The following is a 115,343-nucleotide window of genomic DNA, read 5'->3' as shown; positions in this document are numbered from 1 at the left end:
TATCAATAATGCTTCTCTGAGAAGATTTTGTCCACTGCCATGTTTGAAGGGTGTATATAAATCAACTTCAGGATCTGAAATAAGGGCTATATATTTATCTCTGTCCTCCTTGATCTGAGTTAGAGAATTTTGCCACTCTTCTTCACTGGCCGGTGCCGCATCAGCAGGCCAGTAATCATCTGGCCAATTCCAGGTTTCATAATTGGCATTTGTTGAAAAATCAAGAATATCTGCCTGCGCTAATCGCATATGCTCCACCAGCTCCCACACGCTATATGGCAGCCCGTCTGGCCTTTTACCTCGATACTCTGCGGGCAAATCAGCCACTGCCTGTTCTAAAGTAACATGGGCGTTGCCTCCTTTTAAAAGTGAAGAAACCTGCTCTATTAATGATTTAATTTGGTTGTTCATTGTAGTATATTTTTAAATTGCCTTCTTAATTATCTTAGGAAGGGTTCATACACTAAACAACCTCAGCACCGTACAGTTAAAAAATAGCTACATATCCAGAATAAACCGACTGATACTTTCATTAGGAGCAATTATTAACAGCCTCATAAATCCTGCTTTTAGATCTCTATCGCATTATATAAGAGACGATCATAAAACTGATAACTGGATCACAGGATTAATAGCTCTGATATTTATTCCACTCATTATTATAATCTTAGTTGTTAGTTTACTAAAAAAACAGATGAAATTATTCCTCAATCATTAAACTCTGTATTACAAATAACCATGGCTAAACATCCAATTAGCTACTGATTTACCGATAGTTCCTTCAGATTTATCACCTGTTTTTACCTCATATTTCATTCTCGACATATATTCACCATCTTGATACAAATAAAGCTCACCTAATGCATCATTTAAATCAATAGTGGCTGCCAACAAATAATTTCCATCGGTATACTCTAAATACTTAGAATCTGGCCCTGTTACTTCAGCTATTAATTTTCGGTAAATCTTCATTTCATTTACTTTTTTACCGCTTCCTGTGGAACTGGCAATAGAACGATCTGCTACTCCAGAGAACTCCATTTTACCTATCTTGATAGATCTCTTCTCCTCTCCCTCTTCACCTTCATTCCTATAGATTTGATAAATCCAATAGTTCCTGGAATTATAGATTTTCTCAAAATACAAAGAGGCGTCTGGCTTTTTAGGCATTCCTAATTTAGACAACGCTACATTGTAATAATTAAGCACTTCAACCACCTCCATGGTATCTTTTCGTACTTTTTCAGCTACATCTACAAAAGTGTCAATGTCGTTCGTATTAAAACCATCATCATACAGATGTACTCCCTTGCCAAAAAGTTCTACATTTAAGAAATTCTTCACACTCCAATATGTCATACTATTGATCCTCACCTTCTTGTCTAAAGCGGGAAATTCAAGATCCATCCATAAAATATCTTTTTGACCCGGAATCCTGGCCTTAAAATAGCCCTGATTAGCATGCAATATAGGGGCATCATTATTATCAAAAACTGTAAACTCTTTTACTTTACCAGTCACTTTCCCAATTACTACTTTGTCTTTGTAAAGAACATCTTTCTTCACCTTATACTTTTGCGCGAGGCTTATACCAGTAATAAACAATAACCCACATATTAGTAATCTTGTCTTCATATTAATATTGTTTAGTATTTACAAAGTTTATAAGTAGCAGTATTTTTAAGTAACCCACTTTATCATATAAAAAATGAATACAATATAAATCATGACCCACACATTACATTATTCAGTATTTTTTATTGTAAAAGGATAATTGTTACCTACTTTAATGGATTACTCAAAAATGTAATTATTAAAATATTTGCACTTGCATTTCTTTATGCAGTCCCCTTCTTAACCATCTCAAACAGTCACGGTCAATCATCAACGAAAACACAAATCATGTTTATTGGCTTTGATTATCTCAATCAAATATATAATGATACTGAAGCCTCTGATGTGCTAAGCGCCAAAAATCAGAAAGAAATAATACGATTAGCTAAAGCATTAAAATCATACGCTCTTAATAAGATAGGAACAGAAGTTGATCCTAAAAAACAAGCCTATGAAGACAGCCTTCTAACCACTATTATTTGGCCTACATGATAGCTATTATGATCAGCGATAAGAAGAGCCTCCCTTAATAAATTTTGGCCACTGCCATGTTAGAAGGGTGTATATAAATCGGCCTTTGGATCTGATATTACCTCTACAAATTTCTACTTATCTTCTTGAATCTGTTTGATAGATGTGTGCCAGGCATCCGCCTTTTCAGGAGTTTGATTTTCAGGCCAGTAATCATCCGGCCAAGCCATTTCCTTATAATCAGGATTGATCGAAAAATCCAGAATATCATGCTGAGCGATACGTAAATGCTCTACTAACTCCCAAATACTGTAAGGCAATCCATCAGGGCGCTTACCTCGATATTCCTCAGGCAAATCAGCTACGGCTTGCTCAAAAGAGGCGTGGGCGTTACCTACAGTTAGTAGTTGTGTCAGTTGAGTAATAATGGGTTGGTTATTTGAATTCATATCTATATTAACTTTTAATAATCGCTTAATTAACAGTTCATAAATAAGCCAAATAAGAAAACCTAAATGGGTATTAAATCTAGGCGCCATATTTAATGCTATTCTTATTTCTAACAATAGAAAAGGCACTCATTATATGGATCACAGGCATAATTATCACAACTCTTCTTCCAATTATTTTAATTATTACTGCTTTGAAGCTTTTAAAATAAGAGGGAGACAAATAATTATTGCTATAATTAAACATAAACATAGCTACAAATAATATAAATGTCATCTTCTCGTTAACCACTACAATTACCTAGTAATAATAAAATTGAAACTTCTCACTTTAACCTTACTATTACTTATTCAACTTACAGCTTTCAGCCAATCTCACCTCATTGTGAGAAAGCAATCCAATAAAGTGAAAGAAGAGTTTTTTATAGATGATGTCATTGCCTTTAAACTGAAAGGGGATAAAGATATTTATACCGGTAAGTTAAACGCTGTAAAAGCAGAGTCAAATGAGATAGTTGTTGAGCAAGCTAAGGTTGATGTGAGTGAGATCGAAGTGATTTACTCACAAAAATCTTTCAATAAGAATTTTCACTATAAATTATTAACTGCAGGGGTGCTTCTCCCCTTTTTAGATCGGTTTAACGAAACCGTTATCAATGACCAGAAAGGCACCTGGAATCCTGGTGTGTTAATAGCTTCCGGAGTACTCATTTCGACGGCCTTCGCTATTAAATATCTTAAAAAAAGAAAATATAAGATTGGCAAACGATTTAAGCTGAGCGCAAATTATTTTTAGATCCAGCCCACTTTAGCAGCATGGTCAATAGCCTCCTGAGAACTCTGCATAAGTAGAAAGGGAATATCCAGACCTTTCACTCTTTCATCTATTTCATTTCGCCTCAAGTCAGAATGAACATGTCGAATATAAATAGCCATCACTCTCCCAGGATAGCACTCATGAATATCAAGATAGATCTCCGGATCTTTTTCACCGCTGTCTCCAATTAAAACAAAGTTTAGATTTGGAAAAATATTTAAAATCAGCTCAATACTTTGTTTCTTATACTCCTGTGAGTCTTGCTTAAGCCACTGATCCGGCCCAAAGCCCAAATCTCTCATAATAAACGGAGCCTTAGGTATGCCATGATGCTCACAAAAATTGGTGAGCATATCAAAAAGATTGTATGAACTTCCTGAAACAAAAAGTAGCGGATGCAAATAATTACAGGAAAGCCTCTTATACAGCTCCTGCACCCCTTCAAATGGTATCCTTTTTTTTGCATTTTTAAAAAGCACATTAGATATCATTTTCAGTGGCTTCAGTATATCGCTTTGAATTATAGTATCATCTATATCTGAAATTATTCCGAACTTCTTCTGCTGATCAGAAATAACAACTTCGGCGGTGGCCGTTTCAATAAACTCAATATCAAATGGCATATCAGTAATTTTGAGGTCTACCGTATGCCATCCATTGGTAAGTTTTGTAGGATCTAAGTTGGTGAATCTTAAAGTGAAATATCCTTCATCATCACTTACAGCACTAGCCTCTACACCATATAACAGACCTTTGACCTCCACACCTGGCACCTCATCGCTCTCATACCTCTTCCATACCTTCTTCAGATTGGTCCAAGTCGTATCTGGCAGGTCTGATGGCTCATGAATGATATCTTCTTTTTCAAGAATCCGACCGTGTAGATGAACCAGCTCAGAAGTTCCAAAGCCTCGATAAGGATAAATAAAAACGGGATTATTCAGTTTCAGCTTCTCCTTGATCTTGAATTTCAAAATATCTATTCCAGATTCTGATTTTATAAAAGCCTTTTTTAGTCTACTCACCATCCATTCATTATTGAGGAATTAAAGAAAAATATATTTAAGCGGATAAGCAAACCTCCCCATAGGCATATCTCTTTAAACATCTTATAATTATATTGTTTATTAAATAAAAGACATAGAATGAAAAGGCACTAAATGATATTCTCCTTGTGTGCGTTTATAGTTTACTAAAGCAAGCAAGAAATTTCAAAAAATTGGATAATTAAAAATAAAGTCGTATTCTTAATTCATGAAATTAACTATTCCAATAAAAACTATCCTTCTCCCGTTATTCATCTCATTCTTCGTGCAATTACGGGCACAGCAACAAGACAAAATACAGATCATGTTTGTAGGCTTCGACCATTTAAACCAGATGGATAATGGAACGCCTACTTCTGACATCTTCAGTGATAAAAAGCAAGCAGAACTCATTAAACTGACGAATGCCCTTAAGAAATATAAACCAGACTTCATTGGTGTAGAAGATGACCCTAAGCTACAAGATTTTGAAGACAGTCTATATACTGCCTATTTAAAAGGAAACGTTGATTTCAAAGCATACAAAACTGGCGCTCGAGAAAGCTACCAGGTCGGGTATCGACTTGGAAAATTGTTAGGATTGGATCATATCCATGCGGTTGATAATGATAATTCCACCTCCCAATCGCTTCTTAAAAGCGGTGACCATTTCGATCTATTTATGGATGGTTTAAAAAAGCTCCAAACTACCGCCAGACCATTAAAGCAAAGCGTACAAAATGACAGCATGTCTATCTATGATTATATCAAATACATAAACAAACCTGAAATCATTGACTTGACCCATCACCTGTTTTATAACCTGCCTGCTTACGTAATGAACGGGGAGTTTAGTGATGGCATAAACACTGTAGATATTGGCGAAATAGATAATAAGTACATCGGAGCCGAATATATCACCTTGTTTTACAATAGAAACCTAAAAATCTACTCCAACATCCTCAATACTCAGCTTAAAACTGACAAAAAGCGGTTGCTCATCATGTTTGGACAGGCACATATTGGTGTACTTCAAGATCTTTTTGAAGAAAACCCTAATTATGAAATTATTTCACCACTGAATTATTTAAAATAATTGTAATCATTTAAATTAGTTACAAATCAACCCTTAAATGATTGACAACTATAACAACAAAACTTGCTGATAATGATGAGGATCTGCTAGGCATTCTTGATCTTCAAAGAGAAAATCATCTAGCAAATGTGAGTTCAGAGACCAAAAGTACCGAAGGTTTTGTCACTGTAAAGCACACCTTATCAATACTTAGGCAAATGAATGAAAAAGCGAGCCAGGTAATAGCCATTGATAACAATAAAGTGATAGGCTACGCCTTGGTGATGGTAAAAGAGTTTAAATACCTGCTACCTGTGCTCACCCCCATGTTTGAAGCTTTTGAAGATATTACATATAAAAACAAAAAGCTTAGTGACTGCAATTATTATGTGATGGGTCAGGTTTGTGTAGCCAAATCGCACCGAGGCATGGGAGTATTTCAGAGCCTGTATAACAAGCAAAAAAAGAGCTATTCACATAAATATGATATTTGCCTCACAGAGGTTTCGTCTAGCAACCCAAGGTCTATCAGAGCTCATGAAAAAGTAGGCTTCAAGACTATACATACTTTTAAAGACATCACTGATGAATGGCATATCATTGGCTGGGATTGGAACCTTTAAAACACTTAAAGTGTAAATGACTAGAAAATATATTCATTAAAATTATGCAAAATTGCATATTACAAAATGCTATATATTCTAATTCATTTAATCAATTATTAAATACATATGAAACTTAAACCCATAATACTATCCGTTTCTCTCATCTTAACCTTTTTTCTTACAGGCTGTAATGATGACGACGAGTCTTTCAATGCAGCTGATCAGTATAAACAAGAACAAGAAGAGATAACGAATTACTTAAAACAAAACGGCCTAAGCGCCCAAACGGATACTTCCTCTGCTGAATTAAAATACATCATCAATGAAAAAGGAAATGGAGACAGGATCTCGAATGATGATGTAACACTGGTAGACATTACCGGTACTTTGCTAAACGGAAACAAATTCTATGAAAAAGATAGTATTTACATTAGAGCAAATACATGGATAGCCGGATACTACATCTTGGCCCCATACTTCACCGTAGGCAGCAAAGGCTCCATGTTTATCCCTTCTTACTACGGATACGGCACTAACGCTGCTTTTGATGGTGACTTACCTGCCAATACTCCTATGCGGTTAGATGTAACCTTCAGAGGCACGCAACCTTCTTTCGATTATGAGCAAATGGTGATCCGTAAATATTTAGATGACAAAGACTTAACAGCCGAAGTAGATGAAGAAACAGGTCTTATGTACATTATTGAAAAAGAAGGAAATGACAACTTCCCAACCTCATCAAGTTCAGTAAATGTAACCTACAAAGGCACCTTCCTTAATGGAGAAACCTTTGATAGTGGCACTTCGTCTTTTAATTTGAGTAACCTTATAAAAGGGTGGCAGATACTGATGCCCTATGTTAGTGAGGGTGGCTCTATAACCATGTTCTTGCCGTCTAAATATGCCTATGGCAGTAGTGGAGCCGGCTCTATAGCCCCATACTCTACACTTATTTTCAAAATAGACCTGAAAAAGATTAACTAATATCATTTTTTCACCATCCCAGTTTGCTTTAATGAACTGGGGTGGTGAATCCTTTCCGCCACTTTCCTCCCCTCCCTAAAACACAGGTTTTATAAGCTGACAAACGTCCATTTAAAAACTGACTTTTATCATTTACAGAAATATACGCCAGGCGTTTCTTTACAATATGATAGAGAACAGCTTTAACAAGATACCTGAGCACCTGAGGCCTAAAAATGAAGGTACTGACCAAATTTTCAAAAATGGGATACTTGAAAAGTTCACTAGAACGCATGTGGCCGTACCTATCACCATGCACACTATTATCATCATATCATTTTGTTGGTTAGGGCTTTCTCAAATGCCCTTTTTAAAATTTCTAGGGACTTTCTTTTCAGGTTGGCTTATATGGACCTTTCTTGAGTACTGGATACACAGATATGTTTATCATGTGAAAACAGAAAATAAAATAATGAGAAGGATTCAACATATGGGGCATGGCATTCATCACCAATACCCTAAAGACCCTACCAGATTAGCAATGCCTCCATTACCTGCATTAATTTTATTAACCGGCTTTTACAGCATTTTCTGGCTGATCATGAGAGCTAATGCCGTAGCTTTCTTCCCTGGTTTTTTACTAGGATACCTGCTATACATTTCTCTTCACTATGCCCAGCACAGATATAAAGCCCCTAATTACGGCCCTTTAAAAAGATTATGGAAGTATCATTTGCTTCACCACTATAAGCACCCCGAAGATAAAGCATTTGGAGTTTCTACTCTGCTGTGGGATGTAGTATTTGGAACATTACCTAAAGAAAAACAAAAATAGAGACTGAATAAACGCAGAAAAGCCACCGTGCGGGGTGGCTTTTCCTTTTCTAACAACGTATAAAACTAATTAACCCTACTCTTTAACAATTCTGGCTTTGATCTTCTCCCCTTCTTTCGTAGTTATCTCCAGAATGTAAATTCCTTTATCCAGACCTGATGTATCCAGCCTCAGATGTTTTGAATCGGCAGACTCATAATCAACCATTACCGCCTCTCCATTATTCATTTTACTCATCTTAATTTCAGAAACAATAGAACTCAGCGGCACTTCCACTATTACATAGTCTTCAGAAGGGTTAGGGTAAACATTTACCGAACCTATCTCCTCCTCCATGGTAACTGATCCACTTCTAAGGTCACAGCCATCTTCTTCAAACTGATATCGCTCAAAGGCCAAATCAGATCGTTTATACTCATCTACAAACACGGGCTTACCCACACGTACATTACATGGCTGATGATATACTTGTTTTAATCCAATTTCTCTTTCACAACCGGTCTCTGTTTTTCCTGACAAGCTAGTTTCTACTAAATAAGCATCAGAGTTACCCGCCCCAAAAGAATAGGTGTATCCTACAAAAGCAAACCACCTCTGATTATACTTGGTAAGTTCATAGCCAAGATCATCTCCTCTTTCTCCGTACTCCTTCGCCCAAAGAAGATTTAAGGCCAAGTCTGTTTGAAACATCATAGCCTCGTAGGTAGGTGAGGTTACAGAATAATTAGTTCCTAATACGGTAATAGACTCTCTTCCATCCGCATTGGGACCTACTGATAAAGAATACGCCATCTCATTTTCACATTCAGTACCATAAGTTTTCATCAACTGAAAACCTCCTCTAGGATCTAAAAGCATTAAAAATGCATCATATGTATTATCCAACCCAAAAGAATTAGTAAACCCTGTAACTACAAAACTTCCTTCTTCTGTTTCTTTCACACAAGTACCGGCATTCATTCCTCTAACCGGACTTTTACCGCCTGAAAAACCAAATGCTTGCGCCCATTGCATGGTGAGATCTTCTCTCAGCTTCAACACATAAATATCTTGAGATCCTTTAAATAACGGGCTATAGGAGCATTCATAATTAGTGGTATAACCGGTTATTATATAGCCGCCATCTCTGGTTTGCTCTATCCATGAGCCTACCTGGTTGCCTCGGGCTCCGATGACCACTGCCCTTTGCAGATTACCAAAAACATCGGTTTTCACTACATATAAGTTATCTCCAGGGAAAAATTCACTGTAGCTATCAGTACTTCCCACAGCAATATACCCATCACTATCTAATTTTCTTTTGAAACTATTCTTTACATCGTAAAAAATATCTTCTCCCTCACGCCCATATACCATTGAAAAGACAGGCTGACCATCTCGACGAGTTCCTACGATCCAGGCGTCTCCACCTCCAGCCCCAAAGCTATACGTTTGCCCCGCAGCCACATAGGTCAGTTCGTCCTGTAAAAAAGAAGTAGTGCGAACCGATGTAAAGTAATCCTGACGATCTCCTCCATATACATAGGTCCACATCTGAGAGCCTGAGAGAGTTGTTTTAGTTAGATATGCGTCAGATTCTCCGAATAGCAGCCTTTCAGAATAGCCTGCAAACAAGTACTTTGAATCTCTTTCGTTTAATGAAGTAAGTGATAGTCCTTCTTCTGGTACGGAGGTACCAAAAGAGCGCTGAAATTGCGCAAAGGCACAATCACAAATCATGAAACACAGTAGTGTAGCAATAACATTATTCATGATGTTTAGGATTTAAATTATTTAATAACTGAATTTATATAATTTTTTAAATATTCAGTAATATAAAATAAACCCAAACAGTACATCAACTATAAATAATCTAAACCTATAGATTTTATTATTTACAGTCTTTATCCTATAAATAATAAATGCGTTACAAAATTAAAACTATGTGTTATACGCTCACTATTCAAAATGATAAAGAAATACCAATAGTCCTGTAAAAGCAGGCTTAGGATTCCCTTTAATTTCCAACGTTACATGTAGTTGCGCCTTACTTACTCCTCTCAAATTGGCCAAAGACTCTAACTTAGCTACAAGTCGCACCTCACTATCTACCAGTACCGGCTGATTAAATCTCAACTTTTCAATACCATAATTGATCATCATCTTTACATTTCTGAATTCAGCTATTTGCTTCCATAAATAAGGAGCTATTGAAACAGTAAGGTAGCCATGAGCTATCGTAGATTTAAAAGGACTTTCTTTTGCTGCTCTTTCAGGGTCAATGTGAATCCACTGAGGATCTAGAGTAGCCTCTGCAAATTGATTAATCTGATCCTGATTAATCTTTAAGTAATCAGAAACGCCTATTTCCTTTCCAATAAATTCCTCAAATTCTGCGTGATTGTTTATGATTACTTTCGCCATAATGTTGTACTAATAAGTTATAAAATTTTGAATGGCCAATATTACGTAAAACTTTTAAAAATCTTCAAAACTATATCTATTGCTACCATTAAAAGGGCGCATTAAGAAGGATTTCCGACTTCTATACGCGCGCAGGCTCTCGGTGCCCTACCCATGTAAAACGCCTTAACACGTACTCTGGATTAGTAAATGATGCATTACCAGCAGGATTACCACCGGTCACATGAAAGTCACTAAACCCTGCATTTTGGTTCATATAAATTGCCCCTGTCAAATTAAATGAGACCGGAGTAGCCGCCAGCGCCATTTGATCTGCTATTTCCTCTCTTACTTCAGGGTTTATGGTATATGCTCCACAAGAGATAGCTCCTTGTGAGATAGCCAAATCTTTGGCTAATTGGATAGAATGAGCTGTACTCTTTGTTTTTATTAACAAGGCGATAGGACCGAATAACTCTTTTCCATATAAATCACTATCCTCTGCCTCCACTTCTAAAACCACTGGAGTAGCGGTTCGAGCATTCTTAAACATAGGGTTTTCCAAAGTTGTAGATTTTAATAACACCTTATTACTTCGCTCTATGTCGGATAAGCGCTTATAGGTTTTTTCATTCTGAATAGCTCCCAGCACAAACGGCGCAGCTTTTGGATTACCTATAAGCTGTTGAATATTTTCTTTAAGCTTCTGAGCAAATTCATCAAAAGTAACTTTACCATTAGGCGTGTCAACACCACTTTCAGGGACATAAAAATTCTGGGGCGCAGTACACATTTGACCTGAATATAAACAAAGAGCAAAGCTTAAATTAGCTGCAACCTTGTCTATATCATCAGCAGAGTCCAAAATCACAGAGTTAACCCCCGTTTTTTCAGTAAATACCTGCTTTCCTTTCAATCCTTCCAAATAGGCACCAAATTCAGAGTTTCCAGTAAAATCTATCACTTTCACCTTATCATTCTCCGCCAGCTCCTTACTAATCAGTGATGCATTATCATCTATAGCTAGTTGACAAATATGAGGATCTAAGCCATTATTTTTTAAGACCTTTTGAATTTCTGCTATTACTATAGCCATCGGCAGTACAGCTCCGGGGTGCGGCTTAGCTATTACTGTATTGGCTGTAATAAGATCAGCAAACAGGCCTGGCACCGAATTCCAGGTAGGAAATGTAGAACACCCTATAACAACACCTATTCCTTTAGGAACAGCTCTCCATTCTTTTTCAAGCTGAATATTAAACTTACCCATAGGCTTATCCCAAAAGGCAGAATGAGGAAAACGGCTCAACTCTTCATACCCCACGGCTATTGCCTCCAAGGCTCTATCAGCCGCATGAGGGCCTGAAGCTTGAAAAGCCATCATATAACCTTGACCTGTAGTATGCATAGTAGCATAGGCAATTTCAAAAAACCTATTTTTCACCCCCTCTAAAGACTCTAATAATATACCTGCTCGATCTTCTAAGGTGATTTTTCTCCATTGCTCAAAAGCCTTTTCAGAATTCGCAATTAACGTATCAACAGGCGTAACAGGGTAAGTAATATTTAAAGGCTCCTGAAGATAAGGAGATTGCTCAGATCCTCCCCAGCTGGCTCTCCCCTGCTGCAATAATTCTTCAAACCGTTTTCCTAGATGTGACTCATATTTTTTTCGCCCTTCCTCATCAGCATCTTCTCCATATATTTTAGGTGAAGGTTGTTCCGGAAATGCAGCGAAAAATTTTCGCTCATGAACCGCCTTAATAGCTTCTTCTAAGAGCTTTTTATATTTATTAAATAAATCCATGTTATTATTTTAATTAGTCTCTCTCCTAAGATAAGATTTTAAAGACATTTTCTGCAATCGTTACAGGCGGAAATAATTTAAATACCCATGGCTTACCTATGCAAGAAAAAACATATAAACAAATGAAAAAAGTGATGTTGTGAGAAGATTGATAATTGTAATGGGATTGGTGTTTGTTTCCTATTTGAGCTTTGCCCAGCAAAGAACTTATAAACTGCCGGAAACCGTAACTACTGAAGACTACGAACCCTCAGTAATAGTAGTTAAGCTTAGAGCTAAGAGTAACTCTTTAGGCAGAACGACGCAATTAAGCTCTACTCCATCTTCAGGCATTATTGATCAAATTCTTGGCAACGATATAATTACCAAGTCACCCGCTTTCCCTAAAAAAAATACCGCCACAGCCACTGGCAGAAGAGCCTATACAACAACCTCTCTTGACAATATTTACAAAGTAAATATCAGCAAACAAAGCGATTTGTTAGATGCCATTAACAAGCTACTCCAATCTGATGAAGTAGAATATGCTGAGCCTTACTTCACCCCTAAGCCACTATATGTGCCTAATGATCCGCAAGCAGCTACACCAGAAGGCAAACAAACTTATCTAGACATAATCAAGGCTTATGATGCTTGGGACCTGGAAAAAGGTGACACCTCCGTAGTAATAGGCATATTAGATACTGGTGTAGACATGGATCATATAGATCTGGTAAATAATATTAAATACAACTACAGTGACCCTATCAATGGCATTGACGATGACAATGATGGTCTAATAGACAACTTCGCAGGCTGGGACATTGCTAATAATGACAACCAACCACAGGCAGACTCCCATGACCATGGTACTTATGTAGCAGGAGCATCTTCAGCAAGTACTAATAACGGAGAAGGCATAGCTGGGGTAGGCTTTAACAGTACGTTTTTACCTATTAAAATTTATAGAAGTAACACTGGCTCGTTTTATCTCGGATATGAGGCTATAGCACTGGCAGCTGATTTAGGGTGTAAAGTTATCAACCTTTCCTGGGGCGACCCAGGCCCATATAGTCAATATGGCCAAGACATTATTAACTATGCTGTGTTAGAAAAAGATGCTGCGGTTATAGCAGCTGCGGGAAATACACCTGCCGAGCTTGACTTCTACCCCGCTTCTTTTGACAATGTCCTTTCTGTGAGCTCCACCAATAACAATGATGAAAAGGCAAACTTCGCCACTTACAGTGACTATATTGATCTGGTAGCTCCAGGCCAAGCCATATATACCACCCGCATGAACGATGGTTATGACCATATAAATGGCACGTCATTATCCGCTCCTATTGTTGCAGGTGCTGTAGCCTTAGTAAGGGCTCGCTTCCCTCAGCTAAACGCCATACAAGCTATGGAAAAAGTAAGGGTAACAGCTGACGACATCTATGCTAAAAATTCAACCTTCTTCGGAAAATTGGGCAAAGGCAGGTTAAATATGCTAAGGACTCTGACTGACAATACCAGCCCTTCAATAAGAGCAACAAACTTCAGTTATAATAATGGTTATGGCAACTACATTTTTCATGGAGACACTGTAAATATAGCCTTTGACTTCATTAATTATCTAGCCGTGTCAGATGCCAGTACCGAGGTCACTCTCACATCTAATTCTCCCTATGTATCGATCATTCAAAATTCCTTTAAGATTGGTTCTTTAGAGACTCTAAGCAGCACGTCCAACACTTCGTCTCCTTTTCAGGTAATAGTAAGTGATGATTTACCTCCTAATACCAAATTATCATTCCGCATTAATTTCTCTGGAGGAGCCTACACTGATTTTCAAAATATTTCCATTACCAGTTCACCTGATTATATCACTGCTACTAATAATCAGATGTCTTTAACCTTAATGAGTAATGGTGATCTGGGTTATAAATTTGATGGCCAGATGAAAGGCGTTGGTCTTACTTATCAAAATCAAAGAATACTAGACAATATTGGAATAGGATTAGCTTATGAAGAAAATAAGTTATCAGACAACTTGCCTATTAATTTATTCACTGCCCATAGAAATCATGACTTTAGCACTGAAGAGAACATAAAATTGTATGGAAACTCTGAGGCAGATCTTGACATCAGAAATTCATTCATCGATCCTACCCGTCCTTTTAAAATTGAACAAAAAACACTGGCATATAAGGATAAAGATTATTTTATTCTTGAATACAGAATTATCAACACTAGCTCTGAGGATATGAATAATATTCATGTAGGCCTTTTTAGTGATTGGGTACTGGGAGATAAAAATTACAATTCTGTCCACTGGGATCAGGAAAACCTACTAGGGTATGCTAAAGACAATATAAATGACAACCTTTACGCCGGAGTTGCTCTACTAAAAGGAGATCAGCCCATTTTCTCAGCTTTGGATAACAAAAACTTCAATGGTAATAGCAGTGACTTACGCGCTTTAATTGATGAGGCTACCTATTACAATTTCCTCTCTAAAGGTGTCAATATCACCGAAGCGGGAACTGCAAATACAGGCAATGATGTATCTCAAATAAATGGTGCTACTATTTCTATAGCTGCAAAAAAATCTCAAAAAGTAACTTTAGTAATCTCAGCTGCAAGCTCCTTGAGCGATCTAATTCTCAATATTCAGGATGCTAAAATAAAATACAACTCCTACCTGTCTAACCCACCTTTGTTATATACGGCTTACACATGCAAGGGAGAAAGCACCTCTATAAATCCACCAAACGGGGACATCTATTCTTTCTACTCCGATCCTGAATTACAAAATCTCGTTTATACGGGAGAATCTCTTGGCACTGACATAATACAGGCTCCACAGAAATTTTATGTTCGTAATGAAGATTCTGATTTAGAATCTGACATATACACCGTGCAAGCAGCTCCCAAACTGGTAAACACTAACTTTTCTATTAATCCAGATCCTATTCTGATAGATGAAACAGGAAACAGCAAAGCCACCTTTACTGATTTAAGTGTAGATGCAGTAAGCTGGAATTGGAATTTCGGCAATGGATTTACTTCTAATAATCAAAACCCCATTATGAATTACCCGAAAACCGGCAATTATAAAATATCTTTAACAGCTACTAATGATTTGGGGTGTATAGAGAGTACTACGAAACAACTAGAGGTAAGTAACAAAAGTAACCTTCCAGACATTGAAGACAGGAGCTTGTGCCAGCAAGGAGAAACAACCCTTACTGCCAGCAATGCAAGTGTTTTAAACTTTTATAGCGATGCTCTTCTTAGCAATAAACTATACACAGGAAACAGTTTGTATTTAAACAATCTTAAGAACGACACCATCATCTACGTCACCAGTATAGACTCCACTTATGAAAGTAATGCTAAAGCAGTACATATTAATATCAGTGAACTAGAAGCATCTTTTCACTACACATTAGATACATTAAACTTGCAAAAGAAACAGCTGTTACATCTTTACAGCGACTGCCTGAATGAAACATCATTCAGCTGGTATATTAATGGCATAGAAGAAGGCTCAAATACTGACCTTACATTAGACTACAGTTTATTGCCAAGTACAATGGCTGTAACTCTATTGGCCGAAGATGAATTGGGATGTTATGAGAGAAGTGAAGCTTTTATAACACCAACACCATCCGCTAAACCTGAAATTACAGACATAAGCCTGTGTGAGGAAAGTAAAATAACAATTGCTCCTGGCAATGGTGAGCTTTTCTACTTTTACAACGATGCATCAAGATCTCAACTATTACACAAAGGAAATCAGTTCTCTTTTGATTTTATTAACAAAGACACCATTTTATACGTCACTGGCGTAGATCAACTTCTTGAGAGCGAACCTAGTCAGGTAAAGATTAATTTTCTTCCGCCCAGAGCTTATTACACTCCTAATTATACAGTAGAAGGCATCGGTATCGATAATATGAGTACTAATGCTAACCATTATTTATGGTTACTAAATGAAGATACCATTAGCACCGAACCTAACCCTCTTTTTGTTCTACCCAATGATATGGCCCATGAACTTAGCCTGATTGTTAGCAATGATTTGGGCTGCTATGATGAATTTAAAACTACCATACATCAACCCTCTCTCGTCAGCAGTATTGATACTCTAGAGCCTGACGATATCAATATTTATCCCAATCCAGCTATGGGGGTCTTAAAATTTTCAAAAGCAGACAGTGAAGCTAATATATACTCAGCTAATGGACAGCTTTTATTAACTAAAAGAAAAGGTGAGTCTGAAATTAACATCTCTCACCTTCAAAAAGGATTATATCTGGTTAAAATAAAATATCAAGATAATAGCATCACCAAGAAATTAATCAAAGAGCAATAGCATCAGTTTAATAACTGATTTTATCATCTTTTTCTTTCCATTTCTTAAATACCTCCTGAGCAGTACTTCGTTGGATATTAATGAATTCTATTTCTCTGGCCTCCATAGGTTTAGCGATCTCTTCATATACGAACTGATCATCAAACTCTATAGCTGCGGCATCTTCACGGGTGCAACCATAATACACTTTTTTAGGTCGAGCCCAATATATAGCTCCCAAGCACATAGGACAAGGTTCACAAGAGGTGTAAATAACGCAATCTGTCAATTGAAAAGAGCCTAATTTCTTACAAGCGTCTCTTATTGCTGTTACTTCTGCATGGGCAGTAGGATCATTCGTAGAAGTAACCATATTAAAACCTTCCGCTATTATCTTACCATCTTTCACTATCACTGCACCAAAAGGCCCTCCTGCTCCTTTAGTCATACCTTCCTCAGCCAAAGCTATGGCCCGAGACATAAACTCCCGATCTCTCTCCGTCATATTTTCTTTTTTATAAATGACAAAATTATAAAACAACAGAATAAACCACATGAATTGACAATACATATTATCTTTCAAAAAATTCGTACAAGGGGAATAGACAGCAAGCGAATTTATATCTCATCCACGCCCAATAGGGATTAAAAGACTTTTACCATTGACATGTATATTTTACTAATTAACTGAATATACTTCCAGTAATCGTGTAACCAATATCCAATTTTACATTTTTTGCGTTGGAAGGGAAACCTGGCAACGATTTTGTTGTCTTTCAACTAAAACAGAAAAATTATACCATTTTTCACTTTATGAATAAAACACTTTCTATTATGATTAACTTTTCACTTAAAAAAATCAATTGGAACATAAGAAAGTCTATGAACAATACTGTGGATAGTTCATATATGAAGCATTTTGATGATGCCGTTTCTAACCTAGAGCTTAACCTACAAGAGGAACGTGTTAAAACCTCTTTCTAAAGCACTTACTTCGGCTTAGGTTTAGTCTGATTTTCTCACAGATCCTCCACTACTAGTGTTGGTCTGAGATTTTTGAGGGTTCCCTCTATATCTTATACTGCCTCCACTAGATGCATCTGCATCAATCTCTTGCAAAGCATGGATCTTCGCGCTACCAGCACTACTTACCCTAGCCCTAACATGTTTAGCTTTGAGATCATAAGCATCTATGCCTCCTGCACTACTGGCCTTTATTTCTGCATAATTAGCACTGCCCTTCAAGTCTAGGTCACCAGAACTTGAAACTGACACTTCTAGCTGATTTACGGCTACAGACACCTCCACATCAGCTGCACTGGATACTCCTATATCCATACTTTCACCTTCAATTTGATCTTCTCCATACACGCTCGATGCAGAACTCGCCGATATTCCATCAAGATTCACATAGGTTACATATACTTTTACAGAGTGATTTCGGAAATGTCCATCATTGAGCTCTATTTTTAACCTTCCTCCTGAAACGAAAGTGACTACATCATTTAAATCTATTCCCTTAGCTTCAATTTTCACACTTTCGGTACTACCCTTTTTGAGGTAAACATCTATAGCCTGCCCAGTTCGAATTTCATGAAAAGATTCTAGATTTCTTTCCTCCACATCCTGCCCCTGCACCGAAAATATCAAGGAGAATGATATTAATAAAGACACTATCATTTTAATACTATTCATCATTAAGCTTATTTTATATTCATATCAAAGACAGCCTACTTCTTCCCAGGTTGCACAGAAATAAATATAGTCTTATTATTCATCATAGGTTCTGCTTCTAATATACACCAAACCTCTAATTCAAAAAAACAGCGCTTACCTTATGTCGAAAAACACGATATATATTATAATTTCATCTATTTTTAGCACATGGCTAAACTCTTAGATCAAACGCTATTAACTGTATAATAATCTGAAGTTTAATTATCTTGTAACTACTTTATTTAATAACTTTAATGGAAACAACTCAATACACCGTAAATAACTTTACTAATATGGTTAAGGAACAACTCAACGTGCTTATACAATTGGCAGCCAGTGATAACGAGGTTGCGGAAAAAGAAGCAAAGCTTATTCATATCATTGGCCAGTCTAATGGAGTTAGCAAAGAAGAAATTGATGAGATGCTTAAAAATCCTGAAAGACCAATTGGTGATTTAAGCATGCTTACTCCTGATCAAAAATTTGAACATTTGTATCATGTAGTTCAATTGATGAAAGTAGACGGACAAGTATTCAAAAGTGAAATTGTATTTTGTCAGGATATAGCAGAAAGGCTTGGTTACAAAAAAGGGGTAATTGCAGAGCTTTCTTCTAAAATTTTCAGTGATCCGTCAATCACTGCTGATAGAGAAATGCTGAAAAATAAAGCACAAAAATACTTAAATTAAAAACTTCAAATCTCAAAGGTGCAAATCACTCACCTTTGAGATTTTATACTTACAAAATGCTCCACCCACATTCCTCCGGTGGTCATATAGTGCCCCAGGCACTGAGCAGCCAAACAACTGTGTATTGGTAAAATCTTCACCACATCGCCTACTTTTATTTTATTAAAAACAGCATCAGTAACCTGTAGGATACCATGTTCTTGAGAAAGGCCTTTTAGATTGCAGCCAGGCACAACATTACCCCATCCAAGCTCTCCAACATTTTCAACATACTGCCCAAAAGACTGATTCCCATCTATTTCAACACTGTCTTTACTAAAGTGTATAGCGCCACCATAAATACAAATTTCTTTACGTTCTGCATTTTTAGATACTACAGGGCAGGCCACAGCTACAGCAATGTCATTATAAGAACATGCCCCTATTTCCGCTTGCATCACATCATAAAACACAAAATTCCCCGGGCTTAAGGCATCACTTCCTGCAAAATGACTTCCAACACTACAAGTAGGAGTATCTCCAGTGCATACATATATTTCACCTGCCTCAACCAAGGTATGCTTTAATGCTTTCAGGTTGTCTTGTAAATACTTATGAACAGTCTTTACTTCATCTTCACCTCTGCACTGATACGAATGACCTGCATGAGAATATAAGCCCTTAAAGCTGAGATTCTCTGAAGATCTCACTTTAATAATAAGTTTTAAAATACTGCCCTTATCCGACATTGAAAGCCCCGTTCTATGTGCACCGCTGTCTATTTCAATAAAAACAGATAAAGGTAAGCCTAGAGCTATTAAACAACTAACAGCCTGTTCATTATCTACTAATAAAGTCAGGTGACAATTACTTGGAAATTTTTGAAGCTCCCCCGCTTCCAATACATTGAAAGGAAATGCAACGGTAATATCGTTCCATCCTGCCTGTGAGAAATAGAAAGCCATGTCCAAAGAAGATACTGTGATAGCCTGTACTCCGGCCTCCTTCAGCCATAAACCTATGCCATTAGATTGATGGGTTTTGAAATGAGGCCGAAAGTCTTGATTATTAGCATCGGCCTTCTCTTTCATCCTTTTTATATTGTACCTACACTTCTCCTCATCAAGAATAAGCGTAGGTTTAGAAATAGATAACACTAACTTAGTTTTGTTGTGCTGCCTCTAAAGGGATAGTGAGTTTCATTTTTTCCCACTCTAGTACTACACCATTATCTACTACTGAATAAGTTAGCCTTTCTGTCACTTCATCCTTCCATTCCGGGGTAATGCTTACTCTCGCTACATCATGCTTTTCATTATAGTTATAAGCGCCCCAAGCGCCATGCTTTTCTTTATTCCAATCAGTATTAACAATAGCCACCCATTCGTTATTTTCATTAGGGATAAGATAAAAACCATATTTTCCTGCAGGCACTTCATTGTCTCCCACCTTAATGTTTTCACTAAATTCAAAAGAAGTAGTTTCATTAGCTCCCGCTCTCCATACAGCTCCGTATTTTTCTAGTCCTCCCCAAATTTCTCTATTTTTCACTGCTGGCGAACCGTAGTCAACCACTACCTTCACACCTCCTATTTCTCCTTCAGCTTGCTTTCTAGGACTTTCGATGGTCTTACTAGTATCACTCACAGCCTCACCTTCCACAGTATCTGCAACCACTTCACCATTGTCTTCTCCTGACTCTTTTGCTCCTCCGCAAGAAAATAAGAAGCCTGTAGCAATAGCCATTAGCAACAGGAAATAGTAGTTCTTTAAATTTTTCATATTAAAATATTTAATTATTGAATGTTATTTTTTGTCTTCGGTCGAGTATACAACCTGGCCTTCAAAGATGGTCATCATAACCTGAACGGACAAAATTTCTTTTTCTGGAATGGTCATAATATCCTTTGAAAAGACGGTAAAATCGGCCAGTTTACCGACTTCAATAGAACCTTTAACATCTTCTTCAAAGGCCCCATAAGCAGCATTGAGGGTATAGGTTTTTAATGCCTGCTCTCTGGTCATTTTCTGCTCTGGCTCATAGCCACCCTCCGGTTCTCCTTGCAATGTCTTTCTGCTAACACTTGCATAAAAAGAGGCTATCGGGTTGATAGGCTCTACCGGCACGTCAGTACCATTTATCAATCTAGCTCCAGTTTCTAAAAGGTCATGCCACATATAAGCTCCTTCTTTTATCCGCTTTTCCCCTAACCTATCTATAGCCCATGACCTGTCAGAAGACATATGTATGGCCTGCATAGCAGGAATGACGCCCAACCTGCCAAATCTAGGAATGTCTTTAGGAGCCAAATGCTGAGCATGCTCTATCCTAAATCTGCTATCTTTCGCTTCTTGTGAATTTTGATGAAATGTATTTTCATATATATTGAGAATTTCATGATTCGTTCTATCTCCGATAGCATGAGAACAAACCTGAAAACCATTTTTCAGTGCCTTATCTGATATATAACTAACATACTTCATAGGTACAGTAGCCATACCGTAATGTCCCGGTCTATCTTCATACTCTTCTAATAACCACGCTCCTCGTGATCCTAAAGCTCCATCGCAATGCAGCTTAACTGACCTGATGGTCAATAAATAATCAGAAGTATCAATCTCTGGCCCACGCTTAAACCATCTTTCAACCAAAGTTGTATCCTCACCCGTAACCATAGCATACATTCTCAGTTTTAAAGCCCCTTCTTCTTTAGCTTTTCTATAAAGATCAATGGTTTTTCCGTCAATGCCAGCATCATGAAAACTGGTAATCCCATTTTTATGACAAGCTTCGATAGCCAGCTTTAAAGCCTCCATGTCCCTGTCTTCCGAATTTTCAGGGATATGCCTGGTAATAACCTCCATAGCCCTTTCATTAAAAATTCCTGTTGGATTTCCCATTTCATCTCTAATGATCTCCCCTCCTTCTACCTGCTGCTCTGCTAAGCTTTCCTGAGCTAACGGCATTACACCAGCTAGCTGCATAGCTTTAGCATTAGCAAAGCCTGCGTGCCCACTGGCATGAGAAAGGTAAACAGGATTATTTGGAGACACCGCACTTAATTTATCATGCGTTTGAAACCCATTCACCATTGGATCCGGCTGTGGCGTCCATTTGCTTTGGTGCCACCCTCTACCTATGATCCATTGACCAGGCTTTGCCTTATCTGCTGCCGCTTTTACACGCATTACGAGCTCATCATAACTAGAGACATCCATCAGGTTAAGGTTAAGTTCGCTATAACCAAGGCCCATGAAATGCCCATGCCCTTCTATAAAACCAGGAGTCAGCGTCTGCCCTTTTAAGTCTATAAACTCTGTACTATCACCAGAGAGCAATTCCACATCTGCCTCTTTACCTACCGCTATAATTCTTCCTGCCTTTACAGCTATGGCCTCTGCCTTCGGATGCCCTTCATCCAAAGTGTAAATAGTACCGCCTCGGATAATAAGATCTGCCTTTTGCGAATTTTCCTGAGTAGTACAACTCCATATAGAAAGACAAAAAGCCGTTAGTATTAGTGTGTATATTGATTTTAAAAACATAATATAAATTAAACTTACATGTGATCAATACAATTGAAGTTAATCACTCGGATGTAAGGAGCGTTTTCACTTCTTTTGTATACTGTGTCTGCAAAATATTCACAGATATCTTAATTTAACAAATTCAATTATAGTAATGACTCTGAAAACCTTTAAAAGGAGTATTTTTATTCTAAGTATTTTTTTCATTTTCACTATCACTCCATCAAAAGCACAGGAGGTAGGCCTTTCATTCTCATATTTCTTACCTAAAAATGGTTATTTATCCACGCCCATTAGTCCATTTTCACTAAGAGGTGTAGGCGTAGACCTGAATGATTACTTTGCCATACAAACAGGCTTCTCCCTTTATAGAATGAGTGGCATGAATATAAAAGACATTGATGATTTTGAAAGCAAAGAAGCTTTATTAGGCCCTAATTTCACCATTATGATCCCTTTAGAACTGGCTCTTCAGTTTGTAGGAAAGCAACAAGAATTCAGAGTAAAAGGAGGCGGCTTTGGTTTTTATGGGTTTGACAATAAGCTTAACTATGGCAATATGGACCGCGCCATACGTAAATTTGAAGGCTGGGCTGTTGCCAATTCCAGCTTCGACTATAGCCATGGCATTGGCTTAGGCTATTATTTTGGAGCTGAATATGTGGTATACGTAACTCGCCGATGGGGACTATCATTAGAAGCTAATTACTTTATAGGTGATGCTGACCTAGGACTAAAAGGCAGCTACACTGGAGGAGAAATGACCGGAACATTAAAAACAAAAGATGTAGACTGGGCCGATTCTAAGGTCGATTTTACCGGATTAGAAATCTCTATCGGCATATTAATTACTCAATAGCTCCATCTACCATATTGATGTTTTCCAACCATCGGCTACAGGTTTCGCGCCAGGTAAAATAAGAAGAAGATTCTGGCCCGAAACCAAGTCCATGCCCTCCTTTTTGATATATGTGCAGCTCTCCTGGCACCCCAGCAGCTACCATGGCCGAATAAAACTGTAAGCTATTTTGAACAGGCACGGCGCCATCTTCATAAGTATGAAAAATAAAAGCTGGAGGTGTCTTTTCATTGATCTGTGTTTCATTTGAAAGCTTTTTCACCAGATCTGCATCAGGTTCATCTCCCAAAAGTGCTTTTTTTGAGCCCTTATGAGTGAAATCATCTTCCATAGTTACTACAGGATAACCAAGAATAACAAAATCAGGTCTACAGCTAAGCCTCTGCAATTGATCTTTAGCCAAAGGATCTCCAAGATCCCAGTGAGTAGCCACTGTAGAGGCCAGATGACCACCTGCAGAAAAACCCATTACTCCAACCTTTTCAGTGGCAATATGCCATTCTTCGGCCTTAGATCGCACCACCCTTAAAGCTTGTTGTACATCTTGTAAAGGCACCGGGTTTTTATATCCATCTCCGCCCAGTCGGTACTTCAAAACAATGGCTGAGACGCCAAAACTATTAAACCACTGAGCCATTTTAAATCCTTCTTTTTCAATAGCTAAATGAGTATACCCTCCTCCAGGGCATATCACTACTGCTGTTTTCAGAACCCCCTCATAGGCTGACGGGTAGTAATATAACATGGGAATGTCTTTAGTTTTATTACCTAAAGCATTAGGAGTACCTTCTGGGTATAAAGCTATCTCCAAAGGTTCTTGTTCCTGAGCATAACTATTCATTGCTATCAATAGTAAAAATAATATGTAAACTTTTTTCATGGGTTTATGATCTATAAGCCTTTAATTTAAGCTTCATTTATTAAATGATCTTAACTTTCACTATGTTCAGATTAAAAATTATTTCTTTTCTTCTTCTCATCAGTCATTTAAGCTTGTTTGCTCAGAAAAATAAGCAAGAAGACATTATCAGAGGCATTCACCAATTTCAAGATGAGCTCAATGAAGAATATGCCAACAAAGACAGCTCTCCGCTAGAAAAAAAAGACCTTCGCCACTTTGAAGGACTGGACTTTTTTGCCATTGACACGTCCTTTTATATACAAGCTAAGTTCTTGAGAACCCCGAACCAGAAACCTTTTAAAATGGCAACTTCTACTGATCGTTCGCCCATTTATGAGAAATATGGTGAAGCTCATTTTATGATAGACACCATAAAAGTAGTGCTTGAAATCTACCAGAGCCATGATTTAAGAAAAACAGAAGAATATAAAGATCACCTTTTCTTACCCTTTACTGACAAAACCAACGGGGAGGAAACCTATGGAGGAGGAAGGTATATTAGTTTAAAAATACCTGAAGGAGATACAATTATTATCGATTTTAATAAAGCATATAATCCCTATTGTGTCTATAACAGCAAATATTCATGTCCTTTAGTACCCCGACAGAACAGGGTAAGCGCTAAAGTAACAGCTGGCGTCAAAGCTTTTAAAAATGGAAATTAGAATTAATAAGTAACCATTGTGAAGCCTGAGCCTATAGCTATCAGATCTTCCGCTGCTCCCAGATAAGGGTCCTCTATTTCGGTAGCCTGTCCTACCTTTTTTCTCAAATAATAACCTACGCCGGCAGCCAACATGGCAGTAACACCACCTATTATTCCTCCTCTATAAGCGGATTTACCTCCGTCTTTAAATAATATAGCTCCTACCAAAGCCCCCATAAGCGCTCTACCAGCCAGAGCCGTAGGATTAACTCTATCAGGAGCAAAAGGAAGTTTATCTCCTATCAGTTCGCCTACTGCCATTACGGTGGTCACCTTTTGTAGTGAAGATAATTTTAAGGCCCTTCTCTTAAAGGATTGAGGCTCTCTGTTCAAATAAAAACATAGCATTGCAGGGCCAAGCATAGACCGCAATCCGGTTACAGCTCCTAGCCCTATAGTTTTGGTTAATACTGATATCATATTAATATCACTACAAATATGATGCAGTGATAATAAATGAAGTCTTAGCTACGAGAATCTACTGGTAAAACGAGCTTAAAAGTGGTTCCATCTTGTTCTAAAGAGGATATTTCTACTTTTCCATTATGCGCTTCCACTATTTCTTTCACGGTGGCTAAGCCTAATCCCTGGCCAACACCTGTAGAATTATTTACCTGATAAAGGCGAGAAAATATCTTTGCTTGTTCTTCAAAAGGGATAGTCTTACCATAATTATGAACAAATATAATTACAAACTCGGCTTGTTGCTGAGCTCCAATAGTGATAGGCCGCGACACATCTCCATACCTAATAGCATTTTCTAATAAATTATCTAAGGCTCTTAATAAGGCCTCAATATCCCAGTACCCTTCTATTTGCTCGCCTACCTCCAGTTCTATTTGATGATCGGCTCGTACACGATTATTTTTCACAAATGTTTGAAGCCTGCCTGTAAGGTTTACCTGATCCAAGGTGACGGGAAATCCTTCTTCATTATTAATAAAACTGATATTTTTCAGACTATTGATCAACACCTCTGTTTTATCTGCATTTTTGGAAAGTAGATTTAATATAGATTCCGCTTCTTCTGCCAACTCTTTACCTCTTAGCAAATCTACTGCTAACTTTATATTGGTGATAGGATTTTTCATATCATGAGAAAGACCTTCTATGAACTCCAATTTGAGCATATCACTATCTTGTAACTTATTATAGTCATGCTCTACTTGCTCTCTGGCCTTAGCTTCTATTTTATTCCTCACCTGAAAAAACATTTCACCGGCTTGCTCTATAGCTACATCAAAAGCATCCATTACTGCATTTCGATCCTTTACATTTTGCTCACAATGTGCATCAAGTGTTTCAAATATAACCTGCTTTAATATCCTATATTCTCTAAGAACGTGTAACAATGAATAATTATCGAACAAAGCCCTGAGCTTACCATGCTCCAAACTTTCATGTGATCCTCGTTTTTCTACCCCTTCTAAAACGAGCGCTAGATTATCTAAAAAAAAAGGTATATCATTTGCCAAAGCTACGCTGTCATGTTTATTAGCTTCTGGCAATTCATCTCTGACTCGGTTCATCCAAGTCTCAATGACAGTTTCCTTGTATTGTTTGATAACTTTGTAGGCCTCCATTATTGATACGATCATTAAATCGCTAATATAAAAATTATTACATAAGTGAGTTAATAACATCAAGAAGAAAAAGTACTGAATTTATAAATCTGACGATTTCAATTTATAATATATAGCATAAACAAAAATTACAATATAGATCAATACTACTCCTACTGCTGAGAGACTTACATAATCTTGTATTTCCTGAAACCAATACCTTGACAAAGGAAATGCTATTAAATTATTAATAGCATGAATTGGGAAATATTCAGTGATAAATTTGAGGTTGGCCGGAAAAAAAGCTGCTATAGTTCTTTCAATAGGGCTAAATAGTAGCAACATAAAAACCGTGAGAGCCGACCGCTTTAGCAATACTGTAAGCAAAAATGCCAGTGTTAAATAACAAAAAAGATCCAAAAAATAAGCAAGTACAAACTCACTGCCATCAAAAACATTCCCCATCTCAAGATCTGGCGTATAAATTAGTCCTGTAAGGAGCCCGGTTATAAAAACCAACAGAGCTGACCCCAAACTCAATAATAGAATGGTGCTCATTTTAGATTTAATAAAATCCATTCTACTAAACCCATCTATAATATTCTGTCTGATGGTTTTATAGCTAAATTCATTAGAAATGGATATAATAACGACAATAGCTAGAAAAATTTTCAGGAATGTATATACATAAGTTATATTTTGCCAGATATCAGGAAAATGTAGCACTGGTATCTTCATCGGATCAAAATTATTAAAATCAGCCCCTTTTTCTTTAAGCCACTTCATGAACTCTAGTACCACTACAGGAATGCTAATAATCAACACCCCATACATGATATTGAGCACCCAAAAAGCTCTGTAGTTGGCTAATTTCTGTAAATCTATCTTTAATAACTTAAGCATGGTCTGATTGGGCTAATACTTCTAAAAATTGTTTTTCAAGGCTTTTCCTTTGGGTAAGTAAGTGCGTGGCCACTAATTTTTGATCAAATAAAAATTGATTCAAATCAGCCGCACTTTGCCCTTCTGATAGTGTAACAATAAATTTATCTTCTTCCTTACTAATGTTTTTCACGCCTTTAAACTGCTGTAACGCTTGCTCAAGTAGAGCTGGATTATTAGCCATTACCTCTACCAATTCTGCTCCTTTAGTGACCTCATCTACAGTACCCACATGCAGTAGCTTTCCTCTTTTTAACACACAAAAATGAGAGCATACTTTCTGCACTTCATCTAGCAAATGGCTGGCTAAAATAATGGTTTTACCGTCTTTAGCTATTTGCTGGATTAGCCCTCTTATTTCAGCAATACCTTGAGGATCAAGTCCATTGGTAGGTTCATCAAGAATCATCACTTCCGGATCGCATAGCAGTGCGGAAGCAATAGATAGCCTCTGCCTCATACCTAGTGAGTAAGTTTTAAAATTATCAAACCTTCTCTCAAAAAGATCTACCTTCTGCAATGAAATATCAATATTACTTTTAGGAACACCTTTAATCTCCGCCACTATTTCCAAATTCTTCACCGCATTGAGGTAAGGATAGAATATTGGCGTTTCTAAAATAGCTCCTATTCTTTTTCTTACTTCTTTAGTAGGTGGCTGCCCAAACCAGCTAAACTCTCCACTGGTTTTATTAATCACATCGAGCAGTATACCAAGCGTGGTAGTTTTACCACTGCCATTCGGGCCTAGAATACCGAACACACTTCCTCTCTCTATGGAAAGAGAAAGGTTATTCACAGCAGTAATCCGTCCGTATTTTTTAGTAAGATTATTAATTTCAAGTACTGTATTCAAAGTTGACTGGTGTTTATAGTTTGGAAGCGTTTAAGATAGTATTTTTAGAACAAAAGCCATAAAATATCGATTTTTAGCCACTATATTCCATTAATCAGGGTTTAAACTCTCTTACTTTTGATATGATGTTAGCCAATTTATTAAGAGGAACTGATCCTTTTATATCCAAAATTGACAAGCTACTTTCATCGTTCATCAAAAAAACCAATCCGGTAGTTACCCCCTCATCTTCCTGGATATAAACGTCAACTTTCATTCCTTCATGCCTCATATTCATAAGGCTCTCAAACTGCTCAGACTTATATCCTTTTACGAGCTCAGCGTAAGTTCCTTTATTAATGTTATCTCCTTTTTTTTCTACAACAAAGTACTTCATCTTATCAATATCTTTAATCAACTCATCAAACTCTTCGCTATCGGTTTGATTAAGCATTTTTAAAGTGTTTTTATAAAAAAAGAACGAAGTGCCCTCTTCATGATCTTCTGAAAAATCTCGTGTGGTTTTGCTTTGAGCAGATAAAACCAATGGCAATAAAACGGCTAACATCAAGAGTAGTAATTTCATAATGGCTGTAATATAATATTGCCTGGCATGAAACACACCAGGCAACTCATGATTAAATGATATATTGCTTAATTCAAATTATTCCTTTTCTTAGCCAGGTAAGCTAGATCTTTAAGGTCCAGTTCTCCATTAACATTCATCACCATAAAGTCAGATTCCTCACTTATTAATATGAGCATATTTTTGATCTCACTATCACTTCCCTGAGTCATGAAGTAAATATGATCAGAACCATCTCGTAGGGTCATCATTTCTTCATATTTTTCTTTTTTGAGCTCAGATCTCATTTTGGCTATATCTTCACTCTTAAACCCTGACTTATACATAGGAATAGAAACCAGTTCTAATGAAGAAATATTATCAGCTATGCGGGAAATAACCTGCGAATCTTCATCCTGCTCATCCAAAGAAGCAACGGTGGCGAGTAATTTAAACAGTCCACCTGTAAAGGTTACTACCGTAGCATCACGATCATCTTTGTACTTTTCGTGAAATTTTTGAATGGTTTTACTTTGCCCAAAGGAAATACCTGCTGTTAGTATTACAGCTAATGCTGAGATAATTAAACGTTTCATAATCTATTTATTTTGAGTTGTTAATGTGTTGCTTGTTGTTGTTTATTTTCAATTGACCTTGAAAGTATCTATTCCTTCTTATTATTTAATTTCTCCAAGCCTTCAAGCCCCTGAATATCCATAGACTTGGAAATTTTAGCTATTTGTTTTAAATCTATTTCACCGAATAAGCTGAGGATGAAAAACTCTTTTTCTCCTCCACTGATCATTAATAATTCATTGATTTTGCCTCCACTTTCTTTTATCAGAAATTTCAGATCAGTACTTCCATCCCTGACAGACATAAGTTCCCCATATTCCTCTTTTGGAAGTAACTGAAAGGCCTCTTTATATAGCTTTTTACCATCCTTAGCATCTTCTTTTGCTAATATCCTTATGCCTTTAAGTTTAGAAATCGCATTCATCACCTCTTGGTCTTCCTTTGACTCCATTTCAAGATTGGTAAATAGCTCAAACATTCTACTATTTACAGATACCTGGGTGAATTCCTCATCATTTTCATACTTACTGAAAAATTTACTTATGGCATCCTGACCTTGAGCGCTGAATGAGAGCAGCACACCTATAGACAGCACTAAAATTGATCGTTTCATTTCTTCTCCGTTTTAATATTTATAATGTCTCTGTTTCTTTTACTTTCTTTTGCGCTTCATGCAAAACACCCACTTTCTCCACTTGCTTCTTACCTACATTCATGTTTTTAGAAATAAGCATTAAAGCCTTTTTTGTCTCTTCAAATGCTTTCTCAGGGTCTTCAAAGGTGCCGGTAACATAAGGCTCTAAATTCTCTTTTTTATCCTGATATTCCTTCTGCATAAAGTAGCCAGCAGTGGCCAATATCAATAAGACTGCCGCTACTTTAAGGGCATCATTCACCCACTTTATAACTTTACCTTTTCCAGACTTTTTATTTTCTAATTCGTCCAATATGAGCTCATCAAACTCAGCTCCCAATTCATCTTTCTCACCCTCAGCCTCATAATATTGAAATAGAGAAGCCACTGACTTCAAGTGTCCAGGAACCGGCTGATGAGTAAAAAACTCCTTCAGTTCGTCTTCCTCCTCAAGAGAGGTTTCACATTCCCAATATTTAGCCAACAGATGTTCTATTCTATCTAAGTCCATATGCATTGATATTTAATAGATTCTCTTTAATTGCCTTTCTGGCTCTAAATAAATTTACTTTTACCTGATTCATATCCACCCCAACCATTTCACTTATCTCTTTATAGCTATATCCTTCTATATCTCGAAGCTTAATAATCTGCCTTTGTTTATCAGGCAATGACTCTATAAAAAGATTAATCATGCTCATAGTATCACTAATTTCTGTACTCCTATAAGGAGTCTGATTTTTATCGTCAGATTTATCAAACTCTTCGTTTAATGAATCTGTATACTTTTTATGTTTGGATTTGAGTTTATCCAGAGAAAGGTTACGAGTTACACGCATACACCACGCTTCTATGTTTTCAATGGCCAACAAATCCTCCTTTTTATCCCAAATTTTAATAAAAACTTCCTGCACTATATCTTTCGCCTCGTCCTCATTTTTTATGAAGCCTAAAGCAAAGCGATAAAGCTTATTTTTAACAGGTAGAACTTTATTTTTGAAAATTTCCAAACTCATATTCAGAAGCAAGACGACCCATTTTTCAGTTTGTTACAGCCATTTTGAAAAAAAATAAATGAGCTCAAAGCAACCAACAAAAAAAACATTTATTTTATTATTATTTATACATAATAATCATTTTACAAGCTTTATAAATATATTTATACTTATTATATAATAGAATATTTATATAACGATTACTAAGAATGACAGGTAGTGTATACATTTCCAATGTTGAACAATTTTTCACTTTATACTATGAGAAATTTTTTATTATCGTTAGTGCTTCTAGCCTGCTCTTCAGCAGTAGTTAGCGCTCAAAATTACAAGCCTTTCAAATTAGGTTTAGGCTTAGGGTATGCTCATCCTAGCGATGGAGGTGGTGGTGTTCTTTTTGATTTCGAACCTGCGTACAGAATTAATGATGCCATTGCTGTTGGCCTAAGAATTGAGTCTGCTTGGATGGCAAGGGGTCTTGATGATTCCGGTGCTGATGTTTCAGCTAATGGTTCCTACAGCTTGAACGGTCAGTACTATTTAAGTGATTCAAAAGTTCGCCCTTATGTGGGTCTTGGATTTGGTTTATTTTCATCTGCTAGTGTTTCTGTTTCCAACAATGGCTCTGCCGGTGCAGATGCATCTGAAAATAAATTTGGGTTCTACCCCAGACTTGGCATAGATATCGGACACTTCAACATCAACTTTGACTACAATATTATTGGTAAGAGTGAAGGCACAGCAAGTGATTCGCAAGGAAGAACGTTTACTTATGATATCAAAAACAGCTACTTCGGAATTCGTTTAGGTGCATTCATCTTTGGAGGTGAAAACTAAAAACCTTTACTAAATATAAAAAAGGCTGTCAATTTTGGCAGCCTTTTTCTATTTATAGGAATTCATAAATAATCTAAACCTTCAGCACTTGCTCATTAATGATCACAAATATTTGATCTTCCTTTTTAGGCTTCACTAATGCAAGGCCGGTAAATTCTCCAAAGGCCGGTAAAAGACCATGTTGAGATCCGAAATAAAAACAAGGCAGTTTTAAAGCTTGTCTTCCCTTTCCTGTCAACCTTACTCCGGGGTGCAGATGACCAGCGATGTTATAATAAGCTTCCTCTTCTATAGTTTCATGAGATAATGAAAATGGTCCTATATATAAAGGTTCTTCATGAAGTATTAACTGATGCTTTAAATACTGATACTCACTCATAATATCATGATTACCAATAATGAGTTCGAAAGAAATTGCCGGAAAGTATTTAAGCACTTGGCCTAACACCTCCCACTCTGCATTGTAATGGCTATGAAAAAGATCACCCATAAACAAAACCCTTTCTGGCTTCCACCTTTGAAGTAGATTAATGAAGCGATCTATATTTTGATTATTAGGTTCTGAAGATACAGCAATACCAGACCTCCTAAAATGATTGACCTTCCCCAAATGCATATCTGCCAATAAAAGAATGCCCCTTTTCTCCCATAGCAAGGCCTTCTCTGGCAACAGAAGTAATCGTTCGCCTTTTATATCAATGACATAAATACCATTAAATGTTTTTGAGTATTTCAATTTAAAAGCTCTATTTTTATCAAATACACAAAATTATGACTTAAAATAACGAAACTAAGATAATTGTATTTGAATTTATATAATTACTACTACTTTTGGATTCGAACAGAACAGAAGGCAATATGATTATACCTAAGGAACCGAAATTAACAGAAGAACAACTGAAGGAAATCAAGGACATTGTAAATGAATACAATTGCAAGATCCAACCAATAGAAGGCATACATAGAACTATTTATGCATTATTAGGTGAAGAGAGAGAACAAGTAATGATAAATAGAATACTTGGGTTAGATTATATTGACAGGTTTGATGCTATTGATTCTCCTTATAAGTTGATGGATATTCATTCTGAATTAACCCACCACCAGATTAAAGTTGGAAATTCAATAGTAGGTACTGAGCCTTTTATTATTGCCGGACAGTGTACTATCGACCCTAACAATCCTAATTATTTTCTTGAAACAGCTCATGCGGTAAAAGAAGCTGGCGCTAAAGCGATTAGAGGCGGTGTATGGAAACCCCGTACTATGCCTTATTCTTATCAGGGAGATGATAGTGCCATTAAAATTTTAGTTGAAGCACGAGAGCAAACTGGCTTACCTATCGACACGGAAGTGATGGATGAGCATCAGCTAGAAGTAGCCATGGATGCTAAAGTGGACATACTACAAATAGGAACTAGAAATGCTCTTAACTACTCTTTACTTAAAAAAATAGGAGAAAAAACAGCAGGAACTCAAACAGCTGTGCTTTTAAAGAGATCTAGAGCCATGGGGCCTATCAATGAGCTTATTGCTGCGGCTGAATATATAGCTGCAGGAGGTAATCCTAATGTTATGCTTTGCCCAAGAGGTACTATTCCTCAAGTAGATGGATATAGAAACAATCCTGACGAAAGCATTACTCCTCTTGTGAAAGAAAAAACATGGGCTCCGGTAATCGTAGACCCTTCACACTCAGTAGGAAGAGCCAAATATGTGTGCGCTGCCTCAATGGCTGCCATGGCTTATGGTGCAGATGGACTCATAATAGAAACTCACGTAGATCCTAAATATGGTATTGGTGATGACCCTAAACAAGCTTTAAAACCTGATGAGTTAAAAACACTTATAAACAATGTGAATTTAATTTGGGGCTTAACAAAGAAGAAATAGTAATCTTAACATAAAACAGAAAAGGTATCCTTAAGGACACCTTTTCTGTTTTATCTATATAAGCTCTACACCCAAACCAGGTTTTTCAGTAGTACTCATCCAGCCTTCGTCTATTTTAAAGCCCCCAGTAACAGCATCTGTCACCACATCAAGACTGCCATCCAGATCAATATACCTGGTATTGGAAAATGATAGCGCAGCATGCAAAGCGGCTGTAACACTAACCGCACTTTCATCATTACACCCCCACATTAAATCAATATGAGCGACCCTAGCAATATTAGCCATTTGCATAGCGGGAAATATTCCTCCTGATTTCATTAATTTAATATTAAATATTCTACCCGCAATGGGCTGAGAAGCCAATAAGAAAGCATCTTCCGGGGATTTTAAGCTTTCATCTAAAGCAATAATTTCCTTTATTTCCTGAGGTAACTGCCTTAATAAATCCAACTGATCAACAGGCAAAGGTTGTTCTATAAGTTCAATATTCCACTCTTTACTACTTTTGTAAAACTTTAAAAGTGCTGCCTGATCATACCCTTGATTGGCATCAAGTCTGATTTTCACATTATTAACAAAAACCTCTTTCAACTTAGCCACACGTTCAATATCCTCATCTACGTCTCTGCCAGTTTTCACTTTCAAGCACCTGAAACCCATATCATAATATTCTCTTGCTTCCTCCAAAGTGGCTTTCACATCTTTAATCCCTATGGTTACAGAAGTTTCTAATGTTCTAAATTTTCGACCCAGAAACTGAGCCAACGGCACCCCTAAAAATTTAGTAAAAGCATCATGCAAGGCGATATCTAAAGCTGCTCTTGCGGCCGGAAACTCAGGAAACCTGACCATTACCTCATATAAAACACCATGTATTTCACGGATATCCTTCCCGATTAAAAACTCAAGATTCTCTTCACTAAGAGTGGCGTGAGTATCTTCTAAAGACTCTCCAACAACCTGCCTACTAGGGTTCCCCGCTCCTACACCGTACTCACCATTTTCTAATGTTATTTTCACAAAAACACTATCCACATCATCTACGGTTTTAAAAGCAATAGTATAAGGCCTGGTATTACCTAAATTCATGCGCCAAACCTCTATATTTTTAATTCTCATTCTTAAAATATTTTCACTTCTACTGGTTTATTATTTGAATGATTAACCATATAAACAACTATATATCAGTAATTTAATTCACCTAAACACTCAAAAAAACTTATTTTAAACTTCCGCAAATAATCATTCTACCGTAATTGAGGTGATTGCTTCTCTTGTAAGACCGTTTTTATTAATAACCAAAACCCTTAAGTCCACATTACTACCTGATTTGAGATTTGGCACTTCATAAGGAATAGAAATTACCTCACTTTCCGTTTCTTCATCATAGCTATATTGGTATGCAATAGTATTCACCATTGACTCTTGTTGCTCTGGCTCTGTGGCATACAATTCAAAATGATCTATTGGATCTAATGACCAGTAATGCATTATAAGATTTAATGAATTTCCTGAGAGCACATCTCCCTCTACTACTAAAGACTGAATAACAGGATAGTGATCTCCATTAGAGGTAGTATTGTCATCTATAAAATACTCTTCTTCATAGCAAGAAGTCATTATTATAAGCATCAACAAAATATAAAATATCCTTTTCATATTGATTTCTTTAGTAACTGATTAATCTAAGTCTTTCCACATTGCTTGTGTAAACTCTCTAATATGAGATGATAGGTTTGTAGCATTTCTATTTTGCTCGGAAACAGGGTAAAGTGCTCTTGCCGCAGGCTCTGAGCGACCTCCGTAATCAGGTTCCTCAAAGCCACGAAAGATTTTAGGATCATATTTTAACCGACGCATATCATTCCATACTTCAAAATTTAGAAACAAGGCAATATATTTTTCTTTCATAATATGCTCGAGATCTATACTGAGGCCTAAATCCACAGACGGATTGTTTAAGTAATCTTCTATTTCGCTTCCTTCCACTTCAAGCATATTCATATGCGCAGTAATTCCTTCCAAATAGGCCTTATTTGCTCTGGCAGGATCTGTTTCCAGCGCCATTTCAGCTTCTATGAATTTAAGTTCAGAATAGCTCATCATAATAATAGGAGAATTCTCCTTGGCATACCATGTATCCCTGGTAAGATCAGTGGTACTTGCTGGTGTGCTAGGATCATAAGATGCCAGTCCGTGATATTCCGTAGAAGCGCCTTTATCCGCTATAATGGGGAGGCGGGGATCCACTACAGAATATATAGCTCCATTGAGCAGGTCAACGAAATATTTGCCATGCGTAACAGTGAAATTGCCTGTTTCATTAGCCAGAGCCACATCACTATGGAGTGGATTAAGATTCACCTCATTATATGCTAATTGAAAATTATCTTCATTAGAAGTAAATCCTAAATCTACTTCTGAGAGTATGTCAGAAGCTGTAAATTGACCTTTGTGATACAAGTGTAGCATATACCTGGCTTTCAGGGCATGAAGTAAATTTTCCCATTTTTTAAGGTCTCCCCCATAAATCATATCATCATTATCGGGAGGGTAGGTTGATTCCTGGACCTTCAGGTATTCCTCAGCCTCTGACAAATAATCAAATATGGCTTGATAAATCTTCTGTTGTGTATCATAGGCTGGTGTGATATTATTAGAACCAGCCAAAGCCTCTGCCAAAGGAGCGTCTTCCCAGGTATCAGTAACCAACCCTAAATTGAGGGCTTGCAAAATACGAACTATGCCTAAATAATGAGGAGCTTCTTTTTCAGTAGCCTTTTCTTCCATCACACTCAAAGTATTTAGGCATTCCAGATACGCTCGAGACCAATTACTAGTAAGGGTAAACTCAGTGTAGTATCCAAAATACTGATCAATTTGATGAGTGGCACATGAAGCCGCATTCATAGCCTCGTAATGACTCTCTGAAGTAGCTTCTAAAACGGTAGGTAATAAAGCTTCGAGATTCACATCTTCAGCTTTTACTTTGGTAGGATCTTTATTGACATCTAAAAAATCATTGCAAGATGATACCAGCAGCTGCCCCAGCAGAAAAACCACGATTGTTTTTATATATAAATTCTTCATGATGTGTATATCTTATAATCCAATATTTAACCTTACTGAATAACTGCGTGTGGCCGGTGTTTTAAGACCTGTATACCCATAAATATTACTTCCACTTCCAAAATAATTCGTTTCAGGATCATAGCCTTTCACAGGTGTACTTAGCAAGACATTATAAGCAATAAAAGATAGTCGGGCAGAATTAAGGTGAATGCTTTGCAGCCAGATTTTAGGGAAGCTATATGAAATGCTAATATTTCTAATTCTAAACCAAGAGGCATCTTCCAGCAGCACTTCGGCGGCATAGTTATAGTTAGTAGTAGATCTGTAAAAAGCAGGAGTAATTTCTGTAGGTGTGGTATTAGGTTCATAGCCAATTACCTCTCCATCTTCATTAGTCAATTCATTTACTCCATTGAAAACTACTTGCTCAAAGCGTCTTTCCGTCTCCTTAATCTGTCCATTTCGTATACTATTTCTTCTTCCCATATCTAGCACATCCCCCCCATGCTTCCATTCCAATAGCACTGAAAGCTCAAAACCTTTATATTTAAAAGAGTTGGTCATTCCTGCAGACCAGTCAGGCATGGCATTACCCGCTAGCCTCAAGGTATCCCAGTCTATCTCAGGGTACCCTGTTTCACTGTTTATTATCAGCTGTCCGCTGGGAGATCGCCTATATACATATCCATATAAATCTCCAACCTTGCCTCCTCTCACATATTTATTAGTAATACCAAAAGAGGAATACAGCTCTATTTCTTCTATCCCCTCATCAATCTCCTCCACACGCCCTTTCTGTTTAGTGAAATTAAAGTTTACGTCCCAGGCAAAATCACCACTCGTTATGGGAGTAGCGGATAGGTTGAGCTCAATACCTTCGTTAGTCATAGATCCGGCATTAGTAACATAGCGGGAGGCTCCACTAGCATTACTTATGGGCACTGAAAGAATCATATCAGTAAGATCGCTTTTGTAATAAGTGAAATTCAAGCCAAACCTATTTTTGAGCAATCGCAGATCAGCTCCTAACTCTAATGTGTTAGTGAATTCTGGCTTAAGAGATTCATCTCCAATTAAGGTAGATTGTCTAAAGCCAAGAGCATCTCCAAAGGGAAAGTTACTGGCCTTTTCAAAATAAATGCCTGTTTGATAAGGTGAAGCGTCCTTGCCTACCACTGCATAAGAACCTCTAAATTTAAGATATGACAAAGCTGTGGGCATCATTATCATATCAGACAACACCCAACTTAAGCTTGCGGATGGAAAAAAGTAAGAATTATTAGCCACAGGCAACGTAGAAGACCAGTCGTTTCTACCGGTAACAGAAAGGAACAGATAATTTTGATATCCTAAAGTAAGCTCTCCATAAACGGCGGCATTTCTATATTTTGTATTATCATTCGCTTGATAAATATTGATAGTATTATCCAAGTTATAGAAACCATCTAGCGCAAGCCCCTCGCCTCTGGTCGTAAGATAATCTTTCTCTCTAATATAGGTGTATTGACCCACAATACTTGAAAAGCTAAATTTCTCTCCAAAATCATATTTTAATTGAGCAAAAACATTTGAAGTCATAGCATAGCTACTGTTACGCTGCTCTACTACAAAACCATCTACCTGAGAGCCTTCATCGGTTTCATTGCTTACTATCCTCTTACGTTCATCGCTATAAATATCAGTACCAATCTTATAATTGATAGAAATGTGTTCATTCAACTCATATTTTAAGCCTAACCCCACAATATACCTGTTAACAGCATCGGTATATTCATTAGTATTTACCAAGTAAAGTGGATGATCTATGATTCCTCCAAATATGTTATTAGCAAATGAATAGGGTTCCTTATAATGGTTGATATCTGCCATGGGAGTAACATATGATAAGTTACTCAAAATAGACTTATCTCCTACATGAGGCTTGTGTCCACCTGTATTAGCATACATAAGATTAGCCGTAGCCTCCAGCTTAGGAGCAATATTAATTTTGGTAGTCAGGTTAAAATTAGTTTTTTCAAAATCCGTTTTAGGTATCACCCCCTCTTGATTTAACCTATCAAAAGAAAAGCGATAGTTGAAGTTATCAGAAGCTCCAGCTATACTACCTCCGTAATTCGTTTCCGTACCTGTCTTGAAAAAATCATCATAAATATCATGAGTATTATCATTGGCAGGGTTTACCGGTGCACCCCAGCTATCCCAGAAATAGCCATCTCTTTTATTGGTGGAAGCATACGAACCATCTATAAAGCTACGCTGTACTTTTGGTACTTTATTTACAGTAGACCATCCACTCCCAAAGTGAAGATCTATTTGAGGGGCTCCTTTTTTTCCCTTTTTTGTGGTAATAATGATAGCTCCATTAGCCGCTCTTATACCATAAAGCGCTGTAGCCTGTGCTCCCTTAAGAATAGTAAGAGAAGCAATATCTCCTGGATTGATATCCACTGCTCTATTGGCGACACTGGCCTGAGATGCTGAATTAGTAGAATTAGATCCTGAGCTGGGCAAAATAGAAGTAGCATCTACATCATCACTAATTTCCACACCATCAATAACATAGAGCGGCCGGTTACTCCTATTCGGGTCTAATGAAGTCATGCCTCTGATGACTATATCAGCTCCAGAGCCTGGCGCACCACTAGAGTTTCGGATAGTAACGCCTGCCACCCTTCCTTGCAGTGCATTTACTATATTAGTTTGTCCACTTTTTTCAATAGTGGCCTCTCCCACCTGCTCCACTGCATAGCCTAATGCTCTTTTCTCTCTAGATATATTTAAAGCAGTAACCACCACCTCTTCCAGCTCGGTAGCCTCTGGCTCCATAATATGATTAATCAGGCTTCTTCCCTGTATGGGCACCTCCTCGGTTTTATATCCAATAAAAGAAAAAATCAAAAGTGCAGCTTCTTCACCTGCATCCAAAGTATAATTACCCCCTAGGTCGGTTACTGTGCCTATGGAGCTGCCCTTTACCATCACAGATACACCGGGAAGCAATTCACCTTCCTCCGTAGAAACTTTACCAGTAATGGTTTGTGCCATGTTATCAACACAAAGTGTAAACAGCATGACCTGCATCAATAACAATTGAGCAAAACACTTCTTCATAGGCAGATTATTAGTTAGTAACCCTCTATTTATAGAAGTCATTGAAAAATTAAAAACAGTCAAATTATAATTCTAAAACAAACTATTTAACTGATAATCAATCGATTGAATAAAAATTTTAAGTCAAATCATAGTCATCATTACCCTGCCTGAAGTGACTAAATTTTGAAATACCATCATTTAGCATTATTATTCTTAACATTTACTTTATGTTTTGCTAATAATGATCCCACATAGAATCAAATCCAGAGTTGAAAAAGCAATTATAATGAGTGAACTTCCCGGCGTACCAGAAAAAACTGAAGAATGGAAAGGCATGACTCGCACAGTATTCGAAAGAATAGCTAGAAAAATCAATCAGGAAATAACCAAAAATATAATTAGCAAACCCTCACTTATAAAAGAATACCTTCTGTTTGGCGAGAATGAATTTGAAAGCATCAAATTCAAATATAAAATCAAGACTATGGATGAGTTTATCCACTTTCTAAAAATGACAAACCAACAAAAGCCATATATCTGGATTAGTGGAAAAACATTACAAGGCTATTGGAATAATGGCAATGCGAAAGACAGAAAGTTAAACGCACTGCTAAGCTTTTTAAATATTAGCATCAATGATTGGGATTATTGGAAAAGTACAGAGGAGGAGAGCAGTGAAGCAACAAAGCTATATCATGACAAAAACAATAATGGCACCCGTTTTTTATTAAGAAAACATTTTGTAGGGCATTATTTTAGGTATTATCAGAAATCAGACCAGAGCAGGGTGCTGATAAAAACTCCCTTTGTAATAAAAGAAGACGCCAAGCATATAGTAACTATAGAAACGAAAACGATAGGACACCAATACGAGAGCTCCAACATGGTAATACGTGATGGCGCATTATATATAGAATGCGAAAACCTTGAATGGAACGAAAAGGAAAACTACATCTTCAACATAGGGTTTGAAACCAATCCTAAAATAATTAGCGGGGTTTCTAATACTTTAGATAGAAAAGGACATGCCATAGCCATCAAAAATCTACTAGTAAAGCAAGAAACCCCGTATGATTATTATAAATGTGAGGGTATGGAAATACCCTTCGATCAGCCTCTAAACTTATCAGAGGAAGATACATTAGTTCTTAATTTCATAAAACAACGCAGTAATAACATCATTACCACGAGTTACATTCATTCTTTAGAAGAACTAAGAGCTGACACTATTTTTAAACAAATTGGTTAAGAATAGCGCTCACCTCATCTTTGGCGGTTTTCCCAAAATGTTTCCATTGCACTTGGCCACTTTTAAACAGAATGAACGTAGGCACCCCATTAACGCCATAGGTAAATGCAGCATGTTTATTATTATCCACGTTTACTCTTACTATCCGCGCCTTTTCTCCCATTTCTGTCTTCAGTTCATTAAGCAATGGATCCCTACTTCTGCCGGAACCAGCTATACTGGAAAAGAAATCTACCAGTACTGGCTTATTACCGTTGATTAGTTCTTGAAATTTAGACATATAAAAACTATTAAATTATCACGTTCTATCAGTATTTAAACGTGGAATAAAGAAAAATGGCTACACTGCCTATCGATAAATGTTACTATTCAACCGAAAAAGTTACATCACTCTTCAAAATCGAGAGTCATTCTTCTAATCCTGTCTTCTAATTTCTCTGAAGATAACTTTTCCCTCATTCTATCTACCATGATAGGAAAAGCAAACGGCGTGGGCTTTTCTGGCTCTGTAACTATTATTTTTTGCTGATGTATCCGTTCTAAAGCTCTTCTCATTCTAGCTTCTTCCAGCTGAAAATCCATTACTTCTTCATAGGCCTGCAGAAGCAACAGGTTATCAGCTTCATAATCATGAAATACATCAAAGAATAACTGTGAAGAAGATTGAAGGTGGCGATCTTTTATTTGCTGACCTGGATATCCTTTAAACACCAGGCCTGATATAGAAGCAATATCTCTGAATCTTCGTCTGGCCATTTCCACACTATTCATGCTACCCTGTATATCCTGATATAGGTTATCAGACGTAAGCACATCCGTTTCCAAAGCCTCATAGATGGGTATTTCTCTATCTGAAAGGAGTTCAAAGCCATAGTCATTCATGGCGATACTCAAAGTGATTGGCGTTATTTCCGAAATGCGTTTAGCCAGCAAGGCTCCCATACCTTCATGTACAAAGCGCCCTTCAAAAGGATACATAAGCACGTGATATCCTTCTTTACTCTTAAAATATTCTATTAAAAACTCATCTTTATTCGGCAAATGTGATCTTTTGCGCTGTAGCTCCATCAAAGGCATTAAAAAATTAAGCTCGGGATCTGTTTTTTTGCCCTTTAGAGTGACCCCATGCAGCTTTTTCCTTAACATAACTGACATTTGACTAGACAGTGGCATTCGGCCGCCCATCCATGAAGGTACCGCTTTTGCTTTTTTCTTAGTGTTTCGCACTTGCACTACCATTTCCTTTATTCTTACAAATTCCAGATTTCGGCCTGCAAACCAAAACACATCTCCCGGAGAAAGCCTGGCGATAAACCACTCCTCTATGGTGCCAATATACTTTCCTGTAATATATTTTACTTTCAATGAAGAATCGCTCACAATAGTACCTATAGAAAGCCTGTGCCTCATGGCTATTCTACGATTAGTTACTTTATAAAGTCCGTCTTCTATTTCTACTTTCCGATATTCGTCATAAGCAGTAAGGGAGCTGCCGCCTGTGGTAATGAAACTCAGCAGCCAAAGCCACTCATCTCTATCAATACTATTATAACAGAAGGTTTCTTTTACTTCTTCAAAGATTTCTCTTTCATCAAAACCATCAGATACGGCCAAAGTCACTAAATATTGAATGAGCACATCAAATGAGCGAATAAATGGAATTCGATCTTCTACCAGACCCACTTTGATAGCCTCTCTTAATGCTGCTGCCTCTACCAGCTCCAACGAGTGCGTAGGCACAAAGTAAATCTTACTAAGTGCTCCCGGTTGATGACCGCTTCTGCCTGCCCGTTGCATAAACCGTGCAACGCCTTTCGGGCTGCCGATCTGAATAATAGTTTCTACCGGGCGAAAGTCAACCCCTAAATCCAAGCTAGAGGTACAAACCACCGCCTTTAACTGCTCGTTATGTAAGGCATCTTCTACCCAATCTCGAAGCTCCCTACTGATAGAGCCGTGGTGCATCGCCATGGTACCAGCCAACTCAGGAGCTCTATCCAATAGCTTCTGATACCATATTTCAGCAAAAGACCTGGTATTAGTGAAAATAAGGGTGCTATTACTGTTTTTTATAATTGGAATCACCTTATCGATTAGGTTTACACCTAAGTGACCTGCCCAAGGCAGCTTTTCCAATGTATCTGGTAAAACAGACTCTACTTCAATGACCTTTTTAATATCAGATCTGATAATTTTACTTTTGCCTTTATCAAGAGATGCTCCCAGCAAGGCTTGCACGGCTTCATCCATATTACCTATGGTAGCCGAAATACCCCATATTTTCAGCTTAGGACAAATAGTTTTGAGCCTAGACAAGCCCAGCTCCATTTGTACTCCTCTTTTAGACCCCATAAGTTCGTGCCATTCATCACAAACCACTGCCCGCAAGTTCTTGAAAAATTTAGGATACCCTTTCTGAGCCAGCATTAGCTGCAAACTCTCAGGCGTAGTGATGAGAAATTCAGGAGGATTTTTCTTCATCTTTTGTCTATCAGCAGGAGAAGTATCGCCAGTACGTAAAGACACCTGCCAATCTAGTCCCAGCCCCGCCACCGCACGCTGTGCAGAATTACTTATTTCTTTGGCTAGCGCCTTTATGGGGGTTATCCAAATGGCCCGTAATCCATTTTTACCCACTGAACTGGTAGCGCCTCCATTCTCACGAATGTATTCTAATAAAATAGGCATTACCAGTGAGTAGGTCTTACCACTGCCAGTTGGGGCATTTACCAATCCGTTATAACCACTCAAATAGGCGTGCCAGCTTTCTCTCTGGAATTGAAACGGTTTCCAGCCCTGATCTTCAAACCATCCTTCTGCTATAGGAATTAATGCTTTTTCTTCTGCCATTTTGTTTATAACAAATTCATAAGCATTTAGATACTTCAATTATTACGCATGTCATATTAGCTAGCATTTAAAATATATATCATGGTTACTTATTAGCTAAAACTCTAATAATAATTTGAAAGCTCTCATTAAAATCAACTATCAATAAATGAAACAATTACCAATTTTTATTATCATTTTATTAAGCTGCATTAATAGCTCTTTTGCCCAGTTTAACCCTATAAAAAAGTTTGACTACACCTTACTTGAAGGACGTACACTATGGGTTCCCAAGTTTGATCTTAGCGATAAAGCCATGAAAAGGCTAATAAAAAAAGACAAACTCAAGGAATATGAAAGACTCAGCCGATCTGCTACGGAGTTAACGAATTTATGGAGTAATGCCATGAAAAATTCGTCTTATGATGCGACAGACTATATCATCAAAAAATTTGAGCCAAAAGAATTTCTAAAAGAAAAGCCGAAAGATGCCTTGGCTTTAATGTTTATGGAACAGAGAAAGGATGGCCAAGTACTTAACATATCAGCTCAAATCTGGTCTGCATACCCTAAAAAGCGCCCCATAGCAAGCACAGTTATTAATGACTTAGATATAACTGATGAAAATGATCTGATCTTAATTATCAACATGCTTAATAATTCTCTGGAAGGCGCTTTGGCGATGGAAGAATCAGGTGACAAATCTGTGAAAGCCATGAAAAACAAGTATAAATCTAACTTTGTAAAGGTATATGAAACCCTGCCTAAAAAAACATTTCTGGTACCAGAATATGAAGATGAGAAAAAGGCTGATAAGAAAAATGAAGATTTAAAAGAAGCTATACAAGGCTGGTCTTTGTGTGATATTAAAATGGTAAGTGAAGCGGAGATTAATCAGAAGCGAAAAGAAAATTCAACTGATTATATTTATTGGAAAAACATTCCTTACTATACCGGAACACCAATAGTTTACAATATCAATATGATTATCAGTACAGAGTCTGATGTTATATTGTTTGTCTTTATGGGTAAAAAGAAATTGAAAGCCTCTAACCTGGAAGAAGCCCAGAAAAAGATGCAAAAGAGCTATGACAAGTTTAAAAAGGATATGTAAATAAACTTACTATTCTTAGAAATAGGGGCCAAATGATATTTGGCCCCTATTTTATAACCTTCTACTGAAATTATTCTGGCTTATTATCCAAAATGGTTTCAATATTCTCCATCACTTCAGAGGTTAACTTACTGGTAGCATCAACTGCCTTCAGGTTTTCTTCCAGCTGACTAGTTTTAGAAGCTCCGAGTATCACAGTACTTACATTATCATTTTTCAAACACCAGGCTAATGCCAAAATAGGCATGGATAGATCAAGCTCTTTAGCGAGAGCCGTAAGTTGGCGTACTTTTTCAATTTTCTCCTCCACCAAAGTACTGTCCTTTAGCCAGTCAAGACTTTCAAACTTAAAGCGAGTATCTTCTGGAGATTCATTATTATACTTACCTGTAAGTAGCCCAGATGCCAATGGCGACCATACGGTGGTACCTAAACCGACCGTATCATAAACCCTGGAAAATTCACTTTCCACCTTATCCCGAACCATCATATTGTACTGAGGCTGCTCCATAGTAGGTCCTATAAGGTTATATTGTCTGGCTACCATATGTGCCTCCATTATTTCCTGAGCACTCCATTCTGAGGTACCCCAATACAACACCTTCCCTTGTTGGATAAGGTTATGCATAGCCCAAACAGTTTCTTCAATAGGTGTATCTTTATCTGGCCTATGGCAAAAGTATAAATCAAGATAATCTACCTGCAATCTTTTTAAAGCCTGATGACAAGCCTCTGTTACATGTTTTCTATTAAGCCCCTTCTGAGTGGGCTTCAGATTTCCTTCACCTCCATCTGCTCCAAAAAAGACTTTACTAGAAACTGAATAGCTATCTCTTCTCCACCCCATTTTTTTAAGGATACTTCCCATCACTTCCTCTGATTTACCTCCGGCATAAGCCTCGGCATTATCAAAGAAATTAACTCCTGCATCATATGCTATTTTCATGAGATCTTCAGCGATATTATCTTCGATCTGTTTTCCAAATGTAAGCCAAGAGCCTAAAGAAAGGCGACTTACTTGTAATCCTGATTTTCCTAATCTCTTATATTCCATGTTTTTCAAATTATTTAATCTATTTTTATTTTAACCATACACCTCTAGCAGTTGGTGTAGTTCTTCTAATGTATTAGCCTCTTCTTTGGGTTTATCATGCCTCCAACGTTTTATCCGAGGAAATCTTAACGCTACTCCTGACTTATGGCGGCTAGACTTGTTAATTCCCTCAAAGGCAATTTCAAACACCAGCTCAGGCGTTACACTACGAACAGGCCCAAATCTATCAATGGTATTTTTCTTCACAAAACGGTCTACTTGGCCTATTTCCTTATCAGTAAGGCCAGAATAGGCTTTAGTGAAGGGCACCAGCTGCTCACCATCCCAAACGGCGAAGGTATAATCAGTATACAAATTGGCCCTTCTTCCACTGCCCCGCATAGCGTAGATCATCACCGCATCTATAGTTAAAGGATCAACTTTCCACTTCCACCAATCGCCCTTTTTTCTGCCATCTTTGTAGGTGGAATCTTTTCGCTTAAGCATAATCCCCTCACTGAAAAATTCACGACTTCTATCTCGCTCAGCGGCCAACTGCCGCCATTCATTAAAAATCACGAGGTCAGAAAGATGCAACACCGGATCACCCACGTCACCCACCAATGACTCCAGCTGCGTACGTCGTTTTTCTAAAGGCCATTGCCTAATATCTTCGCCTTGCCACTCCAACACATCGTATGCTTTAAATATCACAGGTGATTTTTGCAATACACCTTTTGTTAAATTTTTACGACCAATTCGGGTTTGCAGCAGATTAAAAGGTAAAGGTTGTCCGTTTTTATAAGGCAAAATTTCGCCATCTAAAACAGTGCCGTTCGGCAGCTTTTCTTTTAAAACTTCATATTCAGGATACTTATCTGTAACCAGCTCCTCTCCTCTGGACCATACGTACAGTTCTCCTTCCCTCACTATAATTTGTCCACGAATGCCATCCCATTTCCTCTCAGCGAACCATAGACTTGTATCTCCCAGCGACTCAGTTTCATCTTCCAGGGCATAAGCCAGATAAAAAGGATATGGCCTTGAGTTATCTTCATTAGCATCTTCAGAAAGTATTAAATCCTGAAAAGTGGTAGTCTCTGGTGTCCAATTACCCATAAGCCGATGTGCCAAGCTGCTCTCATCAATGCCCGTATATTTAGCCAAAGCACGAACCATTAGCTTCTGAGAAACACCCATTCTAAAGCCCCCTGTAATCAGTTTATTAAATACAAAGCGTTCGGTAGCATCTAATGACAGCCAGGCGCTTTTGAGTTGAGCCTTCTTCTCATTTTCTTCCAAGCCTCCTAATGCCTGTATGTATTCAATCCAATAAGTGAGTGAATTATCCGTACGACTCTCTGGACTGGGCAATATCAAAGCGATGGTTTCTGCCAGATCTCCAGCTATGTGATAGCTCTCTTCGAAAAGCCAATACGGCAACTCGCTAAACTCAGCGGCCCATTTTTTTATATAGTTTCTATTGATCGTTCGTTTGGGCCTGCGATGAGAAAGCAAGGCGATAGTCCATAGTTTATCTTTATCAGTAGCCTTGTGAAAATATTCCTTCAGGGCATCTACCTTAACCAGCGTTTTGGTGGTTTGATCGAGGCGAGTAAATAATTCAGTAAAATATTTCATGAGCTTTCTTCCTCCTCTTCTTTTACGGTGGATTCCCCTATTTCTGTCAGCTCCCCTTCATATTGCGTTTCTACTGTCGCCGATTCTATACCTTGCTCATTGAGCCATTGGCTGAAGATATTGGTATAGCCATGAGTGACAAATACCCTTTCAGCCTCTGTAGCTTTTACAGCTGTATTGAGCTCATCCCAATCAGCATGATCTGACAGAACAAAGCCTCGGTCTACCGCTCTTCTTCTTCTGGCGCCGCGCAGGCTCATCCAGCCAGAGGCAACACCCACACTGTAAGGCATAAACTTTTTCATCCAGGGAGAGCCTATAGCCGAAGGAGTGGCCACCACTATATTGCCTTTAAAATTTTCTTTAGGAATATCTTGTGTTACTCTTACTGTAGACTTCAAATCTACCCCTTGATTACGAATGACTTCATTAACATTTTCTACCGCTCCGTGAGTATACACCGTGCCTATACTATGATCCAGATTTTGAATAATTCGCTGCGCTTTACCCAGGGCATAACCTGTGAGCACCGTAGTTTTACCATTCTCCTGATTTGTACGCCACCAGTTATTAATCTCTTCAAACTCATCCTTTTGAGATTTCCACTTATAAATAGGCAGACCAAAAGTAGATTCTGTAATAAAAGTGTGACATTTTACTGGCTCAAAAGTCTCCGTGAGCCCATCAGCAGCCACTTTATAATCACCAGATGCTACCCAAACTTCTCCCTTGTACTCCACCCTGATTTGAGCAGATCCTATAATATGCCCGGCAGGGTGGAAAGAAAACTTCACTCCATTGATGGTTTTCACCTCACCAAACTTCACAGTTTCCACATTAATATCCTGCCCTAATCGGTATTTGATTACCGGCATGGCTGCTTCTGTACACAGGTAATACTTATGCCCCCGACGGCTATGATCTGCATGCCCATGCGTAATTAGTGCCCTATCAACAGGCCTCCACGGATCTATGTAAATATCTGCCTGCGGACAGTGAATTCCTATTTCAGTGAATTGTAATAACATTAGAAATAGAACAGGTGAGCTTCTGGAATGTTGGGAAATTAGGCTTTAAAAGAGTGTTAGTGGTGGCAATGGAGTCGTCAATGATTTAAACACTATAATCAGAGTCACTCTCAGCCTGCAAAAAGTCTATCCTTCGAGTGCCTCAGGATGACTTTTGGGGGTTTAGCATGCTAGTCAAATCTCTTGGCAACTATGCGTTATTGAGTAGAATTTACTGATGGATAGACTCAATATAATTGAGATCAATGTTAAAGAATAAAGACAAATAATTAAAATTGATTATATACTACTGGGATTCTTCATATTGGTCCATATTCTTAAAATATTTACCACTTTATCGTCGTAAGTATAAAATATGGTTGTGTGAGGTGAATGCTGATATTCTTTTGTTCCTGGCTTTCTTAGGGAATCCTTCGGCTGATGCGGTGCTCTACATATTTTCTCCAAACAGTCTTCAAGCCTGACAAAGAATTTTTTAATCTCCCTTTGAGTCCATTTCCTTTCTAAATAAGTAATTATTTCATCAAGTCCTTCACTGGCTTCTTCAGTCCAAACAATTTCTAAAGCCATTTCTCATATTTCTTCCTTACCTGATCATGCGAAATAACCTTACCTTCCTGCACTTGATTTAAAGACCTATCCAACGATGCCGACAGAGCGGATTCCTGCTCTAGAAAAATCTCAATCTTTCTCAACTCATTTTCATCACACTTCATCAACCTCTCTATCAAATGATATTTTCTAGCTTCTATATTCATAACTGCAAAATAACGAATATTTATCATTTTTCCCTGCCAATTTAAATGATTGGTATACACATAACTGCCTAAAATATTCGTTCTAATTGCTCACTAATATGAAGCATCTACTTGGCCATAATACATCATTTCTGGCTGGCAATGGTATTTATTTTATTTAACTCTTCATTTTATGTAATCATAAATGATCGGCTAGAACATAGTTCACCCTCAAACCATCAATAACATACAACTGCAATCCAACAAACCAAAACTACCCATAGAGCCACACTGAGCCGTGTCGAAGAGTAGAGTGTAAAAGCTGAAATGGTGACGTAATAAGTAAGTATGCAGTCTAAGCCTGCAGAAAGTCTATCCTTCGAGTGCCTCAGGATGACTTTGTGGGGTGTACCGTACTAGACAAGTCTCTTGGCAAATATGTGTATTTGATTGGAATCTTTGGCGTCATAGCCTATATATAATTACGATCGAGGTGTATTAAATTCTCTCAATCATACTTCCGCATCAAACCAAAGTCAAAGGGAGTCCATAGGCAGGCTTTGAGGCCGCTATTTTTAAAGGCTGTATTTACCCAACTATTGCAGGTATTAAAGCAGGTATAATTTCCATTTGCTTCATAAAAATCATCAATAGGACTATATCCTTTATTGAGTAATAGTTGCTTATTTTCGGCTTTATCTCTCTTGAATGCTGCCAGCAGATACTTATTCAGATTTTGTAATTCGCTATCAGTTACTTTTACCTCTACCCAATCTGACTGCCTTTGTTTATAACGGGTAACATGTACCAGGGTGCTACTTTTCATAAACAGTGCTTCAAAAGCATTGCTAAAAGTTAAATCTCCCCATGATGGCGTGTTGATGTAAAAATTTTTATCTCCCCAGCCAAACGACAGATAGTTTTCATTTTCATAATACCTGAGATCTTTTAGTACCTGGCTATCAACATCATTTTTAGGCAAAATAATATCTAGATGTACTCCATTAGTATTTAGGTAAACAGCTTTCCCTTTTTCAGCTGCTTCGTGGTCGCCATTAACGGTTATAAAAGTTAGCAACAAGGCAATAAGAAGGTAAGCCACCGGAAGTAGCAGTAAGAATAAAAGCCATTTAAAAACTTGCTTTAATAAACTCATATCAACTATTAAGCAGATTTCAATTTAAATCATCCACCTTCTCCCCCTCCATCATTTAGTAAAATACTTAGGCACCAGCTTCATTAATTTCTGTATGGTTTCCTCCACTGGCAAGTCACTTCTACCTCCAGAAGCATTGGCATGGCCTCCTCCATCAAAATGCTCTGCTGCTAGTACATTTACATAATCTTCGCCTTTTGATCTAAATGAAATTTTCATCATGCCATCTCGCTCGGTAAAAACTATTGCCACTCTCATCCCTCTAATGGATAAAACCTGATTAGCAAGGCCATCGGTATCTCCTTTTTGATAGCCGAACCTGTTTAACTCTTCTTTAGCGAGACCTATAATACCCACTTTAAAATCATCCATAACCAGCAGCTTCTCGCTCATGGCATAGCCTTGTAATCGCATCCTGCTTAAGGTATTATTATCATTCAGTAATTCATGAATTAAATGGTGTTGCACTCCTACCTTCAGTAACTTGGCCAATATCTCATGGGTACGAGGTGTCACTGATGAAAACCTGAAACCTCCAGTGTCTGTCATGATACCAAGGTATAGAGGAATACCAATTTGTTCATTGAGCAGATCCTCATTTCCAGATTCAATGATCAGTTCAGCAATCAACTCGGCCGTAGAAGAAGCCTTTGTTTCAGAAACCATTATATCAGCAAATTCAGCAGGGTTAAGATGATGATCTATCATGATTTTTTCAGCCTCTGACTGCTCCAACAATACCTGCATTTCAGGCCCCACTCTATCAGTAGCATTATAATCCAGACTAAAGATTAAATCGGCCTTTTGAAACAAATCAGTAATATTTTCAGATTCTTCTGTCATAAAAAGTATGGAAGAAGTATCTAGCCAATATAAAAACTCAGGAGCCGGATCAGGGTGACATACCGAGGCATTTTTCCCCAGCTTTTCTATGAAATTTAATAGCCCTAATGAAGCTCCTATTGAATCTCCGTCTGGAGACTTATGTGCTGTAATAATAATATTAGAAGCCGACTTTATTTTTTCTTCAATCTCTTTATATATACTCATAAGATATATGCTATGCTTTCATTTAAGGCATCGAAGTTACCCATTTTAAAATGGAATATACGAATGAAAAAAATTCCTCTCATCAATTTATATCGCTTTTGATATAAAAGAAGATATTAATTTATGTTAAAACCTGAAGTATGCTCAATCTAAACAAATAGCTTTGCACCTTATTGAAATCATAAGACGTACCTTTTTTTTATTAAGGACAGATATAATTTCAAATCAACATCATAAAACAAAAAATTATTGACAATGAAAAAATTAGCAATAATATGCATGGGCATATTTTTAATAGCTACTAGCTGTAACCAACCAAAAAACGGAGAAGAAAGCAATGCCTCTGAAACTACAGAAACTAGCAGTGTAGAGGGAGAATTTACTATAGTAAAATCATCAGCAGAAGTAAACTTTACTGCTTATAAAACCACCGACAAAGTACCTGTAGGAGGAGCATTCAAAACTATAAACTTTACTAAAACCAATAGCGGAGCTACTCCTTTAGAGGCACTGAATGGCACAGAGTTTAGCATACCTGTGAAAAGCCTTAATACCAATGATGCTACAGGAACCAGAGATCCTAAAATTGTTTCTTTCTTTTTTGGAGTAATGACCGACACAGAAAACATTACTGGTACTTTTAAACTTGGTGAAGACAAAGAAAGTGCATCTGTAGACATTACTTTAAATGGTAAAACGGCTAACATCCCCTTAACTTATGAAGTAACTTCAGATACCTATTACACTTTCAAGGGAGTAATGAACTTGGAAGATTGGGATGCACTTGATGCTGTAGCTTCTATCAACAAGGCTTGTGAAGCACTTCATACAGGAGCTGATGGCGTAAGCAAAACATGGAGCGAAGTGGGACTACAGGCTGAAATTTCTTTCAAAAAGAATTAAGAGAAATAGTAGAAAACAAAAAAGCCCGGCAGTAAAATTCCGGGCTTTTTCTAATTAGAACCGCAGCTACACAACTTCACACAACCAACTTCACTACTGAGGCTCCGATACTTCATCTCGAACTTATTGTTTTATAAACTGAACACTCATAACCAGTTTCACATTATCTGAAACGACTATATTACCAGCTTCGGTAACAGCACTCCAAGATAATTTATAGTCTTTTCGATTAATCGCTCCTGTTACTTCAAAACCAGCTTTAGTTTGGCCATAAGGGTCTACAGCCACCCCATTAAAATCTACATCTAACACTATTTCTTTAGTCACATCTCTTATAGTAAGATCTCCTAATAACTTTGCGCCATCAAAAGATTTTGATTTGAATGTGACCTTTGGAAAGTCAGCAGAATTAAAGAAATCATCAGATTTAAGATGTCCGTCTCGGTCTGGGTTGTTGGTATTAATAGAGTCGACGTCTATAGTAAACTCTACCTCGGCATTGGTAAATTGATCATTTTCCGTCTCTACGTCTCCTTCAAACTTCTCAAAGTAGCCAGTTAAAGTAGATATCATCATATGTTTTACTTTAAAACTAACTTCTGAGTGTGTAGGGTCTAATACCCATTTTGTTTTTACTTGAGCTTCCATTTTTACAGGTTTTATATTATAACTTCAATTTCAATGTTTAAACATTAATATTAACGAGCCTAATTCGTTTTGGTTTCAATGTCTAAACATTATTTTGAAAATATTTCACTCATCGGAAGTATTGAGCAAGAATTTTAATAGACCGTCACTTAATGATAAACCCTTTCAATGATTTGATACACGTACTTTTCCATAGCCCTTCCCACAAAAAAAGCCGAGCTCTTTGCCCGGCTTTTTACAGTGATGCCTAATAAATAATTTATTTAATAATGATCTTAATTCTCAATAATTAGTTGGGATAAATGGTTTCTAATGCTATTCTATCATAGTTAGAAAAGTTTCCACTCTCATTAGCGCTAAAACATGACAACATTATAGAGTTAGCATCAACACTAGGCTGAGAAGGAGTACCAGGGATGTGAACAGCACCAACACCAGCAGTACCTTCATTACCACCTGATCCACAGCTTATAGCTCTATTGAACCAATCTGAGTGACGCATCCCCATACAATGTCCTAATTCATGAGTCATAACGTGCTCAACTACGTTCACTCCATACTGTGCAGTGCCAGGATAAACGTTAACATACTGATATGGATTACCTCCTGAAGGAAAGCCAGCTACTCCACCAGCTCCACTGCCATAACTTTGTACAGCTATGTCCCAATTAGAAGTACTAGTGGTTCTTTGCATAGTAAATCCACAATTTAATGCATTAAAATTGGCAATAGCTCTATTAAGCCCCTGACTCATAGTGCTATTGAGTTGATATCCTAATACTCTAATAGTTCGAGGAGTACTTACCAAATTATAAGTTCTATATTGCTCTCCTTTGGGTCCTTCAACTATTACAGGATCAGACATTTCTTCCAATGCTTCAGGAGTGATGATCATATCACCTTCTACCAGGTAATCACCATTCACTAATTGAATACCTTCAGTATTAAAATGTAAATCCTTAAGTCTTTGGATAACTGCAGCGGAAATTTCTTCACTGCCATCTTGCTGGGGCTCCACTTCTTTTCGATCTTCTTCACAAGAAGTGAACATAAAAGAAGTACTTAGAAGGCATACCGATAGTATACCAGCTTTTACACTGTTAAATCTCATAAAATTTCGGTTTAGGTTTAATCGCAGCATCACTGCCGTCGCAAGGTAGGCACAGAATGAGGCCAAAAAAAATTACTTTTTAGTCTTGACCTCATTTATGTACCATATTACAAGATTTTAAAAATTCGAAAAACTTTTATTTCCTAATATTACAACTTCACCTAAACTCTAAATATCTCTTTCAGTATGCCACTAAATGTATACAAAAAAATACTCTACACTTTTGTCATTATTTTCACACCATTTACCTCGTACAGCCAGCAGCCTGACTCTAACCAATGGGATGTATTTGTCAATAAATACGCACTTCATCACCCTAATTCAAATAATAAAAAAATAGAGCAGTCTCCTATCAAAGGCTTTTTTCTAGCAGAATATAATGAGACTGAAAAAGAACGGCTTATTAACAATGATCAGTTAGAACTGATAAGGCCTCTGGACAATCATACTGCTATATTTTATTCTGAAAACATTGAAGCCTGCCACAATCTTAAGAGATATGTGGCAGTAAATAATAAATGGAAGTACCCTTATGATTTCACAACCATCAACAACCCTATTTCAAAGTATATTTCAGTAAAGGTTAGAGATTTTGACCTATGTAAGAATTTATGGAATAATGACAAAAAAATTAATATAATAGCAGCCTACCCGGAAACCAGTACCTTCATTCTATTATCTCGCCAAAACGAAACAGAAGAATATTTTACAAAAAACGACCAAATAATCTTCATATCACCAACAAACCTAAATCCAAAAGAAGAAAGTTCCGTATTTGATCTTAACCTCAGTGTAAACAAAATAAATTATCTACACCACCTATATCCATCTCTTAATGGTGAAAAAATTTCCATTTCTATTAAAGAACAAGCTATTGATCATGAAGACCTTGATTTAAAAGGCCGATTAATGAACAACATTGAAGCCTCCAGCAGCACTCATGCTACGGAAATGGCGACTATTGCTGCAGGAGCCGGAAATACCTCTCCTTATAATAAGGGTGTAGCTTGGGGTAGCCACATATTTTCGTCCAGCTACCTTAATATTTTTCCTGATGACTCTTCCTTCTTTTCTGATAACCACATCTACCTCCAAAACCATTCTTACGGCACTACTTTAGAAAACTTCTATGGCCCACAAGCAGAGGCTTATGACCAGTTTTGTCAAGAACACCCTGATATATTGCATGTATTTTCAGTAGGCAACAGCGGATCACTTAATGACTCCATATATACCTACAGAGGTACCACTGGCTACGCCAACCTCACTGGCAATTTCAAAATGGCCAAAAACATCATCACCGTAGGCTCCATTGATACCCTTCTTCACCACGACCCTTATGTGTCTAAAGGGCCAGCCTACGACGGACGCATCAAACCAGAGATTTCAGCTTATAGCTCCAGCGGCTCATCCTCTGCCGCTGCATTAGTATCTGGCCTGCTAGCCACCTTGCAACAGTACTACTTTGAAAATCTCGCAGACACTCCGCCAGCCTCACTACTAAAGGGCATTCTTCTAAACAGTGCCGATGATGCCGGACCGGAAGGAATAGATTTCCTCACAGGCTTTGGCAGTGCCAACGCCAAACGAGGCATTGAAACACTCAAAAAGCAGCAATTTATTTCAGGCACGATATCTACTAACGAAGAAAAAAATTACAATTTGGAAATACCTGAAAAAGTCAAAAACCTAAAAATCATGCTCATCTGGAATGATCCTCCGGCAAAGGTTAATGCTAACACTGCTCTGGTCAATGACTTAGATCTTTCTCTGCATCAAGGAGGCTCTCAATGGCTACCATGGGTTCTCAATAGCTACCCTCACAATGACTCTCTAATACAATTACCTAAAAGAAAAGAGGACCACCTGAACAACGTAGAACAGATTACTCTAGAGAATCCAATCGCAGGCAACTATGAAATAAAAGTTCACAGTAATTTTCTACTCAAAAGCCAAGATTTTCACATTATCTATCAATGGGATGAAGAAAATCAGTTTACATGGACTTCCCCTACCGGCAGTGACAACATGCCGGCTCAAGGAGCTGTGAACAATTATTTCAGATGGGAGACTACTTTTACAAATAAAGATGCGTCTTTAGAAGTTACCTATAACCACGGAAAGTCTTGGCAGATTATTAGCAAAGAAATAGATCTAGCAAAGGGCCTCTATCAATGGCAGCCTCCACAGAACTTAACGATAGCACAAGCTCGTATGAATATCAATGGCAGCTATTTTTACACAGACCATTTCACTATATCTCGCCCCATGACAACTAATATTGGGTTTAACTGTGCAGATTCGGTCATGCTAATTTGGAGAAATCTTCCAGAAGCTTCTGGCTATACCATTTTCTCAACCAAAGGCCATTATATCTCCCCTATTACTACCACCAGTGACACTTCTATTATCCTTAATCAAAACCAGATTACAGACTACTTGCTTAGTGTCGCTCCTATGCTTAATGACACCCTGAAAGGAATCAGGCGCACCACGTTTGATTATCGTATCCAAGGAGTAGACTGCTACATAGCCAATTTCCTTGCCTACGAAGATCAGGAAAATAAAAATGTCTATCTATCATTAAACCTAGGCACTACCTATGAGGTCAGTAAAGTAATATTCCAACGGAAAGATGGAGATAGGTTTGTAGATATTGCACAAATAACACCTTCCTCCAACAATATAACCTACACAGACATCCATCCTCAGCAAGGGTTAAATCATTATCAAGCCAAATTAATACTCAACTCAGGGCATGAGATCTTCAGCCCTGAAGCAGCAGTTTATTTTCTTACAGAAAGAGAAGTCCTACTATTCCCTAATCCCGCTAAAAGTAATAGCAACATCAGCATATTCACCAAAAACTTTACCGATGAAACAGTGACCTTCGATCTATATAGCCCCCAAGGCCAGCATATATTAAGCAAACCTCTACTATCTGAAAGAAATGCCATTACCCTAGAGGGCTTACCCCAAGGCATTTATATTTATACGGTAAGCGGCCGCGATATAAACTATAGGGCGAGGTTGGTCATTTACTAGCCTCCTCTTTTGCCTTATTTAAAGCTCCAAATGTTTTCGTAGTCAATAAAATTATATTCACGCATAAGTAAATGACCATCAAATGAAGAGCATTGGTATTATCAATAAAACGAAGGAAATATTGGATAATGAGGAACAAAGGAAGAAAGAAATCCGGGCTTCTCTCTATACCATCTACTAACTGAGTGGATAACAGCCTTCCCACATAGAGACCTCCGTATGTTAGTATAATAAAAAGTGCAGCTATACTATTGTTAAGTAAAGTATTGGTCACCGCTACAATCACTAGCAAACCTATAAAAAGCCACATACCATAAGTAATCTGAGGTATACGCCGAATGTTCATGAGTATCCCCACCAAATTACCCCCGATCAATAAAACACTAATTATTTCTATAACAGAATAAGCTAAGCCAGGAAAATTAATAAAGTTCTCTATGGAGGGCACCAAAGACAGCAAAAGTATTACTACTGCCACTACCTTTATTTCCATAAATGCTACCTTACTATACACCAGCATATTAGTCTTATAATGCTCATAATACTTCACCATATTTCTAAGCACAATGGCTACCATCAATATTATCAAAATGACGGGCTCATGTATGGTATAAAGGTTATAAAATATCAAAAGCAGAGCCCCTTGATTAAAAAGCTCAAAGAAATGATCTATAAACTCTCCCATCGGAGATGATTTTTCTAATATACGTGCTAGCACGCCATCTACTTTATCACATAAAGCCTGAAATGTGACCAAAACAGCAATGGCTATTAAATTATAATGAGAATCAAATATTTTAAAAAAAGATAGCCATAGAGCCAGATATATCGCTAAATGTCCTGCTACAGAAATGATATTAGGGTTGACCTTTTCGCCTATGAGTCTGGTTATTGGTTTTGCTATAAGCTTTTCAATAATAGGAGTAAGATAGGAATTCCCTCTGGTTCTATATTCATACACGTTCATAGCTACAAATAAAGTAAAAACCTGTCAACATTAACCACAAGTACCTTCCCAATACGTAGCCACTAAATATTAAATTAATATTATCTTTGCCTTCGCTTAACAAGAAGAGGTATTAGAATGAAAGAAAGGGCTTTACTTTTTTTAAGATATGGCATATTCTGGTTATTATTTTTCATTGCAGCCAGAATTATATTCATGGCATATTATTTTGATCAGACTAGCGCATTAGGCATCTCGGAAATTATTCTGGCCATGCTCAATGGGTTAAGACTAGACCTATCAGCAACAGGATATTTTTTGCTTATCCCCGGCCTTTTACTCACCGCATCGCCCTTTCTGCAGAATAAAATCATAAGAGTCGGTTTTCACACCTACACCTCTATACTTCTGCTATTATGTAGCTTCATCCTCACTCTTGATCTTGAAATGTATAAACACTGGGGCTTCAGGCTAGATGCCACTCCTCTGTTATATATAGGTCAGGACACCACCATAGCTATAGACGGCCTGGCTATAACTGTTCTTATTCTTATGTGGCTGCTAATATTTGGAGCATTTATATATCTCTACACCAAACTTATTTACCCTAAACTGGCAGGTCTAAAACCTAGCAATTGGAAAACGGCTTTGATTCAACTCTTTCTCACTGCCTTTTTAATACTTCCCATCAGAGGTTCATTAGGCGTAGCCCCTATTAATGTAGGTACAGTATATTTTGATAACGAACATATTTTTGCCAACCATACGGCTATTAATGTAGTCTGGAACACAGGCTATGCTGTGAGCAAATTTAACCGCCTACACTACCCAGAAAACTATCTGGATAAAGAAACTACTGATAAATATTTTAAGGAACTATACGCTGCTTCTGGGGAGACTATTCCCCTATTAAACACCTCGCAGCCCAACGTCATCATCATTATTTTAGAAAGCTTCACATACAGGTTAATAGAACCTTTAGGTGGTGTACCTGGCGTAGCTCCTGAACTTAGTGCCCTGAGTAAAGAAGGCGTTCTTTTTGATCATATGTATGCTTCTGGCGATCGTACTGATAAAGGTATAGTATCTGTACTTAGTGGCTATCCTGCTCAGCCCAAAGGGTCAATTATTAAATATCCGAAAAAGACACAAAGTCTGCCCTATCTGAGTAAAAAGTTTAACCAAATGGGATACTCCAGCAGCTTCACCTATGGTGGTAATATCAACTTTGCCAATTTCAGGTCATACCTGAGTAATGCTGGTTTTGAAAATACTACTCATAGCGGAAGCTTCCCTGATTCACTGAACAGCAGTAAATGGGGCGTGCACGATGGCTATGTTTTTGATAAATTCTTGCAAGAGACCAATGCTGCCCAAAAGCCTTTTTTCAAGGTAATGCTCACACTAAGTAGTCATGAACCTTTTGATGTACCCATGGAAACAGCCATAGAAGGTGAAGATGACATTTCGAAATTTTTAAACTCCGCTCATTATACTGACAAATGTATTGGTAAATTCATTGAAGAGGCTAAAAAAACGGATTGGTGGAATAATACCCTTATCGTTTTCACAGCTGATCATGGCCATCCTATGCCTGATAATCAGGGGCTAGCTAACCCTCGCCGATTCAAAATACCAATGATATGGTTAGGTGGAGCACTCAACGTGAAAGATACCGTAATCAGCGAAATTGGCAGCCAGACAGACATTGCCAACACCATACTTGCCCAGGTTGATAAGCAAGACCCTGAATTTACTTTTAGTCAGAATATTCTGGATAAAAACCATCATGACTTTGCTGTATTTGTCTTTAACAACGGTTATGGTTATGTAGATGAAAAGCAGGAACTAATTTATGACAACACAGGCAAAAGATACCTAACAAAAGAAGGTGCTGAAACAGAGGAACTGCTATGGCCTAGTATGGCCTTCATGCAGCATTTATATAGTGATTACAATAAACGCTAATGAAAACTCAAAAGGCCCTTTTTATCATTAACCCAAAATCTGGAACTACCCAAAAGAAAGGGGTTCCTGCCCTGCTAGACTACTGCCTTGACAGCTCAAAGATCTCGTATGAAATTTTTTACACTCAATATGCCGGCCACGGAAGAGAGATCGCTGAAAAAGAAAAGAACAACTACCACATGATAGTAGCTGTAGGTGGTGATGGCACCATAAACGAAATAGCAGGCCCTCTTATAAATAGTGAAACTACATTAGGCATAATACCACTGGGCTCTGGCAACGGACTTGCGAGGCATTTAAAAATTCCTTTGAATACTAAAAAGGCCATTAGCTTGTTGAACGATCAACATTCAAAAAAAATAGACACCATTAACTTCAATAATGACATTTTCGTGAATGTAGCTGGTGTTGGTTTTGATGCTCATATTGCCAGCCTCTTCGCCGAAAGCAAAAAAAGAGGGTTCCTTTCTTATGGTATGCTGGCTCTGCAAGAGATCATTAAATTTAAATCTACCGGCTATCGCCTAATTATTGATGGAGAGGAAAAAATAGAAAAAGCACCTTTCCTTATCTCCATAGCCAACTCTTCTCAGTACGGAAACAATGCTCATATTGCTCCTGGAGCAGAAATATCCGACGGATTAATGGACATATGCATTATGCAAAAAATTCCTTTCTGGTATTACCCTTCACTTATCTTCCACCTATTCAACGGAACACTTACCAGGTCAAGATATTATAAAACATGGCAAGGAAAAGAAGCTCTTATTCACCTGCTGGAAGATGCAGAAAAGAAAAGTATACATCTGGATGGAGACCCTTACCCTTTAAAAGAGGATATCAAATTATCTGTAAATCCGCTATCTTTAAAAGTAGCCTGCAAAATATAAAATCATCTCATTATCTTTATTTCATGAATAAATTATTAGCAATACTACTCTTTTGCTGTATTCATAGTATGAGTACGGCACAATTACTAGACGAAAACAACCTTATTGCTTCTGGCGCAGAACTCGCCTTACTAAGTAGCTCCTATTCATTTACAGAAGGACCCGCTGCTGATAAGGAAGGTAATGTGTACTTCACTGACCAACCCAACAATGAGATCATCAAGTGGAACGCAAAGACCAATGAGCTTTCTACGTTTCTATCGGAGTCGGGCCGTTCTAATGGTATGTACTTCAACTCGGAAGGCAAGCTCATATCTTGCGCAGATATGAATAATGAACTCTGGTCTATAGATAAGGATGGAAATCATATAGTGATCATCGAGCAGTACAACAACCAACTCCTCAATGGCCCTAATGATCTTTGGATAGCACCAAATGGCAACATCTATTTTACCGACCCTCTATACAAAAGAGAGTACTGGACTCGGGACCCTGAAATGCAGCAAGATGGGAAATATGTCTATCTGCTTACTAAAAATGGTACTTTAAGCAGAGTAACCTCCACCTACGAGCAACCTAATGGTATAGTAGGTACTCCTGATGGAAAAATACTATACGTAGCTGACATCGGAGCTGATAAAATATTCAGATATAACATCGATAAAAAAGGGGAACTTACCAAGAAAAGTCTATTCACCAATATGGGCTCTGACGGCATGACCTTAGACAACGAAGGAAACCTCTATGTAACAGGAAAAGGCGTTACTGTTTTCAACAAAAATGGCAAGAAAATAGCATACATCCCAGTGCCTGAAGAATGGACGGCAAATATCTGCTTCGGAGGCACGGATAACAGCACACTCTTTATTACAGCCAGCAAAAGCGTTTATACATTAAAAATGAAAGTAAAAGGAGCGCAATAATGCCCTCCTTTATTTTTTTTTTAATCCTGAGCAGCAAAAACTTTTTTAAGAATCTCACTAGTACGGGCTACCGGATCTTCTCTTATCTTTTTCTCCTCATCAGCCACCAAAGTAAATAGACCTTCAATAGCCTTATCAGTAGCATAGTCATCCAAATCAGGATTCACATCTTCTACAAGAGGAATCTTATTGTAAGAAGTAATTATGCTGCTATAATATTTAGTAGCATTTACTTTATCTAATGAATTTTTTATTACTGGCTTAAACTTCTCCTTTAGTTGGCTGGAGGTCACTCTCTTCAAATATTGTGTTGCAGCATCATCTTCACCCTTTAAAATACTCCAGGCATCTTGGATAGTCATAGATTTTATGGCAGAAATAAATATTGGTTTAGCCTCTTTAGCAGCATCTTCAGCTCCCCGGTTAAGCTGCATCACAAACTTATCTACCTCACCGCCAAGGCCTATTTGTCGTAGTTTAGTCTCCACTTTTTGGACATCAGGCGGAAAAGGAATTTTTATCTCTGGATTTTTAAAATAACCATCCACCCTAGACGCCTCAGCAGAACCATTACTAATCCCTTTTATAAGAGCCTCTTTCAGCCCTGTCACCACCTGCTCGGTAGTTAAGCCTCCCCCACTTCCCAGAGCATCATTAATTCCGCCCATCGTTTTATTAATTTGTGCCGTAGTACAAGCCGTAATAAGGGCCAGAGCAAACAAACACATTAAAAAATAAATCTTCTTCATCATATTCTTTGTTTAAATAACAATTTACATAAAACGAATTTGATTGAGCACTCAATCCATCACTTTTTAGTTCGTATTGTGCATAAGAGGCATAAACTTTTGGTATCTGTGGTTTGATTACCACCGATTATAATCTATAATAGTTAGCTTTGCAGGATTAAAACTACGTGATTATCCCTAAAGCTAGTAACATATAAAATGCATAAAACCAAAGCAGAAATACTAACCATAGGTGATGAAATTCTCTATGGCCAAATCACTGACACCAATTCACAATGGATGAGCGCCGAACTGGACAAGGTAGGTATTAAAACAGTAAGAAAAACTACTGTTAGCGATTCCAGAGAAGACATTCTTAAAAGCTTTGAAGAAGCCGAATCCCGGGCTAACATCATTCTGATCACCGGTGGCCTGGGCCCCACCAATGATGATCTTACCAAACCCTGCCTGGCGGAATACTTTGGCTGCGACATAGAGATGAATGAAAAAGCCCTTCAAGAACTAACCTCCTTCTTTCAGGAAAAAGGTCGGGAACTCACAGAAATCAATCGCCAGCAAGCCGCCCTGCCCACTTGCTGTGAGATGGTAAGCAATATTTTAGGTACCGCTGCGGGTATGTGGTTTGAAAGAAATGGTAAAGTGTTCGTTTCTATGCCTGGCGTTCCTCATGAGATGAAGCGCATGATGACAGACACTATCATCCCCAAACTTCAGCAAGTATTTAATACAGATATTATTTATCACAAAATAATAAAAACCATAGGCATCGGTGAATCATGGTTAGCCGAAATGATCAAAGATTGGGAAGACAACCTACCTGAACATATTAAGCTGGCATATCTGCCCAGTATGGGACAGGTAAGACTTAGGCTTACGGCTGTAGGTAATGACCGAAGCCTGTTAGAAAGTGAAGTCAATGATCAGGTAACAGCACTTCATAATTATGTATCTAAATACATTTATGGTTATGATGATGACAGCATAGAAGCCGTAATAGGTCAGATATTAACAACTCAGAACAAAACCTTAGCGATAGCAGAAAGTTGCACTGGCGGATACATTTCTCACCTTGTAACCAGAATACCTGGCAGCTCTTCATATTTTAGAGGATCATTAATTCCTTACCATAATGATTTAAAAATTGGTATTTTAGGGGTGGAAAAAGAAACGCTAGAAGCTGATGGTGCTGTAAGTGAAGCTACTGTTATGGAAATGGCTAATAACGTTAGGCGCCAATTAGGAGCTGACATTGGTGTAGCCTCCAGTGGAATTGCGGGGCCTAATGGTGGCACCGCGGAGAAGCCGGTAGGCACCGTATGGATAGCTTTTGCTGATGGCGAACAAACAATAACCAAGAAATTACAGTTATGGAAAGACAGAGAGGTCAATATTAAAGCTACTGCCATAGCAGTATTGAACCTCATAAGAATCAGCCTTTTGGAAAAACAAGAATAGGCAACACATAACAATAGCACAATTTAACGAATCATTAAACATTAATAGATGGCACTAGTAGAATTAATCATGCCCAAAATGGGTGAAAGTATAATGGAGGCCACAGTGCTTTCATGGCTTAAAAAAGAAGGTGATACTATTGAACAAGATGAATCTGTACTAGAAGTAGCTACCGATAAAGTAGATACGGAAGTACCTTCCACTCACGCTGGAATAATAAAAGAAATACTGGCTAAAGAAGGAGAGGTAGTAGAAGTAGGTAAGCCCATCGCCATTATCACTACTGACGGTGATGACAATGATTCTGATCAAGAGAAAAACATTGAATCCGTAACCACTACCAAAAAGGAAGAACCTGCAGAACCAGTAACCGCAGAGGCCGGAAATGATATTACTTCTAAAGATAAAAATGGCCGCTTCTATTCTCCCTTAGTGAAAAATATAGCCAAAGAAGAAGGCATAGCTATGACGGAGCTAGAAACCATCTCAGGCTCGGGTAAAGAAGGCAGAGTAACCAAATCAGACATACTGCAGTATGTGAAAAATAGAGGCACACAGTCTGTTTCACCATCCACCAATGGCACACCTACTAAAGTGGCTACTCCTGAACCAAAAAGAGCTTCGGTATCTATAAGCGCTAATGATGAGATCATAGAAATGGATCGTATGCGCAAAATGATAGCTGAGCGTATGGTGGATTCTAAGCGTATTTCACCTCACGTTACTTCATTTGTAGAAGCCGATGTAAGTAATGTGGTGGCTTGGAGAAATAAGTACAAAAAAGATTTCAAAGAGATAGAAGGCGATACTTTAACTTTTACTCCTCTGTTTATCGAAGCTGTGGTAAAAGCTATCAAAGATTACCCAATGATAAATATACAGGTAGATGGCGACAGAATAATAAAGAAAAAGGACATCAACATAGGTATGGCCGTAGCCTTGCCTTCTGGCAACCTTATAGTGCCTGTTATTAAAAATGCAGACCAGCTTAATCTCACCGGCTTAGCCAAAAAAGTGAATGATCTGGCAAGAAGAGCACGAGCGAATAAGCTTTCGGCTGATGAACTTTCTGGCGGTACTTTCACCATATCCAATGTAGGATCATTTGGTAATGTTATGGGTACGCCTATCATAGTGCAGCCACAGGTAGGTATCATGGCATTAGGAGCTATAGTTAAAAAGCCAGCGGTAGTAGAAACACCAAATGGCGATGCCATAGCTATCAGACATAAAATGTTCCTTTCTCACAGCTATGATCACCGAGTAGTAGATGGATCACTGGGAGGTATGGTAGTAAGACGCGTGGCTGACTATTTAGAGAAATTTGATTTGAACAGAGGCATGAATTCATGATAATGCATGCCTCTACCAAAAAACAATAAACAATACTTTAATATACCGGGATTATAATTTAAATTTGAACTCGTTATTTGAATTTGAAGAAACCCCAAAAGTTTAGAACAATGGATATTAAATATATAGGAGACGGAGCTGATTTATTTATCACAATAGTGGCGTGCCTGGCTGGTTTTGGAGCAGCATTAGGTTTATTAGACTCTCTTAAAACCAAGAAAAAAAATAATTCTGAAGAAGTTTAATTCAGAATCATTAAAACACAAAAAAGGCATAGATTATCATCTATGCCTTTTTTTATGCTCGTTTCTTAAAACTATTAGTTAATAGAAACCAGTTCTATATCAAATACAAGATCTTTTCCTGCTAATGGATGATTAGCATCAATTTCTATTGTTTCTGTTTCTACTTTAGTTACTAAAACAGGAATAGACTGACCGTTAGGCTGTTGCATAGCTAATTGCTGCCCTACTTCAGGGTTAAGATCTGCAGGAAGCTGAGCTTTAGGCACTTCTACAACCATCTCTGTATTTCTCTGCCCGTAACCTTCATCTGCAGGAATATCTGCTGTTTTGTTATCTCCAACTTTCATTCCTGTAACCGCCTTATCAAAACCGGCAATCATCATTCCTGAGCCAATCTCAAACTCAAGAGGTTCTCTATCTTTAGAAGAATCGAATACAGACCCGTCTTTTAGTTTTCCAGTATAATGTACTTTTACTCTGTCGCCTTTTTTTGCTTCAGACATGATTTGTAATTTTATTTTTCTGATTTTAATCCTCGACTTTCGAGGAAACACAAAGTTAAGTAATTGCACCTCCAATAAAAAATACAAATAGTAGTCTACTTTATACGTGAAATATTTTATTTAACATTGAACATTTCCACTTATGAATCTACTTTACGCACTTGACATCATCGGTACTTTTGTTTTTGCAATAAGCGGCATTCGCTTAGCTGCAAAAAAAGATATGGACATTTTTGGAGCCACGGTAATAGGCTTTGTTACCGCGGTAGGTGGTGGTACCACACGAGATGTACTGCTCGGCAGCTACCCTATTACCTGGGTTCATGATCTTAATTATGCCATAGTAATACTTCTGGCTCTGCCTTTTACCTTCATATTTAGAAAATACATTGTAAATATGCACAGAACCTTCTTTGTTTTTGATACCGTAGGAATAGCACTTTTCACCATAAGCGGCATGCAAAAAACCCTTAATCTGGGGATTAATGAAGGCTTAGCTATTACTATGGGTATGGTGTCAGCTGTAGTAGGTGGGGTAATTAGGGATATGCTTTGCAACGAAATCCCGCTTATTTTCAGAAAAGAAATATATGCTACGGCGTGCCTTATAGGCGCATTAGTATTTTTCTTACTGGATAAGTATCAGATTTTCTCTCAGAATATAAATTATATAGCCACCGTACTTGCCATTATAGTGATAAGAATAGTGGCCATTAAATACAATTTATCTCTACCTAAAATGAAAGCTTAATTGGCAGCACCATATTGCCGTTGCCATTCAGTCCACTTTGTGTTTTTATAATGATCTCCACCAATAAACTTGATAATCTGATCAAACATATCAGGTTTTTGATACCCAGGAACGGGTTGAATCATGTTGAATTCCTCATCTAAAAATACCACAGTAGGGTAGCTTAATTTATTTTGAAGTAATGCAGCAGCCAGCTCATGATACCCATTCCTTCCAGAAGGCACGAATTTATAGGTAGTTCCTTTAAATACTATATCTTCTGTCTGTTCGGCATTAAGCTTTACAGGATAGAAATTTTCATTTAAATACTGGGCTATTTCTGGCTGGTTAAAGGTGTTTTTATCCATTACCTTACACCATCCACACCAATCAGTATAAACATCTATAAATATTTTCTTTTTCTCTTCTTTTGATTTCGCCACAGCTTCTTCAAAGCTATACCACTTCACTGCACCTTCTTCTGCCTTAGATTTTGTTTCTACCTCTTCATGCATAAGAAAAGCAGAGCTTCCCATGAAAACAAATAGTAATAACGTAGCATAAACACTTAAAAAAATTCTTTTCATTTCTTCCTGTTTTATCAGTAAACGTGATTGTATTTAAAAAAATTTCATCTTTCCTCTGCCATTTGCTGCTTTATATAGCTAAGGACTGCCTTTTTATCTTTAGGATGAAACCACTTAGTTTCATCATCTTTTCTAAACCATGTCAGCTGCCTTTTGGCATATCTTCTGGAGTTTCTCTTTAGTAGCCTCACTGCTTCATCATAATCATAAGTGCCCTCCAAGTAATCAAATATCTCCTTATACCCTACCGTTTGCAGTGCATTTACATGTTTAAATTTATGAAATGATTCCGCTTCTTCAAACAGTCCTTCACTGATCATTTGATCCATTCTTAAGTCTATACGCTCGTATAACTCTTCTCTGGGTCGCTCAAGCCCAATCTTAATAATATGAAATGGCCTTTGCTTTTTATTATCTTTTCTTAACTCAGAATACTTAGTCCCGGTACCACGTATGATTTCTAATGCTCGTATCACCCGTTGCGGATTATTCACATCCACTTCTTCAAAGTACTCAGGGTCCTTCCCTTTTAGTTCTTCCACGAGCCCCTCAAGTCCAGTTTCAGCAAACTCTTTTTTTAGTTGTTCTCTCACCTCAGCTGCTACCTGAGGCATCTCAGCCATCCCATCAGTCAGTGCTTTTACGTATAACCCAGAACCTCCTGTAAGCACTACTACATCATATTTCTCATACAGCTCATCCAGCAACAGCAGCGCTTCTCTCTCAAAATCACCGGCATTCAATTCTTCATGGATAGAATGTGAATTCACGAAATGATGCCTAGCCTGCTCCAGTTCTTCCATAGTAGGTTTGGCCGTGCCTATTTCCAGCTCTTTAAACACCTGCCGTGAGTCTGCAGAAACTACCTCTGTATTAAAAAATTGGGCTATTTCTATACTAAAACTCGTCTTACCTACTGCTGTTGGGCCTACTATTACGATTAAGAATTTCACGTTCAGTTTTGTAACAAAAATACTGTTATTAACTTTACTATTCCAAAAGACTATTGTGTCAAACTCACATTAAGTTTTAATTAACTATATTCACAGCGTGAAGAGTAATGCCAAAAAAACGGAGAAGCTGGAACATAAGGTAGATGAACTGAAGCAACGCCTTTACGACGAGCAAAATAAAATTGCTTTTACTAATGCTATTCTGGAAGGTGGCTCATTAATTATTTGGGCTGTAAACACAGGGCTAGAGCTCATCTCTTTTAATCAAAATTACTTCAGGCACTTTCTTCAAAAAGACGCTGACAGCCTCATTGGATATGAAAGCCGCGGAAAAGTAAAATTTGAAGAAGCAGATACTTTCTGGAAAAAAAAATATGATGAGGCCCTAAAAGGAAAGTCCATTGACTTTGAAATTAGGATTGAAGCAGAGGGATGGGACTCCTGGAAAGAAGTATTCCTCACTCCTATCTATAATTCCATGGGAGAAATAATAGGTATATCAGGCCTTGCCCATGACATTACCGACAAGATGCAATCTAAAATAAACCTCATTGTAAGTGAGGAGAAATTTAGAAACATCTTCGAATCCTTCCAAGATTTATACTTCAGATTTGATTTCGACGGGAAGATCATTATGCTTAGCCCCTCTGTTACTGATATTATTGGATATCAGGAAGAAGAAATATTAGGCAAAGATATCATTCATTATTATAGAAGCAGCCGAAAAACAGCTTTTCTCATTCGTAAGCTCACAGAAGCAAAAAGCCTGAAAAACTTTGGTGCGGATCTATTTCATAAAGACGGTACTTTAATACACTGCATTTGTAATATTAGAATTATTAATGATGATCAAGGCTCTCCTCTCTATGTAGAAGGCGTAGCAAGAGATATCTCTGAGCTCACCAAAACTCACAATGAACTACAGCGCTCTAAAGAAATAGCGGAGAAATCATTAAAAATAAAAGAACGATTTCTGGCGAACATGAGTCATGAAATTCGCACTCCGCTCAACGGAATCATGGGTATGCTGCACTTATTAGATGAGTCTAACCTATCTGTAAAGCAGAAAGATCACCTAAAAGCTCTTAAAAGCTCCTCTGAGGTTCTTCTTAATATACTGAACGATCTACTGGATATTTCTAAAATAGAAGCAGGAAAAATGACGGTTAACCACTCAGTGATAGACAGCAAAGAACTCCTCAACAAGATTCAGTTATTATACAATCAACAGGCGGAAGAAAAGAAAGTGAAGCTCACTCACCATGTAGACGCCAGAGTACCAAAGCTTATTTCATCTGATGAAACCAAGCTCATTCAGATTTATTCTAACCTGGTATCTAATGCCATTAAATTTACCCCTGAAAATGGCACTGTGCATGTAGAACTCAATTTAAAGAAGCAAAAAAACGAAAATACGCTTACATTAAGCGGTAGCGTTACAGATACAGGAATTGGTATAGACGCTGAAGATCAGGAAAGAATATTTTCCAGTTTCACCCAGCTAGATAGCTCCAGCAGCAAATCCTATAAAGGCACGGGATTAGGACTACACATTTCCAAGAAAATAATTAAACTACTCAACGGAGATCTACAATTAAAATCAGAGCCGGGAAAAGGCAGCACTTTCTATTTCACTTTTCAGGCCAAACGGGTAACTGATTTCGTGCCTGGTGAACAAGGAAACACTACTTTATTACTAAACCACCACCCCAGGGTGCTACTGGTAGATGATAATAAAGTAAATCTTGATCTTGCTCAGGAAATACTCAAAAATGCCGGATGCAAAGTAATCACTGCCAACAGTGGCGCCAAAGCATTAAAATACTGTAAAAATAATGTCTTTGACATTATACTCATGGATATTCAGATGCCAGATATGGATGGCTACCAAACTACTACTAAGATTAAACAGGAATGTCCTGATACTCCTCCTATTATAGCAATGACTGCCTATTCTATAGACAGTGATAAAGAAAAATTCATGGAAGCAGGCATGAATGACTTCGTTGCCAAGCCTATAAAACCAGCTGTACTTATTAGAAAAGTAGAAGCCTGGACTAGTGGAAACACCCCAGAAGTAACCTATAACGAAAAATCAAAGTGTGAACATTTATCTGATATTGATATGGCTACTTTAGAAACTTTACGTAAATATGCGGGCACAGAGGTTTTAAACGAAACATTGTTAGAGTTTGATAAGGAGTGTAAACAACAACTAGAAGGTATACGTAGAACTTTCGAGGGGGAACAGTTTGAAGAAACATTAGTTCTATTGCATACCTTAAAAGGCAATGCATCTACCTTAGGTGTAGAAAAAATGGCATATCAAGCAGAATTAATGGAAGACAAGATAAAAACAAAAAATTATCATAATTTTGCAGCAGACCTGTCCACCTTAAAAGTTTTGTATAATTCATTTTTAAATGTAGTTGGGAATTTAGTTACTTAAATTGATATTAGATGGCAAAGAAAATCTTACTTGCGGATGACAGTCCAGTAATCCAAACCCTATCAAAGAAAATCTTTCAGGGACAGGGGTATGACTTTAAAGGGATAAAGTCCGGCACTAAAGTTTTAAGCGAAATAGAAGGCGGTAATTATGATGTTTTGATATTAGACATTATTTTACCCGGAGCTAACGGTATGGAATTAGCGAAAAAAATACGCGGTCTTAAAGACAGCAACAAAGCTAATATTCCTATCATAGCTATTTCCGGGAATTACAAAAACTATTCAAAAACTGACTTTGACGAGGCCGGCATTAACGAATACCTAATAAAACCTTTAGATTATGACGCATTAGTTAATGCGGTAAAAAAACATAGCTGATAAAAAATGACTATCAAATACTCTAATCACTTTTTAAATAAGCTTGAAGATCTGCTTGCTGAGACAGAGTATATATTAAGATATGAAAAAGGTAATTTCAAATCTGGCTGGTGCGTACTTAATGACAACAGAGTAATAGTGGTAAACAAATATTTTGCCCTTGATGGTAAGATCAATTGCCTGTTAGACATTATAAAAACCGTATCCATAAATAAGGATCAGCTCAGTGAGAAAAACCAAAAGCTATATGATGAACTGGCACAAACCTCCATTGAGTTGTGAAGGTAACTACATTAGGCACCGGCACATCTCAAGGGGTACCAGTTATAGCGTGTACCTGCGAAGTATGCAAATCTCTGGATTGGCATGACAAAAGAACACGCACTTCTATACACATAGAAATAAATGGCAAAAGCTTTATTATAGACACAGGACCTGATTTCAGACATCAGGTCTTAAGAGAAAGAATAACACAGCTGGATGCCGTTATCTTCACCCATGAGCACAAAGATCATACAGCAGGCTTGGATGATGTACGCGCCTTCAACTTCAAACAGCAGAAGGATATGCCTATCTATGCTCGCAGCAGAGTAATAGATCAGCTGAAGCAAGAGTTCAGCTATGCTTTTGCTGAAAAGAAATACCCGGGAGTACCTCAAATCTATGTAAATGAAATCACAGAACAGCCTTTTGAGGTAGAAGGAATTGAATTTATGCCTATTGAAGTGATGCACTATAAGCTTCCTGTTTTTGGTTTTAGGATAAAAGATTTCACCTATATCACCGATGCCAACTACATAAGCGAAGAGCAAAAAGAAAAAATAAAAGGCTCCAAAGTGCTACTGCTAAACGCGCTACAACAAGAACAACATATTTCGCATTTTAACCTGGAAGAAGCCCTGGAGCTCGCCAAAGAAATAAATGCGGAAAAGACCTACCTCACTCACATCAGCCACAAAATGGGGTTGCATAAAGAAATAGAACCAACTCTCCCTGAAAACGTTCATCTTGCTTACGATGGATTAACAATAGAGATTTAATTGATGCATAATAACTACTACTTTTTAAAGCATCTTACCAATTCACTTTCTTCTCAACTTAATAATGCAGAACTAGTAGAATGCTTTACTCAAAATAAAAACGAGCTTATCTTTGCTTTTGCTGGTAAAGACGATATTTACATAAAAGCTCATCTTTCACCTGCCTTTTGCTGCCTCTCACTGCCCAATAACTTTAGCCGAGCCAGAAAAAACAGTGTAGACCTCTTTGAGGATCTCATAGGCAAAAAAGTGACTGGTATACGCATGTTTGTCAACGAGAGATGCTTTGCCCTACAATTTACAGAGGGTTATCAGCTACTCTTCAAAATGCATGGCAATCGGTCTAATATTATTCTTTTCAATGAAGAATCTATTATAGAAGTCTTCAAAAAAGGCCTTAAAAATGATTTTGATATCAGTATTAATGAACTTGATAGGCCTATCGATCAAAGCTATGATCACTTCTTAAAAGAGCAGGGAAATTTCAAAAAACTCTACCCAACTTTTGGACCGGTAATAAAAGAGTACTTCAAAAGCATTAACTACGAAGAGCTAACCATAGAGCAACAATGGAAGGCCATACAAGAAACAGTAGAACAGCTCGAATCTCCAAATTTCTTTGTATCAGAAATCAATTCGAAACTTACGCTTAGCCTCATTAAAACCGGCTCCATAATCGAAGAACTTTCTGATCCGGTGGCTGCAATAAATCACTTTTTCATCAAATATATTTCTGATGAAAGCATTCGTCAGCTCAAAAAACAACTCCTTTCTGATATAGAAAAAAGCATCAGAAAGAGTGAGGGATATATCAAAAAAACCGGAGATAAGCTCAAAGGAATAGAGCAAAACCAAAACTACAGCCAGCTTGCCGACATTATTATGGCTAACCTGCACGCTATACCTCCCCGCTCTGCAGAAGCCACTCTAGATAATTTCTACGATAACAATGCGCCCATAAACATCAAGCTAAAGCGAGACCTCTCACCTCAAAAAAACGCTGAAAACTATTACCGAAAATCTAAAAATCAGGCACTAGAAATAAAAGCCCTGGAGAAAAATCTATCTCAAAAGGAAGACCTTCTACTAGAGCTTATGCTAAAAAAAGAGACTATAGAGAGCACTGATGACATTAAAGCCTTAAAAAATCTTACTAAAAAGAGTAATTCAGAAAAAAATGAGCAGCAACCAAAGCCATTTATGAGCTTTGTTTATAACGGCTGGCACCTTTGGATTGGAAAAAATGCGAGAAACAATGATTTACTACTTCAGCAATATGCTTATAAAGATGATCTTTGGCTCCATGCCAAGGATGTGAACGGCTCCCATGTACTCATCAAGCATCAGGCAGGAAAAACATTTCCTCAGCATGTAATAGAAAAAGCAGCGCAACTGGCGGCATACTATTCCAAAAGAAAAAATGACACCCTATGCCCTGTGATAGTTACACCAAGAAAGTTTGTAAGAAAAAGAAAAGGTGACCCAGCAGGTATGGTGGCGGTTGATAAAGAAGAAAGCGTGGTATTAGTTCCTCCTAGCAATGAACTATAATTATACCACTAAAAGCTAATATAAAAATAAAGGCTGCCCTTAGTAAAGAGCAGCCTTCTTTATAATTTATAAGAGAACTTTTTAGTCCACTACATTTAGCTTAATAGTATTTGTTCTTCCTCTTTCTTTTAAAGGCATACTTGCAGTAGTAATAAACACATCACCTTGCTGGATGTATCCATTGCTTTTCAAGATTTCCTCTATATCAGCGAAAGTATGATCTGTAGACTCTGCTTTATCATAATAAAAACCCCTTACGCCCCAAATAAGGTTCATGGTATTAAGCAAAGGTCTGTTATGAGTAAATATGAAGATATTTCCTTTAGGCCTGTGTGCAGCCAATTTAAAGGCAGTGTAACCAGAAGCGGTCATACCCACAATAGCAGTGGCCTTAGTAGACTGTGCTAACCTACAAGCATTAAGAATTAAAGCATTATTAAGGAATAATGGATCTTCTTTTTCAGGCATCTCATGCTTAAAGTATACGTCAGCCTGTCTCTCTACACTAGTAATAGTTTTCACCATACTACGAATTACCTCCACAGGGAATAGTCCCGCTGCAGTTTCAGCAGAAAGCATAAGTGCATCTGCACCATCCATTACCGCGTTAGCCACGTCATTAGTTTCAGCTCTGGTAGGCCTTGGGTTTTCAATCATACTCTCCATCATTTGAGTAGCAATGATTACAGGCTTAGCCAGTTTATTACACTTTTCTACAATCATTTTCTGAGCCATAGGCACCTCTTCCATGAAGATCTCCACACCCAAATCTCCTCTGGCCACCATCACGGCGTCAGTTTCTTCTATGATCTCATCTATATTTTTAATAGCCTCAGGCTTTTCTACTTTAGCTATAATACGGCTTGTTTTACCAGCCGCTTTAATTCTTCCTCTAAGGTCACGGATATCTTCAGCTGATCTTACAAAAGAGAGTGCCACCCATTCAATATCATGAGGCAAACCAAATTCTAAATCTGCAATGTCCTTTTCTGTTAATGAAGGAGCAGAAACCTTAGTATAAGGCATGTTTATACCTTTTCTGGACTTCAGTTTACCTCCGAAAATAACTTCAGTTTCAACTTCTCTTCCATTTTTACCAGTCACTTTAAGTTCGATCTTACCATCATCGATAAGTATCATATCTCCGGGTACTACATCATCAGGCAGGCCTTGATAAACTGTACTGGCTTTTTCACTAGTACCAACCATTTCTTCGGTGGTAATAATAAATTTCTGTCCAGTGGTTATTTCTGCATCTTTCTCTACTTCACCCAATCTTATTTTTGGGCCTTGTAAATCCTGAAGTAAACAAACATGGGTTCCTAGCTCTTCATTTAACTCACGAACATATTGAATCACTTTTGAGTGATCTTCATGCGTACCATGAGAAAAATTCAACCTAAAAATATCAACCCCTTCTTGCATAAGCTTTCGAAGCATATCTTTATCATTAGAGGCTGGGCCCACTGTAGCCACAATTTTCGTTTTGTTAAAGTGTATTTCCTGATCCATATTAAGTTAAAAAGTTGTCTTTTGACTTTAAATTATTTACTTCGATAGCGGCAATATATTCAATCCATGTGACTTCTTTCAATGCTTTTATTATTTCTTCAGCCGCAAACGATTGATACTCCAGAGACGATTTTATAAGATAGTCATAATGTTGCATTTCTGGAATAAGATAGGCATTCTCACCATCTAAAGATTTATTTTTATATAACTGTAAATAACAACTCTCATTTTCGAATATATAATTTCCGAATAATGATGTTCGTTCATTCTTTACCTCAAGAGAAATATCTTCTTCTTTCTTTAGTCTTACAGACAAGGTTTTATTGATACACCAAGCCATTTTATAGAATCTGACAGAGGATATCACTCCTAAAAGGTCAAAATCATACACGTGTTCTATGAACAACTTGGTCTTTTTCACTCAGTATATTATAATATAATGTGTGTAATCAATTTGCTTTCGTGGACAAAATCACGAAAAAAGAATATTCCTGATTCGTTTAGCCCTATCACAACCCAGAATAAAGAATTGTTAATCACGGTTCAAAGTTCTTTAAAATTTGCGAATATTATAAGTTTTTGGGTGAATATTCGGCATTTTTACATCAATAATAACTTTAAATAAATTGTTTGACATTATTATATTTAATGCATTTCTTTGCAGATATTTTAACTATTAAAACATTAAACACATGTCTGAAATAGCACAAAAAGTTAAATCAATTATTATTGATAAGTTGGGAGTTGAGGAATCAGAGGTTACTCCTGAAGCTAGCTTCACAAATGATTTAGGAGCCGACTCATTAGATACTGTTGAATTAATTATGGAATTTGAGAAAGAGTTCAACATTTCAATCCCTGATGATCAGGCAGAAAACATCTCTACTGTTGGCCAAGCAATTTCTTATTTAGAAGAAAACGTTAAAAGCTAATTTAAAACACCCTTTTATATAATTCTAACCCTACTTTATGACGTTGAGAAGAGTAGTAGTTACAGGTTTAGGTGCCCTTACGCCTGTCGGAAACACCGCCCAGGATTTCTGGGCTGGTTTGACAAAAGGAGTAAGTGGTGCAGCCCGTATTACGAGATTTGATCCTGAAAAATTTCGCACGCAATTCGCTTGCGAGATAAAAGACTATAATCCTGAAGCTTATTTTGAAAGAAAGGAAGCCAGAAAAATGGACCCTTTCACTCAGTATGCCATGGTGGTGGCTGATGAAGCCATCAAAGATTCTCAGTTAGATCTGGATTCTATCGACTTGAATAGAGCAGGGGTAATTTGGGGTTCTGGTATTGGAGGACTCATGACTTTTCAGGAAGAAGTTAAAAGTTACGCGAACAATGATAACACACCGCGTTTTAACCCTTTCTTCATTCCTAAAATGATTGCAGACATCAGTGCCGGCTACATTTCAATAAAATATGGGTTTCACGGCCCTAATTTTGTTACTGTTTCTGCCTGTGCTTCAGCCACTAATGCTCTAATAGATGCATTAAACTACATTCGTTTAGGACATATGGATGTAGCTATATCTGGTGGTAGCGAAGCGGCGGTAACAGAAGCCGGGATTGGTGGATTTAATGCCATGAAGGCCCTTTCTGAAAGAAATGATTCTCCTGAAACTGCTTCAAGACCTTTTGATAAAGATCGTGAAGGATTTGTACTGGGAGAAGGTGCTGGAGCGCTCATTCTTGAAGAATATGAACATGCAAAAGCAAGAGGTGCAAAAATATACGCTGAGATAATTGGTGGCGGTATGTCCGCTGATGCTCATCACATTACGGCTCCACATCCGGAAGGACTTGGTGCTACTAATGTGATGATCAACGCTTTGGCCGATGCCAAAATCTCACCGGAAGATGTTGACTATATCAATGTGCATGGTACATCCACTCCACTAGGCGATATTAGTGAAACATTAGCCATTAAAAAGGTTTTTGGGGAGCATGCTTATAACTTAAATATTAGTTCTACTAAATCAATGACTGGCCACCTACTAGGTGCTGCCGGAGCCATTGAAGCGGTAGCAAGTATACTTGCCATAAAGAATGGTATTATCCCTCCTACCATCAATCATTTTACTGATGATGATAATTTGGATAATAAACTAAACTTTACCTTTAATAAGGCTCAGGAAAGAGACGTTAATGTTGCTTTGAGTAACACTTTTGGTTTTGGAGGTCACAATACCTCTATAATTTTTAGAAAAATCCAAGAATAGTGCATCGTGGTGTATCTCGCCTTGTAAACATTTTTCGAAAAAGAACTAAAAAAGATAAAAGGCTTATTACCGCAATTAAAACAATTGTGGGTAGTAAGCCTTTTAATTTGCAGCTATACCAGCTAGCCGTAAAACACAGCTCTATGGCCAGGGTAAATAGCCGTGGTCTTAAAGAATCTAACGAAAGATTAGAGTACCTAGGTGATGCGGTACTGGGCGCTATAGTAGCTGATTATCTTTTCAAGACCTTTCCTTTTAAAGAGGAAGGCTTCCTTACAGAAATACGTTCACGTATAGTAAACAGAGAATCGCTTAATACTCTAGGTAGAAAAATTGGTCTTAACCAGCTAGTAGAATACGACCAAAATAAAAAGAATGCCTTATCTCATAAATCTCTTTATGGAGACACTTTGGAGGCGCTTGTTGGTGCCGTATATCTAGACAAAGGCTACCGTTTCTGCACTAAGTTTGTGCTGGAAAAACTCATTATTCCTTATTTTGACATTAATGAGATCATTAGGTCTAACCCTAACTGGAAGAGCAAAATCATAGAATGGTCTCAAAAGGAAAACAAAGACCTTAAATTTGAGATTGTAGGGGTAAAAGCAGAAAAACAGCATCGCGAATTTACCGCACAGGTATACATAGATGATGAGCCCATGGCTACCGGAGTAGGAGCCAGCAAGAAAAAAGCAGAACAAAATGCGGCTCAAAAAACCTGTGAAATATTGAAGTTGGAGTAAAGATTCCGATCTTCGCTCCTATAAAATCATTCTTTGCATGACAAAATTAGCAGGAGCAACACTTAACCAAACAGCCCTAAACTGGGAAGGTAATCATAAACATATAGCTGAAGCCATAAAAACAGCTCAGAAAAATAAGGTGGAAATTCTATGCCTTCCTGAGCTATGTATTACAGGTTACGGCTGTGAAGACCTATTCTTAGGCAACTGGATTTACGACAGAGCGCTACAAGAACTAGAAAAAGTAAGACCTCTTTGCACCGACATAATAGTAGCCATAGGCCTACCCATAAAGTTTGAAGGAAGAAATTATAATACCACTTGTATTATAAAAGATACGGAGATACTAGGCTTCTATGTAAAACAAAATCTGGCTAATGATGGAGTACATTATGAGCCTCGCTGGTTTACACCTGGCATTTCTGAAAAAGTAGATAAAATAACCATTAATGATAAAACCTATGATTTTGGAGACATAGTTCTTGAGTTTGGTGATATCAAAATGGGCTTTGAGATATGTGAAGACGCCTGGCGAGAAGTAAGACCTGCCTGCAAACTGTATGAAAAAGGGGTAAACCTCATTCTTAACCCCAGTGCCAGCCATTTCGCTTTTGATAAAACTATCGCCAGAGAAGAGCTGGTGGTAACAAGTTCTAAGAATTTCCATTGCACTTATTTATATGCTAACCTGCTAGGCAATGAAGCAGGTAGAATGATTTATGATGGTGAAATACTCATAGCCAGACATGGCACCCTCATTCAAAGAAATAACTGGCTCTCCTTTCAGGATGTAGAACTAATCTATGCAGATGTGGATTTCTCCAATGAGAATGAAACCTATCCTGCCCCGTCAGAATATGCCAGAGACAAGAATACTGAATTTTTAAAAGCAGAGACCCTCGCTCTGTATGACTACCTAAGAAAAAGCCGTAGCAAAGGTTTTATACTTTCATTAAGCGGAGGAGCTGATTCTTCTTCTATAGCAGTATTGGTAGCTGAAATGGTAAGAAGAGGGGTTGCAGAGCTAGGCGTAGACCTCTTTCTATCCAAAGCCGGCCTTAGCTCCATTGACTCTAGGGATATAAATGAGATTGTTTCAGCGATTTTTACTTGTGCTTATCAAGGCACTGTAAACAGTTCAGAAGACACCTTTAACTCAGCTAAAGAGTTGGCTTCTCAACTGGGAGCGACTTTCTATCACTGGCTCATTGATGAGGAAGTATCTTCATACACTAAAAAAATAGAAAAAGCCATTGATAGGCCCCTAACCTGGGAGCAAGATGACATTACGCTTCAAAATATTCAGGCTCGGGCCAGGTCTCCCATTATTTGGATGCTGGCTAATATTAATAATGCCCTGCTACTTACCACCTCTAACCGTAGTGAGGGCGATGTAGGCTATGCCACTATGGACGGAGATACCAGTGGCAGTATATCTCCTATTGCCGCTGTGGATAAACATTTTATTATCGGCTGGCTAAAATGGGCAGAGCAAGAACTGGGCTATTCGGCATTATCTCATGTTAACTCACTACAGCCAAGTGCAGAGCTGAGACCATTAGAAAACAAACAGACTGACGAAACGGATCTCATGCCATACCACATCATAGTGGAAATTGAGAAGCTGGCCATTAAGGAACATCAATCGCCTTTGGAGGTGTTCAAAGCCTTATCTCTCTTGAACCTGGAGACTGATGATCTACTCAAGCAGCATATTACTAGATTTTACACATTATGGGCTAGAAATCAGTGGAAAAGGGAACGCATAGCGCCATCTTTCCATGTAGATGATTTTAACGTGGACCCTCGCACTTGGTGTAGATTCCCGATTTTATCAGGAAGCTTTAAAGAAGAATTGGAAGCGCTCAACAACTATTAACAGCTACAGCTTATATGTTTAATTTGAGCTACATTATTTGGGAGCAAAATCCTGTATTTTTTCATTTGCCTGTTAGCGAATACCCCGTAAGGTATTATGGCATTCTTTTCACTGTGGGACTCATTATTAGCCAACAGATTCTTTTCTATATCTTCAAAAAAGAAGGAAAGCCAGAAAGAGATGTAGAAACGCTAACTATTTATTTGCTTATAGCTACGGTAGTTGGTGCACGTCTTGGCCATGTTCTTTTTTATGATTTCTTTAATAACCCCTCTAAAATATGGCAAGATCCGGGGTATATCTTTAGAGTATGGGAAGGAGGGCTAGCAAGCCATGGGGCAGGTATTGGCATACTAGCAGCCTTATGGTTTTATAGTCATTTTCAGTTTAAAATAAACCCTTTTAAAGCTAAAAAGCTGATTTTAAAAAAAAAAAAAAAGGCCTAATCAGTCCTTTTTGCAGGTAGTAGATAGAATAGCCATAGTAGTAGCCATATGCGGCTGTTTTATAAGAATAGGCAATTTTATTAATTCAGAAATTATAGGCAAGCCTACTCACTCGGGCTTCGGTGTGGTATTCGCGAACAACTTAAATCAGTTTATTAAAGAAGATAGTAGCCCTATAGAAAGCATTTCTTATACACAAAACCATTTGGCCCCACCTATAGAACCGGGCTATATGCCTATAGACCTTACCTTAACCTTTAAACCACACCCAGACGTTCAGACTAAAGAAGGTATTGAAGGTTTTCTAAACGGCCATTTTTTAACTCAGTTAAGAAGCAAGAATTTTCTCCATCAACACTTTTTTTATCCCCCTTCTGCTAAATTTTCCCCTCTAATTAGCTACAACAACTCTGGAAATTATGAAGCCTCTATAATAGTATATGGAATAGCAAGACACCCAGCTCAACTGTATGAAGCATGTAGCTGCCTGATATTATTCTTCATACTTTTTGGAATATGGAATAAAGAAAAGCTAAACACGCCACCAGGCTTACTCTTTGGCATACTCCTTACTGTCATTTTCAGCATGCGCTTTCTTTATGAATTCATCAAAGAAAATCAGCTTCCTTTTGAAGAGAATTTGATGCTAAATATGGGACAATTGCTAAGTATCCCTTTGATTATAAGTGGCATTATCATACTAATTTATGCGCGTAAAAAGAATTATCAGAATAATTAATAAAAATACAGAGCGCTAAACGTTTAGTTTATACGATACTATTTCATATTTTTAATACTTAACTAAATATTTTCGACCTGGCCTGGTAACAGAAATGCTTGTATTTCTACTGTCTTTTTTCATGACTTATTCTCCCTCATCGGTATTGAAAGCAGAAACCTTTCCTACCTATGACAGTATACCTTCTCAGCAGGTTAAAACTGATTCTACCGAGAACAAATATGTTTATATTGACAACATTTTTGTGATTGGCAATAAAAAAACAAAGAAGTCTATTATACTGAGGGAGATGAGCATCCACACTGGAGAATACTTCTATGAGCCTGATTTAGAAGATATTATTCAACAAGACAGAAATAAAATTTTCAATACCCGCCTCTTTAACACTGTTGAAGTTTCATTACTGGAACTTCAAGATGATAAGGTAGACGTAATAGTCAAAGTCAGCGAGCGGTGGTATACCTTTCCTGTTCCTATTTTTGATTTGGTAGACAGGAATTTCAATGACTGGTGGCAAAATCAGAACCATGACCTTAGCCGGGTCAATTATGGGTTAAAATTATTCCAAAATAATGTAAGAGGAAGAAATGAGCGTTTGAAGCTCGTGGCTCAGTTTGGATATACCAAGCAATTTGAAGTGGCGTATTATGTGCCCTATTTAGATAAATCTCAGAGACATGGCATTTCTTTCTTATACTCTTATGCCGAAAATAAAAACATACCCTATAGAACTGTAGACCATAAAAGAGAATTTTTAGACTCTGAAGATGTATTGAGAGTTCAAAAACAATATGGTTTGGGCTACCAGTTTAGAAACTCATTTTATTCTACCCACCGAGTGAACTTATATTTCTTTGATAATTGGGTAAATGACACCGTAACCTTAGAGAATCCCAATTATTATTTAGATAATGACCGAAAGCAGCAATACTTCGGCATTACCTATAACTTTGAGTATGATAAACGTAATAATGTTACATATCCGTTGAAAGGATTAAAAATTGCAGCTTTTGCCCGAAAGTATGGCCTAGGTCTTTATAATGATATTAATCAACTAGAGCTTGGTGGGCAGTACTCTAAGTATATGGATTTAGGAAAAGACTACTTTTTGTCCAATTACAGCTCAGCCTATGTTAGTTTTCCAGAAAACCAACCCTATTCCAATCTAAAGGGTTTAGGTTATTATAATGACTTTATTAGAGGATATGAGCTATATGTAGTAGAATCAAAATCATTTTTACTCAATAGGTCTACACTTAAAAAACGGCTATTGAGCTTTAGCACAGACCTTAATTTTATTCCTATTGATCAATTTAAAACAGTGCCTATTGACATCTATTTCAAATTATATCTTGACATGGGTTACTCTGAAAACCTAACCAACTATAATCAAAACACTATGTTAACCGACCGTTATTTATTTGGCTACGGAGCTGGTTTTGACATTGTCTCTTATTATGACACTGTAATTAGGCTGGAATATTCCATGAATAGAGAAATGGAGCACGGGCTATTTGTTCACTTTCGAAAAGAATTCTAATACTTCACCTCTTTCTTCTTTCCTTTTGGAGAAATTTGATACCATGTACCTACCCTTTCACCTTTTTCATAATTGCCAATAAACTCTAGTCTTCCTTTGTCATCATAAAACTTCCATTCTCCTGTTTCCTTTCCTTCCTCATAAGCTCCCTGCTGAATCAAAACCCCAGTTTCATTATAAACCTTCCAGTCTCCTTCCGGCCAGCCATTTACATACGAAACCGCTCTTTTTAATTGCCCATTAGGATAATAAAACTTCCAGACCCCGGCGTACTGCCCCTTCTCATACTTCCCCTTCTTCTCTACCTGCCCATTGTTATGGTAATAGAAAGCCGAATCTATCAATAGGTCAGCGTTCCAAAGTTCCTCCCCTATTCTTTTCCCTTCTGTATTATAGTAAATCACCTCCCCATCTAACTGCCCTTTTTCATTATAATTTTCAATGGCATTTTTCTCTCCATTAGGGTAATACAAAACCCAATGACCTTGTTTTTTGCCTTTATCTAAAGCGCCTACTCCCTTCAATTTTCCATCATTATATCTCAATGAATCCTGAGCGAATAAACTAAAAGGAAAAAACAATAAAACTATGATTTTCAGCAACTTCATTACATCTACTTCACTTAAAAAGTGATTTTTATTAATTTATTATAGTAACTCTAAGTTAAATAATTTGGAAAAGCTTGTCTTCATATTGCTCTTTCTCCTGCTATTAATTTCGTGCGTAAGCGCTCAAAACACTCATCAATTTGGGGCCAGAGCTAAAGGTATGGGTTTCACTTCCTCTACCATGAAAGATGGGTGGTCACTATTCAACAACCCCGCCGGATTGAGCGAATTGACAGACTTAGCGGCTATAGGAGGATTTGAAAATAAATATGGAATAGAAGGATTAAATACCATTGCCGCAGGTATTTATTCTCCTGCACCTACCGGAGTGGTAGGCCTATCATTCTTGAAATTTGGAGACGACCTTTACCATGAACAAGAACTATCCTTAAACTATGCTAATCATTTTGGCTTAGCAGGCTTAGGCATACGCCTTAACTACAGCCAGTATCACATGGAAGGCTATGGCAATAAAAGCTTTGTAACAATAGACTTTGGGGGTATCGCAAGTTTATCAGATCAACTTCTAGTGGGTGCATACATTAACAACGTTAACCAACCACAAATTTCAGAATTTGAAAATGAGCGTGTGCCTATCTCCTTGCAAGCCGGGGTTTCCTATCAACCCACCGCTGCAGTTACCCTTAACGCCGAAGTAGAGAAAGATATTGACTATGATACTACTTTAAAACTAGGCCTTGAATATGTATTCCTTAAATATATAGCGCTAAGAACTGGGGCTCAAACCTCACCTTTTATTCAGTACTTTGGGCTTGGTTTCTTCACTTCGCGTTTAAAAGTAGATTATGCATTAAGCAATAACAACAAACTTGGATTTACCCATCAGGTTGGCATTTCTCATATCATAAAATCACATCAATGAGATGGCTTTTTATTTTTCTCTGCATTTACATATCTTCTTGTGCATTTCCTCAAAAGAAGCAGCAAGACTTTGATTTACAACTATTTATTGAAAACATCTTCTCTGTTCAAGACGGTGATTTGAACTATGAAGAACTCTATGAGTCTCTCCTTCTTTACTACACGCATCCGCTTAATATAAATAAGGCAGACAAGGATGATTTGCGTGCTTTGTATATTTTGAATGATCAGCAGATTAACAACATTATAAGCTATCGCGAAAAATATGGAGACTTACTTTCTATCTATGAATTGCAGGCCATTCCTGGTCTCACTATGGGTGATATTCGAAAGATGATACCCTTCATAACCGTAAAAGACTATGGACTAAATAAAGATCAAACCTCATTAATAAAACGAATATTAAACGAACCTAACAATTATTTCTTGGTACGGTATGAAAGAACCTTAGAAACGAAAAAGGGATATACTCCTCCTACAGAAACGAGCACCAGCAGGTATAAAGGGGCTCCTTATAAGTTATACAATAGGTTTAGAGTAAGTCATACTAAAGACTTTAGTTTAGGGTATACCTTAGAAAAAGATGCCGGAGAACCACTTGCATTTAATAGCAAAACCAATGGATTTGACTTTTACAGTTTTCACTTTCAACTTCAGAATCAAGGTAAACTTCGGAACCTTATCATTGGTGATTATCAATTGCAATTTGGACAAGGCCTACTACTTTCTTCCGGATTCAATATAGGAAAAGGAGGGGAAACCATAACTACTGTACGAAGGAGTAATCTGGGAGCCAGACCTTATACTTCCGTGGTAGAAACCGGATTCTTCAGAGGTGCCACAGCTACTTATGCTTTTACTCCCCAATGGCAACTTACCACCTTCTACTCACGCCTACATCAGGATGCTGTAATAAGGTCAGATTCAGCTGATAGTTATTATGAGTTTATCTCTTCAGTGCAAAGCAGTGGATTTCATAGAACTGAATCTGAAATAGCCGCAAAAAATCAAATTACAGAACAGACCCTTGGCGCTCATCTGCTATACAAAGATGCGAATGACAACCTACAGGTAGGCATTACTTATTTAAACAACCATTACAGCACCGCGCTAATAAAATCTCCTTATCTGTATAATCAATTTGAATTTACGGGTATCCAAAATCATAACCTTGGGGTCTCCGTTCAATACAACTGGAATAATTTAGCCTTTTTCAGTGAAGCAGCTCGCTCCAAAAGTGGCGGAATAGGAGCTATAGGAGGCATGATTCTCAACCTAAGTCGCACATTAGAATGCTCTGTGGTATTACGAAATTACCAGAGAAATTTTCATAGCTTTTATGGTAGTGCTTTTGCGGAAGCAGCAGGCAAAAACATTAATGAAAAGGGGTGGTATTGGGGCTTAAAATATTCTCCCTTTAGAAAATTTCAGTTATCTGCTTACTTTGACAAGTTCAACTTCCCTTGGCTAAAGTTTGGCATTAGCAGTCCTTCAGGGGGCTATGAATACCTGGCTAGGGCCAATTATAAACCCAACCGAAAATCAATACTATATTTTCAGTATAGAAGAGAATCAAAAGCCAACAACTATTCTTTGCCCGAACAGCCTATGACTATTACCACCAATGGCATTAAAGACAATTACATTTTCAATATTGACATAGAGGCCAATGATATCATTTCTTTAAAAACAAGGCTTCAGCTCAGCAATTATAATTTTGCAGAACAAAGAACACACGGCATGGCCCTTATTCAAGACTTAAACATTGACCTTAAAAAATTACGCATTAGCACCAGGCTGGCATTATTTGATACCGACGATTATCAAAACAGGCAATATGCCTACGAAAGGGACGTGCTTTACTCCTTTTCTATACCTGCTTATTATGGCAAGGGTACCCGTCAATATATAGTGGTTCGATACAAAATTAATCAGCACTTAGACTTCTGGATAAAATACGCACAAACCCTTTATAGAAACCAAGAGCGCATAAGCTCAGGACTAGAAGAAATAACAGGTGATACTAAGACCGATTTAAAAGTACAAATGAGACTCAGATTTTAGATAACATGAGAAATTAGTGTTTGCAGCTTCTCATATAAAAACGCTTTTGGCAGGTTCATTACTAAAGAAAGAAGCATAAAAGCTGTAATCCATTTATAGGTTTTTTGAAAAAATGCTTCCTGTCTGAGAATAGCTATAAACACCGCTAAAAAGAAAGTAAGCATAAATGGACTTAATATTCTATAGTCAAAGGGATCAAAAGGAGATAACCTTCTAAGAATGATAATAAGTAATAAATAAAATATTGCACTTCCCCATAGAACACAAACATCATCATTATTCTTAATAAAAGGCCTTTGCAATATTCGCCGTTCTACTACAAGAAACGCTACTAAAATTAATTGCAAAGCCAGTAGAGAGAAGTAAAATATTTCGAACTCAAAATAAAAATTACGAGCGATCGAAAAAGCATTGAAAAGACCATAGCCCAAATCTCCAATAAACCCAAGATCACTCACTTGCTCCGGAAACACCCTTTCTCCACCTGTATAAGCCCCCATTTGCAAATAATTATTATAAAAATAGGCTAATGCTACTATGCTGCTAATAGATAATGCTGTTAAATAATGTAAAGCTAGCTTTTTCCTATTTCTAAAAAATGCAAAAAACATGAGTAAGCTTAATCCAATGTAATAAACAAGTCCGGCATACCTTATCAAAAACAGTATAATGAGGATGCCCGTAACTTTTATAAAAAGCCACTTATCTTGATTATACCTGCTTCTTTTAATCTGATAGGCTAATAAAACCACAAAAAACAAAAACACTGGCTCAGACCATGAGTAAGAATACACTTCTAGCATTCCAAAAGAGCAGAAATACAAAAAGGGAAACCATGCTCTATGACCTACCCATTTATATAATAACCAATATATGCCTGCCAGCGCCATCAAATTAATAAGCTTAGAGGCTACAATTACAGACACACTCCCAACACTGAGCCAACACAAAAAAGCTATAAACACAGGATAACCAGGAGCCCATGCAGCAAAATATATTTCTTTTGTGGCATCACTAAAAGGATAAGTGTATGGAGCCACCAGCCCTTTACCTGCTAATAAATTTTCCGCTACTCGGAGATAAAATTCTGAATCAGGTGAGATATAATGGGTAGCCTCCACTGCTATCCTCAACCAGAGTACCATAGCAATGATTACGAAAATCACTGCTCCGAAAAGATGATTTTTATGGCTTATTTTCACTCTGTTCTATTCATGATGGAAAGCATACAAGTTTACCAAAACCAGCAATATATAAAAATATAATTAGGAATGATCTGCATGCCTTATCTTTACAAAAAGGAATAAAATTATGAACGGAGTAGAATTAATAGACGCATCAACGCTATTAACCATGGCCATTGGAGGAATATTGTTTATCATAATTTTCTGGGCTATATTCAGAAAAAAAAGATAACATCGGGTCATTATTATATTACCTTTGTTGTATCAACAAGTATTAAATAATAAAATTAGTTTTTCATGAATGTTAAGGGAAAAATTCTCGAGATTTCTAGTACTCAGCAAGTTACAAGTTCATTTCAAAAAAGAGAGTTTGTACTAGAGTATGCTGAAAACCCTCAGTATCCAGAGTTTTTGAAGTTTGAAATGATCCAAGACAAGTGTGCTTTATTGGATATTTATAAAGTAGGTGATGACATTGATGTATATTTTAACTTAAAAGGCAGAAAATGGACTGACCCTAAGGGTGAAGTGAAATATTTCAACTCACTACAAGCCTGGAAGCTGGAAGGCGTAAGCGCCAATGCTCCTGGTGGTGATATGCCTCCACCACCACAGCAAGATCCAGGACCGATGGAAGAGCCAGGATGGGTTACTAACGGAGATGAAGATGATTTGCCTTTTTAAGAAATGAAAACACTTATATTTCTATTTATCAGCCTTACCGCCATTTTCTCTAATTCTAATGAAAAAATCAGAGAGATAGAGTACAATGGCACTGCTGTAAAAACCACCTTTGAAGTACCGCAGGAATTTTATGGCAAGTATGCCGGTAGAAAAAGTGGCTATTTACAGATTAATGAAGATGGCTCCGGAGTGTACAACTATGACATTTTCGGCTTTGCTCCTACTTCTTGTAAAAAAGGCGCCATTGATATGGAATGGGGGTTTCTACTCAATGAAAATAACGAAATAGTAAAATTTGAAAGAGAATACGGGCTTTCATACCCTGTGCTGATGAAAAGTACAGGAGCCACCCAGTTTCAAGGATGCAGAACTCCTGTAATGCTTGATTTTATATTGGTTAAAAAGAATGGATCTATTACTATTTCCTCTTCTGATGATTGGGAAAAAGTAATGGAATGATTAAGCTTTTCTCTTTAAAGTAATAATGGTTAACTCGGGAGGCATTCCAACCCTCCCGGGATAGCCAATATAGCCGAAGCCTCGGTTTACATATAAATACTGCTCTCCCTGCTGATATAATCCTGCCCACTGCTTATAAGCATACTGTGCGGGGCTCCATTGAAAATCTCCCAGCTCTACGCCAAACTGAAAACCATGGGTATGCCCTGCAAACATCAGATCAATATCTGGGTGCTGTGGCCTTACTTGCGCATCCCAATGGCTAGGATCATGAGATAACAACAGTTTTACAGGAGCCTCTTCACTACCTGCGTATGCCTTATCCAAATCTCCATATTTAGAAAAACGACCAGCTCCCCAGTTTTCATTACCCAAAATGGCTATTTGTTCATTATCTACTTTTATAAAGCGGTTCTCATTCATGAGTAGATCATAGCCCATTTGCTTATGAGCTGCTATCAAATCCTGAAAATTCTTTTTCTTAGCCTCTGCTGATGACCATGTAGCATAGTCTCCATAATCATGGTTACCCGTAGTAGAATAAACCCCTAATGGAGCATGTAGCTTATCAAAAATATTGATATAATCCCTTACTTCCTTGGTCTCATTATTCACCAGATCACCTGTGAAAAATATAATATCCGGTTTTTCTCTGAGTAGCATTTCTACTCCGCCTTTTACAGCTGTTTTATTGAAAAAACTACCTGAATGAATATCAGAAACCTGACCTATAGTGATGCCATCAAAAGCCTTGGGTAAGTTAGGCAGATAAATAGTCTTTCTTCTGAAACGATAATCATGCGCTCCTGAAATTATACCATAACTCATGGCTACCAAGGGCACTGTACCGGCCAGCAAGGCTGTTTTAGTTAAAAACTCCGTTCTTGTAATAGGCTCACCTTTACCTGACGGTTCGGGAGATTTAAAATAATCAACCAGCCACTTTACACCTCTGATAAGATCATCAGTAAATAGAAAAAGTATAGCAAAGAACTTTGAAAAATAATTAATAAAAAGACCTGTAAAAATCAAGCTTCTGGAAGAACCTTTAAACCATTCAGGGTCTCCTAAATTATAAATCAATATCACCAAAAAGGAAACCACTGTAAGCCCCCAATATAAATAACGAACTATTTTTTTTGCCTGATCTGAGCTATTCTGCATCACAAACAAAATACCTTGATAGACATAATAATCCATGAGCAGCAACACTGCCATCACCATCGCTATAACCATTAGCTTCTGCATTATTAATTTAAATATGGCTTAAAGTTAGGCCTTCAAAAACTGTAAAAGAAAAGGCCGCTAATGAAAAGTTATCATTAGCGGCCCTTACTGAGGTTTTTAACTTACCCCGAACTTCCTATTTATCTTAGCAAAGAACTGATACATAATAGGCACAATAACCAAGGTGAGGAAGGTGGCAAAAGTAAGTCCAAAGATGATGGTCCATGACATTGGCCCCCAGAAGATCACATTATCCCCTCCCATATAGAAATCAGGGTTATAATCATTGAAGAATCTGACAAAGTCAAAATTGATACCTAACGCAAGAGGTATAAGCCCCAGAATAGTAGTGATAGCGGTTAGAAGTACGGGACGAAGCCTAGTTCTACCTGCTTCAGCTATAGCTGCATTAATATCTTCAAAAGATAGCTTATCTACTCCAAGCACGGCTTGCTTTCTTGCTCTAATAAGTTCAATAAAGTCTATGAGCACAATGGCATTATTTACTACCACACCAGCAAGTGATATAATTCCGATCATGGTCATTATCACTACAAAGTCCATCCTAAATACAAACAGCCCTAAAAACACCCCTACTGTACTTAGCACTACAGAAGACATGATAATAACCGGAGTAGTAATTTTATTAAACTGGGCTACTATAATTAAGAATATTATGAACACCGCCAGCCATAATGCCTGAGTTAGGAACTCCATTTCTTCTGCCTGCTTTTCCTGCTCCCCTCCAAATTTAAAATCATAGCCCATTGGCATTTCAAAGTCTTGTAACAAGTCTTTAATTTCAGCATTTATAGCGGTAGCATTATAGCCTTGCAATACATTAGAATAAAGGGTAACTACTCTTTCGAGATCTTTCCTTTTTACTGAACCATAAGTAGAACTTAACTTCATTTCGGCCACGGAACTAATAGGAATTTGTACTAGCTGACCTTTCTCATTTCTGAAAGTAACTTCCCTGTTCTTTATGGCCTCCAAATCATACCTATACTCATCTTGCAGCCTCAACTGTATCTCATAATCATCTTCCCCTTGCTTAAACTTACTGATCTCCATACCAAAAAGGGCTGTTCTTATTTCATTAGCAATGGTTCTGGTAGATAAACCGAAACGGCGAGCATTGTCTCGATCAATATTCACCAATAGCTCAGGCTTACCTGTTTCAAGGTCCGTTTGCAGGTTTTCGATACCTTTAATTCCTGATTCATTAATGAAATTTTTCATTCTATCTGTAATAGCAATCAGAGTACCTATATCATCTCCTGATACTTCTATATTAATAGGCTTACCTACCGGAGGGCCCGCTGCATCTTTATCTACTGAAATAGAAACCCCAGCATACCCCTCTACTGCTTGCCTGATACTATCCATAATCACCCTTGTATCTACTCCGTCCCTATCTTTAAACTCCACAAAGTTCACTGTAATACGAGACTTATTAGGTGTATCAGTAGATCCAAAAGATGAAGGATCGTTAGGATCTCCTGTGTCTTGCCCCACTTTGGCAATTACTGATTCTACCACATCTCCGTAAGGCTCTACCACGTTTATAACTTTCTCTTCTATATGCTTAGAAAAGTTGTTAGTCTTCTCAATATCAGTACCTATAGGGAACTCTATGAATACATTTACATACTTAGGTAAATTTTCAGGGAAGAAAAGCACCTTGGGAGGGCTTACCACATTGAGCGCTACAGATAAAAACAGCAAGAAAATAGTACCCCAGAAAAATAACCAGGGCCTGTACCCTTTAAGAGCAAAAGCCAATACGTCTGAGTAAACATTTTCTAACCAAGGCAAAAAACCTGATTGAAACCTACGACTCGCAGGCATAAGCACATATACATTAAGTAAAATAAGCAAGCCCATGAATACCAGTAAATTTCCTAACCAAGCCACGCCAAATATTAAAAACAAGGTTCCGAGCAGCACAAATATGCCTGTGTTTCTAAGTACTTTGGTGTGATCCTGCTTTTTACCATCTTCTATCTTCATAAACACAGATATTAATACAGGATTAATAACCAATGCCACAAAAAGCGAAGAAGTAAGCGTGATCATAACCCCTATTGGAAGGTACTTCATAAACTGCCCCATAAGTCCTGGCCACATTGCCAAAGGCAAAAAGGCCGCCAAGGTAGTAGCTGTAGATGTAATAATAGGCCAAGCAACCTCACTTACTCCGAGTTTAGTAGCTTCCCATGGAGAAAGGCCTTCTTCCATTAGCCTGTACACATTTTCCACGATAACTATACCATTATCTACCAGCATACCCAGTGCCAATATGAGCGAAAAAAGCACCATCATATTAATGGTAATGCCCAGCGCACTCATAATAAGAAAAGTGATAAACATAGACACCGGAATAGCCACCCCTACAAAAAGGGCATTTCTGGTACCTAAAAAGAATAACAACACCAGCACTACCAGTATAACCCCTGAAATAATGTTATTTTCAAGGCTATTTACCAAGTCTCTGGTCATCTGACTTTGATCATTCGTAATCGTCACCTCTAAGCCTTCCGGAAACTGAGGCCTCATGTCATCCAACACCTTATTGATCTTGTCTGTGGCTATTAACAGGTTTTCACCACTTCCTTTGATCACATCTACTGACACCACTGGTTTCAGGGCCAGCCTGGCATAACTTTGCGGGTCTACATAATCAAACTCAATCTTGGCTACATCTCCTAGGTATACGATATTACCATTTTCATGCTTCACCACAATATCCAGCATGTCTTTAGGGTCTTTATATTCTCCAACTACCCTAATCGTCCTTCTTATATCTCCTTCTTTTATGTTACCTGCAGAAAAAGTAACGTTCTCTGCTTGCACTGCTTGGGTAATATCTGAAAAACTCACCTTACGTGCATCCATAAGGTAAGGATTAGCCATTATTTTGACCTCTTTATCGTCTACTCCTCTCACTTCTACTGATGATACCTCACTGATTTTTTCCAGCTCGTCCTCAAGATCCTCAGCAATATCCTCTAACTTCTCTACACGGAAATTTCCTGAAAGGTTAATGTTCATGATGGGCATTTCAGAAAAATCCATTTCAAATACGTTAGGATCTTTATCCAAGTCATTAGGAAGTTCCTGTTTAGCCTTATCTACAGCATCTTTTACTTTTTGAAGAGCATCTGCTATATCCATATCTGACTGAAACTCTACTATAATAGTAGAATAGTCCTGAACAGACGTAGATTTTATATTATCGACCTCCGAAATATCATTAATTTCTTTCTCCAGAGGCCTGGTAATAAGATTTTCTATATCTACCGGCGAGTTACCCAGGTAAGTAGTACCCACATAAACCATTGGCTGCTCCACCTCCGGATAACTATCTTTAGGCAGATTTATATAAGCAGAAATACCCATAATCACTACCAGAAAAAGTAGGAAGAAAACGGTATTTCTATTATTAAGAGAAAGCTTGGTAAGGCCAAACTCCTTTTCTGAGTTTGACTCGCCGCTTAATGGTTGGTTATTTTTATTTGTATTGATGTCTGACATACCAGCAAGCTTTAATTTAATTGAGCTGTTTTAGTTGATTTATCGGCAGATTTCACGGCCACACCATCGCTTAAGCTTCGGTAACCTTCTATAACTATAATATCATTTTGCCTTAGACCTTCTTTTACTTCAGTTACACCATCATAACTCTCTCCCACCTTCACTTCAGTCTTTTTTGCTACTGTTTTATCACCCTTATTCTCAGCTATATAAAGAAAGTTATTATCACCATCCGACAAGATAATTTCTGTAGGCACTACTAAGGCAGAGTCTACCTCATAGTCTGTTAACTGAAGAATAACTACCTGATTGGGCTTTACTGAAAAATCTAGTTTAGGAAGTTTCACTTCAATAGAGAATGTTCTATTATCACTCTTAATCACCTCACTTACAGCAGATATTTTTGAGCTAACCTTTTTCTCCTGAACCGGAAAATAAAGTTCTACTTCATCCCCTACCTTAAAATCAGAAATATACCTTTCAGAAACATCAGCATCTATGTACATCATTTCAGGGCTCACTACCCTCACCAAATTCACACCGGGCTGAGCCATTTCACCTTCTCTGGCTGGCAGCTCATCAATAACACCGGCGAAGGGTGCTTTAACCACCGCCTGATCTAGCTGAGAATACGCAGTGGCTAATCTTCTCTCCACGGCTTCTTTATTATTTTTAGCTTCCAAATATTGAATTTCAGTGCCTATTTTTTTATCCCAAAGGTTGGATTGTCTTTCATAAACTACTTTTGCCAGCTCCAGAGAAGTTTTAAGCTCAGCTATGTTATTTCTCAAAATATCTGCATCAAGTACAATCAATGTTTGACCAGCACGTACCTGTTGCCCTTCTCTTACTTTTACACTTTCTATGGTTCCGGCTGTTTCTGAGGTAAGCATCACATTTCTACGAGACTCCACAGAGCCTCTTGCTTCTATTTTATGCTTAAAGTCTGTAGTTTTTACTACTCTGGTATTTACTAATACTGCTTTTCCTTCATCATTAACAGAAGTTGAATCTAGAGCGGCTATTTCGGTCTCCAGTTCTTTGATCTTTGAATTAAGCTCACGCACCTCATCCTTGTAAGACTGAAGTTCTTCTTTCTTTGCCTCAAGCCCTTCTTTACTACAGGCTGTAAAAAACAAAGTAATCATGGCTAGGTAATAAAATGCTGTATTTCTCATGTCTGGTTTGTTTTCAAAAAATAGTTTGACTCTCTTATTTGTGTAGTTGGCCATAAGCTTTTTCCAGCTCTACTTTGGCTACCAAGGCATTAAATAATGCATTGTAATAATTGGTTTGGGCTTCTTTATAATCTGCTTCGGCTTCCACCACTTCCAGGTTAGATCCCACACCTTCCTTATATTTGATGCTGGTTACATCATAAATCTCTTCGGCTAGCTCCATATTCTCTTTCTGAGCCTGCATCTGCTTAAGAGAGGTTTGCATATTAATACTGGCCTCTTTTATCTCTAAGTCGATAGAATTTTCAAGTTGTTCGAATGAATTGTTTAGCTGTTTTATTTCCAGCTTATTTTTTTGAATTTTATTACTCTTCAGGAATCCATCAAATACCGGAATGCTTAAAGACACCCCTACCAAGCCGTAGTTCAACCAACGTTCCCTTTTAAATAACAAATCTTGATCACTTGTTTGAGTATTATACCCATAGCTTAAGTTAGCGTAGAGGGTAGGTAAATATTTAATCTTATTATTTTTTAGGTCTAAATTGGCTAAAGCTACATTTGTTTGTAGCTGAGAATACTCAATTCTACTGGCATAATTAAAATCTCCATCTGTAGAAGGATCTTCAAACACTACCTCCTCAAGTTCATCAGTAAGCTCTATTGGATGAGCAAGAGGCATGCCCATTTGAAATTTCAGCATATCACGGCTAAGATCCAAAAGCTTCTCTGTGTTTTCGAGCTCTACTTTTAAATTATTATGCTGCACCTTAAGCCTGCTCACGTCTATTCTTTCGGCAAAACCATTGTCTAGCATCACGCTGGTTTCGTATAGCATAGTATCTACTCTGCTGTAGTTGGTTCTTATAAGTATCAGTCTTTCTTCGCTAACTAGTACATTATAATATGCCTTCGAGATAGCCTCTACCACGTCTATTTCTGTTTTGATATACTCTTTAGTAGAAAGTTCTTTATATGTTTTAGATGCTTGCAACCCTACAAAGAAGGATCCATCAAAAATGAGTTGACTTAAGCTTACAGCTGCATTTCCATCATACTTCTGCTGAAAAGATACCGCCTGCTCATTTCCTGCAGGTATGGTGGGGTCAAAAGTACTAACATCAAGTAAAGATTTTTGTGGTTCGAAATTGTAATTAACACCAGCATTTATATTTACCTGTGGCAGCCCCTGACTCAAGGTTTCGCCTACCTGGGTCTCAGCTATTTCCTTTTCTATAGCACTATTGAGAATATCCTGATTATGCAGCATAGCATAATCAATACATTCCTTTAACGAAAAAGCCACCCGGGTATCTTCCTGAGCCCTGGCCAGCACCGTTAAAAGCATAAACCCAAGAACAAAACTTAATTTAAATCTCATTATTAGTAATGGTTTGTGGTTGGTATATCTATTTGTCTTAAAAAATTATTATAATATTCTTTCCCTTTTTCGGTTACTATGCCATTGATATAGTGGTCAAATAACTTCATGTGCGTATCATAAATAGAAAATTTATCTAGAGGAAATAGCTGATTATCGCAGGCCATATGTATCTGCTGAACCCGTAGCACCGCCAGAACTTCAGGATCAAGACCATCTCTAAAAATCCCTTCTTTTATGCCATTTTCTATATTTCTCACCACAGCTTTTCTCAAAAAATTATTCTGAAATTCTTTTATGATAGCCCAAGCTTTGGGGTGATACTTTTGTAAATCAAATATTAATGAGGGATTAATATCATCGAGATCTTCAAGTATACATTTGGTAATGAGCGCCAGCTCTTCCACAGCATTTTTCACATCAATTAGTGCTGCGTACTCTTCTTTTTCCTGCTCTATAAAATCCTTCATGGCCAAGGTCACTACCTCATCCTTATCCTTAAAAAACTGATAAATGGTTTTTTTAGAAATAGACAGTTCCCTAGCTATGTCATCCATAGTAACACTCCTGACCCCATATTTTTTAAATAAGGCGGTTCCCTCTCTTAAAATCCTTTCTTTAGTATCCACAAGCAATCATATTTTGCGGCGAAACTAAAGAAACTTTTGATATTTAAATAGTTTCCTAAGTTCCGTTAATAATAAAATATTAATTCTTAACAAAAACTTAACTTCTCAAGATTCTCTAGTGCTTAAATCTGAAGATTCTTTTTTGGGAAAATCACATTTCCATTTTCGAGCAAATTTTCGTTTTAACCCTTCTCGCTGCTCTGGGCTCATATGCCTAAATTTTTCCTTAAAACTCTCTTTGCGTCCACCCTTACCGTGAAACCCTCCAAAAAGTAATTTAGATAAAATCAGCAATCCTATTGCCTGCCCATAAGTAACGCTTGGACCATGAAATAACTCAGGCACCAGCCAGTTCCACAAGATCATTACTATATAGCCAAATAGTGCTCCAAAAGCTAAAACTGCAACTATTCCTAAGGCTATCTTTTTTCCTTTTCCAAGTCTCATAATTATAACTCCTTATATAAATTCTCTAATTTCTTTCTTAGTGCTAATATGGCATACCTTTTCCTCGAAATAAGTGTATTCACAGGTATTCCTAACCTGGAAGAGATCTCCTTAAAACTCTGATCTTCAAATTCATGAAGAATAAAAATATCTCTCTGCTCTTCAGGGAGCTCTCCCAGCGCGGCCGTAATTGCCTCCCAAATTACCTCCCTGAAATGAACTTCCTCAGGGGTGTCACCTATATCAGGCAGAATATCCTTTAACATGATATTACCTTCTTCACTATCATAACCGACTTGATCCAGTTTCACATTATCGGACCTGACACTACGCTTACGATATGAATCTATAATTTTGTTTCTGGCCACTCTAAACAACCAAGAAGTAGCCTTTTCTATAGAGCGAATAGTTCCATAACCATCAACAAACTGGTATAGGACATCCTGCAAAATATCTTCAGCATCCTCCATATTATTCACACGGGCACGAATAAAACTGAGAAGTCTTCCTCTCTCCTTTTCTATGGTCTCTTTCTGACTTTGCGCCATATGAATATTTATCGATATTGAATCATCAACTGACATCCTTAGTGTAGTCGTATGATTTTATAAAATATTTTATAAGTGAATACTTTTTTTTTGATTTGCCTTATGTCTGAAAATACTTTCCACTATAAAGAGCATCAAATACACTATTACACTTACGGCAGTGGAAAGAAAGTGATGTTGGCGTTTCATGGTTTTGGTCAGAACGGTCGAGCATTCAGACCAATGGCAGATATTATGGCCAAAGAATTCACTATATACAGCTTCGATCTATTTTTTCATGGTAACAGCCTATGGCACTTTGGTGAAACTCCACTAAGCAAATCAACCTGGACAGAAATAATCTTGGCATTTCTCTCTAGTCTAAATATTGAAAAAGTAGCTCTAATGGGGTACAGTATAGGTGCTAAATTTGCATTAGCTACTCTAGAAGCCGTTCCAAAACGTATTACTGAGCTCATACTTATCGCCCCCGATGGAATTAAAATTAACCGATGGTACCAGCTAGCCACATCAGTAAGAGTTACGAAGAAGATTTTTAAAAGCATTATATATAAGCCTGCAATTTTTTTTAGGGTTCTGAAAGCTGGCGAAAAATTAAGGATCATTGATCGCGGCTTATCAAAATTTGCGGCCAGCCAAATGGACAGTTTAGAAAAACGAAAAAAAGTGTATTACTCCTGGATAGTGTTTTCTCATTTAAAATTTAAAATGAAGGCAATCAGCCTATTGTTAATTGAAAATCACATTTCTGTTACTTTCTATCTAGGCAGTAGAGACAAGGTAATTACCCACAAAACTATACAACCGCTTCTTAGAAAAATCACCGATTATAAAATAGTTTCAATAAAATCGGGCCATAATCATCTGATTCACAAAGTTTCTGAGCACATTAGTGGTTAGTAAGTGGCTAAAAATTTTAATTTTTCTTAAAATTGGCTATTATTTTTTGTTAAACAAGATCTGAAAAAGTTTGAATTCGAGAGTAAGAAATAAGTTAATCCAATTGGCCAGAACCGATAGTGCTCCTATTTCATACAGGAGGTTGATAAACACTACTGAGCTAGGCCTTAACCTTGACATTAAACATGAGAAACAACTTTTAGGAACTATTCTAGACGAGATTTCGGAAGAAGAGCATGAAGAGAATCGTCCACTCATCAGTGTAATGGTTCAGGACAAAAAGAATGGACAAGGAGACCGTTTCTATAAACTAGCTGAGCAGCTGGGCTATGGAGACTGGAAAGAGTTAAAAAACGACGAAAGCTTTAAAGACGAACAGATAAAAAAGTGTCGTGAATTTTGGATGGATGAAGATAACTACAAAAAGTATTTCTGATGTTAAATAACAGCCACTGGAAAGTTTAGTACCAGTGGCTGTTTTGTTTTATTTAAGTAGTATACACAGAATTGAACATCACATAATCTGTGGTAAGGTCTGACCCCCAACCGGTGCTCTCTTCACTTCCTTTGTGTAACTCTAATACTATACGTATATGTGAGTCTCGAAGTAATTTCTTAATATAGGCCTTATCATAATTGGCAGGAGTACCACTTTTAAGCACCTGCACCAGGTTGCTATTATCTCCAATGTATAAATCGGCTTTAGTATAATCAAAAGGAACTCCTGCATTACCACAAGCAGCTATAATTCTACCCCAATTAGGATCACGGCCAAACATAGCTGTTTTTACCAAAGTAGAATCTGATATGGCTTTTACTAAAGTTCGTGCATTGCTCTCTGTTCTGGCCTTCGTTACTTTATACTCTATAAACTTAGATGCTCCCTCGCCATCAGATATAATTAATTTGGCCAAGTGAGTAAGCAGCTGCATGAGTTTTTCTCTAAATAGCTGATAGTTAGGATCACTCTTAGCTTTAATCTTTTTATTCCCCGCCAAGCCATTAGCCAATACGGCTACCATATCGTTAGTAGAGGTATCACCATCTACGGTGATCATATTAAAAGTCCTATCTACACAGTACTTCAATACTTCGTCTAGTAACTTTTCATCAATGTTAATATCTGTCACCACAAAAGCTAACATAGTGGCCATGTTCGGATGAATCATGCCAGAACCTTTAGCCATGCCTGCCAGGGCCACTTTGGTACCATCGCAATCAAACTCAAGAAAACCTTCCTTAGGAAAAGTGTCAGTAGTAAGAATAGCATTAGCTGTAAAAGATCCTGCCTTGGCCGTATTAGATAATTTATGAATATTCTCCTTGATACCCTTAACAATATCATCTGTAGGGAAAGGCTCCCCTATGAGTCCTGTAGAGGCTACTATTACATCTTCTACAGGTATTTTCAGCTCTTCAGCTACAGTATTAGCCATAGCCTCCGCTCCAAGCCTACCTTGCTCTCCGGTACATGCATTAGCATTACCGGCATTGCACACTATTACCTGAGCACGGTTATCTTTCATATGCTTTATACTCAATTTAACCGGCTCTGCCTGCACCTTGTTTTGGGTAAAACAAGCTGCTGCGGCACAAGGCACCTCTGAGTAGATAATCGCCAGGTCACGCCTCATAGACTTAACACCCGTATGCGCTCCCCAGCATTTGATACCTTTTACATTTGTAATATTTTGAATCATTTGATCTTCGATAGTATTGTTGGTTTATGGTTTCAATGGATTTTGTAATAAGCCTAAGGTCTCTTCAAAGCCAAGCATTATATTCATATTTTGAATAGCCTGCCCTGCTGCACCCTTCACTAAATTATCAATGGCAGAAAAAACCATGATCCTATTTGTGCGCTCATCCCAAATGGGGTATACATCACAGTAATTACTTCCTCTAACGTCTTTCAACGTAGGTAAAGATTCTCTCACCCTTACAAATGGCTTTTGTCTGTAAAAGGATTGATATAATTCATCCAATTTTTTCTGAGTCATATCTTTTAGAGGTGTAGAGTAGCTAGTAGCCAGTATTCCTCTATCTAATGGCAGCAAATGGGGAGTAAACTGAACCTTTACTTCTCCTTCATTAAGAAAGCCCAGCTGCTCCTCTATCTCAATGGTATGTCGATGACTTTTTACACCATAGGCCCTGAAGTTATCGTTCACATTAGAAAAATGAGTGGTAAGACTAGGCTTTATCCCTGCTCCTGTTATTCCTGACTTAGCATCTATTATTATTCCCTGTATATCAATCAGCTTCTCGTTCACTAAAGGCGCTAAACCTAAGGTAGAAGCCGTAGGGTAACATCCCGGGTTTGCTATCAAATCACTTTTTCGGATTTCTTCTTTATGCAATTCTGGCAGACCATACACCGCATTTGCAAAACCTTCTTGGTAATTATGATCTTTCTTATACCAATGTTCATAAACTTCAGCATTTTTCAACCTAAAATCACCACTGAGATCTACGATCTTAAATGATTTATCGGACCATTGCTTTACAAAATTCATGGAAACACCATGCGGCAGGGCCAAGAAAACAACATCCATTGGTTCATCAGCCACTTTTTGAGCCGAAACCAGCGGCATATCCAGCTGGCCTGTAAACTGTGGATGTAAAGTTGAAAAGGTTTTTCCTTTATGAGTTTCTGAGGTTATCATTTCTATTTCTACCTCAGGGTGGTGTAATAGAAAACGGGCCAGTTCGGAGCCTGTATAACCGGAAGCTCCTACAATAGCTACTTTCTTACGTGTATTACTCATGTTCTATCATGGTTTCTGATAAACACTTTTCTATTTCTTCCACCACTTTTTTCAAATCTTCCATAGGTATATTAAGTGAAGGCACCAACCTCAGCACTTTATCGGCAGTAGCATTAGCAATAATGCCCTTTTCCAATAACAACTTCACTACTGGTAAAGCAGGCTCTGTCAGCTCAACACCTATCATAAGCCCCAGCCCTCGGATATCTTTAATTTCTCCGTGCTTAGCCTTCATATTCTCAAATTCACCTCTTACCCATTCTCCTTTCTTAGTAGCTTCTTCTAACAAGTTTTCTTCCTCTATTACAGACAAAGTAGCCAATGCTGATGCACAAGCTAAAGGATTTCCTCCAAAGGTGGTTCCATGATCACCATAATCAATAGCATCTCCTATTTTTGAAGAGCACACAAATGCTCCCACAGGAAAACCTCCTCCAAGTCCTTTGGCCAGGGTCATAATATCGGGCTGTATGCCATAATGGTCTTTAGCAAACCATTTCCCTGTACGCCCAATTCCACACTGTACTTCATCAAATATTAAAGCTATACCCTGCTCTGTACAGATTTCTCTTACGTTTTTCAAATAGCTTTTATCTACCGGATTAATTCCTCCTTCACCTTGGACTGGCTCCAAAATAATTGCCGCCGTATCCTTACTTATGACTTCTTTAAGGGCAGGGAGGTTATTAAATTCCACTTGCTTAAAGCCAGTAGGTATGGGCTCAAAGCCTTGTTGATATTTGGCCTGCCCAGTGGCTATAGTACCTAGAGTGCGACCATGAAAAGATTTTGCCATAGAAATAATCTCCCCTCCTCTTCCGTGCTTATGAGCAAATTTACGTGCCACTTTCATGGCTCCTTCAACAGATTCTGCACCACTATTGGTTATAAAAACATGGTCAAGTCCACTAATTTCTTTCAGCTTTTTACTGAGCTCCACCTGAGGAAGAGTGACAAAGAAATTAGAAATATGCATAAGCTCTGCTGCCTGTTTCTGCACTGCTGCCACCACTTTCGGATGGCTATGCCCTACATTACAAACTGCTATACCTGCCAGCATATCAATGTACTCTTTTCCTTCTACATCCCACAGCCGGCTACCCTTACCTTTAGCAAAGGCCAGAGGAAACCGTTTGAATGTAGGGAGATAATTACTTTTATCCTGTTGATATAATTCTTCATTAGTATAACTCATCATTTATGTATTGTGGTACCTATTGATTTTTTATGCAATAAATAATCTGTAATCTGATCTGGCTGAGTGCCATTAAGGATCGTAGCTCTTGCTGCTCCTCCTTTTATAGCTATTTCACAAGACTCCAACTTGGGGATCATACCTCCGGTAATAATATTACCATACATTTTTTCTATGTCATCAAGCTGCATAGTATGTAAAATAGATTGAGGATCGGGGAAATTTTCGAAAAGGCCATCTACATCAGTAAGTAAAATATATTCATCTACCCCTAAGGCTGCTGCCATATGACCGGCAAACATGTCTGCATTAATATTATAATCATTACCTTCATCATCCGAAGCAATACAGGTCAGCACAGGTATATAACCTGCCTTCAGCAAGCGTTCTGGCAGTTCAGTATCAATACTCTTCACATCTCCTACTTGCCCCAAGTCTATCTTTTCACCACCAGCAATAGGTGTGTGCCACCTTTTCTCAGCTATTGCCAACTTACCATCTTTACCACTCAGGCCTACTGCTTTCAGACCAGAATTATTAAGCAACCCTACTAAAGAGCTATTTACTTCTCCTTTCAAAGCACGTTCTATATGCACCAATGCTTCAGCACTGGTATGTCTTTGTCCATCAAAAAATTGAGACTCTATACCCGCCAGCTCTAGTGCCTTATTAATAAAAGGACCTCCCCCATGCACCAAAAGCACCTCAAAACCTGATTCATGTAAAACTTTGATTTTTTGGGCTATTTCATTCTTTAAGCTTTCACTTTGCATGGCATTGCCCCCATACTTAATAAGAACCTTATTTTTGCTCATAAAATAAATAACGCTTTATTATTTAAGAATAATACCCAGCTTAATGTTTATTTTTTCTTTAAAAAAACAACCGTAAAATGGTTTAATACTATTTTTAATATTAAGGTGTGATCTAGAGTTAAGATCAGGTACACACTGATTGTTAAGGCATAATATAATTCTTTTTTCTACTTTTGGGGTGAAAAACATTAACTATTCAAATCCCCAATTTTAATGATCCAGTTTTTCCGATCACAAGGTCAACAATATTATGCAGTAGACCTGTTACAAAAGCTCCAGGAAGCAGACATTAACAAGTTAAAGTGGCTTTTTGGGCAAGCAGACATCATAGATGCACCTAACCTAGAGGGTTATTTTGTAGGGCCTCGTAAAGAAATGATTACCCCATGGAGCACAAATGCCGTGGAGATCACCCAGAACATGGGCATAGAAGGAATCAAAAGGATCGAGCAATTTACCCAGGTAGAAGAACGGTCAGCTGAATATGACCCTATGCTGGAAGTTCTTTATCACAATCTTGATCAGCAGCTATTCACCATCGCGAAGAGCCCAGATCCGGTAATAGAGATAGATGATATTTCTGCCTTTAACAAAAAAGAAGGTCTGGCTCTAAGCAGCGAAGAAGTTGCGTATCTGGATGAAGTTAGCGAAAAGCTAGGCAGAAAGCTCACTGATAGTGAAGTATTTGGCTTCTCCCAAGTAAACTCAGAGCACTGTAGACATAAAATATTCAATGGTGTATTCATCATCAATGGAAAAGAAATGGACAAATCTCTCTTCCAGATGATTAAAGAAACATCAACTAAAAACCCGAACTACATTGTTTCGGCATATAAAGATAATGTAGCATTTATTCAAGGCCCTAAAGCTGAGCAGTTTTCTCCTAAGACTCCTGACAAGCCTGATTATTTCACTACTAAGGAGATAGATACGGTTATCAGCTTAAAAGCCGAAACTCATAACTTCCCTACTACCGTAGAGCCCTTTAATGGTGCCGCTACCGGCTCTGGAGGTGAAATAAGAGATAGGCTAGCCGGAGGTAAAGGTAGCTTACCTTTAGCTGGAACCGCTGTTTACATGACCTCTTATTCCAGGTTAGAGCAAGGCAAAAAGTGGGAAGAGAACGTAGAACCTAGAAAATGGCTCTACCAAACTCCTATGGACATCCTCATTAAAGCATCTGACGGCGCTAGTGATTTCGGTAATAAGTTTGGTCAACCGCTTATTTGTGGAAGCTTACTCACCTTTGAGCACGAAGAAAACAACAAAAAATTCGGTTTTGACAAGGTTATCATGCTAGCTGGTGGGATCGGGTTTGGTAAAAAACAAGATAGTTTGAAAGCATCGCCAGAAAAAGGTGATGAAATAGTAATACTTGGTGGAGATAACTACCGAATAGGCATGGGTGGTGGAGCCGTTTCATCGGTAGCTACCGGAGAATTCGGCAATTCTATAGAACTCAATGCCATACAGCGTTCTAACCCTGAAATGCAAAAAAGGGTAATGAATACCATAAGAGCTATGGTAGAAAGCGACGAGAATCCTATCATATCTATTCATGACCATGGAGCTGGCGGGCACCTCAACTGCCTCTCTGAATTGGTAGAAGAAACTGGCGGAACCATAGATGTAAACAAGCTACCAGTAGGTGATCCTACCCTTTCTGACAAAGAAATTGTAGGCAATGAATCTCAGGAAAGAATGGGATTGGTAATGAAGAGCAAAGATCTTGAGTACCTTAAAAAAGTAGCAGACAGAGAGCGCTCTCCCATGTATGCAGTAGGTCATGCTACAGGAGATGATCATTTTAAGTTCGAAAACAAAGAGACCGGTAAAAACCCTATAGATTGGGATCTATCTCATATGTTCGGCTCATCTCCTAAAACTATACTGGAAGATGAAGACACCGCTAGCAACTATGCTGAATTAGCATACAATGCTGAGCAGATCAAAGAATATTTAGAATCTGTATTACAGCTAGAAGGTGTAGCCTGTAAAGATTGGTTAACGAATAAAGTAGACCGCTGCGTATCAGGAAAAGTAGCAAAGCAGCAGACTTGTGGACCTGTGCAGCTACCCCTCAATAACCTAGGCGTAATGGCAATAGACTATAAAGGAAATAAAGGAATAGCCACTTCTATTGGTCATGCTCCTGTTTCCGCACTTATAGACCCTGATGCCGGCTCTAAATTATCTATAGCAGAAGCACTCACCAACTTAGTTTGGGCTCCTCTCTCTCATGGACTGAAAGGCATATCTTTAAGCGCTAACTGGATGTGGCCCGCTAAAGTAGAAGGCGAAAACAGCAGGTTATATAATGCTGTAAAAGCAGTAAGTGAATTTGCCCAAGAGTTAGAAATCAACATCCCTACAGGCAAAGACTCACTCTCAATGACTCAAAAATACCCTGATGGCGATGTGGTATACTCCCCCGGAACAGTTATTATAAGTTCCGTAGGAGAAGTTAGCAACATCAATCAAGTGGTATCTCCTAACCTTAAGCCTGAGAAAAATTCGCATATCATATACGTAGATTTCTCTGGTGATGATTATAAACTAGGTGGTAGTAGTTTTGCTCAAATACTTAACAAACTTGGCAGCACTGCACCTACTGTTAAAGAGGCTTCTTACTTCAAAAGAGCTTTTACTGAGATCCAACGTCTAACAGTAGAAAACAAAATATTAGCAGGTCATGATATTTCTGCCGGAGGTATGATCACGGCATTACTTGAAATGTGCTTCCCTACAGAAAGCGCAGGGCTTGAAATATCATTAAATGACATAGCTGAAAAAGATAGCTTAAAGCTACTTTTCAGCGAACAGCCAGGAGTACTTATACAGGTAGCTGACGATAGTATTGTCAATGATTTGAAAAAGGCCGATATCAATGCCTATGTAATAGGCACAACCAATACCAGCAGCCGGGTTAACATAAATCATAACGAGACCACTCTAGACCTTGATGTTAAAGAATTAAGAGACGTATGGTTTAAAACATCTTATCAGTTAGATAAAAAGCAAACTGGAGCAGAGCTAGCCGAAGCCAGATTCGATAATTATAAAAAGCAACCTTTAACTTATCAGTTTCCTGCACACTTCACGGGCAAACTAGATCAGTATGGTATAGATTTAAACAGAAAAGAACAGACTGGTTATAAAGCTGCTATAATAAGAGAAAAAGGAGTTAACGGTGATCGTGAAATGGCCTGGATGATGCATATGGCTGGCTTTGATGTGAAAGACGTTCATATGACAGACCTTATCAGTGGCAGGGAAGATCTATCTGATGTAAACCTAATAGTCTTTGTAGGAGGATTCTCCAACTCAGATGTATTAGGATCTGCCAAAGGCTGGGCTGGAGCATTTCTTTACAATGAAAAAGCAAAAGAGGCTCTTGATAACTTCTATAGTAGGAAAGACACCCTAAGCTTAGGAGTGTGCAATGGCTGTCAGCTTATGATGGAATTAGGCCTTCTATTCCCTGAGATAAAGGATCACCCTACCATGCATCATAACAGCTCTGGCAAATTCGAATCTAGCTTCATATCTGTTAATATTCCAGAAAACGAAAGTGTAATGTTTAGCTCCTTGAGTGGCAGCAAACTAGGTGTATGGGTAGCTCATGGGGAAGGTAAGTTTGTATTACCAGAATCTGAATCCACTTATAACATAGTAGCCAAATACGCTTACGACGCTTATCCTGGCAATCCTAATGGATCAGACCATAGCACAGCTGCAGTATGCTCTAAAGATGGCAGACACCTCGCTATAATGCCTCACCTGGAACGTTCTATATACCCATACAACTGGGCATATTATCCAGAGGAGAGAAAGGATGAAGTATCACCATGGATTGAAGCATTTACAAACGCTAAAGCTTGGTTAAAAACACATAAGTAACTACACTGAATTCGCGGATTTCATAATATATTTCAGACGAAATATTATTAAAACAGGGCCTATTTTATTATATTTATTTAGGCTCTGTTTTAAAACCCTTCCTTATGAAATCACGCTATCATACCCTATCCACCGGAATACTTTCTCTAATGTTAGTGTCGTGCTTCTCTTACCGCGAACTCCCTGTAGAATATGACTATAGCTACAAAGGCAGGTTTGACAAATACAGCAGTTATGACTTCTTATTACAAGCTGAAAATGAAGAGCTAGCTTCTAACGGCGAACTCATTAAAAAGGCTATAGATTCTCACATGAAATTTCTTGGCTACAAAAGAAAAGAAAGCAAGCCAGACTTACTATTATCATTTCGCGTATTCGTAGACAGTCTTAACTTCAGAGGTTATGACCAACCCAAGATAGAAGATTGGATGAACAGGCAAGACCGAGACCTCCAATACAACCAACTAAAGATCGGCATGAAAGAAGGCACCCTTCTCATTCAAATTTTTGACAGAAAACAGAAAGCCTCCATCTGGCAAGGTTATGCCACCGACTACTATGGCCGAGTGAATTTTTCTGACATAAGAGATATTAATAATGCTGTAAAATCCATTCTAAACAAGTATCAATTCTTTGCTGACGGCTTCATGGATGAGCGAAAAAAGATACTTTCGCAGACTCCGTAAAATATTTTTAAAAAATTTCACCCCGAAGTTTTCATTTTTAAAAATTAATACTACTTTTGCCTTCCCAAAAATGAGGGAAACAAGATTGCCCGATGGTGTAACTGGCAACACGTCTGATTTTGGTTCAGAAGAGTCTAGGTTCGAGCCCTAGTCGGGCAACTCAGGCGGACATTAATAGTCCGCCTTTTTTGTTTTAAAAAAATGCCAAATTAAAAAAGATGTCATCAGTAAAGATCTTCTCCGGAAAATCAACTCAATACTTGGCTGAAAAAATAGCTAAGTCATACGGTAAGCCTTTAGGAGAAGTCACTCTTCAAAAATTTAGTGACGGCGAAATGTCTCCATTCTTTACTGAATCTGTTAGAGGAAGTGACGTCTTTTTGATACAGTCTACTTTTCCTCCTGCCGATAACTTTCTGGAATTACTTTTACTCATAGATGCTGCTAAAAGAGCGAGCGCTAAGTACGTAACGGTAGTAGTTCCTTATTTCGGTTATGCCCGACAAGACAGAAAGGACAAACCAAGAGTGGCTATAGCAGCTAAACTCATGGCTAACCTACTATCAGCTGCCGGTGCAGACAGAATCATGACTTGCGACCTTCATGCTGATCAGATCCAGGGATTTTTTGATATTCCTTTAGATCACCTAGATGGCACTTCTATATTCATTCCTTATATCAGATCTCTGAAATTAGAGGATATCATTTTTGCCTCTCCTGATGTGGGAGGTGTAAAAAGAACAAGAAGCTTTGCTAAGTTCTTTAGAGCAGAAATGGTAGTTTGTGATAAGTACCGTGAAAAGGCTAATGAAGTAGCTTCTATGAGACTTATTGGAGATGTAGAAGGGAAAGACGTAGTAATGGTAGATGATCTCATAGACACAGGAGGCACTATCTGCAAAGCAGCAGCCCTTTTAAAAGATAAAGGAGCTAAATCTGTAAGAGCAGTAGCTACTCACCCAATACTATCAGGCAAAGCTTACGAAAACATAGAAAATTCAGTACTAGAAGAACTAGTAATCACAGACACGCTTCCTTTAAAGGATGAGGAAAAGTGCTCTAAGATAAAAGTGCTGAGCGTTTCTGACCTTTTCGCTAAAGCAATAAGAAAAATACATGATCATGAGTCTATCAGCTCATTATTCATAAACTCTTAAGAATTTTATTTACTCACATATAAATTATAATTACAATGAAGACAGTTGAGGTTATAGGGTATAAAAGAGCAAATCTCGGCAAATCAGATTCCAAGAAGTTGCGCGCAGAAGGAAATGTTCCTTGCGTAATTTATGGTGGTGATGAGCAGATACACTTTTATGCACCAATGATTCTTTTTAGAGAATTAGTGTACACAGATGAAGCACACTTTGTGCATTTGAACATTGAGGGAGATGAGTATCAGGCTATCTTACAAGATATCCAGTTTCACCCAGTAAGTGAAGTAATGCTTCACGTTGACTTCTTGCAAATCTTCGAAGGAAAAACCATTAAAATGGACATTCCTGTTCACTTTGAAGGAGAATCTCCAGGTGTAGCCAAAGGGGGTACTCTTATCAAGAAAAGAAGACATTTAAGAATTCAGTCGCTTCCTAAAAATATGCCTGAGCATATTACTGTAGATCTTAGCGGCTTAGACTTCGGAAAAGCTATAAAAGTACAAGAGATCCCTGAAGATAACTTCGAGATTCTTGATACTAAAATTGCTTCTGTTGCTGTAGTAGAAATACCTAGAGCACTTAGAGGTAAGCAAACTACCGAAACTGAAGAAGCTGAAGAAGAGACTGAATAAGTCTATAAAAATCTATTTAAGAAAATCCTGCTCTTCACGAGCAGGATTTTTTAGTTTAAACACCTCCTTATTATCTTAAAAAAGCATGAAATACTTAATAGCAGGTTTAGGAAACATTGGTGCTGAGTATGAGCTAACCAGGCATAACATAGGGTTTCTAACATTAGATAGGATGGCTGATGAGCATGGTTTTAAGTTCAATAATGAACGCTTAGCAGAGAAAGCAGAATTTAAGTATAAGTCGAGACAAATACACCTTATTAAGCCCACCACGTATATGAACCTCAGCGGTAAAGCTATTAATTACTGGCTTAATGAGCTTAAAATACCGAAAGAGAATTTATTAGTATTGGTTGATGACATCGCTATTCCTTTCGGAAACCTACGCCTGCGATTGAAAGGGTCAGCTGCCGGGCATAACGGTCTCAAGAACATCGAACAAACTACCGGAGGCAATAACTATTCTAGATTAAAAATGGGTATTGGAGACAATTACGCAAAGGGACAGCAAGTTGACTATGTCCTTAGCCCATTCACCAAAAAAGAATTTGAGGAGCTTCCTTTCATGATGGACAAAGCGATTGACATGACTTTATCCTTTTGCACCATTGGAGGCACCAGAACCATGAACGAATTTAATGATTAATAAAAAAGGGTGTTTAGAAAATCCAAACACCCTCATTTATATTATTAGCTTATAGTTACTAGCTTATTCCTGATCCAGGGTTCACTTTTTCTGATGGCTGTACAAATCTCAATTTCCCATCTGTATCTTCTGCCATCAATATCATTCCTTGGGACTCAACCCCCATCATCTTTCTGGGAGCCAAATTCACTAAAACAGACACCTGCTGCCCTATCACCTCCTCTGGTGAGTAATGCTCTGCTATGCCGCTTAAAATAGTCCTTTTATCTATACCCGTATCTACCAACATCTTTAATAATTTTTTAGATTTTGGCATTTTTTCCGCTTCCAGAATCGTCCCAACTCTAATGTCAATTTTCATGAAATCATCAAAATTAATCTCAGCCTTCACGTTAACTTCCACTGGAGCCGCGTCCTGCTCTTTAGTGACAGCAGCTTGAACTTCTTGCTCATTAGATTTTTTAGTTGCTTCCAATTTGTCCATCTGTTTTTGTACTACGTCATCTTCTATTTTCTCAAACAACAACTCAGCCTCTCCTATTTTATGTCCTTCTGGTAATAGATCAACAGAACCTGCATCCGCCCAAAGTTTTCCTGAGAAATTTAAAATGCCATTTAATTTATTGATCGTTTTAGGTAAAAATGGTTCTCCCACAATAGCCAAATTAGCGGCTATCTGAAGACCAATATTCATAATAGTCTTTACCCTGTTAGGGTTAGATTTGATAAGCTTCCAAGGCTCTGTATCGGCCAAGTACTTATTTCCTGTTCTTGCTAAATCTATAAACTCAGATAAGGCCTCTCTAAATTTAAATGCATCGAGTGCATTAGCTATTTTCTGAGGAGCGGCTTTAACCTTCTCAATAGTTTCTTTATCTATATCAAATAATTCTCCTTTTTCAGGAATCTCTCCGTCATAATATTTATTAGTAAGCACCACGGCTCTATTGATGAAATTTCCAAAAATAGCCACCAGCTCGCTGTTATTACGAGTTTGAAAGTCCTTCCAGGTAAAATCGTTATCTTTTGTCTCAGGCGCATTTGCACAAAGTACATACCTAAGTACATCTTCTTTTCCAGGTAGATCATCTAAGAACTCATGCAGCCACACCGCCCAGTTTTTAGAGGTACTAATTTTATTACCTTCCAGGTTTAAAAACTCATTAGCCGGAACATTGTCTGGCAATATGTAATCGCCATCCACATGCAGTATGCTAGGGAAAATTATACAATGAAAAACAATATTATCTTTACCTATAAAATGTAAAAGCCTTGAGTCTTTATCTTTCCAATAAGTCTCCCAATTTTTACCATTTTGCTCAGCCCACTCTTTTGTAGCGGAAATATATCCTATAGGTGCATCAAACCACACATATAGCACCTTACCTTCAGCTCCTTCTACAGGCACGGGTACTCCCCAATCTAGGTCTCTAGTCATAGCTCTAGGAGCTAAGCCACCATCTAACCAAGATTTACACTGACCATACACATTGGCTTTCCACTCTTTGTGATCCTCCAGAATCCATTCTTTTAACCATGGCTCATAGTTATTCATAGGAAAATACCAGTGCTTAGTTTCTTTTAGCACAGGCTCATTTCCACTTAAAGCCGACTTAGGGTTAATTAATTCTGCGGGACTTAGCGAAGAACCACACTTCTCACATTGATCTCCATACGCCTGATCATAGCCACACTTAGGACAAGTACCTATGATATAGCGATCTGCTAAAAACAGATTACTCTTTTCATCATAATATTGCTTAGAAGTTTGCTCCTCGAATACTCCTTTGTCATAGAGCTTTTTGAACATATCCATTGAAGTCTGCTTATGCACCTCGGATGATGTTCTTGAGTAAATATCAAAATCGATCCCAAATTTCTCAAAGGAATCTTTTATCAAAGTATGGTATTTATCTACGACCTCTTTTGGTGTTACCCCTTCTTTTTTTGCTCTTAAAGTAATGGCAACACCGTGCTCATCAGATCCGCAGACAAAAACTACATCTTCCTTTTTACTTTTCAGGTATCTAACATAAATATCAGCCGGCACGTACACCCCTGCCAAATGTCCGATGTGCACTGGACCATTGGCATATGGTAATGCGGCAGTAATAGTATGTCTTTTAAAGTTCGTATCAGTATCTTGCATCATTTATCAGAATTAATGCTGCAAAGATAAAATTTATTAGCTGTTTATTAACTAACCAGAAAGAAAGAGCCGCAAAGATCCAAATTATCCGTTTACATCTTTAAAATAAGAATTTTAACAATTCAAAACCTGACCGTAAAGCATGTGAATCCCTCTTCTGTTCTTTTTAAAGAAATATGTCCTTCCAGTTTTTCTACAGCGAGTTTTACTAAATAAAGTCCTAAACCCGCAGAATCCCCCATTTCTGACGCTTTGGAGAAAATTTCAAAGATTTTCATGGATGCCTCCTCCTCTATACCAATGCCATTGTCTATGACTCTTATTTCTACACCATCAGACCTTCGCTTATTTATAGTGATATGAACAAAAGAATCTATACGCCCAGAGGTATTATAAAACTTAAAGGCATTACCTATAAGATTATTTAAAATTATCTTCAGCAACTCTACATCACTTTTAAAGTATAGGTTGGCCTCTATTTCCTTAATTATCTTAACCTTCTTACCTGATGCATTTTTCTTCTGCTTGGCTACTACTTGCTCAATTAAACTATGGAAATCTACTCTTTCTTCTGAGACTAACGAATTATTTATTTGATTAATAATCAATAATTTAGAAAGAATTTCATTGAGTTTTTTTGCAGTACCTCCAAGCTTTTTAAAATAATCAACTGCCTTAGTGTCCTTAATATCAATAAGGGCCACATTACAAATCCCTTGCAACGTGGCTAAAGGGCCTCTTATATCATGCGAAGTTTTATAAATAAAATTATCCAACTCATGATTTGACTTCAAAAGTGCAGCATTAGAATCTTTCAACTCTTTAGTTCTATCTCGAACCTTTTCTTCCAACTGCATATTAATATCAGTAAGCTGGTGGTTCTGACTTTCGATTATTCTATTTGCTTCAGATAATTTTTCATTCACTTTTTTCCTGTGAAAGTTATTCCTGTATAAAATAACAAGGATAACCAGCGCGAGAAAAATAATTATTGAAGAAAGAAGCAGCAAAGAAGTTCCTCGTGATATTTGGGACTGCTGCATGCTGATAGTTTCTAAATTTTCTCTTTCCTGATATTCAATCTGAATATCTGCCAGATTCTGAATCACTTCCTCATCCAACAAACTATCTTTAAGATTTATGAATTTTCTCTGATAATCATAAGCTTTTTTAAAGTCGCCAGTTTTATAGTAAAAATCTGAGTAAACATCACTAATCTGCATTTTCCACTCCTGAGCGTCTGTTTTAACCACTAAACTATTGGCAGAATCTAGCAGAGGCAAGGCTTTATTAAAGGAATTTTGAATAATATAAATCCTACTCAGGTAGTAAAAACTTATTATTTCATAAATATAATTCTGCTCTGTCATGGCTAACGTCAAGCATTTATCAAATGCTTTCAGTGATTCATCATATTCCTCTTCATTGAACATGGTAACACCAAGCCCGGAGTAAGCCTCCACTTCTATCTGAGACTCACATTCCCCTCCACACCAATCTATTAGCTTTAAAAAAATTTCCTGGGCATTCTCATTTTGTTCTAAACCAATATAAGCTAACCCTATATTTATAAGATTTCTTTCTACATCATAATTAATATCTTGCTTTTCTTTTAGCGCGTAAGATCTCTGAAAATACTGCAGAGCTTTCTCATTATCGCCAATCTTATAATAAACAAGTCCTATGTTATTTAACGCTACCGAAACCTCAAGCTCATCCCCTTCATCCTCTCGTATTTTTAATGATTTGAAATGGTACTCTAAGGACTTATCATACTTTCCGAAAAAAGTATAAACCACAGCCAAATTGTTAAGCAAATACTTTATCTGATCACTATAACCTTGTTTCATGGCTATATCCAATGCCTCCTCGTAATCATTAATGGCACGTTCATAATCTCCCCTAGCCTTTAACAAATATCCTTTAGCATTAAGAGACTTAACCATGAGAAGAGAATCCGTATTCCGTAGGGCAAATTGACTAGCAATTGTAGCGTAGAAAAGAGCACTATCTTCATCAACCTCTCTATAATATTTAAAAAACTCCATATAGAGTGACGCCTGATCTCCTTCAGTTAGGCTAGACTTCTTACTCCAAAGACTATCAATGTCTTGCGCACAGCATTTGACATGACTTGAACCGCACCACAACATTAGACAAATACAATTATATATAACTATTCTGTACACTTGTAAGATCTAGTCATGATTTATAAATTTATTACTATCTGAAACCCTAATATTTGCAACAATACAATTTTGAACAAACAAACACATAAAAATAGTAATGTAAGATTCACTATGTGTTTTTATAAAATATAATAAATAAAAAAACAAACCAAAGTCCAATATAATATGAAAACAAAACTAATTACAATTTTAACTATCCTTTTCTTATCCACCTTAATTTACAGCTGCAGCGAAGAAGAAATAGAACCTTCTCAATACAACAACAAATACAAAGGACAGGGATCTGACTCTATGGATCCGCATCAATGGGATTAATCTTTTAAAAACCTTAAAACTGAACTACAACATGAAATCTAAAATCTTTACTATCATAATACT

108 protein-coding genes and 1 tRNA gene (1 of these 109 running past the window's edge) are annotated in these 115,343 nt (G+C 37.7%); 49 read left to right on the top strand and 60 right to left on the bottom strand.

Going from position 1 to position 115,343, the window contains the following annotated elements; translation table 11 throughout:
* Both JL102_RS17940 and JL102_RS17935 read right to left on the bottom strand, forming a co-directional pair.
* Nucleotides 1-411, bottom strand: partial view of a DinB family protein gene (locus JL102_RS17940; RefSeq protein ID WP_202245829.1) — the 5' portion only. The gene continues 69 nt to the left of window position 1, outside the view; the window shows 411 of its 480 coding nt (coding positions 1-411); it begins with the start codon at nucleotides 409-411; the stop codon falls past the left edge of the window.
* A gap of 315 nt (nucleotides 412-726) precedes the next feature.
* Nucleotides 727-1,635, bottom strand: a complete 909-nt coding sequence (locus JL102_RS17935) for a hypothetical protein (RefSeq protein WP_202245828.1) — start codon at nucleotides 1,633-1,635, stop codon at nucleotides 727-729.
* A 267-nt stretch (nucleotides 1,636-1,902) separates the two neighbouring features.
* On the opposite strand from JL102_RS17935, the gene JL102_RS17930 reads away from it, so the two are divergent.
* A complete protein-coding gene (locus JL102_RS17930; RefSeq protein WP_202245827.1) occupies nucleotides 1,903-2,106 on the top strand; it encodes a hypothetical protein in 204 nt (67 codons plus the stop codon).
* A 113-nt stretch (nucleotides 2,107-2,219) separates the two neighbouring features.
* Here JL102_RS17930 and JL102_RS17925 read toward each other — a convergent pair whose 3' ends face one another.
* Entirely contained in the window at nucleotides 2,220-2,534 is a 315-nt protein-coding gene (locus tag JL102_RS17925; RefSeq protein ID WP_237390653.1) for a DinB family protein, read from the bottom strand.
* A 406-nt stretch (nucleotides 2,535-2,940) separates the two neighbouring features.
* On the opposite strand from JL102_RS17925, the gene JL102_RS17920 reads away from it, so the two are divergent.
* Nucleotides 2,941-3,330: a hypothetical protein gene (locus tag JL102_RS17920; protein WP_202245826.1), complete on the top strand. Its 390-nt coding sequence runs from the start codon at nucleotides 2,941-2,943 to the stop codon at nucleotides 3,328-3,330.
* Here the strand turns inward: JL102_RS17920 and JL102_RS17915 are convergent.
* A complete protein-coding gene (locus JL102_RS17915) occupies nucleotides 3,327-4,379 on the bottom strand; it encodes a phosphatase domain-containing protein (protein ID WP_202245825.1) in 1,053 nt (350 codons plus the stop codon). The genes JL102_RS17920 and JL102_RS17915 overlap by 4 nt on opposite strands.
* Nucleotides 4,380-4,605: 226 nt before the next feature.
* Here JL102_RS17915 and JL102_RS17910 point away from each other — a divergent pair, with 226 nt between their 5' ends.
* The 4 genes from JL102_RS17910 to JL102_RS17895 all read left to right on the top strand — a co-directional run bounded on the left by JL102_RS17910 (nucleotide 4,606) and on the right by JL102_RS17895 (nucleotide 7,854).
* A complete protein-coding gene (locus JL102_RS17910; protein WP_202245824.1) occupies nucleotides 4,606-5,472 on the top strand; it encodes a DUF5694 domain-containing protein in 867 nt (288 codons plus the stop codon).
* A gap of 41 nt (nucleotides 5,473-5,513) precedes the next feature.
* Nucleotides 5,514-6,074 carry a GNAT family N-acetyltransferase gene (locus tag JL102_RS17905; protein ID WP_202245823.1) on the top strand — a complete coding sequence of 187 codons (561 nt, stop codon included), beginning with the start codon at nucleotides 5,514-5,516 and terminating at the stop codon, nucleotides 6,072-6,074.
* A gap of 108 nt (nucleotides 6,075-6,182) precedes the next feature.
* A complete protein-coding gene (locus JL102_RS17900) occupies nucleotides 6,183-7,040 on the top strand; it encodes an FKBP-type peptidyl-prolyl cis-trans isomerase (protein WP_202245822.1) in 858 nt (285 codons plus the stop codon).
* A gap of 166 nt (nucleotides 7,041-7,206) precedes the next feature.
* Nucleotides 7,207-7,854: a sterol desaturase family protein gene (locus tag JL102_RS17895; protein WP_202245821.1), complete on the top strand. Its 648-nt coding sequence runs from the start codon at nucleotides 7,207-7,209 to the stop codon at nucleotides 7,852-7,854.
* Nucleotides 7,855-7,929: 75 nt separating this feature from the next.
* On the opposite strand, the gene JL102_RS17890 is transcribed toward JL102_RS17895, so the two are convergent.
* From JL102_RS17890 to paaN, 3 genes are all read right to left on the bottom strand, one after another.
* Nucleotides 7,930-9,606 (bottom strand): T9SS type A sorting domain-containing protein, encoded by a 1,677-nt coding sequence (locus tag JL102_RS17890; RefSeq protein ID WP_202245820.1) that lies wholly within the window; start codon nucleotides 9,604-9,606, stop codon nucleotides 7,930-7,932.
* Between the two features lie 186 nt (nucleotides 9,607-9,792).
* The gene (locus JL102_RS17885) at nucleotides 9,793-10,257 is read right to left on the bottom strand and encodes a MaoC family dehydratase (RefSeq protein ID WP_202245819.1); all 465 of its coding nucleotides are present in this window, start codon (nucleotides 10,255-10,257) and stop codon (nucleotides 9,793-9,795) included.
* A 121-nt stretch (nucleotides 10,258-10,378) separates the two neighbouring features.
* A complete protein-coding gene (paaN, locus tag JL102_RS17880) occupies nucleotides 10,379-12,043 on the bottom strand; it encodes a phenylacetic acid degradation protein PaaN (RefSeq protein WP_202245818.1) in 1,665 nt (554 codons plus the stop codon).
* Nucleotides 12,044-12,182: 139 nt separating this feature from the next.
* On the opposite strand from paaN, the gene JL102_RS17875 reads away from it, so the two are divergent.
* Nucleotides 12,183-16,388: a S8 family serine peptidase gene (locus JL102_RS17875; protein ID WP_202245817.1), complete on the top strand. Its 4,206-nt coding sequence runs from the start codon at nucleotides 12,183-12,185 to the stop codon at nucleotides 16,386-16,388.
* A gap of 7 nt (nucleotides 16,389-16,395) precedes the next feature.
* Here the strand turns inward: JL102_RS17875 and JL102_RS17870 are convergent, their stop codons facing one another.
* A complete protein-coding gene (locus tag JL102_RS17870) occupies nucleotides 16,396-16,872 on the bottom strand; it encodes a nucleoside deaminase (protein WP_202245816.1) in 477 nt (158 codons plus the stop codon).
* A 329-nt stretch (nucleotides 16,873-17,201) separates the two neighbouring features.
* Here JL102_RS17870 and JL102_RS17865 point away from each other — a divergent pair, with 329 nt between their 5' ends.
* On the top strand, nucleotides 17,202-17,351 hold the full coding sequence (locus JL102_RS17865) for a hypothetical protein (protein WP_202245815.1): 150 nt from the start codon (nucleotides 17,202-17,204) through the stop codon (nucleotides 17,349-17,351).
* Between the two features lie 21 nt (nucleotides 17,352-17,372).
* Here JL102_RS17865 and JL102_RS17860 read toward each other — a convergent pair whose 3' ends face one another.
* Nucleotides 17,373-18,065: a head GIN domain-containing protein gene (locus tag JL102_RS17860; protein WP_202245814.1), complete on the bottom strand. Its 693-nt coding sequence runs from the start codon at nucleotides 18,063-18,065 to the stop codon at nucleotides 17,373-17,375.
* A gap of 272 nt (nucleotides 18,066-18,337) precedes the next feature.
* Between JL102_RS17860 and JL102_RS17855 the strand changes: the two genes are divergently transcribed.
* Nucleotides 18,338-18,772, top strand: a complete 435-nt coding sequence (locus tag JL102_RS17855; protein ID WP_237390652.1) for a tellurite resistance TerB family protein — start codon at nucleotides 18,338-18,340, stop codon at nucleotides 18,770-18,772.
* Nucleotides 18,773-18,801: 29 nt separating this feature from the next.
* Here the strand turns inward: JL102_RS17855 and JL102_RS24030 are convergent, their stop codons facing one another.
* From JL102_RS24030 to JL102_RS17840, 3 genes are read right to left on the bottom strand one after another with little or no spacing between them, the layout of a single operon-like run.
* Nucleotides 18,802-19,908: an alanine racemase gene (locus JL102_RS24030; protein ID WP_202245813.1), complete on the bottom strand. Its 1,107-nt coding sequence runs from the start codon at nucleotides 19,906-19,908 to the stop codon at nucleotides 18,802-18,804.
* Nucleotides 19,909-19,912: 4 nt separating this feature from the next.
* A complete protein-coding gene (locus JL102_RS17845) occupies nucleotides 19,913-20,533 on the bottom strand; it encodes a DUF2911 domain-containing protein (protein WP_202245812.1) in 621 nt (206 codons plus the stop codon).
* 24 nt (nucleotides 20,534-20,557) lie between these two features.
* Complete coding sequence (locus JL102_RS17840; RefSeq protein WP_202245811.1) at nucleotides 20,558-22,297, bottom strand: amidohydrolase; 1,740 nt, start codon at nucleotides 22,295-22,297, stop codon at nucleotides 20,558-20,560.
* A 136-nt stretch (nucleotides 22,298-22,433) separates the two neighbouring features.
* On the opposite strand from JL102_RS17840, the gene JL102_RS17835 reads away from it, so the two are divergent.
* Nucleotides 22,434-23,138 (top strand): hypothetical protein, encoded by a 705-nt coding sequence (locus tag JL102_RS17835; RefSeq protein WP_202245810.1) that lies wholly within the window; start codon nucleotides 22,434-22,436, stop codon nucleotides 23,136-23,138.
* Here the strand turns inward: JL102_RS17835 and JL102_RS17830 are convergent.
* Nucleotides 23,128-24,018 (bottom strand): alpha/beta hydrolase, encoded by an 891-nt coding sequence (locus JL102_RS17830; protein WP_202245809.1) that lies wholly within the window; start codon nucleotides 24,016-24,018, stop codon nucleotides 23,128-23,130. The two genes, JL102_RS17835 and JL102_RS17830, sit on opposite strands and share 11 nt — an antisense overlap.
* Before the next feature lie 62 nt (nucleotides 24,019-24,080).
* Here JL102_RS17830 and JL102_RS17825 point away from each other — a divergent pair, with 62 nt between their 5' ends.
* On the top strand, nucleotides 24,081-24,704 hold the full coding sequence (locus JL102_RS17825; RefSeq protein WP_202245808.1) for a DUF1684 domain-containing protein: 624 nt from the start codon (nucleotides 24,081-24,083) through the stop codon (nucleotides 24,702-24,704).
* A gap of 2 nt (nucleotides 24,705-24,706) precedes the next feature.
* Here the strand turns inward: JL102_RS17825 and JL102_RS17820 are convergent, their stop codons facing one another.
* The 9 genes from JL102_RS17820 to JL102_RS17780 form a co-directional block, all read right to left on the bottom strand.
* Nucleotides 24,707-25,165 (bottom strand): DUF4126 family protein, encoded by a 459-nt coding sequence (locus JL102_RS17820; RefSeq protein ID WP_202245807.1) that lies wholly within the window; start codon nucleotides 25,163-25,165, stop codon nucleotides 24,707-24,709.
* Nucleotides 25,166-25,209: 44 nt separating this feature from the next.
* Nucleotides 25,210-26,343 (bottom strand): sensor histidine kinase, encoded by a 1,134-nt coding sequence (locus JL102_RS17815; RefSeq protein ID WP_202245806.1) that lies wholly within the window; start codon nucleotides 26,341-26,343, stop codon nucleotides 25,210-25,212.
* 66 nt (nucleotides 26,344-26,409) lie between these two features.
* Nucleotides 26,410-27,210 (bottom strand): ABC transporter permease, encoded by an 801-nt coding sequence (locus tag JL102_RS17810; protein ID WP_202245805.1) that lies wholly within the window; start codon nucleotides 27,208-27,210, stop codon nucleotides 26,410-26,412.
* Entirely contained in the window at nucleotides 27,203-28,105 is a 903-nt protein-coding gene (locus JL102_RS17805) for an ABC transporter ATP-binding protein (protein WP_202245804.1), read from the bottom strand. Before JL102_RS17805 ends, JL102_RS17810 begins: the two co-directional genes overlap by 8 nt.
* Before the next feature lie 94 nt (nucleotides 28,106-28,199).
* Nucleotides 28,200-28,670: a DUF4252 domain-containing protein gene (locus tag JL102_RS17800; protein WP_202245803.1), complete on the bottom strand. Its 471-nt coding sequence runs from the start codon at nucleotides 28,668-28,670 to the stop codon at nucleotides 28,200-28,202.
* 68 nt (nucleotides 28,671-28,738) lie between these two features.
* Complete coding sequence (locus JL102_RS17795) at nucleotides 28,739-29,245, bottom strand: DUF4252 domain-containing protein (RefSeq protein WP_202245802.1); 507 nt, start codon at nucleotides 29,243-29,245, stop codon at nucleotides 28,739-28,741.
* 68 nt (nucleotides 29,246-29,313) lie between these two features.
* On the bottom strand, nucleotides 29,314-29,838 hold the full coding sequence (locus JL102_RS17790) for a DUF4252 domain-containing protein (protein ID WP_202245801.1): 525 nt from the start codon (nucleotides 29,836-29,838) through the stop codon (nucleotides 29,314-29,316).
* A gap of 19 nt (nucleotides 29,839-29,857) precedes the next feature.
* Nucleotides 29,858-30,370 carry a hypothetical protein gene (locus tag JL102_RS17785; protein WP_202245800.1) on the bottom strand — a complete coding sequence of 171 codons (513 nt, stop codon included), beginning with the start codon at nucleotides 30,368-30,370 and terminating at the stop codon, nucleotides 29,858-29,860.
* Complete coding sequence (locus tag JL102_RS17780) at nucleotides 30,357-30,875, bottom strand: RNA polymerase sigma factor (RefSeq protein WP_202245799.1); 519 nt, start codon at nucleotides 30,873-30,875, stop codon at nucleotides 30,357-30,359. The genes JL102_RS17785 and JL102_RS17780 overlap by 14 nt, the downstream gene beginning before the upstream one ends.
* Before the next feature lie 240 nt (nucleotides 30,876-31,115).
* Here JL102_RS17780 and JL102_RS17775 point away from each other — a divergent pair, with 240 nt between their 5' ends.
* Complete coding sequence (locus tag JL102_RS17775) at nucleotides 31,116-31,691, top strand: outer membrane beta-barrel protein (RefSeq protein ID WP_202245798.1); 576 nt, start codon at nucleotides 31,116-31,118, stop codon at nucleotides 31,689-31,691.
* A gap of 73 nt (nucleotides 31,692-31,764) precedes the next feature.
* On the opposite strand, the gene pdeM is transcribed toward JL102_RS17775, so the two are convergent.
* Nucleotides 31,765-32,427 (bottom strand): ligase-associated DNA damage response endonuclease PdeM, encoded by a 663-nt coding sequence (gene pdeM, locus JL102_RS17770; protein ID WP_202245797.1) that lies wholly within the window; start codon nucleotides 32,425-32,427, stop codon nucleotides 31,765-31,767.
* Between the two features lie 95 nt (nucleotides 32,428-32,522).
* Here pdeM and JL102_RS17765 point away from each other — a divergent pair, with 95 nt between their 5' ends.
* Nucleotides 32,523-33,584, top strand: coding sequence for a hypothetical protein (locus JL102_RS17765; RefSeq protein WP_202245796.1), 1,062 nt, complete (start codon nucleotides 32,523-32,525; stop codon nucleotides 33,582-33,584).
* 54 nt (nucleotides 33,585-33,638) lie between these two features.
* On the opposite strand, the gene JL102_RS17760 is transcribed toward JL102_RS17765, so the two are convergent.
* The 4 genes from JL102_RS17760 to JL102_RS17745 all read right to left on the bottom strand — a co-directional run bounded on the left by JL102_RS17760 (nucleotide 33,639) and on the right by JL102_RS17745 (nucleotide 39,770).
* Nucleotides 33,639-34,706 (bottom strand): mandelate racemase/muconate lactonizing enzyme family protein, encoded by a 1,068-nt coding sequence (locus tag JL102_RS17760; RefSeq protein ID WP_202245795.1) that lies wholly within the window; start codon nucleotides 34,704-34,706, stop codon nucleotides 33,639-33,641.
* A 123-nt stretch (nucleotides 34,707-34,829) separates the two neighbouring features.
* The gene (locus tag JL102_RS17755; protein WP_202245794.1) at nucleotides 34,830-35,246 is read right to left on the bottom strand and encodes a hypothetical protein; all 417 of its coding nucleotides are present in this window, start codon (nucleotides 35,244-35,246) and stop codon (nucleotides 34,830-34,832) included.
* Between the two features lie 21 nt (nucleotides 35,247-35,267).
* Nucleotides 35,268-36,677 carry a SusD/RagB family nutrient-binding outer membrane lipoprotein gene (locus tag JL102_RS17750; protein WP_202245793.1) on the bottom strand — a complete coding sequence of 470 codons (1,410 nt, stop codon included), beginning with the start codon at nucleotides 36,675-36,677 and terminating at the stop codon, nucleotides 35,268-35,270.
* A gap of 12 nt (nucleotides 36,678-36,689) precedes the next feature.
* Nucleotides 36,690-39,770 carry a SusC/RagA family TonB-linked outer membrane protein gene (locus JL102_RS17745; RefSeq protein WP_202245792.1) on the bottom strand — a complete coding sequence of 1,027 codons (3,081 nt, stop codon included), beginning with the start codon at nucleotides 39,768-39,770 and terminating at the stop codon, nucleotides 36,690-36,692.
* 268 nt (nucleotides 39,771-40,038) lie between these two features.
* On the opposite strand from JL102_RS17745, the gene JL102_RS17740 reads away from it, so the two are divergent.
* Nucleotides 40,039-41,001 (top strand): hypothetical protein, encoded by a 963-nt coding sequence (locus JL102_RS17740; protein WP_202245791.1) that lies wholly within the window; start codon nucleotides 40,039-40,041, stop codon nucleotides 40,999-41,001.
* Here JL102_RS17740 and JL102_RS17735 read toward each other — a convergent pair.
* Nucleotides 40,985-41,281, bottom strand: a complete 297-nt coding sequence (locus tag JL102_RS17735) for a thioredoxin family protein (RefSeq protein ID WP_202245790.1) — start codon at nucleotides 41,279-41,281, stop codon at nucleotides 40,985-40,987. The two genes, JL102_RS17740 and JL102_RS17735, sit on opposite strands and share 17 nt — an antisense overlap.
* Before the next feature lie 107 nt (nucleotides 41,282-41,388).
* Nucleotides 41,389-43,851: a ligase-associated DNA damage response DEXH box helicase gene (locus JL102_RS17730; protein ID WP_202245789.1), complete on the bottom strand. Its 2,463-nt coding sequence runs from the start codon at nucleotides 43,849-43,851 to the stop codon at nucleotides 41,389-41,391.
* A gap of 148 nt (nucleotides 43,852-43,999) precedes the next feature.
* On the opposite strand from JL102_RS17730, the gene JL102_RS17725 reads away from it, so the two are divergent.
* Entirely contained in the window at nucleotides 44,000-44,944 is a 945-nt protein-coding gene (locus JL102_RS17725; RefSeq protein WP_202245788.1) for a hypothetical protein, read from the top strand.
* A 70-nt stretch (nucleotides 44,945-45,014) separates the two neighbouring features.
* Here the strand turns inward: JL102_RS17725 and JL102_RS17720 are convergent, their stop codons facing one another.
* From JL102_RS17720 to JL102_RS17690, 7 genes are all read right to left on the bottom strand, one after another.
* Complete coding sequence (locus tag JL102_RS17720) at nucleotides 45,015-45,998, bottom strand: potassium channel beta subunit family protein (RefSeq protein WP_202245787.1); 984 nt, start codon at nucleotides 45,996-45,998, stop codon at nucleotides 45,015-45,017.
* A gap of 30 nt (nucleotides 45,999-46,028) precedes the next feature.
* Nucleotides 46,029-47,618: an ATP-dependent DNA ligase gene (locus JL102_RS17715; protein ID WP_202245786.1), complete on the bottom strand. Its 1,590-nt coding sequence runs from the start codon at nucleotides 47,616-47,618 to the stop codon at nucleotides 46,029-46,031.
* Entirely contained in the window at nucleotides 47,615-48,646 is a 1,032-nt protein-coding gene (locus JL102_RS17710; protein ID WP_202245785.1) for a ligase-associated DNA damage response exonuclease, read from the bottom strand. Before JL102_RS17710 ends, JL102_RS17715 begins: the two co-directional genes overlap by 4 nt.
* Nucleotides 48,647-48,925: 279 nt before the next feature.
* Entirely contained in the window at nucleotides 48,926-49,216 is a 291-nt protein-coding gene (locus JL102_RS17705; RefSeq protein ID WP_202245784.1) for a type II toxin-antitoxin system RelE/ParE family toxin, read from the bottom strand.
* Nucleotides 49,207-49,431 (bottom strand): hypothetical protein, encoded by a 225-nt coding sequence (locus JL102_RS17700; protein WP_202245783.1) that lies wholly within the window; start codon nucleotides 49,429-49,431, stop codon nucleotides 49,207-49,209. The genes JL102_RS17705 and JL102_RS17700 overlap by 10 nt, the downstream gene beginning before the upstream one ends.
* Before the next feature lie 460 nt (nucleotides 49,432-49,891).
* Entirely contained in the window at nucleotides 49,892-50,539 is a 648-nt protein-coding gene (locus JL102_RS17695) for a DUF2459 domain-containing protein (RefSeq protein ID WP_202245782.1), read from the bottom strand.
* Between the two features lie 51 nt (nucleotides 50,540-50,590).
* Complete coding sequence (locus JL102_RS17690; protein WP_202245781.1) at nucleotides 50,591-51,589, bottom strand: DHH family phosphoesterase; 999 nt, start codon at nucleotides 51,587-51,589, stop codon at nucleotides 50,591-50,593.
* Nucleotides 51,590-51,844: 255 nt separating this feature from the next.
* Between JL102_RS17690 and JL102_RS17685 the strand changes: the two genes are divergently transcribed.
* Entirely contained in the window at nucleotides 51,845-52,492 is a 648-nt protein-coding gene (locus tag JL102_RS17685) for a YceI family protein (protein ID WP_202245780.1), read from the top strand.
* 123 nt (nucleotides 52,493-52,615) lie between these two features.
* Here JL102_RS17685 and JL102_RS17680 read toward each other — a convergent pair whose 3' ends face one another.
* Nucleotides 52,616-53,140 (bottom strand): YceI family protein, encoded by a 525-nt coding sequence (locus tag JL102_RS17680; RefSeq protein ID WP_202245779.1) that lies wholly within the window; start codon nucleotides 53,138-53,140, stop codon nucleotides 52,616-52,618.
* Between the two features lie 289 nt (nucleotides 53,141-53,429).
* The gene (locus JL102_RS17675; protein ID WP_202245778.1) at nucleotides 53,430-54,251 is read right to left on the bottom strand and encodes a M57 family metalloprotease; all 822 of its coding nucleotides are present in this window, start codon (nucleotides 54,249-54,251) and stop codon (nucleotides 53,430-53,432) included.
* A 186-nt stretch (nucleotides 54,252-54,437) separates the two neighbouring features.
* On the opposite strand from JL102_RS17675, the gene JL102_RS17670 reads away from it, so the two are divergent.
* Nucleotides 54,438-57,296, top strand: coding sequence for a S8 family peptidase (locus JL102_RS17670; protein WP_202245777.1), 2,859 nt, complete (start codon nucleotides 54,438-54,440; stop codon nucleotides 57,294-57,296).
* Here JL102_RS17670 and JL102_RS17665 read toward each other — a convergent pair.
* The gene (locus tag JL102_RS17665) at nucleotides 57,286-58,263 is read right to left on the bottom strand and encodes a CDP-alcohol phosphatidyltransferase family protein (RefSeq protein WP_202245776.1); all 978 of its coding nucleotides are present in this window, start codon (nucleotides 58,261-58,263) and stop codon (nucleotides 57,286-57,288) included. The two genes, JL102_RS17670 and JL102_RS17665, sit on opposite strands and share 11 nt — an antisense overlap.
* Nucleotides 58,264-58,458: 195 nt before the next feature.
* On the opposite strand from JL102_RS17665, the gene JL102_RS17660 reads away from it, so the two are divergent.
* The 3 genes from JL102_RS17660 to JL102_RS17650 are packed head-to-tail and all read left to right on the top strand — an operon-like array spanning nucleotide 58,459 to nucleotide 62,023.
* Nucleotides 58,459-60,210, top strand: a complete 1,752-nt coding sequence (locus tag JL102_RS17660) for an LTA synthase family protein (protein WP_202245775.1) — start codon at nucleotides 58,459-58,461, stop codon at nucleotides 60,208-60,210.
* Entirely contained in the window at nucleotides 60,210-61,100 is an 891-nt protein-coding gene (locus JL102_RS17655; RefSeq protein WP_202245774.1) for a diacylglycerol/lipid kinase family protein, read from the top strand. Before JL102_RS17660 ends, JL102_RS17655 begins: the two co-directional genes overlap by 1 nt.
* A gap of 23 nt (nucleotides 61,101-61,123) precedes the next feature.
* Complete coding sequence (locus JL102_RS17650; protein ID WP_237390651.1) at nucleotides 61,124-62,023, top strand: SMP-30/gluconolactonase/LRE family protein; 900 nt, start codon at nucleotides 61,124-61,126, stop codon at nucleotides 62,021-62,023.
* 20 nt (nucleotides 62,024-62,043) lie between these two features.
* On the opposite strand, the gene JL102_RS17645 is transcribed toward JL102_RS17650, so the two are convergent.
* Entirely contained in the window at nucleotides 62,044-62,772 is a 729-nt protein-coding gene (locus JL102_RS17645; protein ID WP_202245920.1) for a DUF4197 domain-containing protein, read from the bottom strand.
* A gap of 198 nt (nucleotides 62,773-62,970) precedes the next feature.
* On the opposite strand from JL102_RS17645, the gene JL102_RS17640 reads away from it, so the two are divergent.
* The 3 genes from JL102_RS17640 (at nucleotide 62,971) to JL102_RS23850 (ending at nucleotide 65,825) form a co-directional block, all read left to right on the top strand.
* Nucleotides 62,971-64,227: a competence/damage-inducible protein A gene (locus JL102_RS17640; RefSeq protein WP_202245773.1), complete on the top strand. Its 1,257-nt coding sequence runs from the start codon at nucleotides 62,971-62,973 to the stop codon at nucleotides 64,225-64,227.
* A gap of 48 nt (nucleotides 64,228-64,275) precedes the next feature.
* The gene (locus JL102_RS17635) at nucleotides 64,276-65,580 is read left to right on the top strand and encodes a dihydrolipoamide acetyltransferase family protein (RefSeq protein WP_202245772.1); all 1,305 of its coding nucleotides are present in this window, start codon (nucleotides 64,276-64,278) and stop codon (nucleotides 65,578-65,580) included.
* 110 nt (nucleotides 65,581-65,690) lie between these two features.
* Nucleotides 65,691-65,825 carry a hypothetical protein gene (locus JL102_RS23850; RefSeq protein WP_262896878.1) on the top strand — a complete coding sequence of 45 codons (135 nt, stop codon included), beginning with the start codon at nucleotides 65,691-65,693 and terminating at the stop codon, nucleotides 65,823-65,825.
* Nucleotides 65,826-65,899: 74 nt separating this feature from the next.
* Here the strand turns inward: JL102_RS23850 and JL102_RS17630 are convergent, their stop codons facing one another.
* A complete protein-coding gene (locus JL102_RS17630) occupies nucleotides 65,900-66,328 on the bottom strand; it encodes an FKBP-type peptidyl-prolyl cis-trans isomerase (protein ID WP_202245771.1) in 429 nt (142 codons plus the stop codon).
* A 142-nt stretch (nucleotides 66,329-66,470) separates the two neighbouring features.
* Between JL102_RS17630 and JL102_RS17625 the strand changes: the two genes are divergently transcribed.
* Nucleotides 66,471-67,079, top strand: a complete 609-nt coding sequence (locus JL102_RS17625; RefSeq protein ID WP_202245770.1) for a trimeric intracellular cation channel family protein — start codon at nucleotides 66,471-66,473, stop codon at nucleotides 67,077-67,079.
* Here JL102_RS17625 and JL102_RS17620 read toward each other — a convergent pair.
* Together JL102_RS17620 and miaA are read right to left on the bottom strand one after the other, a co-directional pair.
* Nucleotides 67,076-67,645, bottom strand: a complete 570-nt coding sequence (locus JL102_RS17620) for a thioredoxin family protein (RefSeq protein ID WP_202245769.1) — start codon at nucleotides 67,643-67,645, stop codon at nucleotides 67,076-67,078. The genes JL102_RS17625 and JL102_RS17620 overlap by 4 nt on opposite strands.
* Before the next feature lie 44 nt (nucleotides 67,646-67,689).
* Entirely contained in the window at nucleotides 67,690-68,598 is a 909-nt protein-coding gene (gene miaA, locus JL102_RS17615; RefSeq protein ID WP_202245768.1) for a tRNA (adenosine(37)-N6)-dimethylallyltransferase MiaA, read from the bottom strand.
* 97 nt (nucleotides 68,599-68,695) lie between these two features.
* On the opposite strand from miaA, the gene JL102_RS17610 reads away from it, so the two are divergent.
* The 5 genes from JL102_RS17610 to JL102_RS17590 are packed head-to-tail and all read left to right on the top strand — an operon-like array spanning nucleotide 68,696 to nucleotide 74,018.
* Nucleotides 68,696-71,047: a PAS domain-containing hybrid sensor histidine kinase/response regulator gene (locus JL102_RS17610; RefSeq protein ID WP_202245767.1), complete on the top strand. Its 2,352-nt coding sequence runs from the start codon at nucleotides 68,696-68,698 to the stop codon at nucleotides 71,045-71,047.
* 11 nt (nucleotides 71,048-71,058) lie between these two features.
* Nucleotides 71,059-71,427 carry a response regulator gene (locus JL102_RS17605; RefSeq protein WP_202245766.1) on the top strand — a complete coding sequence of 123 codons (369 nt, stop codon included), beginning with the start codon at nucleotides 71,059-71,061 and terminating at the stop codon, nucleotides 71,425-71,427.
* 6 nt (nucleotides 71,428-71,433) lie between these two features.
* Nucleotides 71,434-71,709 (top strand): hypothetical protein, encoded by a 276-nt coding sequence (locus JL102_RS17600; protein ID WP_202245765.1) that lies wholly within the window; start codon nucleotides 71,434-71,436, stop codon nucleotides 71,707-71,709.
* Nucleotides 71,706-72,467, top strand: a complete 762-nt coding sequence (locus JL102_RS17595; protein ID WP_202245764.1) for an MBL fold metallo-hydrolase — start codon at nucleotides 71,706-71,708, stop codon at nucleotides 72,465-72,467. Before JL102_RS17600 ends, JL102_RS17595 begins: the two co-directional genes overlap by 4 nt.
* Nucleotides 72,468-72,470: 3 nt before the next feature.
* Nucleotides 72,471-74,018, top strand: a complete 1,548-nt coding sequence (locus JL102_RS17590; protein ID WP_202245763.1) for an NFACT RNA binding domain-containing protein — start codon at nucleotides 72,471-72,473, stop codon at nucleotides 74,016-74,018.
* A gap of 81 nt (nucleotides 74,019-74,099) precedes the next feature.
* Here JL102_RS17590 and pyk read toward each other — a convergent pair whose 3' ends face one another.
* A complete protein-coding gene (gene pyk / locus JL102_RS17585; protein ID WP_202245762.1) occupies nucleotides 74,100-75,530 on the bottom strand; it encodes a pyruvate kinase in 1,431 nt (476 codons plus the stop codon).
* A gap of 1 nt (nucleotide 75,531) precedes the next feature.
* Entirely contained in the window at nucleotides 75,532-75,951 is a 420-nt protein-coding gene (locus JL102_RS17580) for an IPExxxVDY family protein (protein ID WP_202245761.1), read from the bottom strand.
* 271 nt (nucleotides 75,952-76,222) lie between these two features.
* Between JL102_RS17580 and JL102_RS17575 the strand changes: the two genes are divergently transcribed.
* The 7 genes from JL102_RS17575 to JL102_RS17545 all read left to right on the top strand — a co-directional run bounded on the left by JL102_RS17575 (nucleotide 76,223) and on the right by JL102_RS17545 (nucleotide 83,100).
* The gene (locus JL102_RS17575; RefSeq protein WP_202245760.1) at nucleotides 76,223-76,462 is read left to right on the top strand and encodes an acyl carrier protein; all 240 of its coding nucleotides are present in this window, start codon (nucleotides 76,223-76,225) and stop codon (nucleotides 76,460-76,462) included.
* A gap of 37 nt (nucleotides 76,463-76,499) precedes the next feature.
* The gene (gene fabF, locus JL102_RS17570) at nucleotides 76,500-77,753 is read left to right on the top strand and encodes a beta-ketoacyl-ACP synthase II (protein ID WP_202245759.1); all 1,254 of its coding nucleotides are present in this window, start codon (nucleotides 76,500-76,502) and stop codon (nucleotides 77,751-77,753) included.
* A complete protein-coding gene (rnc, locus tag JL102_RS17565; RefSeq protein WP_394369246.1) occupies nucleotides 77,750-78,496 on the top strand; it encodes a ribonuclease III in 747 nt (248 codons plus the stop codon). Before fabF ends, rnc begins: the two co-directional genes overlap by 4 nt.
* 37 nt (nucleotides 78,497-78,533) lie before the next feature.
* Nucleotides 78,534-80,375, top strand: a complete 1,842-nt coding sequence (gene nadE / locus JL102_RS17560; RefSeq protein ID WP_202245757.1) for an NAD(+) synthase — start codon at nucleotides 78,534-78,536, stop codon at nucleotides 80,373-80,375.
* 14 nt (nucleotides 80,376-80,389) lie between these two features.
* A complete protein-coding gene (locus JL102_RS17555) occupies nucleotides 80,390-80,821 on the top strand; it encodes a prolipoprotein diacylglyceryl transferase family protein (protein WP_202245756.1) in 432 nt (143 codons plus the stop codon).
* A gap of 10 nt (nucleotides 80,822-80,831) precedes the next feature.
* Nucleotides 80,832-81,560 (top strand): prolipoprotein diacylglyceryl transferase family protein, encoded by a 729-nt coding sequence (locus tag JL102_RS17550; protein ID WP_202245755.1) that lies wholly within the window; start codon nucleotides 80,832-80,834, stop codon nucleotides 81,558-81,560.
* Between the two features lie 121 nt (nucleotides 81,561-81,681).
* Nucleotides 81,682-83,100, top strand: a complete 1,419-nt coding sequence (locus JL102_RS17545; protein WP_202245754.1) for a POTRA domain-containing protein — start codon at nucleotides 81,682-81,684, stop codon at nucleotides 83,098-83,100.
* On the opposite strand, the gene JL102_RS17540 is transcribed toward JL102_RS17545, so the two are convergent.
* Complete coding sequence (locus JL102_RS17540) at nucleotides 83,097-83,708, bottom strand: toxin-antitoxin system YwqK family antitoxin (RefSeq protein WP_202245753.1); 612 nt, start codon at nucleotides 83,706-83,708, stop codon at nucleotides 83,097-83,099. The two genes, JL102_RS17545 and JL102_RS17540, sit on opposite strands and share 4 nt — an antisense overlap.
* Before the next feature lie 64 nt (nucleotides 83,709-83,772).
* Here JL102_RS17540 and JL102_RS17535 point away from each other — a divergent pair, with 64 nt between their 5' ends.
* Together JL102_RS17535 and JL102_RS17530 are read left to right on the top strand one after the other, a co-directional pair.
* Nucleotides 83,773-84,591: a PorV/PorQ family protein gene (locus tag JL102_RS17535; protein ID WP_202245752.1), complete on the top strand. Its 819-nt coding sequence runs from the start codon at nucleotides 83,773-83,775 to the stop codon at nucleotides 84,589-84,591.
* The gene (locus JL102_RS17530; protein WP_202245751.1) at nucleotides 84,588-86,654 is read left to right on the top strand and encodes a ComEA family DNA-binding protein; all 2,067 of its coding nucleotides are present in this window, start codon (nucleotides 84,588-84,590) and stop codon (nucleotides 86,652-86,654) included. Before JL102_RS17535 ends, JL102_RS17530 begins: the two co-directional genes overlap by 4 nt.
* Here the strand turns inward: JL102_RS17530 and JL102_RS17525 are convergent.
* Complete coding sequence (locus JL102_RS17525) at nucleotides 86,651-87,856, bottom strand: hypothetical protein (protein WP_202245750.1); 1,206 nt, start codon at nucleotides 87,854-87,856, stop codon at nucleotides 86,651-86,653. The two genes, JL102_RS17530 and JL102_RS17525, sit on opposite strands and share 4 nt — an antisense overlap.
* A 279-nt stretch (nucleotides 87,857-88,135) precedes the next feature.
* On the opposite strand from JL102_RS17525, the gene JL102_RS17520 reads away from it, so the two are divergent.
* Both JL102_RS17520 and JL102_RS17515 read left to right on the top strand, forming a co-directional pair.
* Nucleotides 88,136-88,522 (top strand): DUF3127 domain-containing protein, encoded by a 387-nt coding sequence (locus tag JL102_RS17520; RefSeq protein WP_202245749.1) that lies wholly within the window; start codon nucleotides 88,136-88,138, stop codon nucleotides 88,520-88,522.
* A 3-nt stretch (nucleotides 88,523-88,525) separates the two neighbouring features.
* On the top strand, nucleotides 88,526-88,981 hold the full coding sequence (locus tag JL102_RS17515; RefSeq protein ID WP_202245748.1) for a hypothetical protein: 456 nt from the start codon (nucleotides 88,526-88,528) through the stop codon (nucleotides 88,979-88,981).
* Here JL102_RS17515 and JL102_RS17510 read toward each other — a convergent pair whose 3' ends face one another.
* The 7 genes from JL102_RS17510 to JL102_RS17480 form a co-directional block, all read right to left on the bottom strand.
* Entirely contained in the window at nucleotides 88,982-90,229 is a 1,248-nt protein-coding gene (locus tag JL102_RS17510) for a metallophosphoesterase (protein WP_202245747.1), read from the bottom strand.
* A 96-nt stretch (nucleotides 90,230-90,325) separates the two neighbouring features.
* Nucleotides 90,326-93,745, bottom strand: coding sequence for an efflux RND transporter permease subunit (locus JL102_RS17505; protein WP_202245746.1), 3,420 nt, complete (start codon nucleotides 93,743-93,745; stop codon nucleotides 90,326-90,328).
* 11 nt (nucleotides 93,746-93,756) lie between these two features.
* Entirely contained in the window at nucleotides 93,757-94,923 is a 1,167-nt protein-coding gene (locus JL102_RS17500) for an efflux RND transporter periplasmic adaptor subunit (protein WP_202245745.1), read from the bottom strand.
* 34 nt (nucleotides 94,924-94,957) lie between these two features.
* Nucleotides 94,958-96,304, bottom strand: coding sequence for a TolC family protein (locus tag JL102_RS17495; RefSeq protein WP_202245744.1), 1,347 nt, complete (start codon nucleotides 96,302-96,304; stop codon nucleotides 94,958-94,960).
* A gap of 2 nt (nucleotides 96,305-96,306) precedes the next feature.
* Nucleotides 96,307-96,933, bottom strand: a complete 627-nt coding sequence (locus tag JL102_RS17490) for a TetR/AcrR family transcriptional regulator (RefSeq protein WP_202245743.1) — start codon at nucleotides 96,931-96,933, stop codon at nucleotides 96,307-96,309.
* Nucleotides 96,934-97,038: 105 nt separating this feature from the next.
* A complete protein-coding gene (locus JL102_RS17485; protein WP_202245742.1) occupies nucleotides 97,039-97,380 on the bottom strand; it encodes a hypothetical protein in 342 nt (113 codons plus the stop codon).
* A gap of 2 nt (nucleotides 97,381-97,382) precedes the next feature.
* Nucleotides 97,383-97,928: an RNA polymerase sigma factor gene (locus tag JL102_RS17480; RefSeq protein ID WP_202245741.1), complete on the bottom strand. Its 546-nt coding sequence runs from the start codon at nucleotides 97,926-97,928 to the stop codon at nucleotides 97,383-97,385.
* 75 nt (nucleotides 97,929-98,003) lie between these two features.
* Here JL102_RS17480 and JL102_RS17475 point away from each other — a divergent pair, with 75 nt between their 5' ends.
* Nucleotides 98,004-98,828: an alpha/beta hydrolase gene (locus JL102_RS17475; RefSeq protein WP_202245740.1), complete on the top strand. Its 825-nt coding sequence runs from the start codon at nucleotides 98,004-98,006 to the stop codon at nucleotides 98,826-98,828.
* A 70-nt stretch (nucleotides 98,829-98,898) separates the two neighbouring features.
* Nucleotides 98,899-99,264 (top strand): hypothetical protein, encoded by a 366-nt coding sequence (locus tag JL102_RS17470; RefSeq protein ID WP_202245739.1) that lies wholly within the window; start codon nucleotides 98,899-98,901, stop codon nucleotides 99,262-99,264.
* 52 nt (nucleotides 99,265-99,316) lie between these two features.
* On the opposite strand, the gene argJ is transcribed toward JL102_RS17470, so the two are convergent.
* The 4 genes from argJ to argB are packed head-to-tail and all read right to left on the bottom strand — an operon-like array spanning nucleotide 99,317 to nucleotide 103,606.
* Complete coding sequence (gene argJ / locus JL102_RS17465) at nucleotides 99,317-100,528, bottom strand: bifunctional glutamate N-acetyltransferase/amino-acid acetyltransferase ArgJ (RefSeq protein ID WP_202245738.1); 1,212 nt, start codon at nucleotides 100,526-100,528, stop codon at nucleotides 99,317-99,319.
* 24 nt (nucleotides 100,529-100,552) lie between these two features.
* Nucleotides 100,553-101,596 (bottom strand): N-acetyl-gamma-glutamyl-phosphate reductase, encoded by a 1,044-nt coding sequence (argC, locus tag JL102_RS17460; RefSeq protein WP_202245737.1) that lies wholly within the window; start codon nucleotides 101,594-101,596, stop codon nucleotides 100,553-100,555.
* Nucleotides 101,589-102,794 carry an aspartate aminotransferase family protein gene (locus JL102_RS17455; protein ID WP_317191648.1) on the bottom strand — a complete coding sequence of 402 codons (1,206 nt, stop codon included), beginning with the start codon at nucleotides 102,792-102,794 and terminating at the stop codon, nucleotides 101,589-101,591. The genes argC and JL102_RS17455 overlap by 8 nt, the downstream gene beginning before the upstream one ends.
* Nucleotides 102,791-103,606 carry an acetylglutamate kinase gene (gene argB / locus JL102_RS17450; RefSeq protein WP_202245736.1) on the bottom strand — a complete coding sequence of 272 codons (816 nt, stop codon included), beginning with the start codon at nucleotides 103,604-103,606 and terminating at the stop codon, nucleotides 102,791-102,793. Before argB ends, JL102_RS17455 begins: the two co-directional genes overlap by 4 nt.
* Before the next feature lie 213 nt (nucleotides 103,607-103,819).
* On the opposite strand from argB, the gene purL reads away from it, so the two are divergent.
* The 6 genes from purL (at nucleotide 103,820) to pth (ending at nucleotide 110,627) form a co-directional block, all read left to right on the top strand.
* Complete coding sequence (gene purL, locus JL102_RS17445) at nucleotides 103,820-107,506, top strand: phosphoribosylformylglycinamidine synthase (RefSeq protein ID WP_202245735.1); 3,687 nt, start codon at nucleotides 103,820-103,822, stop codon at nucleotides 107,504-107,506.
* A gap of 104 nt (nucleotides 107,507-107,610) precedes the next feature.
* Nucleotides 107,611-108,192, top strand: a complete 582-nt coding sequence (locus JL102_RS17440) for a DUF4136 domain-containing protein (protein WP_202245734.1) — start codon at nucleotides 107,611-107,613, stop codon at nucleotides 108,190-108,192.
* 86 nt (nucleotides 108,193-108,278) lie between these two features.
* Nucleotides 108,279-108,351: transfer RNA gene (locus tag JL102_RS17435), tRNA-Gln, on the top strand.
* Between the two features lie 59 nt (nucleotides 108,352-108,410).
* A complete protein-coding gene (locus tag JL102_RS17430; RefSeq protein ID WP_202245733.1) occupies nucleotides 108,411-109,349 on the top strand; it encodes a ribose-phosphate pyrophosphokinase in 939 nt (312 codons plus the stop codon).
* A 35-nt stretch (nucleotides 109,350-109,384) separates the two neighbouring features.
* Nucleotides 109,385-109,981, top strand: a complete 597-nt coding sequence (locus JL102_RS17425; protein ID WP_202245732.1) for a 50S ribosomal protein L25/general stress protein Ctc — start codon at nucleotides 109,385-109,387, stop codon at nucleotides 109,979-109,981.
* Between the two features lie 85 nt (nucleotides 109,982-110,066).
* Nucleotides 110,067-110,627, top strand: a complete 561-nt coding sequence (gene pth, locus JL102_RS17420; RefSeq protein WP_202245731.1) for an aminoacyl-tRNA hydrolase — start codon at nucleotides 110,067-110,069, stop codon at nucleotides 110,625-110,627.
* A gap of 58 nt (nucleotides 110,628-110,685) precedes the next feature.
* On the opposite strand, the gene metG is transcribed toward pth, so the two are convergent.
* Entirely contained in the window at nucleotides 110,686-112,779 is a 2,094-nt protein-coding gene (gene metG / locus JL102_RS17415) for a methionine--tRNA ligase (RefSeq protein ID WP_237390650.1), read from the bottom strand.
* A 119-nt stretch (nucleotides 112,780-112,898) separates the two neighbouring features.
* Nucleotides 112,899-114,824: an ATP-binding protein gene (locus JL102_RS17410; protein WP_202245730.1), complete on the bottom strand. Its 1,926-nt coding sequence runs from the start codon at nucleotides 114,822-114,824 to the stop codon at nucleotides 112,899-112,901.
* 306 nt (nucleotides 114,825-115,130) lie between these two features.
* On the opposite strand from JL102_RS17410, the gene JL102_RS17405 reads away from it, so the two are divergent.
* On the top strand, nucleotides 115,131-115,280 hold the full coding sequence (locus JL102_RS17405; RefSeq protein WP_202245729.1) for a hypothetical protein: 150 nt from the start codon (nucleotides 115,131-115,133) through the stop codon (nucleotides 115,278-115,280).
* Nucleotides 115,281-115,343: the final 63 nt, after the last annotated feature.

Source organism: Fulvivirga sediminis (assembly GCF_016757215.1).
Classification (GTDB): domain Bacteria; phylum Bacteroidota; class Bacteroidia; order Cytophagales; family Cyclobacteriaceae; genus Fulvivirga; species Fulvivirga sediminis.
Note: the sequence above shows the minus strand (reverse complement) of the source record. Positions and strands in the feature narration are given on the sequence as shown.

Bases quoted from the DNA above. Each gene is read 5' to 3' on its own strand.
- JL102_RS17930 (WP_202245827.1), top strand. From the start codon at position 1,903: ATGTTTATTGGCTTTGATTATCTCAATCAAATATATAATGATACTGAA.
- JL102_RS17680 (WP_202245779.1), bottom strand. From the start codon at position 53,140: ATGGAAGCTCAAGTAAAAACAAAATGGGTATTAGACCCTACACACTCA.
- metG (WP_237390650.1), bottom strand. From the start codon at position 112,779: ATGATGCAAGATACTGATACGAACTTTAAAAGACATACTATTACTGCC.
- JL102_RS17835 (WP_202245810.1), top strand. From the start codon at position 22,434: ATGACTCTGAAAACCTTTAAAAGGAGTATTTTTATTCTAAGTATTTTT.
- JL102_RS17715 (WP_202245786.1), bottom strand. From the start codon at position 47,618: ATGAAATATTTTACTGAATTATTTACTCGCCTCGATCAAACCACCAAA.
- JL102_RS17820 (WP_202245807.1), bottom strand. From the start codon at position 25,165: ATGATATCAGTATTAACCAAAACTATAGGGCTAGGAGCTGTAACCGGA.
- JL102_RS17730 (WP_202245789.1), bottom strand. From the start codon at position 43,851: ATGGCAGAAGAAAAAGCATTAATTCCTATAGCAGAAGGATGGTTTGAA.
- JL102_RS17745 (WP_202245792.1), bottom strand. From the start codon at position 39,770: ATGAAGAAGTGTTTTGCTCAATTGTTATTGATGCAGGTCATGCTGTTT.
- JL102_RS17755 (WP_202245794.1), bottom strand. From the start codon at position 35,246: ATGAAAAGGATATTTTATATTTTGTTGATGCTTATAATAATGACTTCT.
- JL102_RS17870 (WP_202245816.1), bottom strand. From the start codon at position 16,872: ATGACGGAGAGAGATCGGGAGTTTATGTCTCGGGCCATAGCTTTGGCT.
- JL102_RS17545 (WP_202245754.1), top strand. From the start codon at position 81,682: ATGACTTATTCTCCCTCATCGGTATTGAAAGCAGAAACCTTTCCTACC.
- nadE (WP_202245757.1), top strand. From the start codon at position 78,534: ATGACAAAATTAGCAGGAGCAACACTTAACCAAACAGCCCTAAACTGG.
- JL102_RS17405 (WP_202245729.1), top strand. From the start codon at position 115,131: ATGAAAACAAAACTAATTACAATTTTAACTATCCTTTTCTTATCCACC.
- JL102_RS17510 (WP_202245747.1), bottom strand. From the start codon at position 90,229: ATGCAGAAGCTAATGGTTATAGCGATGGTGATGGCAGTGTTGCTGCTC.
- JL102_RS17935 (WP_202245828.1), bottom strand. From the start codon at position 1,635: ATGAAGACAAGATTACTAATATGTGGGTTATTGTTTATTACTGGTATA.
- JL102_RS17725 (WP_202245788.1), top strand. From the start codon at position 44,000: ATGAAACAATTACCAATTTTTATTATCATTTTATTAAGCTGCATTAAT.
- JL102_RS17485 (WP_202245742.1), bottom strand. From the start codon at position 97,380: ATGAGACTTGGAAAAGGAAAAAAGATAGCCTTAGGAATAGTTGCAGTT.
- JL102_RS17845 (WP_202245812.1), bottom strand. From the start codon at position 20,533: ATGAAAAATTTAAAGAACTACTATTTCCTGTTGCTAATGGCTATTGCT.
- JL102_RS17540 (WP_202245753.1), bottom strand. From the start codon at position 83,708: ATGAAGTTGCTGAAAATCATAGTTTTATTGTTTTTTCCTTTTAGTTTA.
- JL102_RS17455 (WP_317191648.1), bottom strand. From the start codon at position 102,794: ATGATGAGTTATACTAATGAAGAATTATATCAACAGGATAAAAGTAAT.
- JL102_RS17670 (WP_202245777.1), top strand. From the start codon at position 54,438: ATGCCACTAAATGTATACAAAAAAATACTCTACACTTTTGTCATTATT.
- JL102_RS17760 (WP_202245795.1), bottom strand. From the start codon at position 34,706: ATGAGAATTAAAAATATAGAGGTTTGGCGCATGAATTTAGGTAATACC.
- fabF (WP_202245759.1), top strand. From the start codon at position 76,500: ATGACGTTGAGAAGAGTAGTAGTTACAGGTTTAGGTGCCCTTACGCCT.
- JL102_RS17895 (WP_202245821.1), top strand. From the start codon at position 7,207: ATGATAGAGAACAGCTTTAACAAGATACCTGAGCACCTGAGGCCTAAA.
- JL102_RS17825 (WP_202245808.1), top strand. From the start codon at position 24,081: ATGTTCAGATTAAAAATTATTTCTTTTCTTCTTCTCATCAGTCATTTA.
- JL102_RS17700 (WP_202245783.1), bottom strand. From the start codon at position 49,431: ATGATAAATATTCGTTATTTTGCAGTTATGAATATAGAAGCTAGAAAA.
- JL102_RS17790 (WP_202245801.1), bottom strand. From the start codon at position 29,838: ATGAAACGATCAATTTTAGTGCTGTCTATAGGTGTGCTGCTCTCATTC.
- JL102_RS17640 (WP_202245773.1), top strand. From the start codon at position 62,971: ATGCATAAAACCAAAGCAGAAATACTAACCATAGGTGATGAAATTCTC.
- JL102_RS17705 (WP_202245784.1), bottom strand. From the start codon at position 49,216: ATGGCTTTAGAAATTGTTTGGACTGAAGAAGCCAGTGAAGGACTTGAT.
- JL102_RS17830 (WP_202245809.1), bottom strand. From the start codon at position 24,018: ATGAAAAAAGTTTACATATTATTTTTACTATTGATAGCAATGAATAGT.
- JL102_RS17775 (WP_202245798.1), top strand. From the start codon at position 31,116: ATGAGAAATTTTTTATTATCGTTAGTGCTTCTAGCCTGCTCTTCAGCA.
- pyk (WP_202245762.1), bottom strand. From the start codon at position 75,530: ATGGATCAGGAAATACACTTTAACAAAACGAAAATTGTGGCTACAGTG.
- JL102_RS17590 (WP_202245763.1), top strand. From the start codon at position 72,471: ATGCATAATAACTACTACTTTTTAAAGCATCTTACCAATTCACTTTCT.
- JL102_RS17430 (WP_202245733.1), top strand. From the start codon at position 108,411: ATGTCATCAGTAAAGATCTTCTCCGGAAAATCAACTCAATACTTGGCT.
- JL102_RS17735 (WP_202245790.1), bottom strand. From the start codon at position 41,281: ATGTCTAAATTTCAAGAACTAATCAACGGTAATAAGCCAGTACTGGTA.
- JL102_RS17425 (WP_202245732.1), top strand. From the start codon at position 109,385: ATGAAGACAGTTGAGGTTATAGGGTATAAAAGAGCAAATCTCGGCAAA.
- JL102_RS17860 (WP_202245814.1), bottom strand. From the start codon at position 18,065: ATGATGAATAGTATTAAAATGATAGTGTCTTTATTAATATCATTCTCC.
- JL102_RS17520 (WP_202245749.1), top strand. From the start codon at position 88,136: ATGAATGTTAAGGGAAAAATTCTCGAGATTTCTAGTACTCAGCAAGTT.
- JL102_RS17785 (WP_202245800.1), bottom strand. From the start codon at position 30,370: ATGGACTTAGATAGAATAGAACATCTGTTGGCTAAATATTGGGAATGT.
- JL102_RS17865 (WP_202245815.1), top strand. From the start codon at position 17,202: ATGATTAACTTTTCACTTAAAAAAATCAATTGGAACATAAGAAAGTCT.
- JL102_RS17815 (WP_202245806.1), bottom strand. From the start codon at position 26,343: ATGATCGTATCAATAATGGAGGCCTACAAAGTTATCAAACAATACAAG.
- JL102_RS17720 (WP_202245787.1), bottom strand. From the start codon at position 45,998: ATGGAATATAAGAGATTAGGAAAATCAGGATTACAAGTAAGTCGCCTT.
- JL102_RS17795 (WP_202245802.1), bottom strand. From the start codon at position 29,245: ATGAAACGTTTAATTATCTCAGCATTAGCTGTAATACTAACAGCAGGT.
- JL102_RS17800 (WP_202245803.1), bottom strand. From the start codon at position 28,670: ATGAAATTACTACTCTTGATGTTAGCCGTTTTATTGCCATTGGTTTTA.
- JL102_RS17900 (WP_202245822.1), top strand. From the start codon at position 6,183: ATGAAACTTAAACCCATAATACTATCCGTTTCTCTCATCTTAACCTTT.
- JL102_RS17665 (WP_202245776.1), bottom strand. From the start codon at position 58,263: ATGAACGTGTATGAATATAGAACCAGAGGGAATTCCTATCTTACTCCT.
- JL102_RS17660 (WP_202245775.1), top strand. From the start codon at position 58,459: ATGGCATATTATTTTGATCAGACTAGCGCATTAGGCATCTCGGAAATT.
- paaN (WP_202245818.1), bottom strand. From the start codon at position 12,043: ATGGATTTATTTAATAAATATAAAAAGCTCTTAGAAGAAGCTATTAAG.
- JL102_RS17575 (WP_202245760.1), top strand. From the start codon at position 76,223: ATGTCTGAAATAGCACAAAAAGTTAAATCAATTATTATTGATAAGTTG.
- JL102_RS17915 (WP_202245825.1), bottom strand. From the start codon at position 4,379: ATGGTGAGTAGACTAAAAAAGGCTTTTATAAAATCAGAATCTGGAATA.
- JL102_RS17650 (WP_237390651.1), top strand. From the start codon at position 61,124: ATGAATAAATTATTAGCAATACTACTCTTTTGCTGTATTCATAGTATG.
- JL102_RS17530 (WP_202245751.1), top strand. From the start codon at position 84,588: ATGAGATGGCTTTTTATTTTTCTCTGCATTTACATATCTTCTTGTGCA.
- JL102_RS17750 (WP_202245793.1), bottom strand. From the start codon at position 36,677: ATGAAGAATTTATATATAAAAACAATCGTGGTTTTTCTGCTGGGGCAG.
- JL102_RS17910 (WP_202245824.1), top strand. From the start codon at position 4,606: ATGAAATTAACTATTCCAATAAAAACTATCCTTCTCCCGTTATTCATC.
- JL102_RS17840 (WP_202245811.1), bottom strand. From the start codon at position 22,297: ATGTTTTTAAAATCAATATACACACTAATACTAACGGCTTTTTGTCTT.
- JL102_RS17925 (WP_237390653.1), bottom strand. From the start codon at position 2,534: ATGAATTCAAATAACCAACCCATTATTACTCAACTGACACAACTACTA.
- JL102_RS17495 (WP_202245744.1), bottom strand. From the start codon at position 96,304: ATGAGATTTAAATTAAGTTTTGTTCTTGGGTTTATGCTTTTAACGGTG.
- JL102_RS17885 (WP_202245819.1), bottom strand. From the start codon at position 10,257: ATGGCGAAAGTAATCATAAACAATCACGCAGAATTTGAGGAATTTATT.
- JL102_RS17635 (WP_202245772.1), top strand. From the start codon at position 64,276: ATGGCACTAGTAGAATTAATCATGCCCAAAATGGGTGAAAGTATAATG.
- JL102_RS17605 (WP_202245766.1), top strand. From the start codon at position 71,059: ATGGCAAAGAAAATCTTACTTGCGGATGACAGTCCAGTAATCCAAACC.
- purL (WP_202245735.1), top strand. From the start codon at position 103,820: ATGATCCAGTTTTTCCGATCACAAGGTCAACAATATTATGCAGTAGAC.
- JL102_RS17740 (WP_202245791.1), top strand. From the start codon at position 40,039: ATGAGTGAACTTCCCGGCGTACCAGAAAAAACTGAAGAATGGAAAGGC.
- JL102_RS17505 (WP_202245746.1), bottom strand. From the start codon at position 93,745: ATGTCAGACATCAATACAAATAAAAATAACCAACCATTAAGCGGCGAG.
- JL102_RS17480 (WP_202245741.1), bottom strand. From the start codon at position 97,928: ATGGCGCAAAGTCAGAAAGAGACCATAGAAAAGGAGAGAGGAAGACTT.
- JL102_RS17620 (WP_202245769.1), bottom strand. From the start codon at position 67,645: ATGAAAAGAATTTTTTTAAGTGTTTATGCTACGTTATTACTATTTGTT.
- JL102_RS17410 (WP_202245730.1), bottom strand. From the start codon at position 114,824: ATGGAGTTTTTTAAATATTATAGAGAGGTTGATGAAGATAGTGCTCTT.
- JL102_RS17440 (WP_202245734.1), top strand. From the start codon at position 107,611: ATGAAATCACGCTATCATACCCTATCCACCGGAATACTTTCTCTAATG.
- JL102_RS17690 (WP_202245781.1), bottom strand. From the start codon at position 51,589: ATGAGTATATATAAAGAGATTGAAGAAAAAATAAAGTCGGCTTCTAAT.
- JL102_RS17890 (WP_202245820.1), bottom strand. From the start codon at position 9,606: ATGAATAATGTTATTGCTACACTACTGTGTTTCATGATTTGTGATTGT.
- JL102_RS17500 (WP_202245745.1), bottom strand. From the start codon at position 94,923: ATGAGAAATACAGCATTTTATTACCTAGCCATGATTACTTTGTTTTTT.
- JL102_RS17685 (WP_202245780.1), top strand. From the start codon at position 51,845: ATGAAAAAATTAGCAATAATATGCATGGGCATATTTTTAATAGCTACT.
- JL102_RS23850 (WP_262896878.1), top strand. From the start codon at position 65,691: ATGGATATTAAATATATAGGAGACGGAGCTGATTTATTTATCACAATA.
- pth (WP_202245731.1), top strand. From the start codon at position 110,067: ATGAAATACTTAATAGCAGGTTTAGGAAACATTGGTGCTGAGTATGAG.
- JL102_RS17555 (WP_202245756.1), top strand. From the start codon at position 80,390: ATGTTTAATTTGAGCTACATTATTTGGGAGCAAAATCCTGTATTTTTT.
- JL102_RS17695 (WP_202245782.1), bottom strand. From the start codon at position 50,539: ATGAGTTTATTAAAGCAAGTTTTTAAATGGCTTTTATTCTTACTGCTA.
- JL102_RS17645 (WP_202245920.1), bottom strand. From the start codon at position 62,772: ATGAAGAAGATTTATTTTTTAATGTGTTTGTTTGCTCTGGCCCTTATT.
- JL102_RS17625 (WP_202245770.1), top strand. From the start codon at position 66,471: ATGAATCTACTTTACGCACTTGACATCATCGGTACTTTTGTTTTTGCA.
- argB (WP_202245736.1), bottom strand. From the start codon at position 103,606: ATGAGCAAAAATAAGGTTCTTATTAAGTATGGGGGCAATGCCATGCAA.
- JL102_RS17780 (WP_202245799.1), bottom strand. From the start codon at position 30,875: ATGAGTTTGGAAATTTTCAAAAATAAAGTTCTACCTGTTAAAAATAAG.
- JL102_RS17810 (WP_202245805.1), bottom strand. From the start codon at position 27,210: ATGCTTAAGTTATTAAAGATAGATTTACAGAAATTAGCCAACTACAGA.
- JL102_RS17630 (WP_202245771.1), bottom strand. From the start codon at position 66,328: ATGTCTGAAGCAAAAAAAGGCGACAGAGTAAAAGTACATTATACTGGA.
- JL102_RS17675 (WP_202245778.1), bottom strand. From the start codon at position 54,251: ATGAGATTTAACAGTGTAAAAGCTGGTATACTATCGGTATGCCTTCTA.
- JL102_RS17600 (WP_202245765.1), top strand. From the start codon at position 71,434: ATGACTATCAAATACTCTAATCACTTTTTAAATAAGCTTGAAGATCTG.
- JL102_RS17655 (WP_202245774.1), top strand. From the start codon at position 60,210: ATGAAAACTCAAAAGGCCCTTTTTATCATTAACCCAAAATCTGGAACT.
- JL102_RS17855 (WP_237390652.1), top strand. From the start codon at position 18,338: ATGGAAACAACTCAATACACCGTAAATAACTTTACTAATATGGTTAAG.
- JL102_RS17515 (WP_202245748.1), top strand. From the start codon at position 88,526: ATGAAAACACTTATATTTCTATTTATCAGCCTTACCGCCATTTTCTCT.
- argC (WP_202245737.1), bottom strand. From the start codon at position 101,596: ATGAGTAATACACGTAAGAAAGTAGCTATTGTAGGAGCTTCCGGTTAT.
- argJ (WP_202245738.1), bottom strand. From the start codon at position 100,528: ATGATTCAAAATATTACAAATGTAAAAGGTATCAAATGCTGGGGAGCG.
- JL102_RS17710 (WP_202245785.1), bottom strand. From the start codon at position 48,646: ATGTTATTACAATTCACTGAAATAGGAATTCACTGTCCGCAGGCAGAT.